General features: G+C 51.4%; 112 protein-coding genes and 1 riboswitch (1 of these 113 only partly in view). Of the genes, 53 read left to right on the plus strand and 59 right to left on the minus strand.

Annotated elements, in window-relative coordinates; all coding sequences use genetic code 11:
* The 3 genes from ACIP6T_RS12320 to ACIP6T_RS12330 form a co-directional block, all read right to left on the minus strand.
* On the minus strand, window positions 1-586 hold the 5' portion of the coding sequence (locus tag ACIP6T_RS12320) for a carbohydrate ABC transporter permease (protein WP_064739811.1). The gene continues 323 nt to the left of window position 1, outside the view; the window shows 586 of its 909 coding nt (coding positions 1-586); its start codon is at window positions 584-586; the stop codon falls past the left edge of the window.
* Window positions 587-595: 9 nt separating this feature from the next.
* Entirely contained in the window at window positions 596-1,843 is a 1,248-nt protein-coding gene (locus ACIP6T_RS12325) for an extracellular solute-binding protein (RefSeq protein WP_400457406.1), read from the minus strand.
* A 449-nt stretch (window positions 1,844-2,292) separates the two neighbouring features.
* A complete protein-coding gene (locus ACIP6T_RS12330) occupies window positions 2,293-3,204 on the minus strand; it encodes a LysR family transcriptional regulator (protein WP_400457408.1) in 912 nt (303 codons plus the stop codon).
* 128 nt (window positions 3,205-3,332) lie between these two features.
* On the opposite strand from ACIP6T_RS12330, the gene ACIP6T_RS12335 reads away from it, so the two are divergent.
* Window positions 3,333-3,596 carry a DUF2798 domain-containing protein gene (locus ACIP6T_RS12335; protein WP_097098151.1) on the plus strand — a complete coding sequence of 88 codons (264 nt, stop codon included), beginning with the start codon at window positions 3,333-3,335 and terminating at the stop codon, window positions 3,594-3,596.
* A gap of 190 nt (window positions 3,597-3,786) precedes the next feature.
* On the opposite strand, the gene ACIP6T_RS12340 is transcribed toward ACIP6T_RS12335, so the two are convergent.
* Window positions 3,787-4,323: an AAA family ATPase gene (locus tag ACIP6T_RS12340; RefSeq protein ID WP_097098150.1), complete on the minus strand. Its 537-nt coding sequence runs from the start codon at window positions 4,321-4,323 to the stop codon at window positions 3,787-3,789.
* A 283-nt stretch (window positions 4,324-4,606) separates the two neighbouring features.
* Here ACIP6T_RS12340 and ACIP6T_RS12345 point away from each other — a divergent pair, with 283 nt between their 5' ends.
* A complete protein-coding gene (locus ACIP6T_RS12345) occupies window positions 4,607-4,942 on the plus strand; it encodes a helix-turn-helix transcriptional regulator (protein WP_097098149.1) in 336 nt (111 codons plus the stop codon).
* Window positions 4,939-5,661, plus strand: a complete 723-nt coding sequence (arsH, locus tag ACIP6T_RS12350) for an arsenical resistance protein ArsH (protein WP_400457412.1) — start codon at window positions 4,939-4,941, stop codon at window positions 5,659-5,661. Before ACIP6T_RS12345 ends, arsH begins: the two co-directional genes overlap by 4 nt.
* A 39-nt stretch (window positions 5,662-5,700) precedes the next feature.
* Here arsH and arsC read toward each other — a convergent pair whose 3' ends face one another.
* The 3 genes from arsC to ACIP6T_RS12365 form a co-directional block, all read right to left on the minus strand.
* Entirely contained in the window at window positions 5,701-6,129 is a 429-nt protein-coding gene (gene arsC / locus ACIP6T_RS12355) for a glutaredoxin-dependent arsenate reductase (protein ID WP_400457414.1), read from the minus strand.
* Between the two features lie 47 nt (window positions 6,130-6,176).
* Window positions 6,177-7,460 carry an arsenic transporter gene (locus ACIP6T_RS12360; RefSeq protein ID WP_097098146.1) on the minus strand — a complete coding sequence of 428 codons (1,284 nt, stop codon included), beginning with the start codon at window positions 7,458-7,460 and terminating at the stop codon, window positions 6,177-6,179.
* A gap of 72 nt (window positions 7,461-7,532) precedes the next feature.
* On the minus strand, window positions 7,533-7,886 hold the full coding sequence (locus tag ACIP6T_RS12365; RefSeq protein ID WP_097098145.1) for a metalloregulator ArsR/SmtB family transcription factor: 354 nt from the start codon (window positions 7,884-7,886) through the stop codon (window positions 7,533-7,535).
* A 343-nt stretch (window positions 7,887-8,229) separates the two neighbouring features.
* Between ACIP6T_RS12365 and ACIP6T_RS12370 the strand changes: the two genes are divergently transcribed.
* Window positions 8,230-8,766: a GNAT family N-acetyltransferase gene (locus ACIP6T_RS12370; protein ID WP_400457417.1), complete on the plus strand. Its 537-nt coding sequence runs from the start codon at window positions 8,230-8,232 to the stop codon at window positions 8,764-8,766.
* A 351-nt stretch (window positions 8,767-9,117) separates the two neighbouring features.
* Window positions 9,118-9,336, plus strand: coding sequence for a hypothetical protein (locus tag ACIP6T_RS12375; RefSeq protein ID WP_400457418.1), 219 nt, complete (start codon window positions 9,118-9,120; stop codon window positions 9,334-9,336).
* Between the two features lie 109 nt (window positions 9,337-9,445).
* On the opposite strand, the gene ACIP6T_RS12380 is transcribed toward ACIP6T_RS12375, so the two are convergent.
* The 3 genes from ACIP6T_RS12380 to ACIP6T_RS12390 form a co-directional block, all read right to left on the minus strand.
* A complete protein-coding gene (locus ACIP6T_RS12380) occupies window positions 9,446-9,745 on the minus strand; it encodes a 4-fold beta flower protein (RefSeq protein ID WP_400457420.1) in 300 nt (99 codons plus the stop codon).
* A 46-nt stretch (window positions 9,746-9,791) separates the two neighbouring features.
* The gene (locus ACIP6T_RS12385) at window positions 9,792-10,667 is read right to left on the minus strand and encodes a transposase (RefSeq protein WP_400457422.1); all 876 of its coding nucleotides are present in this window, start codon (window positions 10,665-10,667) and stop codon (window positions 9,792-9,794) included.
* 528 nt (window positions 10,668-11,195) lie between these two features.
* A complete protein-coding gene (locus ACIP6T_RS12390; protein WP_400457424.1) occupies window positions 11,196-12,221 on the minus strand; it encodes a RelA/SpoT domain-containing protein in 1,026 nt (341 codons plus the stop codon).
* A 712-nt stretch (window positions 12,222-12,933) separates the two neighbouring features.
* Here ACIP6T_RS12390 and ACIP6T_RS12395 point away from each other — a divergent pair.
* Window positions 12,934-14,103, plus strand: a complete 1,170-nt coding sequence (locus tag ACIP6T_RS12395; RefSeq protein ID WP_097098138.1) for an ROK family transcriptional regulator — start codon at window positions 12,934-12,936, stop codon at window positions 14,101-14,103.
* Between the two features lie 31 nt (window positions 14,104-14,134).
* Here ACIP6T_RS12395 and ACIP6T_RS12400 read toward each other — a convergent pair whose 3' ends face one another.
* On the minus strand, window positions 14,135-15,280 hold the full coding sequence (locus tag ACIP6T_RS12400; protein WP_400457427.1) for a phytanoyl-CoA dioxygenase family protein: 1,146 nt from the start codon (window positions 15,278-15,280) through the stop codon (window positions 14,135-14,137).
* A 153-nt stretch (window positions 15,281-15,433) separates the two neighbouring features.
* On the opposite strand from ACIP6T_RS12400, the gene ACIP6T_RS12405 reads away from it, so the two are divergent.
* Window positions 15,434-16,450: a substrate-binding domain-containing protein gene (locus ACIP6T_RS12405; protein WP_345830423.1), complete on the plus strand. Its 1,017-nt coding sequence runs from the start codon at window positions 15,434-15,436 to the stop codon at window positions 16,448-16,450.
* A 32-nt stretch (window positions 16,451-16,482) separates the two neighbouring features.
* Here ACIP6T_RS12405 and ACIP6T_RS12410 read toward each other — a convergent pair whose 3' ends face one another.
* The 8 genes from ACIP6T_RS12410 to ACIP6T_RS12445 form a co-directional block, all read right to left on the minus strand.
* Window positions 16,483-17,655: a Gfo/Idh/MocA family protein gene (locus tag ACIP6T_RS12410; protein ID WP_400457429.1), complete on the minus strand. Its 1,173-nt coding sequence runs from the start codon at window positions 17,653-17,655 to the stop codon at window positions 16,483-16,485.
* Complete coding sequence (locus tag ACIP6T_RS12415) at window positions 17,648-18,718, minus strand: sugar phosphate isomerase/epimerase (protein ID WP_097098136.1); 1,071 nt, start codon at window positions 18,716-18,718, stop codon at window positions 17,648-17,650. The genes ACIP6T_RS12410 and ACIP6T_RS12415 overlap by 8 nt, the downstream gene beginning before the upstream one ends.
* Before the next feature lie 73 nt (window positions 18,719-18,791).
* On the minus strand, window positions 18,792-19,718 hold the full coding sequence (locus ACIP6T_RS12420) for a substrate-binding domain-containing protein (protein ID WP_097098135.1): 927 nt from the start codon (window positions 19,716-19,718) through the stop codon (window positions 18,792-18,794).
* A gap of 169 nt (window positions 19,719-19,887) precedes the next feature.
* Entirely contained in the window at window positions 19,888-21,003 is a 1,116-nt protein-coding gene (locus ACIP6T_RS12425; RefSeq protein WP_400457432.1) for a Gfo/Idh/MocA family protein, read from the minus strand.
* Between the two features lie 10 nt (window positions 21,004-21,013).
* Window positions 21,014-22,009: an inositol 2-dehydrogenase gene (gene iolG / locus ACIP6T_RS12430; RefSeq protein ID WP_345830429.1), complete on the minus strand. Its 996-nt coding sequence runs from the start codon at window positions 22,007-22,009 to the stop codon at window positions 21,014-21,016.
* 29 nt (window positions 22,010-22,038) lie between these two features.
* Window positions 22,039-23,031: a hydroxyacid dehydrogenase gene (locus ACIP6T_RS12435; RefSeq protein ID WP_400457435.1), complete on the minus strand. Its 993-nt coding sequence runs from the start codon at window positions 23,029-23,031 to the stop codon at window positions 22,039-22,041.
* Window position 23,032: 1 nt separating this feature from the next.
* Entirely contained in the window at window positions 23,033-23,848 is an 816-nt protein-coding gene (locus ACIP6T_RS12440) for an HpcH/HpaI aldolase/citrate lyase family protein (protein WP_097098131.1), read from the minus strand.
* 11 nt (window positions 23,849-23,859) lie between these two features.
* A complete protein-coding gene (locus ACIP6T_RS12445; protein ID WP_400457437.1) occupies window positions 23,860-25,293 on the minus strand; it encodes an NAD-dependent succinate-semialdehyde dehydrogenase in 1,434 nt (477 codons plus the stop codon).
* Between the two features lie 404 nt (window positions 25,294-25,697).
* On the opposite strand from ACIP6T_RS12445, the gene ACIP6T_RS12450 reads away from it, so the two are divergent.
* The 5 genes from ACIP6T_RS12450 (at window position 25,698) to ACIP6T_RS12470 (ending at window position 30,757) form a co-directional block, all read left to right on the plus strand.
* Window positions 25,698-26,627, plus strand: a complete 930-nt coding sequence (locus ACIP6T_RS12450; RefSeq protein ID WP_097098129.1) for a MurR/RpiR family transcriptional regulator — start codon at window positions 25,698-25,700, stop codon at window positions 26,625-26,627.
* 149 nt (window positions 26,628-26,776) lie between these two features.
* The gene (gene iolD / locus ACIP6T_RS12455; RefSeq protein WP_400457440.1) at window positions 26,777-28,621 is read left to right on the plus strand and encodes a 3D-(3,5/4)-trihydroxycyclohexane-1,2-dione acylhydrolase (decyclizing); all 1,845 of its coding nucleotides are present in this window, start codon (window positions 26,777-26,779) and stop codon (window positions 28,619-28,621) included.
* 14 nt (window positions 28,622-28,635) lie between these two features.
* A complete protein-coding gene (gene iolE, locus ACIP6T_RS12460) occupies window positions 28,636-29,547 on the plus strand; it encodes a myo-inosose-2 dehydratase (protein WP_320204539.1) in 912 nt (303 codons plus the stop codon).
* Window positions 29,547-30,356, plus strand: coding sequence for an SDR family oxidoreductase (locus ACIP6T_RS12465; RefSeq protein WP_400457442.1), 810 nt, complete (start codon window positions 29,547-29,549; stop codon window positions 30,354-30,356). Before iolE ends, ACIP6T_RS12465 begins: the two co-directional genes overlap by 1 nt.
* Window positions 30,357-30,424: 68 nt before the next feature.
* Window positions 30,425-30,757: a hypothetical protein gene (locus ACIP6T_RS12470; RefSeq protein WP_097098125.1), complete on the plus strand. Its 333-nt coding sequence runs from the start codon at window positions 30,425-30,427 to the stop codon at window positions 30,755-30,757.
* A 10-nt stretch (window positions 30,758-30,767) separates the two neighbouring features.
* Here the strand turns inward: ACIP6T_RS12470 and ACIP6T_RS12475 are convergent, their stop codons facing one another.
* Window positions 30,768-32,216 carry an amino acid permease gene (locus tag ACIP6T_RS12475; RefSeq protein ID WP_400457446.1) on the minus strand — a complete coding sequence of 483 codons (1,449 nt, stop codon included), beginning with the start codon at window positions 32,214-32,216 and terminating at the stop codon, window positions 30,768-30,770.
* Between the two features lie 532 nt (window positions 32,217-32,748).
* Here ACIP6T_RS12475 and ACIP6T_RS12480 point away from each other — a divergent pair.
* A complete protein-coding gene (locus ACIP6T_RS12480) occupies window positions 32,749-34,023 on the plus strand; it encodes a Glu/Leu/Phe/Val dehydrogenase (RefSeq protein WP_097098123.1) in 1,275 nt (424 codons plus the stop codon).
* A gap of 234 nt (window positions 34,024-34,257) precedes the next feature.
* On the opposite strand, the gene ACIP6T_RS12485 is transcribed toward ACIP6T_RS12480, so the two are convergent.
* Both ACIP6T_RS12485 and ACIP6T_RS12490 read right to left on the minus strand, forming a co-directional pair.
* Entirely contained in the window at window positions 34,258-34,548 is a 291-nt protein-coding gene (locus tag ACIP6T_RS12485; RefSeq protein WP_097098122.1) for a hypothetical protein, read from the minus strand.
* Between the two features lie 623 nt (window positions 34,549-35,171).
* Window positions 35,172-36,077: a LysR family transcriptional regulator gene (locus ACIP6T_RS12490; protein WP_345830438.1), complete on the minus strand. Its 906-nt coding sequence runs from the start codon at window positions 36,075-36,077 to the stop codon at window positions 35,172-35,174.
* Window positions 36,078-36,229: 152 nt separating this feature from the next.
* Between ACIP6T_RS12490 and ACIP6T_RS12495 the strand changes: the two genes are divergently transcribed.
* Both ACIP6T_RS12495 and ACIP6T_RS12500 read left to right on the plus strand, forming a co-directional pair.
* Window positions 36,230-37,564, plus strand: coding sequence for an MFS transporter (locus tag ACIP6T_RS12495; protein ID WP_400457450.1), 1,335 nt, complete (start codon window positions 36,230-36,232; stop codon window positions 37,562-37,564).
* Window positions 37,565-37,711: 147 nt separating this feature from the next.
* Window positions 37,712-39,016 carry an MFS transporter gene (locus tag ACIP6T_RS12500; protein WP_097098118.1) on the plus strand — a complete coding sequence of 435 codons (1,305 nt, stop codon included), beginning with the start codon at window positions 37,712-37,714 and terminating at the stop codon, window positions 39,014-39,016.
* Window positions 39,017-39,091: 75 nt separating this feature from the next.
* Here ACIP6T_RS12500 and ACIP6T_RS12505 read toward each other — a convergent pair whose 3' ends face one another.
* Window positions 39,092-39,751 carry an NAD(P)H-binding protein gene (locus ACIP6T_RS12505; RefSeq protein WP_400457452.1) on the minus strand — a complete coding sequence of 220 codons (660 nt, stop codon included), beginning with the start codon at window positions 39,749-39,751 and terminating at the stop codon, window positions 39,092-39,094.
* Between the two features lie 165 nt (window positions 39,752-39,916).
* Here ACIP6T_RS12505 and ACIP6T_RS12510 point away from each other — a divergent pair, with 165 nt between their 5' ends.
* Together ACIP6T_RS12510 and yajD are read left to right on the plus strand one after the other, a co-directional pair.
* Window positions 39,917-40,288 carry a cupin domain-containing protein gene (locus ACIP6T_RS12510; RefSeq protein ID WP_400457454.1) on the plus strand — a complete coding sequence of 124 codons (372 nt, stop codon included), beginning with the start codon at window positions 39,917-39,919 and terminating at the stop codon, window positions 40,286-40,288.
* Window positions 40,289-40,417: 129 nt separating this feature from the next.
* On the plus strand, window positions 40,418-40,765 hold the full coding sequence (gene yajD, locus ACIP6T_RS12515) for an HNH nuclease YajD (RefSeq protein ID WP_097098115.1): 348 nt from the start codon (window positions 40,418-40,420) through the stop codon (window positions 40,763-40,765).
* A gap of 100 nt (window positions 40,766-40,865) precedes the next feature.
* Here the strand turns inward: yajD and aroD are convergent, their stop codons facing one another.
* Window positions 40,866-41,711, minus strand: coding sequence for a type I 3-dehydroquinate dehydratase (gene aroD, locus ACIP6T_RS12520; protein WP_345830445.1), 846 nt, complete (start codon window positions 41,709-41,711; stop codon window positions 40,866-40,868).
* Between the two features lie 320 nt (window positions 41,712-42,031).
* Between aroD and ACIP6T_RS12525 the strand changes: the two genes are divergently transcribed.
* The 5 genes from ACIP6T_RS12525 to ACIP6T_RS12545 all read left to right on the plus strand — a co-directional run bounded on the left by ACIP6T_RS12525 (window position 42,032) and on the right by ACIP6T_RS12545 (window position 45,076).
* Window positions 42,032-42,433, plus strand: coding sequence for an SRPBCC domain-containing protein (locus ACIP6T_RS12525; protein WP_097098113.1), 402 nt, complete (start codon window positions 42,032-42,034; stop codon window positions 42,431-42,433).
* Between the two features lie 14 nt (window positions 42,434-42,447).
* Entirely contained in the window at window positions 42,448-43,983 is a 1,536-nt protein-coding gene (locus tag ACIP6T_RS12530; RefSeq protein WP_097098112.1) for a UbiD family decarboxylase, read from the plus strand.
* Between the two features lie 215 nt (window positions 43,984-44,198).
* The gene (gene ycgZ / locus ACIP6T_RS12535; protein WP_097098111.1) at window positions 44,199-44,441 is read left to right on the plus strand and encodes a regulatory protein YcgZ; all 243 of its coding nucleotides are present in this window, start codon (window positions 44,199-44,201) and stop codon (window positions 44,439-44,441) included.
* Between the two features lie 35 nt (window positions 44,442-44,476).
* On the plus strand, window positions 44,477-44,761 hold the full coding sequence (locus ACIP6T_RS12540) for a hypothetical protein (protein ID WP_345830449.1): 285 nt from the start codon (window positions 44,477-44,479) through the stop codon (window positions 44,759-44,761).
* A 63-nt stretch (window positions 44,762-44,824) separates the two neighbouring features.
* A complete protein-coding gene (locus tag ACIP6T_RS12545; protein WP_097098109.1) occupies window positions 44,825-45,076 on the plus strand; it encodes a biofilm/acid-resistance regulator YmgB/AriR in 252 nt (83 codons plus the stop codon).
* Window positions 45,077-45,139: 63 nt separating this feature from the next.
* Here ACIP6T_RS12545 and ACIP6T_RS12550 read toward each other — a convergent pair whose 3' ends face one another.
* The 10 genes from ACIP6T_RS12550 to ACIP6T_RS12595 all read right to left on the minus strand — a co-directional run bounded on the left by ACIP6T_RS12550 (window position 45,140) and on the right by ACIP6T_RS12595 (window position 54,521).
* Window positions 45,140-45,472 (minus strand): hypothetical protein, encoded by a 333-nt coding sequence (locus tag ACIP6T_RS12550; RefSeq protein ID WP_345830451.1) that lies wholly within the window; start codon window positions 45,470-45,472, stop codon window positions 45,140-45,142.
* A 430-nt stretch (window positions 45,473-45,902) separates the two neighbouring features.
* Complete coding sequence (locus ACIP6T_RS12555) at window positions 45,903-46,187, minus strand: biofilm development regulator YmgB/AriR family protein (RefSeq protein WP_097098107.1); 285 nt, start codon at window positions 46,185-46,187, stop codon at window positions 45,903-45,905.
* 403 nt (window positions 46,188-46,590) lie between these two features.
* Complete coding sequence (locus tag ACIP6T_RS12560) at window positions 46,591-46,878, minus strand: hypothetical protein (protein ID WP_097098106.1); 288 nt, start codon at window positions 46,876-46,878, stop codon at window positions 46,591-46,593.
* A gap of 542 nt (window positions 46,879-47,420) precedes the next feature.
* On the minus strand, window positions 47,421-47,681 hold the full coding sequence (locus ACIP6T_RS12565) for a hypothetical protein (protein ID WP_345830456.1): 261 nt from the start codon (window positions 47,679-47,681) through the stop codon (window positions 47,421-47,423).
* 215 nt (window positions 47,682-47,896) lie between these two features.
* The gene (locus ACIP6T_RS12570; RefSeq protein ID WP_400457460.1) at window positions 47,897-48,643 is read right to left on the minus strand and encodes a fimbrial assembly chaperone; all 747 of its coding nucleotides are present in this window, start codon (window positions 48,641-48,643) and stop codon (window positions 47,897-47,899) included.
* Window positions 48,579-49,901, minus strand: a complete 1,323-nt coding sequence (stbD, locus tag ACIP6T_RS12575; RefSeq protein WP_370659832.1) for a fimbrial usher protein StbD — start codon at window positions 49,899-49,901, stop codon at window positions 48,579-48,581. Before stbD ends, ACIP6T_RS12570 begins: the two co-directional genes overlap by 65 nt.
* An 8-nt stretch (window positions 49,902-49,909) precedes the next feature.
* Window positions 49,910-52,450 (minus strand): fimbrial outer membrane usher protein, encoded by a 2,541-nt coding sequence (locus ACIP6T_RS12580; RefSeq protein ID WP_400457953.1) that lies wholly within the window; start codon window positions 52,448-52,450, stop codon window positions 49,910-49,912.
* On the minus strand, window positions 52,440-53,186 hold the full coding sequence (locus ACIP6T_RS12585) for a fimbria/pilus periplasmic chaperone (protein WP_400457462.1): 747 nt from the start codon (window positions 53,184-53,186) through the stop codon (window positions 52,440-52,442). The genes ACIP6T_RS12580 and ACIP6T_RS12585 overlap by 11 nt, the downstream gene beginning before the upstream one ends.
* Window positions 53,187-53,243: 57 nt before the next feature.
* A complete protein-coding gene (locus ACIP6T_RS12590; protein WP_345830460.1) occupies window positions 53,244-53,783 on the minus strand; it encodes a fimbrial protein in 540 nt (179 codons plus the stop codon).
* 228 nt (window positions 53,784-54,011) lie between these two features.
* Window positions 54,012-54,521: a hypothetical protein gene (locus ACIP6T_RS12595; protein ID WP_345830461.1), complete on the minus strand. Its 510-nt coding sequence runs from the start codon at window positions 54,519-54,521 to the stop codon at window positions 54,012-54,014.
* Between the two features lie 384 nt (window positions 54,522-54,905).
* Between ACIP6T_RS12595 and ACIP6T_RS12600 the strand changes: the two genes are divergently transcribed.
* Window positions 54,906-55,739: a hypothetical protein gene (locus ACIP6T_RS12600; protein ID WP_345830463.1), complete on the plus strand. Its 834-nt coding sequence runs from the start codon at window positions 54,906-54,908 to the stop codon at window positions 55,737-55,739.
* 137 nt (window positions 55,740-55,876) lie between these two features.
* Here ACIP6T_RS12600 and ACIP6T_RS12605 read toward each other — a convergent pair whose 3' ends face one another.
* Window positions 55,877-57,484, minus strand: coding sequence for a bifunctional aspartate transaminase/aspartate 4-decarboxylase (locus ACIP6T_RS12605; protein ID WP_097098098.1), 1,608 nt, complete (start codon window positions 57,482-57,484; stop codon window positions 55,877-55,879).
* A gap of 34 nt (window positions 57,485-57,518) precedes the next feature.
* Window positions 57,519-59,210 (minus strand): aspartate-alanine antiporter, encoded by a 1,692-nt coding sequence (gene aspT / locus ACIP6T_RS12610; RefSeq protein WP_097098097.1) that lies wholly within the window; start codon window positions 59,208-59,210, stop codon window positions 57,519-57,521.
* Window positions 59,211-59,694: 484 nt separating this feature from the next.
* Here aspT and ACIP6T_RS12615 point away from each other — a divergent pair, with 484 nt between their 5' ends.
* Complete coding sequence (locus ACIP6T_RS12615) at window positions 59,695-60,219, plus strand: phenolic acid decarboxylase (protein ID WP_345830465.1); 525 nt, start codon at window positions 59,695-59,697, stop codon at window positions 60,217-60,219.
* 165 nt (window positions 60,220-60,384) lie between these two features.
* Here the strand turns inward: ACIP6T_RS12615 and ACIP6T_RS12620 are convergent, their stop codons facing one another.
* Both ACIP6T_RS12620 and ACIP6T_RS12625 read right to left on the minus strand, forming a co-directional pair.
* Window positions 60,385-61,449 (minus strand): mechanosensitive ion channel family protein, encoded by a 1,065-nt coding sequence (locus ACIP6T_RS12620; RefSeq protein ID WP_097098095.1) that lies wholly within the window; start codon window positions 61,447-61,449, stop codon window positions 60,385-60,387.
* A gap of 325 nt (window positions 61,450-61,774) precedes the next feature.
* Entirely contained in the window at window positions 61,775-62,527 is a 753-nt protein-coding gene (locus tag ACIP6T_RS12625; protein ID WP_097098094.1) for a FadR/GntR family transcriptional regulator, read from the minus strand.
* A gap of 195 nt (window positions 62,528-62,722) precedes the next feature.
* Between ACIP6T_RS12625 and ACIP6T_RS12630 the strand changes: the two genes are divergently transcribed.
* The 8 genes from ACIP6T_RS12630 to zinT all read left to right on the plus strand — a co-directional run bounded on the left by ACIP6T_RS12630 (window position 62,723) and on the right by zinT (window position 69,662).
* Complete coding sequence (locus ACIP6T_RS12630; RefSeq protein ID WP_400457467.1) at window positions 62,723-63,463, plus strand: SDR family oxidoreductase; 741 nt, start codon at window positions 62,723-62,725, stop codon at window positions 63,461-63,463.
* 13 nt (window positions 63,464-63,476) lie between these two features.
* Complete coding sequence (locus ACIP6T_RS12635; RefSeq protein ID WP_400457469.1) at window positions 63,477-64,325, plus strand: fumarylacetoacetate hydrolase family protein; 849 nt, start codon at window positions 63,477-63,479, stop codon at window positions 64,323-64,325.
* Window positions 64,322-65,608, plus strand: coding sequence for an L-fuconate dehydratase (locus ACIP6T_RS12640; RefSeq protein WP_400457470.1), 1,287 nt, complete (start codon window positions 64,322-64,324; stop codon window positions 65,606-65,608). The genes ACIP6T_RS12635 and ACIP6T_RS12640 overlap by 4 nt, the downstream gene beginning before the upstream one ends.
* A gap of 1 nt (window position 65,609) precedes the next feature.
* Entirely contained in the window at window positions 65,610-66,464 is an 855-nt protein-coding gene (locus ACIP6T_RS12645; RefSeq protein ID WP_400457472.1) for an amidohydrolase family protein, read from the plus strand.
* Window positions 66,442-67,218 carry an SDR family oxidoreductase gene (locus ACIP6T_RS12650; RefSeq protein WP_097098089.1) on the plus strand — a complete coding sequence of 259 codons (777 nt, stop codon included), beginning with the start codon at window positions 66,442-66,444 and terminating at the stop codon, window positions 67,216-67,218. Before ACIP6T_RS12645 ends, ACIP6T_RS12650 begins: the two co-directional genes overlap by 23 nt.
* Complete coding sequence (locus tag ACIP6T_RS12655; protein WP_097098088.1) at window positions 67,215-67,565, plus strand: L-rhamnose mutarotase; 351 nt, start codon at window positions 67,215-67,217, stop codon at window positions 67,563-67,565. The genes ACIP6T_RS12650 and ACIP6T_RS12655 overlap by 4 nt, the downstream gene beginning before the upstream one ends.
* A gap of 36 nt (window positions 67,566-67,601) precedes the next feature.
* Window positions 67,602-68,828 (plus strand): L-fucose:H+ symporter permease, encoded by a 1,227-nt coding sequence (gene fucP / locus ACIP6T_RS12660; RefSeq protein ID WP_097098087.1) that lies wholly within the window; start codon window positions 67,602-67,604, stop codon window positions 68,826-68,828.
* A 192-nt stretch (window positions 68,829-69,020) separates the two neighbouring features.
* Window positions 69,021-69,662: a metal-binding protein ZinT gene (gene zinT, locus ACIP6T_RS12665; protein WP_400457474.1), complete on the plus strand. Its 642-nt coding sequence runs from the start codon at window positions 69,021-69,023 to the stop codon at window positions 69,660-69,662.
* Between the two features lie 224 nt (window positions 69,663-69,886).
* Here the strand turns inward: zinT and ACIP6T_RS12670 are convergent, their stop codons facing one another.
* Window positions 69,887-70,861, minus strand: a complete 975-nt coding sequence (locus ACIP6T_RS12670; protein WP_400457476.1) for a nitrilase family protein — start codon at window positions 70,859-70,861, stop codon at window positions 69,887-69,889.
* Between the two features lie 98 nt (window positions 70,862-70,959).
* On the opposite strand from ACIP6T_RS12670, the gene ACIP6T_RS12675 reads away from it, so the two are divergent.
* The 4 genes from ACIP6T_RS12675 to ACIP6T_RS12690 all read left to right on the plus strand — a co-directional run bounded on the left by ACIP6T_RS12675 (window position 70,960) and on the right by ACIP6T_RS12690 (window position 74,118).
* Window positions 70,960-71,835, plus strand: coding sequence for a LysR family transcriptional regulator (locus tag ACIP6T_RS12675; protein ID WP_400457478.1), 876 nt, complete (start codon window positions 70,960-70,962; stop codon window positions 71,833-71,835).
* Between the two features lie 84 nt (window positions 71,836-71,919).
* Window positions 71,920-72,870, plus strand: coding sequence for a GNAT family N-acetyltransferase (locus tag ACIP6T_RS12680; protein ID WP_400457481.1), 951 nt, complete (start codon window positions 71,920-71,922; stop codon window positions 72,868-72,870).
* A gap of 133 nt (window positions 72,871-73,003) precedes the next feature.
* Window positions 73,004-73,627: a hypothetical protein gene (locus ACIP6T_RS12685; RefSeq protein WP_400457483.1), complete on the plus strand. Its 624-nt coding sequence runs from the start codon at window positions 73,004-73,006 to the stop codon at window positions 73,625-73,627.
* Window positions 73,624-74,118 (plus strand): surface-adhesin E family protein, encoded by a 495-nt coding sequence (locus tag ACIP6T_RS12690; protein WP_400457485.1) that lies wholly within the window; start codon window positions 73,624-73,626, stop codon window positions 74,116-74,118. The genes ACIP6T_RS12685 and ACIP6T_RS12690 overlap by 4 nt, the downstream gene beginning before the upstream one ends.
* 230 nt (window positions 74,119-74,348) lie before the next feature.
* Here ACIP6T_RS12690 and ACIP6T_RS12695 read toward each other — a convergent pair whose 3' ends face one another.
* The 10 genes from ACIP6T_RS12695 to ACIP6T_RS12740 form a co-directional block, all read right to left on the minus strand.
* Entirely contained in the window at window positions 74,349-75,989 is a 1,641-nt protein-coding gene (locus ACIP6T_RS12695; RefSeq protein ID WP_400457487.1) for an FGGY-family carbohydrate kinase, read from the minus strand.
* A gap of 28 nt (window positions 75,990-76,017) precedes the next feature.
* Window positions 76,018-76,971: an ABC transporter permease gene (locus ACIP6T_RS12700; protein WP_400457489.1), complete on the minus strand. Its 954-nt coding sequence runs from the start codon at window positions 76,969-76,971 to the stop codon at window positions 76,018-76,020.
* Between the two features lies 1 nt (window position 76,972).
* The gene (locus ACIP6T_RS12705) at window positions 76,973-77,962 is read right to left on the minus strand and encodes an ABC transporter permease (RefSeq protein ID WP_097098080.1); all 990 of its coding nucleotides are present in this window, start codon (window positions 77,960-77,962) and stop codon (window positions 76,973-76,975) included.
* Window positions 77,955-79,475: a sugar ABC transporter ATP-binding protein gene (locus ACIP6T_RS12710; RefSeq protein WP_400457491.1), complete on the minus strand. Its 1,521-nt coding sequence runs from the start codon at window positions 79,473-79,475 to the stop codon at window positions 77,955-77,957. The genes ACIP6T_RS12705 and ACIP6T_RS12710 overlap by 8 nt, the downstream gene beginning before the upstream one ends.
* 262 nt (window positions 79,476-79,737) lie before the next feature.
* Window positions 79,738-80,724: an autoinducer 2 ABC transporter substrate-binding protein gene (locus ACIP6T_RS12715; protein WP_400457954.1), complete on the minus strand. Its 987-nt coding sequence runs from the start codon at window positions 80,722-80,724 to the stop codon at window positions 79,738-79,740.
* Between the two features lie 398 nt (window positions 80,725-81,122).
* Complete coding sequence (locus ACIP6T_RS12720) at window positions 81,123-81,605, minus strand: glutathione peroxidase (RefSeq protein ID WP_400457493.1); 483 nt, start codon at window positions 81,603-81,605, stop codon at window positions 81,123-81,125.
* A gap of 244 nt (window positions 81,606-81,849) precedes the next feature.
* Window positions 81,850-82,557, minus strand: a complete 708-nt coding sequence (locus ACIP6T_RS12725) for a GntR family transcriptional regulator (RefSeq protein ID WP_400457495.1) — start codon at window positions 82,555-82,557, stop codon at window positions 81,850-81,852.
* Between the two features lie 136 nt (window positions 82,558-82,693).
* Window positions 82,694-83,887 (minus strand): enolase C-terminal domain-like protein, encoded by a 1,194-nt coding sequence (locus ACIP6T_RS12730; protein ID WP_345830496.1) that lies wholly within the window; start codon window positions 83,885-83,887, stop codon window positions 82,694-82,696.
* Window position 83,888: 1 nt separating this feature from the next.
* A complete protein-coding gene (locus ACIP6T_RS12735) occupies window positions 83,889-85,208 on the minus strand; it encodes an MFS transporter (RefSeq protein WP_345830497.1) in 1,320 nt (439 codons plus the stop codon).
* Window positions 85,209-85,489: 281 nt separating this feature from the next.
* A complete protein-coding gene (locus ACIP6T_RS12740; protein WP_345830498.1) occupies window positions 85,490-85,885 on the minus strand; it encodes a RidA family protein in 396 nt (131 codons plus the stop codon).
* 315 nt (window positions 85,886-86,200) lie between these two features.
* Between ACIP6T_RS12740 and ACIP6T_RS12745 the strand changes: the two genes are divergently transcribed.
* The 3 genes from ACIP6T_RS12745 to ACIP6T_RS12755 all read left to right on the plus strand — a co-directional run bounded on the left by ACIP6T_RS12745 (window position 86,201) and on the right by ACIP6T_RS12755 (window position 89,691).
* On the plus strand, window positions 86,201-87,175 hold the full coding sequence (locus ACIP6T_RS12745) for a LysR family transcriptional regulator (protein WP_345830499.1): 975 nt from the start codon (window positions 86,201-86,203) through the stop codon (window positions 87,173-87,175).
* 121 nt (window positions 87,176-87,296) lie between these two features.
* Complete coding sequence (locus ACIP6T_RS12750; RefSeq protein ID WP_320204524.1) at window positions 87,297-88,592, plus strand: MFS transporter; 1,296 nt, start codon at window positions 87,297-87,299, stop codon at window positions 88,590-88,592.
* A gap of 88 nt (window positions 88,593-88,680) precedes the next feature.
* Window positions 88,681-89,691 (plus strand): 4-hydroxythreonine-4-phosphate dehydrogenase PdxA, encoded by a 1,011-nt coding sequence (locus ACIP6T_RS12755; protein ID WP_345830502.1) that lies wholly within the window; start codon window positions 88,681-88,683, stop codon window positions 89,689-89,691.
* Between the two features lie 50 nt (window positions 89,692-89,741).
* Here the strand turns inward: ACIP6T_RS12755 and ACIP6T_RS12760 are convergent, their stop codons facing one another.
* The 8 genes from ACIP6T_RS12760 to ACIP6T_RS12795 form a co-directional block, all read right to left on the minus strand.
* Window positions 89,742-91,352 carry a PTS transporter subunit IIC gene (locus tag ACIP6T_RS12760; RefSeq protein ID WP_400457498.1) on the minus strand — a complete coding sequence of 537 codons (1,611 nt, stop codon included), beginning with the start codon at window positions 91,350-91,352 and terminating at the stop codon, window positions 89,742-89,744.
* A gap of 144 nt (window positions 91,353-91,496) precedes the next feature.
* Entirely contained in the window at window positions 91,497-91,757 is a 261-nt protein-coding gene (locus ACIP6T_RS12765; RefSeq protein WP_097098073.1) for an HPr family phosphocarrier protein, read from the minus strand.
* Between the two features lie 26 nt (window positions 91,758-91,783).
* Window positions 91,784-92,230: a PTS sugar transporter subunit IIA gene (locus ACIP6T_RS12770; protein WP_400457501.1), complete on the minus strand. Its 447-nt coding sequence runs from the start codon at window positions 92,228-92,230 to the stop codon at window positions 91,784-91,786.
* Window positions 92,231-92,265: 35 nt separating this feature from the next.
* Window positions 92,266-92,913, minus strand: coding sequence for an L-fuculose-phosphate aldolase (locus ACIP6T_RS12775; RefSeq protein WP_097098071.1), 648 nt, complete (start codon window positions 92,911-92,913; stop codon window positions 92,266-92,268).
* A 254-nt stretch (window positions 92,914-93,167) separates the two neighbouring features.
* Complete coding sequence (locus tag ACIP6T_RS12780; protein WP_400457955.1) at window positions 93,168-93,869, minus strand: DeoR family transcriptional regulator; 702 nt, start codon at window positions 93,867-93,869, stop codon at window positions 93,168-93,170.
* Window positions 93,870-93,956: 87 nt separating this feature from the next.
* The gene (locus ACIP6T_RS12785) at window positions 93,957-95,762 is read right to left on the minus strand and encodes a dipeptide ABC transporter ATP-binding protein (RefSeq protein ID WP_400457503.1); all 1,806 of its coding nucleotides are present in this window, start codon (window positions 95,760-95,762) and stop codon (window positions 93,957-93,959) included.
* Entirely contained in the window at window positions 95,759-97,201 is a 1,443-nt protein-coding gene (locus ACIP6T_RS12790) for a M81 family metallopeptidase (protein ID WP_400457506.1), read from the minus strand. Before ACIP6T_RS12790 ends, ACIP6T_RS12785 begins: the two co-directional genes overlap by 4 nt.
* Window positions 97,202-97,212: 11 nt before the next feature.
* Window positions 97,213-98,346, minus strand: a complete 1,134-nt coding sequence (locus ACIP6T_RS12795; RefSeq protein WP_400457508.1) for an ROK family protein — start codon at window positions 98,344-98,346, stop codon at window positions 97,213-97,215.
* Between the two features lie 287 nt (window positions 98,347-98,633).
* On the opposite strand from ACIP6T_RS12795, the gene ACIP6T_RS12800 reads away from it, so the two are divergent.
* From ACIP6T_RS12800 to ACIP6T_RS12825, 6 genes are all read left to right on the plus strand, one after another.
* A complete protein-coding gene (locus ACIP6T_RS12800) occupies window positions 98,634-100,169 on the plus strand; it encodes an ABC transporter substrate-binding protein (protein WP_400457511.1) in 1,536 nt (511 codons plus the stop codon).
* A gap of 18 nt (window positions 100,170-100,187) precedes the next feature.
* Window positions 100,188-101,108: an ABC transporter permease gene (locus ACIP6T_RS12805; protein WP_097098065.1), complete on the plus strand. Its 921-nt coding sequence runs from the start codon at window positions 100,188-100,190 to the stop codon at window positions 101,106-101,108.
* Window positions 101,108-101,974 carry an ABC transporter permease gene (locus tag ACIP6T_RS12810; RefSeq protein WP_400457513.1) on the plus strand — a complete coding sequence of 289 codons (867 nt, stop codon included), beginning with the start codon at window positions 101,108-101,110 and terminating at the stop codon, window positions 101,972-101,974. The genes ACIP6T_RS12805 and ACIP6T_RS12810 overlap by 1 nt, the downstream gene beginning before the upstream one ends.
* Window positions 101,971-102,906, plus strand: coding sequence for an ROK family protein (locus ACIP6T_RS12815; RefSeq protein WP_400457515.1), 936 nt, complete (start codon window positions 101,971-101,973; stop codon window positions 102,904-102,906). Before ACIP6T_RS12810 ends, ACIP6T_RS12815 begins: the two co-directional genes overlap by 4 nt.
* Before the next feature lie 197 nt (window positions 102,907-103,103).
* Window positions 103,104-104,336: an MFS transporter gene (locus ACIP6T_RS12820; RefSeq protein ID WP_400457517.1), complete on the plus strand. Its 1,233-nt coding sequence runs from the start codon at window positions 103,104-103,106 to the stop codon at window positions 104,334-104,336.
* A 451-nt stretch (window positions 104,337-104,787) separates the two neighbouring features.
* A complete protein-coding gene (locus tag ACIP6T_RS12825) occupies window positions 104,788-106,098 on the plus strand; it encodes an MFS transporter (protein ID WP_097098061.1) in 1,311 nt (436 codons plus the stop codon).
* Window positions 106,099-106,195: 97 nt separating this feature from the next.
* Here ACIP6T_RS12825 and ACIP6T_RS12830 read toward each other — a convergent pair whose 3' ends face one another.
* On the minus strand, window positions 106,196-106,633 hold the full coding sequence (locus ACIP6T_RS12830) for a 6,7-dimethyl-8-ribityllumazine synthase (protein WP_097098343.1): 438 nt from the start codon (window positions 106,631-106,633) through the stop codon (window positions 106,196-106,198).
* 292 nt (window positions 106,634-106,925) lie between these two features.
* Window positions 106,926-107,045, plus strand: a riboswitch (TPP riboswitch).
* 128 nt (window positions 107,046-107,173) lie between these two features.
* Between ACIP6T_RS12830 and ACIP6T_RS12835 the strand changes: the two genes are divergently transcribed.
* From ACIP6T_RS12835 to fepB, 8 genes are all read left to right on the plus strand, one after another.
* Window positions 107,174-108,118 (plus strand): FAD-dependent oxidoreductase, encoded by a 945-nt coding sequence (locus ACIP6T_RS12835; RefSeq protein ID WP_400457520.1) that lies wholly within the window; start codon window positions 107,174-107,176, stop codon window positions 108,116-108,118.
* The gene (gene thiS / locus ACIP6T_RS12840) at window positions 108,102-108,299 is read left to right on the plus strand and encodes a sulfur carrier protein ThiS (RefSeq protein ID WP_400457522.1); all 198 of its coding nucleotides are present in this window, start codon (window positions 108,102-108,104) and stop codon (window positions 108,297-108,299) included. Before ACIP6T_RS12835 ends, thiS begins: the two co-directional genes overlap by 17 nt.
* Before the next feature lie 3 nt (window positions 108,300-108,302).
* On the plus strand, window positions 108,303-109,061 hold the full coding sequence (locus ACIP6T_RS12845) for a thiazole synthase (RefSeq protein WP_400457524.1): 759 nt from the start codon (window positions 108,303-108,305) through the stop codon (window positions 109,059-109,061).
* A gap of 11 nt (window positions 109,062-109,072) precedes the next feature.
* Window positions 109,073-110,038, plus strand: a complete 966-nt coding sequence (locus ACIP6T_RS12850; RefSeq protein WP_400457526.1) for a HesA/MoeB/ThiF family protein — start codon at window positions 109,073-109,075, stop codon at window positions 110,036-110,038.
* On the plus strand, window positions 110,035-110,751 hold the full coding sequence (locus tag ACIP6T_RS12855; RefSeq protein ID WP_345830527.1) for an ABC transporter ATP-binding protein: 717 nt from the start codon (window positions 110,035-110,037) through the stop codon (window positions 110,749-110,751). The genes ACIP6T_RS12850 and ACIP6T_RS12855 overlap by 4 nt, the downstream gene beginning before the upstream one ends.
* Window positions 110,735-111,469: an ABC transporter permease gene (locus tag ACIP6T_RS12860; RefSeq protein ID WP_400457528.1), complete on the plus strand. Its 735-nt coding sequence runs from the start codon at window positions 110,735-110,737 to the stop codon at window positions 111,467-111,469. Before ACIP6T_RS12855 ends, ACIP6T_RS12860 begins: the two co-directional genes overlap by 17 nt.
* Before the next feature lie 9 nt (window positions 111,470-111,478).
* Entirely contained in the window at window positions 111,479-112,411 is a 933-nt protein-coding gene (locus tag ACIP6T_RS12865) for an ABC transporter substrate-binding protein (RefSeq protein WP_400457530.1), read from the plus strand.
* Window positions 112,412-112,559: 148 nt separating this feature from the next.
* Window positions 112,560-113,546: a Fe2+-enterobactin ABC transporter substrate-binding protein gene (fepB, locus tag ACIP6T_RS12870; RefSeq protein ID WP_400457532.1), complete on the plus strand. Its 987-nt coding sequence runs from the start codon at window positions 112,560-112,562 to the stop codon at window positions 113,544-113,546.
* Here the strand turns inward: fepB and entS are convergent.
* Window positions 113,507-114,769, minus strand: coding sequence for an enterobactin transporter EntS (entS, locus tag ACIP6T_RS12875; protein ID WP_400457533.1), 1,263 nt, complete (start codon window positions 114,767-114,769; stop codon window positions 113,507-113,509). The two genes, fepB and entS, sit on opposite strands and share 40 nt — an antisense overlap.
* Window positions 114,770-114,808 lie beyond the last annotated feature (39 nt).

The raw sequence follows: 114,808 nt of genomic DNA on the forward strand, positions 1-114,808 counted from the left end.
GCGCCGCTTCAAACAGATCGTCAGGAATGGATTGCAACGCCGCCAGCACCAGCAGAGTGACCAGCGGATAGTTTTTCCAGATATCGGCGAACATCACCGCATTAAGCGCCGAATCGGGCGAGCCCAGCCAACTGCGATAGCCATCGATGATGCCTAGCTGTGTCAGCAGGGCGTTGATGCTGCCATAATCGGGGTTAAAGTTCAGGCGCCACATCATGGCATTAACGATGGTTGGCAGCGCCCATGGCAAAATCACCAGCACGCGCAGCACGTTACGGCCAGCGAATTTCTGATTCAGCAACAGCGCCACCAGCACGCCGATCACCCCCTCAATCGCCACCGAGACGACGGTGAAGTAGAGCGTGCGCCACAGTGAACTGCGAAAATCGGCATCGGTGATGGCGAACAGGTAGTTTTCAAAACCAATCCAACCCGGCGCTTCACCGCTGCCTATTAAGGCGGCATCAGTGAAGCTCAGCCAGATAGTGCGTAACAGCGGCCATGCGGTGAGCAACAGCATCACCAACAGCATGGGTGCCAGCAGCACCCATGCCTGCCGTTGTTCGCGTTGACGCAAACTCAGCATTGTTGCCCCTTAGCGCAGACGCGCCGCACTCTTATCTACCGCTTGCAGCGCGGCATCAGGCGTTGCGCTACCCACCAGCACCTGTTGCAACTGCTGCTGCAAGGTATTGGAGAGGCGCGAATAATCCGCGGTTTCCGGGCGCGAAAGCATTACGTTGAGCGATTTATCCGCCGCAGCGATCAGGCTCTCCTGATTTTTCAGCACTGCTGGATCCTGATATGAGCTTTTCCAGATTGGCAGACTCAGCGTGGCGTAGTTGTTCTGCACCGGCTGAGAGGTCATATAGCTGATGTATTGCCATGCCTGATCCGCATGAGCACTGCCTTTGGTGATGCCAAGGCCCATCGAACCGTTAACCGCACCAAATTTGCCTGGCGCGTCGCCCGGTGCCGGAACAATACCGACCTGCCCGGCGACTTTACTCTGCTTCGGATCGTTGGCCATGTTGTACATGTAGGTCCAATTAAGCGCGAAGGCGGCATCGCCATTGGAGAAGGCTTTACGTACGTCCTCTTCCAGATACTCGCGTGAGGCCGGATTGCTTAAGCCTTCATCCAGCGAGCTTTTCATCAGCTTGACGGCTTGCAGCGAGGCAGGGGAGGAGAAATCAAGTTTGTCGTTGTTATAGAATTTGCCGCCGAAGCCGGATACCAGCGTGGTGTAATCGCACACCAGCGCTTCAGCCTGCGACCAACTCCAGACCAGCGGATATTTGACGATATTCTTCTGCTTGATAATGCGCGCATCATCCATCACCTGCTGCCAGGTTTGTGGCGGTGTGCTGATGCCGGCTTTTTCCAGCATCGCTTTGTTGTAATAGAGATATTTGGTATCAAGAATCCACGGCATGCCGAGGGTTTTGCCTTTGAATACCACGGTGTTCATCGCACCGGGGAAAATCTGCGCTTTTTCATCGGCGCTGATGCGGCTGCTCACGTCCTGCAACAGATCAAATTTGGTAAATTCAGCGGGCCAGATGGCATCAAACAGCACCACATCGTAGCCATTGCCGCCCGCGCCACGCGCAGCGACAATTTTGTCATGCAGCGCTTCGTAAGGTACAAATTCAAGATTAACCTGCACGTCCGGGTGCGCTTTCTGAAACTCCTGCGTCATGGCGCGAATATCATTTTCGCTGTACGCCGCCTGCGTCATAAACAGCGCATTTAACGTGGTTGCCGCTGCCGCGCTGCCAACGCTGGCTAACAGAACCGCTGCAAAACAACCTTTTATGACTGGATTGAATCGGATTTTCATGGTGTTTTCGCCTTGATGCAAAAAGAGGGTGTTTAATTAAATCAATTTGATTGATTTAATAACGCGCACAGGTTGTCAGATTGCTGCGGCTGACATCGGTTAGCTAAAGCAATTGACGTGCCAGGGCATAAATCTCGTTTGCCGCTGGACACTACTTTGCACAGATTTTTGCCTCTGTCAGGTAAACAGGTTGTAAAATGTGTAGCCGATCATAGATATTCAGGTAGCTATAAATGAGGGCAAGCTTAAGAGCTGATTACAACCCTTTTCAGGATGCATGGTTTAGGTGCAGATGCGTTGTGAGTTGCTACATAAACGCGCATTCCACAATGGCAAATTAACGTCATGAGTATCCGTTGCTGACAGCAGATGATGTACCGACGCTATTGTTCCTCCATCAACACGTATTCATCTCAGGCCAAAGACCATTCACTTTTTCACGATTGGGATCACGCTGACTGCATCGCCTGTTCCAAAAAAGCAATAAAGGCTCTGACCTTTGAGTTGAGCGCTGAACGATCGTTGACGCACGCGTAAATGTTCATAGGGGAAGATGCGATATGGGTTTCATCGCTTTGGCTGGATTGAAATAACGCGATGAGTTGTCCATTGTCGATAAGCGGTTGTGCAATAAAACTCGCAAGGCGAGCAATACCACCACCATTGATTGCGATATTAGCAATGATATCAATATCGTCACTGATAAATTCGGGATTGAGTTTCGCCGCCACCTTTTGACCGTCAACCATAAATGTCCAGGGCAAAAAGCGTCCATCAGTTGGATAGCGAAATACCAGGCAGGCATGCTGACTCAATTCTTCGGGACTTTCTGGTATGCCCGCACGCTCCAGATATGCCGGGGCTGCGCAGAAGATAAAAGGTAATGATGAAATTTTCATGGCAATCAGCTGTTCGTTCAGTTGTTCCTCGATGCGGATGCTGACGTCGACTCCCTCTAGTCGATGATCAACGTTACGATCGGTACTGATCAGCTCAATATCAATATCGGGGTAAACTGATTTGAATTCTGGCATCAGTGGTGCAAGAACGTACCGGCCAAACGCCGCAGTCGTAGCGATGCAAAGTTGCCCCTGCGGTTTTGTTTCGAAGGCAGCAGCCTGCGACGCGAGATCAACATCATACGGAATGTGGCGAACTTTATCGAAATAGCGTTTACCACTTTCGGTAAGGGTCATACTTCGGGTTGTGCGTGATAGCAGGCGTACCCCCAGATACGATTCCAGACGAGAAAGGCTCTGACTGACTGCTGCAGGGCTCATTCCTTTAGCGCGTGCAGCCGCTGCGATACTGCCGTTCTCCACTACACGGATATAGGTACTGATTAACCCCAACAAGTCCATAAGACCTCAATGCAAAATTCGTTACTTTTACTTAATGGTGATTAAAGCTGGACCGTTCTACTAACACGTTGACTTACTTGGTAGCTTTGCGACTGTTTCGCTAACTCTCGGTTAAACAGGGTAACACTATGACGGATGCAACAACGAAAAAGATCGCCAGAATACGCTTTCCAAAACACACTTCACCTTACATCTTTGCGCTTTATATGGCGACCATCATGGCCTTTCTGATGAGTTTAGTTATTACCTTTTCGGAATTCGGTTTCGGGCCTCATTATATGTTAAATGTTATCAATGCTTACAAGGTCGCCATGCCCGCCGCCTTTGTCTGCATACTATTTGTACGCCCGATCGTGGTCAGGATGGTGGGGCTAACAGTTCATGGGCATTAAAAAACTTTGCCTAATCCCTTCTCGGCGCTCAAGTGTCGTAGGCAAAGCCAAAAGGGCGCAGTGAGAAAACAGCAGACAGGTTTGAGGACCTTCCAAGCACATTGGACGTGCCCGGTAATTAAATTATGCGAGGTATAGCCTTCGATGAATGATTGACTATTTTCGGAAGCATATTAATCATCTTAAACCATTATGAAATATCCCAGCTTTGATAGCAGGTCTTAATATCACGAGGTAATGTCAACATCACTTTTGGAATGGTTACCTGCTCGAAAATCTTCTTGTGAAGATGGTGGTTTTTAGGCGCAATATGCACAATGTATTTAAGCATTTCCCACGTCACATGCTCTCTTCGGATATTGAGACCACCGATCCTGGGCTTTGACGAGTAACATCGGCGTATATAGCGCTGCAGCGCTATCGCCATTGGCACATCAAGCAATATCAGCCCTGTAGCACGTTCAAGTCGGGAATAAATACACTTGGTGTAATTGCCCTCTATTACCCATTTTTCTCCACGAACAGCTTCTTCATGTAACCGATAAAAATCTTCTGGTTCACGGGGAACCCATTTTGTATCAGGTAAGTGATGCAATTGATCAAGATGAATTAGAGGTAATGACGTCTTAGAAGCGATTGCTTTTGCCAGTGTGGATTTACCACTATTTGATGGCCCCATGATACATATGCGTGGGCCAAGGTCATCTAAGGATAAAGTAGTGTTCACCCATCTCACCTAAAAGCTCAATAAATTCATGCGATAACAAAAGATACATTAACATCTGATTTAACTACAATGCTACCTGGTTAAATTGTGATCCGCTATTCTGTAATAAATACTACGCGGAATTGGCAACGTTCGCTCCTGGTACTCAGATGTCGGAGGCCAGCAATGAGCTGTGAGTTCAACCGATGGATGCTTTCCAGAATGATTGTTTAACAACAGAAGTGGGTAGATTGACTTACTTTATATTTCGATTATTCTGGAAATATGGATTTAAGGAGGTTTTATGGATCTGAATACAGCGGCCAGCGCGTTAAAAGAGCTCGGCCATCCGACAAGGCTGGCCGTTTACAAAACGCTGGTTAAGGCCGGGCACGGTGGGCTGCCGGTTGGCGATTTACAGAAGCAGCTGGATATACCCGCATCCACGCTAAGCCATCACCTTTCCGCGCTGATGTCTGTCGGGCTCATCCGTCAGGATCGTCAGGGGCGAACGCTGTTTTGCCTGCCACAGTATGAACGTCTGGAGCAGCTGCTGGCCTTTCTCGTCGAGGAGTGCTGCAGCGGAGAAGGTGGATGTGGACTGAGCCTGCCAACACAGTTAACTGAGAGAACAGAATGAATCTAACGGATATGTCGCTACCCAATATCGATACTGGCCTGGTTGATGCACCGATTACCACAGCAAAACTGGCAGCTGACGAGCCCGCACATGCACCGCGCATACTGATGCTGTACGGTTCAGTACGTGAACGCTCTTTCAGCCGGTTCGCTACGGAAGAGGCGGCCCGCCTGCTGACTGCGATGGGCGCAGAAGTCAGAATTTTTAATCCATCAGGGCTGCCACTTCCCGATGACGCCCCCGAAACGCACACTAAAGTAGCTGAACTGCGTGAACTGGTGTTGTGGTCTGAAGGCATGGTGTGGTGTTCGCCAGAGCGCCACGGCGCAATGACCGGCGTGATGAAAGCGCAGATTGACTGGATCCCGCTCTCAACCGGCGCGGTGCGACCGTCACAGGGCAAAACGCTGGCGGTGATGCAGGTCAGCGGCGGCTCCCAGTCGTTTAACGCAGTTAATCAGATGCGCATTCTGGGACGTTGGATGCGCATGATGACCATTCCTAATCAGTCATCGGTGGCAAAAGCCTGGGCGGAGTTCGATGAAGCGGGGCGGATGAAGCCATCGGCATATTACGAGCGCATCGTGGACGTGATGGAGGAACTGATGAAGTTCACCGTGCTGACCCGTGGACGCAGCAAATATCTGACCGACCGCTACAGCGAGAGAAAGGAGAGCGCGGAGCAGCTTTCTGCCAGAGTTAACCAGCGCAGCATCTGAAAAAAACCGGCGAAACGCCGGTTTTTTCATCCTGCCTGATTACTGGCTGACGCGTTTACCGTCCGCGCCAATCACCACTTCGCCATCTTCCTTGGTGAACAAACCTTTCTGCTGATCAGGCAGAATGTCCAGCACGACTTCGGAAGGGCGGCAAAGCTTCGTTCCCAGCGGAGTCACCACTATCGGACGGTTGATCAGAATCGGGTGAGCTAGCATGGCATCCAGCAACTGTTCATCAGTAAAGCTGTCGCTGGCGAGGCCCAGCTGTTCATAGGGATCTGTGTTTTTACGCAGCAGCGCCCGCACTCCGATTCCCGTCGCTTCAATCAGCCCCTGAAGAGTTTCACGCGTCGGCGGAGTTTCAAGGTAGTGAATTACGGTAGGTTCCGCGCCGCTGTTCAGGATTAGCGCCAGTGTATTACGCGAGGTGCCGCAGGCGGGATTGTGATAAATGGTAATGTCAGACATGGTAAAACCTCGTGTGATGGGGCTGCATACGCCGCCCCGGATTATCATCAGACAGAGAGGCGCAGCGCGAGCGCAGCAAGCGTAACGGTCATTACCGGCAGCGTCATAACGATACCGACCCGGAAGTAGTATCCCCAGCTGATGCGGATGTTTTTCTTTGACAGCACATGCAGCCACAGCAGCGTAGCCAGGCTGCCGATAGGCGTGATTTTCGGTCCAAGATCGCAGCCGATAATGTTGGCGTAAATCATTGCCTCACGCACGACACCCTGCGCAGTGCTGGCATCAATGGAAAGTGCGCCAATCAGCACCGTAGGCATGTTGTTCATTACTGATGAGAGGAGTGCGGTGATATATCCGATTCCCATCGCCGCGCCCCATACACCGGCATCGGAAAAATCGTTAAGCAGCGCGGTCAGATATTCTGTCAGTCCGGCATTGCGCAGTCCATAGACCACCAGATACATGCCAAGTGAAAACACCACAATCTGCCAGGGGGCGTTGCGCAGCACTCTGCGGGTATCAATCACATGGCCGCGCCGTGCGACCAGCCAGAGGATTAGCGCGCCGATGGCTGCAACCAGGCTGACCGGTACGCCGAGCGGTTCCAGCGCAAAGAAGCCCGCCAGCAGTAGAACGAGGACAACCCATCCGGCGCGGAAGGTGCTGATATCGCGAATGGCCTCACGCGGCATCCTGAGCCTGGCTTCATCATACTGCGCGGGGATCTCCTTGCGGAAAAAGAGGTGCAGCATGGCGAGTGTAGCCAGCACCGAAGCGATATTGACCGGCACCATGACCGAAGCGTAATCCCTGAATCCCAGATGGAAAAAGTCAGCTGAGACGATATTGACCAGGTTAGACACGATGAGCGGCAGGCTTGACGTATCAGCGATAAATCCCGCCGCCATCACGAACGCCAGCGTGGCACCCTGGCTGAATCCGAGTGCCAGCAGCATGGCAATCACGATGGGCGTCAGGATCAACGCCGCGCCATCATTAGCAAACAGCACTGCTATCGCCGCTCCTAGCAATACAATATAGGTGAAAAGTAGCTTTCCGCTGCCGCCGCCCCAGCGTGCCACGTGCAGCGCCGACCACTCAAAAAAACCTGATTCATCCAGCAACAGGCTGATAATGATCACCGCAATAAACGTGGCCGTTGCGTTCCAGACTATCTGCCAGACCACGGGAATATCACCGATATGAACCACGCCGGTTGCCAGCGCCAGCGCGGCTCCGGCAACAGCGCTCCATCCGATACTAAGCCCGCGTGGCTGCCAGATAACAAATATCAGTGTAAGAATAAAAATTGCGCCTGCCAGCAGCATGCTTCCTCCGTTGATAAGTCTTAGAAGCCTAAAAACACATTCGATAATTCGAATATGTTTGGCTAAATTTTTTTACAGGCAGACAGCCCTGCCGTTAGTTGTGGCATGATCCAGCTGTGAATGATCGGCCAGGTCACGAATTTCGTCACGCTGGCTCAGCCACGCCTGATCAATGACAGAAGCCGCCCACACTGGCATGTGTGGAGACAGGCGATAGTGGATCCACTTGCCGTCGCGCCGGTCACTGAGTAACCCGCTGGATCGCAGCATTGCAAGGTGGCGGGAAATTTTAGGCTGAGGAAGGTTCAGTGCCCCTGTGAGTTCACACACACAGAGCTCTCCCTTTTCTTTCAGCAGCAGCACCAGTGTGAGACGTGTTTCGTCCGAAAGGTTTTTAAAAAGTTGTAGTGGGGTCAGAGATAACATGTTGAAACCCGATTAAGGAAAGCCTAAAGGTATTGGCAAGAGGATAGAACAAAAACATATTCGATAAAAGGAATATGTTTAAGGAAAGACCATACTATCTCATGGGGTATTTAAAATTTCCCGCTTTTGAATAATGCACCTAAAAATTAGCAACGCCCGCTTCTGGCACATTGCGGACAGATATGAGAGCCCTGTGCGGTATGAGCGAGGAGCAGACGTCAAAATGATGGCGACATGCAAATTTTGCCAAATTAACATAACAGTGCTGTTGTGAAGCCGAAATTTTCTGGCTATAAAAACAGTAAGATAACTCATTGAATGAATCAAAAACTCAGGAGAAATTTTGCGGCTAACCACCTCCCGACTGCATCTTCGGCCTGTAATCACCTCAGACGCAGATGACCTTTTCAGAATTTATGGCGATCCTGCCACGAATACATTTAATCCCGCAGGCCCATATCCTGATATTGATTATGCCCGTGATGTTTTGGCTCGCTGGCTTAAACACTGGGAAGATTACGGTTTCGGAAACTGGGCTATCTCGCTGAACGATGATCCTAAAAGGCTCATCGGTTTTGGCGGGCTGAATATCCGCAGTTATGCCGATACCACTATCAATAACCTAGGATATCGGTTCTCTGCTGAGTCATGGGGAAGAGGGCTGGCGACAGAGTTTGCTAACCATGCGGTCAGTTATGGATTTGGTGAGCTAAAACTGCCGGATATCTCTGCAGTAGTAAGAGCAAACCACCTGGCATCACAAAAAGTCCTGACTAATTCCGGACTCAGATATGTACGGAACATTCAGGATGTGACAAATGCGCCCGCCAGCATGCTGTTTACACTGACTCACGCCGAATGGGATAAAAAGTCAGAGTAAGAGAGCAATTCAGTCGCTTTTACATAAGACTACTTTCGCTCACCCGTTTGTGTTGGCCCAGAACGCAGATGTCCGCTTCTGGCACAGAGCGGACAGATATGAGAGCCCTGTGCGGTATGAGCGAGAAGCGGAAGTTCACCATTTTACTCGTCTCTGATCAGGTTTTAACGACCCAGCGTATCAGCCAAACGGTAACTCGTCGGAATGCAAAACTAATGGTTATTGGACGCTGAAGGTCCGCTGTGAGCGAAAAGCCGACGCTGGCCATTCATCTATCTACGATTTTTTTATTGACCTGCCCAGACGTATAGCATTAATTCAGAGAATCATTAGCATGCCCGGAGGTTGCATATGTTGGTATATAACGTTTTTGGGCGGCATATTGGCGTTCAGCGTGAGAATGATCGGTGGTTGGTATTTCGTGTTGACCTGACAGAGAGAAAGTTTTCTCGGCTCTATGACGTCGCGATTCCAGACGATATGACAGAAGGCGAGATTGCTGGCTGGCTGAGTGATATATTTCATGAAGCCGCAACCGAGCGTCATCCAAATGTGGAACGCATCGAATAAGGATTTGATGAATAGCATGACGCTAAGTCCGCTTTTGGCACATTGCGGACAGATATGAGAGCCCTGTGCGGTATGAGCGAGAAGCGGACGTCAGCGATTGATGTCATCACTACTGGTCAAATAGATGCATTGAGACATCTGGAAATCCATAATTGCGTGCACCCCGATTACCAGGATTACCTGGTCTTCCGGGATTGCCAGGGTTTCCCGGATTACCTATGTTTCCTAAATTATCCATATGCTTGTTTAAGATCATGCTTTCATGAATTTCACCAATGTATTGACCAGAAAGCTTATATACATGTGTTCCATGAAGTTGGCCGACGGCATTGCCGTTCATACCATGTATGTATTTTCCACGGATAAATCCTACGGCTTTCCCTTGAGAATTATAGATGTAATCTGTCATTTTGATACCTCATAGATTCTTAGTTAATATTCATTATGGATGCATCCTAGATCACATACACTTTCACTAAGACTTTGCCATCTTTACTTGAGCGCTCACCTTCCAAATCATTTTTAAATCCTTGTGAATTAGTTATATATTTATTTGGATCATATACGACACACCATAAATTCTTGCATTCAAGATGCCGTCTGTAATGTTCAATATCAATTATAAGCTCATCGCCAATTTTTTTGGCATGACTACGGTCTCTTACAATTTTTATTTCAAGAACAAGCTCATGCGCAGGTAAAAGGAAATCCATCCTAGTACTTGAACCAGCATAGCTAGGAGTAAATTCTTCTGGGCGTATATCTTGAACCCAAGGTCTCAATAATGAATGAAGTAGATCTTGCACATCATATTCATTGCTGAACGTTAAATTTTGACTTCCTTTTCTTCGGTGAGTGAGCGGGTGCATAGCACGTTGCAAACCTCTAACCAACCTTTGCAGCAAAGCTTCAACTTTATGAGGAATAACTGGCTGCGGACTAATTCTTAAAGTCTCTTCATATGGGATGTCATCTGCAGGGATGTGACCCAAGGGTAAAATGCGGCCAAAACGATAATATTGAAAACCATTATCATGTAACGCAGCTTCGACTCGCTCTCTTTTTTCAGACCATTCAAAAAACTCGGGGCTTCCTTGTTTCGGAGGAAGATCCATAAACTCTTCAATCACCCCACCTAACACAGACAGACTATCTACCTCCTTATCCTGACCAGTGAGGTATAGCCAGTCCTTCCACTTTGTATCATGAGCTCCTTGTGGTGGTTCACCACGAGCGCCCACTGAGAAAAATAATGATTCCAACGCTGCATGAGACGCAGTGTTGGCAATGACGTCCCCAACAACTTTGCATAGCGACCGTGATAGCCTCATCTTCACCCCATTCAGAGAAAAAATTTACATTGACTTTATCGTTTAAATGAACGAGTGGAAATTTCGAAATTTAATTAAACCCTCAATTTTAATCGTTATTTTCTTTAAAATTCCAATGTTAAGTTATGGTAGTAAAGATCGCTTCCGGCACAAATCGGACATTTCAGCTTTGACATACCCGGACATTTGAATTTAACTTTGACAAAATTCTGTACTAGCAAAGTTATTGTATCCGTCTTGGGCTAAGTTAAGATGTTCGTCGTGTATAATCAACTGGAATTTCGCTGAGCTTTGACATGCAGTGTAATACCAAGTTTTCGCAACGAGCTGCCGCCGTTATACCGAATAGGGACAAATAATTCACTTAAACCTCGATGAATTTCATAGAATAATTGTACAATAGCCATCACCTGCCGGCTTTGTTACTTTAAGTTGATTATCAGCAGATCCCTACAGGCCATTGTGGTCAGAAGCGATCTAAAAAACAACCTGAGTTAGTAGAATTTAGACCACTCCAGATAATAGTAATTATTTTATAAAAACATATCTGCTCAGGTAATTTAAAAAAGTTTTCGTATCTAAAAAATAAGCAGGATATGCATTTTTCAATTCACTAATTGAACTAACAGAAACCATAGCTACTTCACAGCCTTTATTTTCCGCGCAGTATTTTTCAGACTCGACATAAGCTTCTGCCGCCTTTGCATGATTGTGATTTTCGAAGCTCTTTATATTTATATTCCGTTTTACAGTGTCAACAACAATTATGCAAAGTCCTTTATCATATTTTTTGCTACCTTCAATATGACTTACTGCGGCATTATAAGCAGATAATATATCGAAAACATTCAACTCAACGGATAAGTAACTTAATTCTTCTGATATTTTTATATAACTACCGGATGGTTCTTTTTCATATTCAACTTTATAAAAAAGCTCTGATACTAATTCAAAAAACCTAAGCCATCTTGCATCACCAAAACCAGATTTCAATGATTCTTTTCGAAACAAACCAACCATTTCAACTGCTGTAGCCCAGCTATGTTGAATAGCTGTTCTTATTTGCATTTCAATGCGCAATCCATTTAAAGATGGAAATTTTTTATTTTGGAATGAATAGACCATGTGAAAGCTTCTATAACCGGAATCTTTCACGTCTATCATGTAATCATCCATTCTAACTAGTTCATGTGAGAATTTAGATGATTTTATTTTATTAACTAAATCATACACTTGATCAAGATTGTTTAAAATAGCTCTGCACCCACCAAGATCCTGCATTTTATTTAGCTTCATGTCAGGGAATCTAGAAAGCTTAGTAACAATGGAAGGTAGTCTCTTAATTCTAGAGGACAGTAACGCATTTTTGTTTAAGGAAATAGCCTCTCTTTCCATATAAAATTTTATTTTACTTAAAGGATATAAATGCAACATTCTCCACTCGTGAAGAATTTGCACATCTTCTTCATTATATTTTTCACCTGCACCAAACTGAGAAACCAATCTATCCCCAGCTCTTCCAACTTCCTTTTTTGAAACAGATAAAGAGTGCATAGTAAGATGCCTTATAATATTATGCTAATTTAGGAATAACAATTTACAAAGTTCCGGCAGCGGGCAAGGGTAACAAACCACCGCCAATTAAGAGGGACTAGCCTGTGCCGGTATGGCGGCAGGATAACTGAAATAAATTGAATGCACCAGACGTGCTACAAGGAGCCCGCTTATAAAAGGGAATTATAGCTGTTTTTTAACCAATTGGCTGGTCGCGACTCCTCAAATTGCGAATCTATGGCGTTTTAGTGCCCGAAACTGAATATAATCATTCGTTGGAGTGGCACAAAAAAATCCAAGAAGTGCTCACATCGGGTTAGACGTACCGTCTATGAGGTCATTTTGAATGCCGTTTCGCGGGATGGAGGTGACCTACTCCCGTTTTTTAACTCACAATTTCGTTAGTAACGTCCGCTTCTGGCACATTGCGGATAACTAATTATGAAAAGTCTGCTATCAGCGAGAAACTCACTGACCCGCTTTGCGATGAATAACCATCAAGATAGGCGTCATCCTTCATGAGCAACGCGAAGATAACGGCTGTGTGCTAGTTAGATATGACGTTAATTTTGCGTCCGTACCGGCATGACCAATTTGCTGTTGCGCTCAGCCAACCCCCATTTAACGTCCCGAAAGGGTTGTAATTACTGTGGCCGATCATAGATATTGATGCGGCTATTCACAGCGCGGTTGAATGAGGGAAGAAAGCAAAGTGAAAACGTCGGGAACCAATCTGGAACATGCACGGGCGCATAATCGTCGCGTGATCATTGAAGCCATTCGCCTGCACGGCGAACTCACCCGCGCCGAACTGGCTCGCCTGACCGCGCTCACGCCGCAAACCGTTTCAAATATCGTTGCCGAACTGGAGCAGGCAGAACTGCTCACCAGCCGTGAGCCGCGCAAGCAAGGACGTGGGCAACCGGCCATTCCGGTGACGCTCAATCCTGCCAGCGCCTTCTCTATTGGCATCCATCTGGATCACCAAACGCTGCTGATTGTGCTGGTGGATCTCACCGGTGAAATTCACTTCCGCCGTCTTATTCTGGTGCAAAAGCCCGAGCCGGATGCCACTTTAGCGCGCATTGAAGCGGTGCTGGCTGAAATCAAAACGCAACTCGGCGAGCGCTGGCGCAAAGTGCTGGGCATTGGTGTGGTGATGCCGGGTCCGTTTGGTGTCGAAGGCATCTCCTCGGTAGGACCCACCACGCTGCACGGCTGGGAGCAGGTGGATATTGAAGCCAAACTGGCAGCGATGAGCGGCGTGCCGGTGACGCTGGAGAACGATGCCACGGTGGCGGCGATTGGTGAACGTTTTCATGGCGTGGCGCGCCAGCTCAACTCGTTTATCTATCTCTATATCGGCACCGGTTTGGGTGCTGGCATCATTATGGATGGCCACGTTTACAGCGGCCATGCGCATAACGCCGGTGAAGTGGGGCATGTGGTGGTTGAGCCTGGTGGACGCGAATGTTATTGCGGCAATCATGGCTGTCTTGAGCGCTATGTATCGCTGCAGGCGGCATATGAGTTTTGCGGTCTTGATCCGATGACGGCGCTGCCGGAAGATTTACTGGAGGTCGATCCGGCGCTGTTCGATCGTTGGATCGATACCGTGCTCACGCCGCTGCGCCAGGCGATTAATCTGCTGGAGTGCATTTTCGATGCTGAAAGTGTGATTATCGGCGGCATGATACCGGCTGCGCTGCTGGACAAAATCATTCGCCGCCTGCCACCGCTGTATCAATCAGTACGCGGCCGTTACCTTACCGGCACCCGCTTAAAAATCGGTATGACCGGCAGCGATACCGCCGCGCTGGGTGCTGCAGCGCTGCCGATTTTTGACGAATTTAATCCGCAGTTTCAGGTGCTGATGAAGTGATCAGACCGGGCAAGCGCCCGGCCTGTCGCTGCTACGCTTCTCTTCGAGTACTTTGCTCATCCAGTTTCTGATTGAACTGGCTCGGGCTCCACTCTTGCTGCAAGGCCTCGTGCACCAAAGCCTGCTGCGTCTGCGGAACCATGCCGCCTAACGGTGGATCGGTATCGAGATTAGTGGGGAAGGAGTAACCGCGCGCCGCCACGTTGACGACCGTATTGAGCTCCTGCTGGGTAAGCTGGCTGTTTTGCAGCAGCGGGTAAATCAGCTTGAGCAACTGTTCGTGATTTACTTTCTCCATCGGTACGCCAAATGCGGAGGAAACCTGCAGCAGGTTGGCGGTTCTAACATGATCGCTGGTGGTATTGTTACCTGCGGCATGGAACAGCGCCGGATTGAAGAACAGGCCATCACCTTTTTCCAGCGGCAGCTGGACGTAATTGTGGTTAAAGAATTCAACGAACTCTGGGTCACGATAGGCGATGTAACCCAGCTCATACTGATGTGACCACGGCAGTAAACGGGTCGGGCCGGATGCCAGCGGCATATCCGTGTGTGCCACGGCACCTTGCAACGTCAGATATTGCGAAAGGATCTGTACCGGCACCGGGAATTCAGATGCGAACGCACTCTGCTGGAAGCCCAAATGGTAATCCCGGTGCGGCTGCTGGGCTTCGCCGCCGGGGCGCACCTGATTCACCTGCGAGGTCATGCTCCACGCTGGGCCCAGCCATGCCTGACAAATCAACTCCAGCGTCGGATTCGCGTAGTAATCAACAAACGTTTGCGGGCTGGTTTCCGCCAGTTTTTGCAGCGCGTTCCAGATACGTCCATTGTTACCCGCGCGTGAGAAGTGATCGGCCTGAATTTTAGATTTGGCCTCATGACTCATGATGGTTTCGAAAGCCTGCGAGGTGCGATCAATGACGTCGAGATCGCTGTATAAACCACGTACCACAAAAACACCGGGACCATAAGAAAGGGCTTTGTGCAGTTCGCTGAGCAGTACTTTTTTATCCGTTTTCGCCGCGGTGTCCAGCGTCTCTCGATCGTAAACCAGCACGTTGGCAACCGCTTCGCTCGCCAGCGGATAATCACTGGCATCGAGCTGCTGAGTACAAAATGTTTTGAAGTCTTCAACAGAGACCTGATCTTCACGGGCAAAATAGGGTGACATCATAACGACCTCATTTTTAGAGATGGAGTGACAGAGCGTTATCAGCCGCCAGTGCAACATTAACTGACGTCGTGATAGGGTTGATGAGAGTTAAAATAGCAGTTACATTTCTTTAACAGCACATCAAAAACACCTCACTCCTACATCATGTGACCTATGCCAAAATTTACGCAAAAACAGATTTCAGCCCAGTCCGGATTAAGCCTCGCCACCATCGATCGTGCGTTGCATAACCGCGGCCGGGTACATCCGCAAACGCAGCATCGAATTCAGCAAGCATTAGCCGATTTGGAGTTGCAGCAAAAAAGCAGCCTGGCGCAAGGGCGGACAATTTACTTCGATGTCATCATGCACACGCCAGAGCGTTTCAGTGAGTTGGTAAAAGAAGCCTTTAGTAGCCAGATATCCAGTTTCGCCTCTTTCCGCATCCAGCTTAGATTCCATTGCAGTGAAGAGATGACGGTGGAGGAAGTGGAACGATTGTTGAAAAAGTGCTCGCTGAGCACCCATGGCATTATCCTGAAGGCGATGAATTCAAGCCAGCTGGTGCCGGTTATTAACAATCTGATTAAGCAGCGCATTCCGGTTGTTACGGTGGTTACGGATATCACGGGTAGCCATCGGCTGCGTTACATTGGCATGGATAACGTCAGCGCGGGACAGTCGGCAGCCTTCCTGATGGCAAAATGGTTGGGTAACGAACCGGGCACGATTGCCGCCATCACCGGCAATAAAGCGTTTGTTGGGGAACAGGATCGCATCCGCGGTTTTCAGGAGGGAATGAAATCCTTTTCCCCCCAACATCAGATAAAAATCGTCGCCGGTGGATCGGGCATAGACCATCTGATGTACCAAACCCTGCAAACCTTCCTGCAGGATAATCCCCAGATTGATGCGGTTTACACCGTGGGTGGCGGAAATGCCGGCATTTTGCGCGCATTAGAAGAACGCAACATTCAGCCGAAGGTGTTTGTTGGGCACGACCTGGATCGGGAAAATCGCGCGTTGATGCAGGCGGGTAAAATCGACGCGCTGATTGAGCATAATCTGCAACTGGATGCGCAGCACTCATTTAAAACACTGCTGGAATTCCACGGGTTTTTACCTGAAACGCGTAGCAACGCAACCTATTCACGCATCAATATCATCATGCGCTACAACATGTATACCTAACGAAGCCTGACGGCGTCAGGCTTCTGTTGGCATCAGCGATATTTCGGCTGTTTCCACACCGTACCCTGTTGATGGCTATCGACCACTGCATCGACAAAGGCTACCCCCTTTAGGCCATCATGGATTTGCGGGATAAGTGCGCCAATGCCAGAAACCGCGCGCTGTTCGTCGCGCGCGCGCAGTGCCGCAGCAAAGCCGCTGTACAGATTGGTAAAGGCTTCGATATAGCCTTCAGGGTGGCCTGGCGGTGTGCGAGTGCGCGCCCGGGTTATCGCATCCAGATCGTCACGCCCCCGTTTAATAATCTGGGTATAGCCTTCCAATGAGGTGTAAATCAGTTCGTTCGGCTGCTCTTGCGCCCAGGTCAGGCTACCGGTTTCGCCGTAAACTCGCAGCCGCAGCGCATTTGAACAGCCTATGGCAACCTGCGATGACCACAACATGCCGCGCGCGCCGCCCTCATAGCGAATCAGCACATGGGCGTTATCGTCCAGCGCTCGCCCTTCCACAAAGGTGGCTAAGTCAGCGGCCACGCTCTCCGCTTTCAATCCGGTTACATAACCGGCGAGATGATAGGCATGGGTGCCAATATCGCCAATCGAGCCGCCGCGTCCATTCTTTTGTGGATCGACGCGCCATGCTGCCTGCTGGTTATTTTTCAGCTCGACGCCGGTCGCCATCCACTCCAGCGGATACTCCACCTGCACGGTCCGCACCTTGCCAATCAGCCCGCCCTGGACGCGCGCGCGGGCTTCCACGATCAGCGGATAGCCGGAATAGGTGTAGGTCACGCCAAGAAAACGGCCGGTCTGGCTCACCACTTCGGCCAGCGCTTCGGCATCCTGCAACGTGGTAGTGAGCGGTTTTTCACAGATCACATCGATGCCGGCTTCAAGAAAGGCCTTGGCGATGGGGAAGTGGGTGAAGTTAGGCGTACAAATGGCGACAACATCAATACCGTCTGCGCGCGCCGCCTCAAACTGCACCATGGTGGCGTAATCGCTATAAGAACGCTCAGGGGCGATATAGTTTTGCGTGGCAAAGCGGTGCCCGCGCTCGGCGTCAACGTCAAACGCGCCCGCTACCAGTTCATATTGATCGTCAAGACGCGCTGCAAAACGGTGAATACCGCCAATGTAGGCACCCTCGCCACCGCCGACCATGCCTAATCGGATACGACGTCCATTCAAAGGTGATCTATTCATCTTTCGCTCCTGTAATACCCAAAATTTTGCGGTTAAGTGACCGATCGGCGTAGGACTTACAAAAATCATCAAACGATTTATCGGTGACGCGAATAATGTGGTCGCTGATGAACTGCGCGCCTTCACGTGCGCCATCTTCCGGATTCTTAAAGCAGCACTCCCACTCCAGCACCGCCCAACCCTCGAAGCCATAACCGGTTAACTTCGAGAAAATCCCGCCAAAATCAGTTTGGCCGTCACCAGGTGAGCGGAAGCGTCCTGCCCGGCTGGTCCAGGGTTGATAGCCGCCGTACGCACCGGTTTTGCCATTCGGCCTGAACTCGGCATCTTTGACATGGAAAGCCTTGATGTGCTGGTGGTAGTGATCGATATAGCTCAGGTAATCAATGCCCTGTAATACCAGATGGCTGGGGTCATACATGATGTTGCAGCGTGGATGGTTGTGGGTTTTTTCCAGGAAACGCTCGAAGGTCACGCCGTCATGCAGATCTTCCGTAGGATGGATCTCATAGCAGAGATCGATTCCCTGTTCATCGAAAGCATTGAGAATCGGTATCCAGCGCCGCGCCAGCTCGCTGAAGCCCTCATCAATCAGGCCTTCTGGCCACTGCGGATAGGGATAGAGATAGGGCCACAGCAGGGTGCCAGAGAAAGTGACATGCTTCGTCAGGCCTAAGCGGCGTGATGCGCGTGCTGCCAGGTAAAGCTGCTCAGTGGCCCACTGCTGGCGCACGTGCGGATCATTACGCACGCTTTCAGGGGCGAAGCTATCGGCGGGTAAATCGAAAGCCGGATGCAGTGCGACCAGCTGGCCCTGCAAGTGGCTGGCTAAATCGGTCAGCGCTAGCTCGTGCTCAGCCAGTACGCCAAGAATTTCATCAGCATAGGTCTGGCTTTCAGCGGCTTTGCGCAGGTCAATCAGACGAGAGTCCCAACTGGGGATTTCTACGCCCTTAAATCCTTTTTCCGCCGCCCAACCCGCCATGCCAGCTAAAGAATTAAAAGGCGCATCGTCGCCAGCGAACTGCGCCAGAAATACCGCGGGGCCTTTAATCGTTTTCATAACTTCTCCGAATTAAAAAAAAGCACCTGCTGCCTTCACAGGTGCAAACAACAGACACAGAAGAAAGCGAAAGTTAATTAGTCATAAACTTCTGGTAGTTTTGCGGTGTGACCAACTGGAAAGGAATAAAATTAACATCCTGGATTTTTTCACCTTTGGCGGCTTTTTCTGCCATATCCACGGCGCCATAGGCTTGTGATTTCGCATCCTGGAATACGGTGACAGTGAGTAAACCGGTTTTTATCGCCTGTAAACCATTCGGGCCGCCGTCGGTGCCGCCAACTAAAATATCTTTGCCAATTTTAATGCCGTTACTTTTAATGGCCATGGCGGCACCAATAGCCATTTCGTCCGCGTTAGCGGAAAGGATATCAATTTTGTCGCCCGACAGAATCCAGTTATTCATGAGATTCATGCCGTCTTCACGCATCCATTTCGCTGTGTCTTCAACAATCACATGCATATTAGGATGTTTGGCAATAATCTCTTTCGCGCCTTGCGTTCTGAAGCGGGTGGCATCATTACTTAATAAACCTTTCATGATGGCGACATTAACGCTTTTGCGATCTTTAACCAAATCTGCCAGATACTGCATCTGCAAACGTCCCGCTTCAATTTCATCGCTGCCGATATAGCTCACGCCATCGCCCATTTTGGCGTCTGAAGGCATACGGTTAAGAAATATCAAGGGTACTTTGGCGGCGCGTGCCGCGTCAGCCATATTCTTGGTTCCCTGGGTATCAACCGGATTAACAATGATGACGTCGACTTTACCGTTAATAAAACTTTGCACCTGGCTAAGTTGTTTATCTACGGCGCCCTGAGCGTCCTCAAATTGAATTTTCATATCAGGATGCGTTTTCGCCTGCTCGATAATATATCCTCTCAGGCGTGAGAGAAATACGTCATCCATTTGGGCGATACTTACGCCAACCTGTACGGCATTAACAGCAGGGCTTAGCGAAAGTAAGGTAAGACAGAGTAAGATGATTTTTTTCATAATAGCATTCCACATTTATGATTAATCTCAGAACCAGTCTGATGTCGGGTTTTTTATTATTAACTTCACTTGCGTAGGGTTTATTTACAGCACTTTTATGTCGTGCACGATCTGGAACGGCTGATAATAGAAATTACAGAGCGGCATCCCTGCCTTACGACCTGATGTTTTAGATCGTTATCCAACTTTTTTCACGTGAAGAGGCGACGGCAGCATCGACCAACTTCTGAATTTCATATGCTTCAGTAAAATCGGGGCCAATAGATTTCCCTTCATTGATTGATTGAATAAATTCCAGCATTTCGATAGTTTTTAAATCGTTAAATCCAAGCTGATGTCCCGGAGCCGGGCAGAATAAGGCATAAGGATAATGCTCGGGTCCGGCCACCAGCGTTTTAAAACCGTTGGTCGCTTCATGTTGAGTGAACTGGAAATATTGCAGTTCGTTGAAACGCTCCTGATTAAAAATCAGCGCGCCTTTAGAACCGGTAATTTCAAAGCCCAGCTGCATTTTATGGCCTGAAGCCACCCAGTTAGCTTCAACATGCCCGCTGCAACCGCGCGCAAACTTCACCGTAAGACGAGCGATATCATCCACTTCAACGGCTTTGGTATTTGCGGCACCGGCACTTTCCGGGCGTGTTTTAATCACGGTTTCCAAATCGGCAAACAGTGACGAAATGGGACCAAGCAGAAAGCGCGCCATGCCAAGAATATGGCTGCCCAGGTCGGCCACAGCACCGGCGCCGCCTGAGGGATCCAGTCGCCATGACCAGGGGATCTCTGGATTGGCCATAAAGTCTTCGGCATGAATACCGCGAAAACCAGTGATATCACCCAGATCGCCTTCGGCTATCATCTTTTGCGCCAGCTTCAGCAGCGGATTTTTAACGTAATTAAAGCCAACCTGGGTGACCACGCCTGCTGCTTTGGCGGCCAGCACCATGCGTTCTGCGGTTTGGCTATCCGGTGCCAGCGGTTTTTCGCAGTGCACATGTTTGCCCGCCGCAATTGCCGCTAGCGACTGCTCGGCGTGAAAGCGATTGGGTGAGGTGATTGAAATGACATCGATTTCAGGATCGTCAATCAACTCCTGCCAGTTATTGGTTGAACGTTGAAAGCCATACTGCTGTTGGGTACGGCGGGCAGCTTCACCGTCAATGTCCGCGACGCACACCAACACCGGCTGCACCTCGCCTGAAAAGTTGGCTGCCGCGCGCCAGGCCATAGCGTGAGATTTGCCCATGAAGCCGGTGCCAATAAGGCCAATACCTAATTTTCGCATCACAATGTCCTTAATTCAGTTTCACCACGGCCTGGGTATCGGCGGAGAGCTGCGCAGCATCGGCAAGGCGTAGCGCCTGGCAGCCATCATGAATAGTGACAGGCAGCGCGGTACCCTTGCTGATGGCCTGAATAAAGGCGTCGATTTCCAGCCGATACGCATCGGTATAACGCTGCATGAAGAAGTCCAGCAGCGGACCGCGCACTTCGGTGTGCTGCGCGCCAAAATGGCGCACCGTGGTCTCACGGTGGTTGTCATTGATCATCATGCCGCCAGAACCAAATGCCTCCAGGCGCTGATCGTAGCCATATACCGCCTGACGGCTGCAGTTAATCTGGCACTGTTTACCCGAAGCCGTACGCAGCTGCACCATCACGGTGTCGTAATCCCCTAACGCTTCCAGCGAAGGCTCAAACAGGCGGCTGCCGGTGGCAAACACCTCTACCGGTTCCTCGCCCAAAATCCAGCGCGCGAGGTCAAAATCATGGATCACCATATCGCGGAAGATACCGCCGGAATGCTTGAGATAATTCAGTGGTGCCAGACCCGGATCGCGGCTGGTGATCACCACCTGATGCAGGTCGCCAATATCTCCCTGAGCGATACGCTGATGAATTTCGTTAAAGCCGGGATCGAAGCGACGGTTGAAACCCAGCATTACTCTGCTGGCCTTCTCGCCCAGCGCTTTTTCGGCCGCCAGCGCTTTGTGGATATCAAGATCCACCGGCTTTTCGCACAGCACGGCTTTGCCTGCATTGGCTGCGGCGAGCATCAGTTCGACGTGGGTATCGGTAGGTGTACCAATCACCACGGCGTCAACAGCAGGATCGTGAATCGCCTCAAGCGGATCTTGCACCGCGCGACCGCCCCACAGGGCTGTCAATGCATTAGCATTTTCGATAAAGGGATCGGCAACCATAACCAGCTGCGCGTCTTTGTGGCGTGCCACGTTGGCGGCATGGACCTGGCCAATACGGCCAGCGCCGAGGATGGCGATTTTGAGCATGATGTTCTCCGGGTCGAGTTTTATTGTTATCAGGGTAATTGGCTCATCAGGTCGTTAAGCGCCAGAACCTGCTTATTGACCACCAGATCCGTATCGAGCTGGCCAGTGAAATAGTCAACGATATTAGTGGCGGCGGAGACCGACATGCGCATCGCCGCTTCTTCGGTGAGCCCCGCCGAATGGGGACTGAGGATTAATTTATCGCGCTGGGCTAGCAGCGCAGTGTGCAGGGCGGGTGGCTCCTGCTGTAACACATCCAGACCTGCGCCGCCCAGCGCATCGTTTTGCAGGGCGGTTGCCAGCGCCTCTTCATCGACAATGCCGCCGCGTGCGGTATTGATCAAAATGGCGTGACGTTTCATCAGTGCCAGTTCTTCTGCGCCAATCAACGGTTTTTCGCCGCTCAACGGCAGATGAATGGTGATCGCATCTGCCAGCTGCAAACCGTCATTGATGGCAGCTATGCGGGCTACGCCGCTTTCTTCAAAAGCGTTATCGGGCAGGAAAGGATCGTAAGCGATGACTTTCATGCGGAAGCTTTTCGCCAGCCGCGCCACTTCGCGGCCGATACGACCAAAACCGAGGATGAATAAGGTTCTGCCAGCCACCTCAACCGCAGAAAAACTGTTGCGACGATTCCATTCCCCTTCACGAATACTGTTATCGAAATAGCAGAGGCGTTTTGCCAAAGCCAGCAGCATGGACATGGTGTGCTCCGCCACGGAAAGCGAATTCACATTGCCGACAATGGTCAGCGGAATGTTGCGTTCGGTGAGGGCGGCAACATCAACCGAGTCATAACCCACACCGTGACGTGACACCACGCGCAGATTTTTTGCGGCAACGATCTCTTTTGCCGTGAGCGGTTGCGTGCGGATTAACAGCGCATCCGCCTCAGCCATAAAAGGGGCATAACTTTCCACGCTAACGTCGTGCACCAACTGCACCGTGAAACCTGGCGCGCTATTGAGAATATCGATCCCAGCCTGATGAATTTTTCCGGCAACCAGAATGTTTGGCATGTTAGTAACCCCCCGCCTGGGTTGATGGTGCTGTTACGCCGTTACCGTTAAGTTCGCGGAACTGCTGCACGCTGCTGGCTGCTGCACCACGCAACAGCTGGACATCATTGGAAAGGGTGACTAAATCGAAGCCCCATTGCGCCGCGTTGGCCGCATAAGCGGCAGAACCATTGTGCAAACCGGCTTTCTTCCCGGCGCGATGGGCGGTGGCGAGAATATGTTTAATTGCATCGACAATTTCCGCTTCAGTGCGATCAAAGCCAGTGCGATATTTTCTCCCGGTGAGGCCCAGCGTCAGGTCGGCCGGGCCGATATAGACGCCATCGAGACCGGGCGTGGCGACAATCGCTTCGATATTTTCAAAGGCTTCTGCGGTTTCAATCATTGCGAAACACACCACGTGATCGTCGGCATGCTGGCCGTAATCCTGACCGGCAGAGAACGTCACGCGCGTTGGACCAAAGCTGCGGCTGCCATGGGGCGGATAGCGTACGCAGGAGACCAGCGCCTGCGCTTGTTCGGCGGTACTGATCATGGGACAAATAATGCCCCACGCACCGGCATCGAGTGACTTCATGATGATGCCCGGCTCTAGCCAGGGCACGCGCACCATGGGGGCAACGCCGCTGGCGCGCATCGCCTGGAGCATATGCGTTGCCTGCTCATAGCCGACAAAACCGTGCTGCAAATCGATAGTCAGCGCGTCGTAACCCTGCTCAGCCATGATCTCAGCGGTGAAGGCGTTGGCGATGCTAAGCCAGCCATTAAGTACGGTTTGTCCTTCATTCCAGCGTGCTTTGATATTATTCAGCTTCATCAATGCATTCCTTACAGCACGATTTGCGCGAGTTTGACGTTCATATAGTCGTGAATACCTTCACTTCCGCCTTCACGGCCCATGCCGCTGGCTTTCACGCCGCCAAACGGCACTTCGGCAGCGGCCAGCGCATAACTGTTGATACCGACCATACCGGCTTCGAGGCGCGCAACGGTTTCACGGATGCGGGCCGGATCGTGGGTAAAGGCGTATGCGGAGAGGGCAAAGTCAGAGTTATTAACGCGCCGCCACAGATCGTCGCTGTCGCTAAACGAGGTGATGGCGGCGATAGGGCCAAAGTTCTCTTCGGCGATCGCCAGCGCATCATCGGGAACATCCGCTATCACGGTAGGGGCGTAAAAATAACCGCCGTTTAATTCGATACGCTCGCCGCCGGTCACGATGCGCGCCCCTTTATCGCGTGCATCCGCCACAATCGCTTCGATAGCTTTAAGACGTCGAGGGTTGATCAGCGGGCCCATTTGCGTTCCCTCATCCAGCCCGTAACCCACCTGGAGTTTTTTCGCGCGCTCGGCAAAACCTTGCACAAAGTCGTGGTAGCGGCTTTGGTGTACATAAAAGCGATCGCAGGTGACACAAACCTGGCCGCAGTTGGCAAATTTGGTGGCTACGGAAAGGTCGAGCGCTTTTTCCAGGTCGGCATCTTCAAAGACGATAACCGGCGCGTTGCCGCCTAACTCCATGCTCAGGCGCTTGATGGTGGCCGCTGAATCGCGAATCATCTGCTGGCCGAGTTGCGTTGAGCCGGTTAGTGAGACTTTCTTCACCACGGGCGACGCAATCAACGGTTCATAGGTTGCGGCAGTTGGCCCAACAACCAAATTGGCCACGCCAGCCGGCAGTCCCGCTTTGCGCAGACACTCAAAGATCATCATGGCGGAGCCAGGGACTTCACTGGAGGGACGCAACACCATCGTGCAGCCGGCGGCGAGCGCAGGTGCGAGCTTGCGTGCCACTAGCACCACCGGAAAGTTCCACGCGGTAAAAGCCGCCACCACACCGACCGGTTCGTGTGACACTTCGCAGCGCCCGCCCGGCACCCGGCTTTCTACAATGCGACCATAGATGCGACGCGCCTCCTCGGCGTACCAGATAAATTGATCGGTCGATAATTCCCACTCACGTTTGGCCTGTGCTAATGGTTTACCGCTCTCTTGCGAGATCATCTGCGCGGCTTCTGCCGCTAATAGCGTCATCTCTTTTGCCACCGCCTGCAGTAAATCTGCCCGCGCCCAGCCCAGGGTTGTTCGCCACTCGACCAGTGCCGCTGCTGCACTTGCCAGCGCAGATTGGGTGTCAGCGGCAGAGGCGGCGGCTATTTCACCCAGCGTTTTTCCATTACCGGGATCGGTAACGATCACCGGTTCTTTACCGCTGCCTTTAAGCCATTCGCCATTAATAAACTGTCCAAAGTTTTGATACATGTTGATCCGTTCCTCCGGTAGCGGTTTCAGGCTAAAGACAATTGACCTGAAACGGTCGGCTGAGAGGGAAAAGAAGGGAGTGATAATCCCTCATCAGCATTGATAGTTGCAATGTTAGGATCGGAGCAATAAAAATTGCAATGATATGACTGGTGTGAGGTGAAATTGAGGGTTTAGCGTAAAATGTTGTTGAATATCATGTAGTAATATTCTTCTTTTTCAGATGGTTGAGGTGTTTCATTAAGACTAAAAGTGAATTTTTCGAAGCAAATCACAAATATCACGCTGAGTTTTTCCCAGTTGGAAACGAATAGGTTAGAACTAATTGCATTAGAGTTTTACTTGCAATTTTTATTGCGGTAGCGTGCTGGCGAGACGGGCTTTACGCCAAAAAGGAATGATGGATGAGTAAGATCGAGAAGATGCAAGCCACGCTGCCTCATGAGAATTACGAGCAAATTGTGGATGAAATTACCAAACGCTATGCGCAGTTGTCGGTGCGACACCAGCAGGCAGCCCGCTATGTGACACAAAACCCAAACACAGTGGCGCTGGAGTCGATTAACGCTGTTGCCGCTAAATGCGGTCTGCATCCCTCGGTGCTGGTGCGTTTTGCGCAGGTGTTTGGCTATAGCGGTTTTAAACAGATGCAGAGCGTGTTTCAAACCCGCCTTGCCACTGCGGCGCCGGGTTACAACGAGCGCATCACCGCGCTGGAAAATGATCTGCGCAAGAATGAGCAAAATGGCAGCCTTGGCTTTCTGCAAAGTCTGGTGATCCGGGATATCGCTACATTGCAGGAGCTGCTGAGCAACGTAACGGAGGCTGATCTTGATGCCACCGCGACGTATCTGAAGGAAGCGGAAACCATTTACATCGCCGGTCAGCTGCGCTCCGAGCCCATTGCGTTACTGCTACGCTACCTGCTGACCATGCTGAATCGCCGGGTCATCCTGCTGGATTCCGCCGGCGGACTGGCGCCGGAAATGGCTAATCATATGCGCGAAAATGACGTGTTGATCGCCATCGCCTTCCGTCATTACGCCAAAGAGGTGATTGCCATTGCCGACCACGCCAGCGCACGCGCCATTCCGGTGATCGCGATTACCGATGGTCCGTTATCGCCTTTAGCCAAAGGCGCCAGCGTGCTGTTCAACATTCCGGAAGAGGAGTACAGCTTTTCACGCTCGCTGGCCGCGCCGGTGTGTCTGGCGCAAAGCATTGCTATGGCGCTGGCGGCGGTTTTACAGCCTGAAGTGGCGCAGCCGCGCATTGAAACCATTACTGAACGTGAAAAACGCGCTGAATCACCGCGCAAACGCAACCGCGCATAATGTGAATTAACGGGCTCCCGCCTGCTTTTAAGCGGGAGTTTTGTCGCCTGAAGTTGCAACTTATATTGCTAATATTTCGTTATGGCAATTTAAATTGTGAGATGAACCGCGATGCTGCCGAGCAGCATCTCTGAAGAGTGAGTGAGGATATGGCTACGATTCGTTGCACGACAGCTCAGGCGATAGTTCGCTATCTGAGCAATCAGTTTACCGAAGTGGATGGCAAGCGCGTACCGCTGTTCCCGGGCGTGTATGGCATTTTTGGTCACGGCAATGTCACTTGCCTGGGCGAGGCGCTGGAAGCGGCGCAGGATGTATTGCCGACCTGGCGCGGACAGAATGAGCAATCGATGGCATTTGCGGCCGTGGGTTTTGCTAAGGCGATGGTACGACGTCAAATCATGGTGGTTACCGCCTCGATTGGTCCTGGCACCACCAATCTGCTGACCGCAGCGGGCGTGGCCCATACGAGCCGCTTGCCGCTGCTGATGATCTGCGGTGACAGCTTTGCCCGTCGTCATCCCGATCCGGTGATGCAGCAGGTCGAGCATTTCAACGATCCGACCCAAACGGTGAATGATGCCTTTAAAGCGGTGTCGCGCTACTGGGATCGGATTACCTATCCTGAACAAATCCTCTCCTCTCTGCCACAGGCCGTGGCAACCCTGCTCGATCCCGGCGACTGTGGCCCAGCCTTTATTGGCGTATGCCAGGACGTGCAGGAGATGGCGTGGGATTACCCAGAAGAGTTCTTTACTCCGCGTTTGCATCTGATGCCGCGTCCACGTCCCGATCGTCAGCTGCTGGCTCGCGCCGTTGCATGCCTGAAACAGGCCAAACGCCCGCTGATTATTTCCGGTGGCGGCGTGCGTTACTCGCAGGCTGAAGCAGAACTGGCGCAGTTTGCCCAGGCGCATGGCATCCCGGTGGTGGAAACCATCGCCGGCAAGGGCGCGTTTACCCACGACGATCCAATTCATTGCGGGCCGATTGGCATTCTCGGTTCAACGTCAGCCAATGCGCTGGCCGCCGAAGCGGACGTAGTGATTGCGGTGGGCACGCGCTTGATGGATTTCGTTACCGGTTCGTGGACGGTGTTTGATCGTAACGCGCAATTTATCGCCCTCAATGCCGCGCGCTTTGATGCACACAAGCATTTCGCCATCCCGCTTGAGTGTGATGCCCGCGAAGGCATTACCGAACTCGATACGGCGCTCGGCGACTGGAAAGCAACCGACAGCTGGCTGGAGAAAGGGCGCCGGGAATTTGCCAAATGGAACGAGCTGATCGCTGCGCGTCAGGAGCGCACGGTAGCGGAAGGCGATCCTACCTATGCGCAGGTCATCGGCGTAGTGAATGCGGCTGCCGCGGCTGAGGATTACATCATCAGCGCGGCGGGCGGCTTGCCGGGTGAACTGGTGAAAGGCTGGCGGGTGAAGAACCCCGGCACATTTGACTGTGAATTTGGCTTCTCCTGTATGGGCTATGAGCTCTCCGCCGGATGGGGCGTTGCGATGGCTGAGCAGGATCGCGACGTGTTCGTGATGATCGGCGACGGCACCTACATGATGATGAATTCCGATATCTACTCCAGCGTCCTTTCGGGGCACAAATTCATTCTGCTGGTGTGTGATAACGGCGGCTATGCGGTGATCAACCGCTTGCAGAATGCCAAGGGCGGCGCGTCGTTCAATAACCTGCTGAAAGATTGCCGGGTGCAAGAGCCGTTTCACGTCGATTTCGTCGCGCATGCGCAATCGATGGGGGCGCTGGCGCGCAAGGTTTCTTCGCTGGATGAACTTGAAGAAGCCATCAGCTGGGCCAAAGGCAACGATCGCACTACGGTCATCTCGATTGCGACGCATCCTTTTGATTGGACGCCGGGCGATGCCTGGTGGGATGTCGGGGTGCCGGAAGTCAGCGCGCGTGACAGCGTCAACAAAGCGCGTGAAGAGCACGTCAAAGGCCGCCTGGCGCAGCGCGTCGGCATTTAATCAGGGAGTTCATGATGTTAAAAGCAAAACTGGGCATCGCGCCCATTGCCTGGTCGAATGATGACCTGCCGCAGTTGGGTGGGGATACGCCGCTGACCACCTGCTTGTCTGAGAGTCATCAGGCGGGATTTCAGGGCGTTGAAACCGGCGGAAAATTTCCGAAAACCTCCGAGGCGCTAAAACCGTTACTGCAAGAGTTTCAGCTGGATTTGGTGTCAGGCTGGTATTCCGGCACCTTGCTGGACAACAGCGTGGAAGCGGAGATCAAAAAATCGCTGCCGCAAATGGCGCTTTTCCGCGATTGCGGCGCCGCGTGCCTGGTGTATGGCGAAACGGCCGGCACCATCCAAAATCAGCAACGTGTGCCGCTGGTGCAGCGTCGTCGCCTCACTGATGAACAGATGCGCGAATACGGCGAAAAGCTGATTCAATTTGCTGCCTTTTGCCGGGATTACGGTGTGCCGCTGGCTTTTCATCATCACATGGGAACCGCCATTGAGGATGAACATGATATTGACCGCTTGATGGCCGTCACCACGCCGGACGTTGGGCTGCTGTTTGACGCCGGTCATCTTGTCTTTGCAGGCGTTGATCCGCTGCGGATTCTGGAAAAGCACGGCAGCCGCATCATCCACGTGCACACCAAAGACGTGCGCGAGTCGGTGCTGCATGCAATCGATAGAAACCGTGACTCTTTCCTCGATGCGGTGCTGAAGGGGATTTATACCGTACCCGGCGACGGCATGATCGATTTTAACGCCATCGTTAACAAGCTGGCGCAAATCGGCTATCAGGGCTGGTTTGTGGTGGAAGCGGAACAAGATCCGGCGAAAGCACCGCCGCTGGAATACGCGCATATTGGTTATAAAACACTTCGTTCTGCGCTCGACGCAGCCGGTTATTCAGTCATTTCAGGAGCACTATGATGAGCCAGTTAACAGGTAAAGTGGCAGTGGTTACCGGAGGAACACAGGGCGTGGGCGCAGCGATTGCACGCCAGTTTACGCAGCTGGGCGCCAGCGCGGTGGTGATTTGTGGCCGCAATCAGGAGAAAGGGGCCAAAGTTGCCGAGCGCTTAAACGGTGAAAGCGAGACCAAAGTGGATTTCGTGCGCGCAGATTTATCTAACGTAGAGGATTGTCGTAACGTCATCGCTACCGCCGATAAGCTGTATGGCCGCGTCGATGTTTTAGTCAATGCGGGTGGCATGAGCGATCGCGGGACGATTCTGGACACCGACCCAGAACTTTTTGACCGTATCTTCGCCACCAACGTCCGTGGCCCGTTCTTCCTGATGCAGGAGGCCATCAAGCTGATGCGCCGTGACAATATTGCTGGCAGCATCGTGAATATCTGTTCGATGTCATCGCTGGCGGGGCAACCTTTTATCGCCGCATATTGCTCTTCCAAGGGCGCGCTGGCCACGCTGACACGCAATACCGCTTATGCACTGTTACGTAACCGTATTCGGGTCAATGGTTTGAATATTGGCTGGATGGCATCGGAAGGTGAAGATCGCATCATGAAGCAATATCACAGCGCGGAAGATAACTGGCTGGAGAAAGCCGCGGCGTCTCAGCCGTTTGGTCGTCTGATCCAACCCGAAGAAGTGGCGCGCGCGGTGGCATTCCTCGCCAGCGAAGAGTCTGGCTTGATGACCGGCTCAATGATTGAGTTCGATCAGTCAGTGTGGGGCGGTTACGATCAGGCCGCCGCGCCGGCAGCACCGCTTTAAATCTCCTCCCTCAGCCTGCGAATGCAGGCTGATTCCTCATTTTATGCACTGATAAACGAGGATGCGCCATGAACCTAAAACAACTCGATAGCATTGCTTATTTTTATCATCAGTTGCTGCTTCAGGTTCGCTACCTGAAATTCAGCGCGCGGGGAAAAAAAGAAGACGAGAAAAAAGAGTTGCTCGTTCAGTGGCTGCTGAAAGAAAAAAAGTTAAAGACCTTTGGTGAAGAGTGCCGTCATGAGATTGCCTATATGATGCTCGAAATCGAGGGTAACCAGCTTCTCGACTTTGAAAATAAAGTGGAAAATCTGCTGAGTAACTGCGGTGCTATTCGTTTGGAGATGGAAATGAGCCAGGCGTTGAAATGGGAAACGTCATCAAAATCTGGCTATGGTTAAGACATCTGCCTCAGGAAGAGGCAGATTTAGCATTCCATTCACGCTTCTCCGCACCGGCACGCTTTTCTTTTATTTTCCAGATCAACCAAAGCGCAATAAACCACGTTGGCGAAACCGCCAGGGCGGCGAGTGTGTCGGGGTCAAATACCATGATTACGACCGAAAACAGGAAGAAAATCAGCGTGGCCCAGGCCATAACAATGCCACCGGGCATTTTGAATGTTGATTTTTGATGCAGGTCCGGGCGCTGTCTGCGGTATACCAGATAGGACACCAGAATCATTCCCCAGCAATAGATCACCAGAATGGCGGCCAGCGTCGAAACGATAGTGAAGAGCGTAGAGACATTCGGTACAAGGAACAGCAGCAACGTTCCGCTCAGCATACAAAAACAGGAGAACAGCAGACTGCGCAGCGGGATGCGCGTGGTGCGCGAAAGAATGCGAAATTGCCAGTGCGCGTGCTTCTCAATCGACAAGCCATACAACATGCGGGTACTGGAGTAGACGCCGCTATTTGCGGAAGACATCGCCGAAGTGAGCGCCACGAAATTAATGATCGCCGCTGCGGCGGGCAATCCGGCCTTCGCGAAGAGCGTGACAAAGGGGCTGGTGTCTGGCGAAACGCTCTGCCAGGAAGTGACCGCAATAATGACCATCATCGAGAGCAGGTAAAAAACCACAATACGCAGCGGCAAGGCATTGATGGCGCGTGGCAGAATTTTCTCGGGATCGCGCGTTTCCGCGGTCATGGTGCCTAGCAGCTCAATCCCGGTATAAGAGAAAATAGCGATTTGAAACCCCGCGAGAAAGCCGGTGATGCCATGCGGCATAAACACGGCGGGATCGGTCAGATTATGTACCGATGCGGTGACGCCGTCAGGCGAGGTCCAGCCGGTAAACACCATCCATCCCCCGGTTAAAATCAGCGCAATGATGGTAATCACTTTGATCAACGCGAACCAGAACTCCGCTTCACCAAAGGCTTTCACCGACAGCATGTTAAACAAACACAGTATGCTAAGGGTGAATAATGCCGGTATCCACGCCGACATTTCCGGAAACCAATACTGCATATAGGCACCGCACACCACCACGTCGGCAATGCAGGTCACAACCCAGCTTAGCCAATAGGACCAACCCAAATAGAAGCTGGCTTTCGGCCCGAGATAGTCACTGACAAAATCGGCAAACGATCGATAATCCAGCCGCGTCAGCAGTAGCTCTCCCATCGCCCGCATCACCATATAGCTAAAGAAGCCCACCAACACGTAGATAATTAAAATTGAGGTTCCGGCCACCGCAATATTGCGGCCTGCTCCCATAAACAGTCCTGTGCCGATGGAGCCTCCTAGCGCGATCATCTGAATATGGCGTTCGCTTAGTCCGCGCTGCAGTTTTTGCGGGGCGTCGTTAGACGGAGCAGGCTGAAGCTGCTCTTGAGTCGGTTTGTTAGACACAATGATTCCTTCAGTCTGGCGAAGAGACGCATGGCGATGCCTGCCCGCAAGCATCAATGGCAAATAAGGGTTTTATTCTTTCCGTAAAGACATAATTAAACGTATCTGTTTGGCCCCTGTAAAAAGGCACGTTTAACTAGTTGAAAGAACAACAAAACTGATAAAAGCCTAATTCATGATCGAGATTTCCCACTGAGTTTCACTCATCGTGGTTGCCTGAGTTAACAAAGTCAATGCGATAAAATAACACTTTATTCACTTTTTGATGACCATCAAAGAACTGAAAAATAGGGAAAAAATCCCAATTTATGCACTTAATTGCATATGTATTGCATAGATATGCGTTTCATGCAGAGCTATTTCATTGCTTATTTATTCATTCAAAAACGCGAATTTGCATTGGGAACGTTAATGTTTTCTTTTTCGCCATTATTCTCTTTTTTTAAAGATGCTAAATTAAACCCTGCCTAGTGCAATGCATTACCTTTCCACGTCTTTTCAATATAAATAACTCTGATTAAACAGGCTTCTCATGGAAAAGTTATCTTACGCGTCTGAAAGCAGTACATCTCCCTGGACTACCTACCTAAGCCAAATTGACCGCGTTGCGCCTTATCTTGGTGAATTATCTCGCTGGATAGAAACGCTGCGTCATCCCAAAAGAGCATTGATTGTTGATATCCCGGTGCAAATGGATGACGGATCCATCCGCCATTTTGAAGGCTATCGCGTGCAGCACAACTTATCGCGCGGGCCAGGCAAAGGCGGCGTGCGTTACCATCCCGCGGTTGACCTGAACGAAGTGATGGCGCTCTCTGCCTGGATGACCATCAAGTGTGCGGCGGTCAACCTGCCTTATGGCGGGGCGAAAGGCGGCATTCGCGTTGATCCCCATGCGCTGTCTGAAGGTGAGTTGGAACGATTAACGCGTCGTTACACCAGTGAAATTGGTCTGATTATTGGTCCACAGAAAGATATTCCCGCGCCGGATGTCGGTACCAACGGCAAAGTCATGGCCTGGATGATGGACACGTACTCGATGAACCATGGCACCACCATTACGGGTGTGGTGACCGGTAAACCGATCCATCTTGGCGGCTCGTTAGGTCGTGAGAAAGCGACCGGCCGTGGCGTATTTATTACCGGTCGGGAAGTGGCGCAGCGCTCCAACATTACCATTGAAGGCGCGCGCGTGGCGCTGCAGGGCTTTGGTAACGTGGGCAGCGAAGCGGCCCGTCTGTTTGCCGAAGCAGGTGCGCGCGTGGTGGTGATTCAGGACCACACCGCCACCTTGTTTAATGAGGGCGGGATCGATTTAACTGCGCTAAGTGCATGGCAGGCCGAGCATAAACAGATTGCCGGTTTCCCAGGCGCACGTGAAATCGAGAAAGAGCAGTTCTGGACCACGGCCATGGATATTCTGATCCCGGCCGCGCTTGAAGGGCAGATTACCCGCGAACGTGCGGAAATTATCAGTGCAAAACTGGTGCTTGAAGGGGCGAACGGCCCAACCTACCCGGATGCCGATGATGTGCTGGCTAACCGTGGCGTACAGGTAGTGCCGGACGTAATCTGTAATGCCGGTGGGGTAACGGTGAGTTACTTCGAGTGGGTGCAGGATATGGCGAGTTTCTTCTGGAGCGAAGACGAGATTAATAAGCGTATGGATCGCATCATGACCGAAGCGATGGTTCATGTTTGGGACAAAGCCGCAGAAAAACGCTGTTCACTGCGTACCGCCGCTTATATTGTTGCCTGCGAACGTATTTTACTGGCACGTAAGGACCGCGGTATTTATCCTGGCTGACTTAACGGGTTAAGACGCCTATTGGTAAAAACCGGGAGTGATACCATTTCCGGTTTTAAAATATCTGAATTAACATTTATGAGATAACATTCAAGCAGCCAATTTTTGGCATATTACGCTTCGCTTTGATGAAGAGAGACAAACATATTTACTGCCGTAAGCTGAGCGTGTTAAGTAAAGCTAACTCATAAGTTAAACGTCATCACCGCAGTGAGAGGACGTTTATCCTGTCGTTTATGCAAGGTTCACCCCCCGCAGGCCTGACCAGCAGCGCGCGGCGGACTGCGTAATCAGCACCGCAGGATCTTCGCTAAAGTCATTGACTAAATTTACTATTCTGTCAGTTAAACTTCTTATGTTTTCAGTGCCTACGTAGACAAATTCATTGACCGGTAATACGTAGGCATATCCCTTTTCACATACCAAACTGCGTGAGAACCCATTTTCAAGCATCGCATAGAGTAATTCGATCTGCATACTGGCAGTGGGCTCTTTCAACTCAATGCGAATAGTGTAACTGGCCATGATAAAAACCTCCCGCGCGATTAAATTTAAGTTTACTTAAGTTTAATTGTGCCAGAACTTATATTCTACTTTTAAGAAATATCCTAGTGGCTGCCTGCGCATAAATAAAAGGGTAATTTAGGGGTTACAGCGATCGGGTGTAGTAAATAGTGGTACTGTTAAGCGCGTCGGCAAAATGAGTTAATATATTTAACGGCTTGGGTTTATTGTTATTCCGTTCGGCTTATTTATGTTTATCGTTAATTAGAGACAATAGACGCTACGCGGGCTATCTTTAATAGATGGATCTTTTTGAATCGGTGTTAAAAACGTTTGCAAGCGAGTTTCCGCAAAAGGCGATTTTAAGCGTGGTATTTTTCCTATTTTTTATGCCTTAAGTGGAGTAGCAAATGAAATTACCCGTAACCGACTTTTACGTGTTTAGTCAGGAGGATGCCGACGGTTGCTGTAGTCTCCACCGTGAACACTGCCGCTGGGCGCCAGCCTATAATAATCGCGTGTTTATGGGGTCCTTTTATTCACCCGCGCATGCCTGGCAATATTTCCGCACGCATCATGTCGAAAAAAGAGCGGCGTACTGCCTGGTTTGTATGCGAGAGGGCGCCTAAGGCTTAAAGAGTGATTTACAAAGGCTGTTGCGCAAAGGCCTGTTTCAGCGCATCAATCGCACACCTTAGCCGCAGCGGCATCGCGGCGGTTTTCAACCACACGGCGTAAATGGGCAGGCTGTTGCTGCGCGTTTGCGGCAGGATCTCAATCAGTTTTCTACTCTGGATATCCTCATTTACCAGCCAGCGCGGTAATTGTGCAATGCCGTAGCCTTCAAGAGTCGCAGCATAAACGGCACTCATGCTACTGAAGCGCAATCGATCGTCTGGCTGCCAGTAAACCATCTCCTCAGCGTTTTTCAGTAGCCACGGCTGCGATCGACCGTTTTCAAGTAACGTTAGATGCGGAAAATCAATAAGACCGTCTGGTTTATCCAGAGGATTAACAGTCGTTATCAGGGAAGGCGCGGCGCATAACAGCAACGGTTGCTGGCCAATCAGGCGAGCAGTCAGATCCGCGTGATGGCCGGGTGCCCCGATACGTATCGCGAGATCAACCCCTTCGGCTGCCAGATCGATGCGTTTGGTTGAGAGCCGCACATCGAGAGACAGTCCTTGCCAGCGGCGCGTCAGCGGCAATAAGACGGGCATCACCCATTTCTCACCCAGCAAGGGCGGCGCAGCTACCCGCAATTGGCCGGTCGGTTCGCTGGCATGCGCCGTAAGTCGATTCTCTGCCGCATCCAGACTCGCCAAAATCTGCAGGCAATCCTGATAAAATTGTTCACCTTCACTGGTCAGCGACAGGGACCGAGTGGTGCGCTGAAATAATTTCACCTGCAAGCGTGCTTCCAGACGGGCCACTGCTTTTCCCACGGTGGAACGCGATAAACCGAGTTGCTCTGCAGCCTGACTGAATCCACCCGCCTGGGCCGCCTGCACAAAAGCACGGATGCCGTTCAGCCTATCGGTATTGACCATTTTTTTTCGACCTGGAATTGACGATAAAGATTCGCCAGTATGACGAAAACATAGCGTAAATGGCGAATTTAAATCGTGTCAGGATAAGGTTTTCGCCTCAGGACCTTCGCATGTCAGCTTCTCACTCTGTTACACCCGCTAGATTGATCCGCATGCAAACAGGCATTTGTCTGGCCAGCTTTCTGGGTTGTATTGATTTCACCATCGTCAACACCGCTTTACCCGCACTGCAGCGACATTTTCAGACTGATATTGAGGATGTGCAGTGGGCAATGACGCTGTTTGTGATGGCACTGTGTTGCTGCATGGTGATGTCAGCCCGTCTGGCTGAACGTATGGGGGCTCGTCGGGTGCTTTATGCCGGGATGCTGCTATTTGGCACGGCTTCGCTAGGGGCGGGATTAGCCCCTAACCTGCTGTTCTTGCACTTTTGTCGCTTGTTACAGGGCGCGGGCTGCGCGGTACTGTATACCGTCAGTGCCACTATTCTGGTTGAGGCAATGCCCGTGGCAAAACGCGGCAGCGCCCTTGGCGTGCTGTTTGCCGCGAACGGGCTTGGATTAGCGTTGGGGCCGGTAGCCGGCGGGGTGCTGGTAAACTGGCTCGGCTGGCGTGCGGTTTTCCTGCTGAATGTGCCGCTTATCCTGCTGAGTTTTCTTTTTTGCAGCGGCTGTATTGCGGCATCGCGCAGACGTAATGAAACGCGTCTGGATATACCTGGCTGGCTGCTGATGACTGCCGGGTTAGCTCCACTGCTGGTGTGGTGCAGCCATGTCCTGCAATGGGGGATGTTAACGTGGACTTCATTCGTGACGCTGCTGGCGTCGCTGCTGCTGTTGCTGGCTTTTGTGCTGCTAGAAAAACGCGCGATTCAACCGATGATCGACTTTCATCTATTGCGTATTCGCAGCTTTGTGTCCGCCTGTTTGCTCTCCGTGTTGCTGGCGATATTCTACTGCTCGGCGTTTATGCTGATGCCGTTCCGCCTGATGGCAATCTTTCATTTGAGTGATGCACAACTTGGCCTGATGCTGCTGCCGGTGACGTTAATCATGGCGCTGGTATCGCCACTGGCAGGCCGTGTTGCTGACCGGTTTTCGCCCTGGCCGGTGATGGCGGCAGGTTTTGCCCTGCTGGCGGTTTCCGCACTGCTACAGAGCCTCGTCAGCTCAGCGCTCTTACCTCTCTTTCTCGCCTTCATACTGATGGGGGCAGGTTGGGGGGCCATCCTCGGCCCTTCTGTCGCAGCAGCACTCGCTGCTTTGCCCGAGGCCTACCACGCGCAGGGAATTGGCATTTCGTGGACGCTACATAATCTTGGCGGCGCGTTAGGGTTAGCCTTAGCAACACAGATCTTTCAAACCGGCGGCGAGACCGCAGGTTTCCAATGGGTGATGTGGGGACTGGCGGGCGCAGCGGTGATCGGTATGCTTGTTGCCGTGAGAGAAGCAAAAAGCACAAGCGTAGCAGCGGCGGATGCGGGTTAAAATTAATTCAACAGCACGGCATGCCATTTCTTTGCCCGCTCGCCACATTGAGCGTATTCACAGAAGCAGGAGAAATAAACGGTTGTCCTTGACCACGCAGACGCATGACGCATCCTGTTGAATCACTATCCGACCAGAGAACGCAGCATGCAGAATCCACACAAGACCACGCATTCACAGAAACGCGCATTAATTGCGGGTTCTGTTGGCAACTTTATTGAGTGGTACGAATTTGCCGTATATGGCTTTCTTGCCACGGTCATCGCGCAGAATTTCTTTCGCCTGCAGGGCGAAGCCGAGCTGACGGGTTTAATCCTCACTTATGCCTCGTTTGCGGTCGCTTTTTTCTTTAGGCCTCTCGGCGCGGTGTTTTTTGGCCGCATGGGCGATAGGATGGGACGCAAGCCCACGCTGATTTTCGTGTTGATTATGATGACGTTAGCGACGACGGCGATCGGCTTGATTCCCACCTATGCCAGCATTGGTGTGGCGGCGCCGCTGATCATCACCGGGCTGCGTATTCTGCAAGGCCTATTCGCCGGGGGGGAATATGGCGGCGCGGTTTCACTGATGACTGAATTTGCCCCTAAAGGACAGCGGGGACGTTACGGTGCCTGGCAATCATTCACTGTTGCATTGGGGTTACTGGCGGGAGCCGGCATTGTGGCGTTGCTTTCCGCCGTGTTAAGTGCTGAACAGATGCACGACTGGGGCTGGCGCATTCCTTTTTTCCTGGCATTACCGATGGGGGCGCTGGCGTTGTGGTTACGGTACAGCATGGAAGAGACACCCAGCTTTGTGCGCCAGCAGCAAGCGAAAAAAACGCATCAGCCCCAACCGGTCCGGGCCAGCTTCGGCACGACTTTCAAGATCATCCTGCTGGCGATTAGCCGCGTGATGGTTTGGTCGGCGGCGGGATATACCTATTTGGTGATTATGCCCACCTATTTGCAATCATCACTACATACCGGATTTAATCAGGCGCTGCTGATTGCGGTGATATCTAACGTCGGCTTTGCGGCAACCATCCTCCCGGCGGGGATCCTCAGCGACAGAATAGGGCGTCGCCGCGTGATGGTTATTGCTGCTTGTCTATTGCTGGTGCTGGCTTTGCCGTTGCTTAAATTACTGCAGGCCGATGCCGCAACGCTGTTAATCAAGGCATTGGTGGTATTACTGGCAGGAGGAATTGTCGGGTTGCTGGCAGGACCGGGACCGGCAATGCTGGCGGAGATGTTTCCCACGCGCGTACGCTACACCGGACTTGGCCTGGCTTATTCTCTCTCTAACGCTATTTTCTCGGGATGTGCTGGGCTGATTATCACTTCACTCATTAAGCAGACAGGCAATCTGGATATTCCCGCCTGGTATATTATCGTGACGGCTGCGGTGAGTATTCCGGCGCTGATGACGTTGAATAAAACCGATCATTTGCGGTCGCTGGATGAGTAAGCAGAATCAACGCTAAAGGCAGAGGAGAGTGCTGCCTTTAGCGCGGCAAAATTCTATGGTGGCAATGATGGCGAGTTAGTCTTTAGCTAAATGCCCCACCGCTTCCCGAATCGCGACTTCTCCGCTCGTCAGCTCAATAATGATGCGATTGAGGTCAGGCCGATCGATGATTTCTGCCAGCGTAGCTGCAACGTCTTCACGCGGGATATCGCCATAGGGAATAGCCAGGCCCGCATTGACCTTTCCGCTGCCTTGTTCATCCGTTAGCGTGCCAGGGCGCACTATCACCCAATCCAGCTGGCTTTGTGCCAGCGCCACGTCCGCCATTTTTTTCACGCGCATGTAGTTTTCGAAGGTGGCGGAAAGGTTTTTTCCTCTTCCCGCTTCAGGGAAAGCGGAAACCAGCAAAAAGCGTTTTATCCCAGCCTGCTGTGCGGCAGCCACAGCGGTTTTCAGGCCTTCGCCGTCAATGGCATTGGTCAACTCCTCTCCGCCTTTACCGCCCGCGCCGGCGGTAAAGACCACCACATCACTTCCTGCCATTAGTGCGGCAAGAGCGGCGCTATCCAAACGGGTTAAATCACCGTTAACTGGCTCGGCTCCCCGATCGCGTAAGGGTTGTTCCTGCTCCGCTTTACGAAACAGCGGGCGTGCAATATGGCCTTGGGTTGCTAACAGGGATGAAAGGCGACGACCAATGTTTCCTGCACCGCCAATAATAAATACCTTGGACATGAATGCCTCTCTGATTCCGTGAGTACGAATAAAGGGATGAAAGTGTAGGCAGGCATGCGGATGAACGCCAGTTTAGGCTTATAGGTGGCGGGTTCGTAATACCCTGCGCTGCAGATTTATTTCAGTCATCTACACTCGAACCAGACGATTATGACAGGAGGAAATATGGCAGAGAGTAAACATGAGCTGGTCTCCCAAAGCGGAACCGCGTGGAACGGGCAGACCTACAAGGAATACCCGGCCGGTAAGCCAGAAATATCGGTAATGCGTATGTCATTACCTCCGCATAGCGAACTTCCCTGGCACACGCATCCGATGCCGAATACCGCTTACATTCTATCTGGCCAGCTGACGATTGAAGACAAAGAAACCGGTAAGACCCATTGCGTTAAAGCGGGGGACGCGCTGAATGAAACCATCAACAGCGCGCACCGTGGCTATACCACCGACGACGCAACCGAGTTAGTCATTTTCTACGCGGGAGTGGAAGGGCAGGCGCTTTCAGAATCACTGCCAGGCGAAGAGTCCGAGTTCTGAAGGTATCGCCAGAGTGCGTCGCTGCAAAATAAGCGAATGCTGTGGCGCGAAGAGCGGACTTGATCAGCGGTTTGCAGTACCCTGTTTACCTCGCAATTCAATCCTCTCTTCGAACAGGTAATATCGACAATGGCTCTGATTCCAAAAAATTACGCGCGGCTGGAAAGCGGCTACCGTGAGAAGGCATTAAAAATTTATCCATGGGTATGTGGACGCTGCGCGCGTGAGTTTGTGTATTCAAACCTGCGCGAATTAACCGTTCACCATATCGATCATGATCATACCAATAACCCCGAAGACGGCAGTAATTGGGAGTTATTGTGTCTGTATTGTCATGACCACGAACACGCTAAGTACACAGAAGCAGATCAGTACGGCACGCGCGTTGTCGCGGGAGAAGACGCGCAGAAAGATGTTGCCGCAGCCACCTATAATCCTTTTGCCGATTTAAAGTCGATGCTGAACAAGAAAAAATAATATCGCCATCAGGCCTCGCGCTGAGGGAAACGCTCTTCGCGAGGTCATCTGGCGACGCATCGCTGCCCCATTTTAAACGCACTACACGCCAAAATTCTGCTCAAGTCAGATTTTCATGATCCACATGTAGCGTATCGAGCATGACAGACAAGGTCTCAATATTGATTTGGCCCGGTGCAGAAGCCGCTCCCTGACTGGCAAACGTTAAATTGCTTCCGAAAAGCTCGCCAGCGGCACGCGACAGTTTGCCTGGGTCACCCATGGCCATGGTGAGTAACGGTTTGTCGGACTGCTTTCTCATTTGCCAGGTAACGTCCAGCAGTCGAATGACATCGTCAGGCCAATGCGGCATAACAGCTATCTTTAGAATATCTGCGCCCTGAGCCGCTTGCCACTGCAACCTTTCAAGTAGGTCGGCAGAAGACGGCGTTGAGGCGAAATCGTGAAACGAGAGGATCACAGCCACTTTTCGACGGTGGGCTTCGTTAATAATTTCCTGGGTGATGCTCTCGCCAATGCGCATTTCAACATCAATAAGATCGGCAAAGCCAGCCGCTAACCATTTTTTATACAGTGCCAGATAAGTTTGGTCATCCACCTCGCCACTCCCGCCTTCTGCCTTAGTGCGGAACGTCAGCAGCAGCGGCTTTCCCTCAAGCCGCTCACGTACAGCATGGCCAAGATGTGCAATTCGATCCGCGTCCAGCGCATTTTGATGTTTATCAACGCGCAGTTCGGCAATTTGTACAGCGTCATTTTCGGCCGCCTGGCTGGCCTGACTCAATAGGGTTTTGTCATTATCACCGTTTAAAGACACGATAACGGCAGGTTTACCTTGCTTAATGGTGATATTACCCACCGTGAGCGGCGTTACACGCACAGTCGCTGCTTTATCAGAGGGTTTATTCTCTTCACTGTTCGCCGCCGTTGCTGCAAAAGGCATCATTTCTCTCCGGACCTAATTCAAATTTCCATATTATATTTAGTTCACCTTTTTCAGCCCCGCAATAGCCCTTTCAATTTAGATGAATAAAGAAATTGTTCGCCTATGTAATAGTCATGTTCATATCAGAATATGGTAAGCGGGCGGCGTAATATGAATTTTACAAAATTAAATAAATTTTCAGTGTTTAACGTGGCTTAATAAAAATCGCTATCAGGAATAAACGAGACGTTAACGCATTACGTCTGAACGCTACTTAAAACTGAACCTATACTCTCTATTCGGCACTTTTGAATGAATACGTGAAAATAGTGAGGAATAAGATGGTTACGTTGTATCACGCGATAAAAATCTCAGCCAGCCGTCATGAGGTTTATACATCACTCACGGATCTGAAGAAAATGGCGGCCTGGCATGGCGGCAAGGTCGAAGGAGAAATTGCGGCGGGAAAGGTTCTTACTCTGCGGCCAAAACCGGACACTCACTTCAGCTGGGTAACCGAAAAACTTGTAAGCGATGAGCGCATTGTGCAGACGTCGCGAGAAGAGAGCGACAGCGATCCCGGTAAAACACTTGTTTTTACGCTCAGCGATTTAAACGATGGTCGCACGCTCGTTAAGCTGGAGCACGGCGTTTGGTCAGAAAATGATCCGCATCTTCCTTTTTGTAATACCTATTGGGGAGAAGTGCTATTTCACCTGAAAACCTTTCATGAACAACCCTGAGAGAGAGCCATACCATGCCACAAAAAAAACCGTCTACTTACCGCATCGTTAAAGCCGGTGAACCTCATCCTCAAGGCTGGAATGTTCCCCCCGTTAACGATCTGCGTTCAGCAATTGAACTGCTTAAAACATTACCAGAACAGTATGTTGAATCGAACCGCGAAGTGGATCCGATTGCCGAACTTGCGGGTGTATATCGCTATATCGGTGCAGGCGGCACGGTGATGCGCCCCACGCGTATCGGCCCCGCTATGACGTTCAACAATATCAAAGGTTTTCCTGACGCGCGTGTTTTGGTCGGCTTAATGGCAAGCCGTAAGCGCGTGAGTGCGTTACTGGGCGCGCCGGAACGTGAGTTGGGTATTCAGATGGCTGAAGCGCGAAGGAACGTGACCCCGCCGACGGTAATTGAGCCTGAGAATGCGCCCTGCCAGGAAGTGGTCTATCGGGCTGAGGACGAGGGATTTGATTTACGAAAAATTCTGCCGGCACCGACCAATACAACTGAAGATGCAGGACCCTATTTTTGTCTTGGTCTGGTGTTGGGAAGCGATCCTGATGATCGCGATAATGTTGATGTCACTATTCATCGTCTTTGTGTTCAAAGCAAAGATGAACTTTCAATATTTTTTGCGCCAGGACGCCACATTGATGCGTTTCGCTTAAAGGCGGAAGCCGCGGGCAAGCCGTTGGCGGTGTCCATTAATATGGGGCTTGATCCGGCAATTCATATTGGCGCAGAGTTTGAAGCACCCACCACACCGTTTGGTTTTAATGAGTTATGCGTAGCGGGAGGACTACGAGGTCAACCGGTTGAACTGGTGGAGTGTTTGACCGTTAAGCAGCGTGCGATTGCTCGCGCAGAAATTGTTATTGAAGGTGAAATTTTACCCGGCGTACGCGTTGCAGAAGATCAGAACAGCCATACCGGCAAGGCGATGCCGGAGTTTCCCGGTTATACAGGGGAGGCAAACCCTTCGCTGCCGGTAATCAAAGTGAAAGCTATCACCACGCGGAAAAATCCCATCCTGCAAACCTTAGTAGGACCAGGTGAGGAGCATGTCAGCCTTGCGGGTATTCCAACGGAGGCCAGCATCCATATTGAATGTGAGGACGCTCTGCCAGGACTGGTAAAAAATGTGTACGCCCACAGCGCAGGTGGCGGTAAGTTTCTTGCCATATTACAGGTGCAGAAGAAAAATGCCGGTGACGACGGTATGACGCGTCAGGCTGCGCTGATAGCGCTTTCAGTCTATCGTGAACTTAAGAACGTGATTTTGGTTGATGAAGATGTCGATATCTTTGATACCGATGATGTGATGTGGGCTTTGCAGACGCGTTATGTCGGCGACATCGATACTCTTTTCGTGCCCGGTGTTGCGGGGCATGTGCTTGATCCTACGCAACAGCCTTTTTATGACCCGCGCGTAACGGCGAAGGGAACAACGACAAAAACCATCTTTGATTGTACGGTACCTTATCATCTGAAAGAGCATTTTATTCGTGCTCAGTTTAAAGAGGTGGATGCGAGCTTGTGGTTATCTTCGTAACTCACTTTATCGATTGTTAGCGATAACGCAATCGTGGATGCGAGGGGGACAAAGTGAAGAGGCGGGCCATGGCGGCCCATTCTCTCCATACACAAATCATTTTTATAAAAAATATTTTTCTTACCTCTGGCTTAATAAACCTGTACAAGCTCGCTGTTGTTGTATAACTTCACCTCCTGGCATAACGATTAAACCGTGACCAACCGAGGGTTTTCATGCAACAGAACGTAGGCACTTCCAGTTCGATAAATGACATTGCTGCTTATTTCAACAACGCATCACTTCCTTCTCAGCAGGAAACGCTGGGTAGCATTGTGGTTGAGATCCTCCGTTCGGGACGTAATCTGAATCGCAAAGCGATTTGTACAAAACTTTTGTCACGTCTCGAACTCGCCTCCACGTCTGATGAAGAGCATCACTACCACCAGCTGATAGCGCTGCTATTTGGCCGGGACTAAACGTTGTTAATCGGCCTATCTGGCCAGAGAGTGATATGAAAAACAGCGATGAAGAAAAACTTTGTGACATTCTCATCGGTGAGGCTGTTGTTAGGTTACTGCGTGAAAAAGGGCGCATATCGCAACGTGCGCTTCTAACTAAGCTTAGGCTCATGCTTAACGCGGAGCATGATGAAGTGCGCATGCGCGCTACAAAGCTCGCCATTCGGGATGTTGAGGCTGAAATGGTACGGCGCGATAGTCCCGGCGCGGGAGAGCGAGAAAAGGGCGTAATAATTACGACTGGAAAATTCGGTAATGATGGCTCAACCCGGCATTGATGCTGGTAAAAGGGTCAGCGAGAGAAAGCTCATATTAATCACCAAGGTTAAAAGGAACACCCGATGCAGCAGAATACGACCGAATCAGACCTCCAGTCCTTCTTACATAGTACTGGAGATCAGTTTGACGAAGAAAAACAGGTGATTGGCGCCATAGTGAAGTCGTTACTGACAGAAAGAGGACGAGTAACGAATAAAGCCATTATTTTAAGTTTGATCGCAGAACTTGAAAGCACGAATGATATTGAGCAGCTTGATGTGCTGCGCAATTGCCTCGAAATCGTCGTGGGCCGCACACCGGATGATGATAAATGAGATTTTTTCGGCCTCGCCTCTGCGTGAAAGCGTAAAGAGGCGAGGGCGACGTACCTTAGAAAGTTAGATGTTTGCTGAATGATAGGTGGCTAATTCAGTAGGAAGTGCCTTCAATTCCCGTAATGTCTTCTCTGCATGCCGCTGGTGCGTGTCTAATTGCTTCCGGCGCTTATTTCTCCCTCGATTACTCTTGAGCAGCCAGTCATTAAAGCGTTTTACTATTTCTTCAGCGTGCTGCGGATCAGGTGTGCGGCACAGCAGCAGGCGACTCATCGTTTGATGAGTACAATCGATGGCGTAAATTTCATGGGTCATATCGCGCGGCTCGCACTCTATTGCTGTGAAATGCATGTCAGGCCAGCGATTCACCTTTGACATAAACTCACTCAAAATCATATTTTCACCTCTAATTATTATGGAATGCTTTTTACTTTTCCCTACTGGTCAGTCCAGACTAGACGCAAGTCAGCACTTTGCAAATTAATGGCACTATTTTTGTGGCAAATTTTTGCCTGATGGTTGTCAGTTAAGATATGAAAGACCCTCATTATCGAGAGCACACAATGTAACGGCGCAATTCATTGCGCGATAAATCGCGCCGCTACGGAAGGTGCGGTGATTTGATACGGCGCTTAACTGATCGGCATTAGGCAAACCAAGGGTGAAGCAGCCCGTAACAGTGAAGTGAGTTGCAAAGAGAGGAGGAGCGGCGCGAAAACAAAAGAGCAGGGCGGATAAGCTGGCGCTACGAGCTCAACATGGCGTTGAGACTTCAGCGTTGTGGCCAGCTATCCGAAAGATCGTGGCAATAGGGTGCAAACAACGTTTACCAGTTGAAGTAAGCCCAACGCTCCTCTTCACCCGGGGTCAATCCTACAACGACTTTAAGCGTGTTGAGTAAGATATCGACCTGCGCGGCATCAGAAGTGGTTTCAATGTCCGAAATGAGGTGCAAAATTAACGCACTGGTCGTGACCTCTCTTCCTTGATTAGTCAAATCACGAACCGTGGCGTCAATAACCGCGGTTTCCGCAGAGAGAGCATCACCCGCACTAAGGAAGTGGTGAAAAATGTTTGCTTCAACTGTATTTTGCTGCGTGCTTTGATGCATTGACTTTATCCCCTTCATCCGGAAGTGTAGTGATAACGCGACGCGTAGCGACCATCTTAAAATTGAAATATAGCCGACTCTGTCTAGGTGTAAAGTTATACACTAATTTTAAAATTGTACAGATATTCTGGTTGTGTACAGATTTGGATTTTTGGCGAAAAGTGCTAATTGTCATCAAGCTATAAGTGAGAGCACGCGCAATGCAGCGTTGCGGGGGAAATGCTATACGCTTTCCGTTATGGCGCTGCACTCAAGGCATGGCCAGGAAGAGGCAAATAGAGAGCGGGGATTTCGTAGGGTGCGCATTCATGCGCACCTGAATAAAGAGGCATTTTTGGCTTAAGTAAGCGGCGAAGCCTCAAAAAAATGTGGTTGCGCGCCCTCAGGCGCGACCGAGATAACATTAGGTTTTACTGTTGTCTTCCGACGGCAGATTCATGAGTTGAGGAGACTTTGCTGTAGCAAGCCAGCGGAGTTCTGCGCGATGTCGGGGGGCGGTGTTAACGAACCCTTTGAGCCAGTGCCTGGCGTCAGCAATTTGAGAAAGCTTATCTTCACTGATACCGTTTTCTGCCATTACACCTAATTCTGCAATAAGGGATTCAACGCTGATTTCCTGTTGACTAACGGCGAGGTTAAACACTGCTTCGCCAATAATAATGTGCCCTTGCTGGTCATCATGAAATAACACGGTGTTTCCTCCTGTTCATTTCTCGTTAATCATCAAAAAAGTGTAGTCAAGGATTCACTTTTATTCCTGCTACATCCACTTGTCCCTGGAATTTAGCTGAAAAAAGGTAGAATTAAACGTAGGTGACGTTTAGCCAACTCGCTGAAAGAGTGAGTAAAGAATGATTATGCTGGCAAATAAGCATCCTTAAAGAAAATTCTTAAAAAGAACCCTTGTTGTCAATGAAATCGATTTCAAGCCGTTTCTATTTTACTGTGCCGATGTCCAATAATTCTTATGCAGCAGTTGGTTTGACCACAAATTGTGGAACAGAATATTAAAAATCGACAAACTACATTCACTAGTAAGGAAGTAATTATTTTCTAAATAAGTTCGGTAAATGTATTAATTCTGACATTTATCTTTTGCAGGCATAAAGAGGGCAATGTGTGGGGGAGAGTGTCGTCCCTGACATATTCTCCGGCCGGTACACGTAGAAACGTGACCGCTGAGGTCATCTTCGTTATCGTCTTCCGGCCGGAGCCGGACTACGTCCTATGGCGTCAGTTTGTCTCGTCGTTCAAGCCTGCAAGCGTTTGCAGGTAGGGCACTTGATGGACTGCTCGCTCCGGTTCTTCGAAACTCTTCAGCCAGGCACTGGCTTTGGTAATCTCAGACAACCGCGCTTCGCTGCCGCCAGCATTTGCCATATGATCAAGTTCGTCGATTAGCGAATGAACGCTGACCACTCTTTGACCCAAGGCAATGCTTAATGCCGCTTCGCCAATAATGACGTAGCCTTTCCCGTCGTGTTGAATAGACAAATTACCTCCTCCATTTCACGTTGATGAAAACCTCATTACCAACTGTAGGCAGGATGGGGATTTTTGCCTGGCGTTTATTCTTAAAAAACCGTCATAATTAATTTTAAATGGTGTTCATGCGCCAGGTATCTCGGTTAACGCTTATATATTAAGCATAAATACCCAAACACGTTGTGGCGTGACCTGAAAATACGCCTTGCTGGTGCGTTAATTTATCAATGCAAATGTGCAAAATAGTGCACAGGATTTCCATTATCATCGAACACCTCAAAGGATATTTTTTCATTTATCTGTAAAGGCTGTTTTAAAGGTAAGGTGTAATTACCTTTAGGGGCGACCATAATATTATTGATCATCTTATTCGGTTCAATTTGCAGACGAAGGCTCATAAACCAGGGCGTCGGGTTGACGATAGTTAAAAGCTGATTGCGGCTCTCAAAACGTAAGCGTTGCACATCTTGCTGTGTAGGCGCGGTAAGGGCTGCCGGGCGAATGAAGACTTTAAGGCGCAGTCGTAGCGGCAGCACCACCTTGCGCTCAGCATGACTTGTCTCTTTTGCTAATGCAGGTATTTGATAAAGATTAAGCCAGTACAGGCTCTCTTTATCCATGGGCAGAGAATGCTGTGAGAGTAACATCAGCCGAATAACTCGCTGTTCATCGGGGAGAAGTTTCATCACCGGCGGCATAGCAAATACCGGTGTCCGGGTGAGCGTAGGTGACTGCATTATGTCCCCATCATCACTCCAGATCTGCACAATGGTCGGATTATCAGGGCTATTTTTGAGATTCAAGGTCTGGCTGCTTTCGTTAGCACTAAAGATAATGCGCGTTTTATCAATATTTACGACGGCAAAAGTAGAATGGGCGTAAAGCACACAGGCTAAAACCCACGCGTTACTGAAAGCTAACCACCACTTGCAACTGCGCATTGACTGTCCCTGCTGTAATTGTTTGTCCACTCAGTGCTTCAAGCGAAGCGGTAAAGTCACCGCTATACATGTTGCTGGTGCCGGAAGCGGCGAGCGAGGTCAGATCGGTATAGGCATACCATCCTCGCGTATTACCTGTACCGGTACTGGTGAGATCGGGTAACAGGTTAATGGGAGCACCGTTAGCGTCATAAATTTTGATGCCCACTCCGGATGCCACGCCACTGCTGCCGTATTGATTATCCAGCAGCCATGTCAGTCCGCCGCCGCTGGTGGTTAATCCCATTTGAGTGGCTTTAAGAACGGATGTTGCCTGATTAACAAGGAAGCCCATGGCGACATTGGCTGAACTTGTCGTTGACGTGCTAGTACTGGAATTCGCGCCAGATTCACATTGCAGCGTGACGGAAAAGGGGGCCTGGCTGCTGCCACCACCCGATAACGCCCCTACGCTAATCGTCGGCAACAACACTACCGAGGGATAATTTTTCACTTCACACAGTGCGCCGCGGACATAAGTAACGTTTTTGTAACTACTCCAGGCGGCAGGCCAGTTAGCGTAAAAGCCATACCAATAGCTAGCGCTGTCTTGCCCATCCCGCAGGCTATTAGTATCGAGCCCGGGTCCTTTAAAGGCGATATAACCGCGTGGCTGCGTCCAGATATCGGTATAGCGATTCGCCGCGGAGGCATAGTAACTGGTCGAGCTGATTTTAAACATTTCATACAACACGTTGCTGAAGGCGCTGGCTGGGATATAAATGTAGGTGCCGTCGGAATACCAGTTGTCGGAAGTAAACTGACGTGATTTCCAGTAGCGACTGTAAAACTCCCCGGTAGCGAGATTGGTCATACGTACTGCCACATTTTTTGCCACGTCATAATAGGCCCCCTCTACTTCACTGCTGGCATACATACCGGCATACGGGCTATCACCATTCGTGGCATACATTTCGTACAGGCTGCCGGCATCAGTCACAGCGCAGCGATACAGGATCTGATTCGGGCTATAGTTCACACTGCTAGCCGATGAGAGAAAGCTACCCACAGAGCTGGCAAGCAGCGTCCCGGAGGGTTGAAACGTACTCCCGCTGTTGATACTGATTACAGACGGTAAGCCAAGATTGCCGGAGCAGGTATCACAAGCACCTGGCCAGGAACCGGCTGTATAACCGGCTGCCAGTGCGGCGGCAGAGAGCGACGAGGTGCTGGTCACCCGAATACAGTTCGCCCAGACCGTGGGAGAGTGGGCCAGCAGAATAATAAGCGCCAGCAGCCAGGTTTTAATTTTCACGTTTATGATTTCCTACATGTCCCGTCGAGATGAATAAGCGCCTGATGCACATGACCGGGGATTTGATAATTCACTAAGCAGTGGTTCGTATTGCCATTCCAACTAACTTTCAGGCTGCCTGAGGTATGCGGCACGCGGGCGTAGAGCTGGCTTCCCTGGCCAACGACGCCAATTAATGTGCCTTCGCTGTCGCGAACGTCAGCCCCCATAGGTGGCGTAATGCCCTCATTGAGTGAGATCAATACCGCGTTGCCGCGCAGCGTGGAAAATTTCACCTGACTCACCGCACCTGCATAAGGTACTACGCGCTGACTTCCCCCGCTTAACTCGGCATCCGCACGCATGTTTTTGCTATCGAGGGTGACGGTATTTTCACGATATGGGGTAAGCGACGGCAGCAAGGCATAACCATGGCTATCGATCACCGCACCCTGACCGTTCTGCACAACTGCACCTTGCGCACCGTCGGCATGAATCAAAGCAAAGGTGTCGCTGGTATACGGACCGGCCGTCAGTCCACCGCGATGCAAAAGCAGCGTACCGGAAGTACCCAGTCCGAGCTGGCGGTAATCATTACCTTGACCATAACTGGCGCGGAATGCCCCTACTCGGGTATTTTGCTGCAAATTACCACCGAAGGAGCTGGCCTCGCCCGTTGAATCGTTGTGGTAACGATCGGTACCGCCATACATCGAATAGGATAGGTCGCGCTGCTCACCAGCCGATCCGGTAAGTGAAACGGTGGAAGAGCGGCTGGTTTTTGACTGGTTATAGTTGTAGGCCACCGAAGAGAGGCCCGATCCCCAATCCAGCGGTAGAGAGATATTTAACGAAACGGTGTTTTCGGTATATTTCTGCTGGCGTGAAGCGTCTGCATTATCATTCACACTGATGATGTGACGTCCGCTGTTCCAGTACGTGCGTTGGCGCGCCACATTCACTCCAAAACTGATGGTTTTCCAGCTGGTGGTATAGCCGAGTTGTAGCTGAGTGATACGCGACTGATTGTTGTAATAGTCTGAACTACTGGCACTGAGACTGAGCAAGCCATACGCATCCAAAGATTGGCTTAAGGTTGCCGACAGTCGATTTCGTTGATTAAGCGTATCAGAGTCGTAAAGAATTCCATTTTTGGCCTGGCGTCGTACGCCAAGTACATCCTGTAGATCGCGAAAGCCACTGGTGGAGTAGCGATAGGCAGCTAACACCAGATTCGTACCAGTGTGAAAGGTTTTGCTATAGCTTAATTCGGCGCGCCAGCCCGAAGTAGGGTGATTTTCCTCCACTTTGGCTTGGGAGAAGGTGGTGTTCATGCCTAAAGCACCCCATTGTGTCGCCCACACCCCACCCAGTAACCAGGCCTGATAACCTTGCGCCAGCCTGGAACCTGCCGTCGCTGTTATGCTGTTGCTCATGCCATGTTGTAAAACGCCTTCCAAAAAGCCGTTGTTCACCGAGTAATATTGGCGCACGCGTCCCATGGCTAAGGAATAATGCCAGTTACCCGGTCTGACAGAATCTGGAACGGAGGCATAAGGAACGGTGAATGTCGCCATCTTACCGTTTGCCTCAATCACCGTTACCTCAAAATCTCCCTGGCTGCGCGTGTTAAACAAATCATCAATGACAAAGGGGCCTGGCGGCACCACAGTTTCATAAACCACTTTATTTAACTGCTTCACCACTACGCGTGCGTTCGATGAAGCAATACCGTGAATTTCGGGTGCATAGCCTCGCCTGCCTTGCGGCCACATACGTTCATCCGTGGTTAACTTGATACCGTTAAAGGGCAGGCTGCCAAACAGATTGCTGTCGGTGTAGCTATCACCGATAGCAATTAAGCTGTTTAATTTTTCTAACGGACGTTGCACCCAGGTTCTAACGCTATTATAGCGATAGCTACTGCCACCGGTGCTGCTGCTCAGATAGCGTAAATTACTTTGGTGGCGTAGTTGCCAGTTCGCGATATTACTACCCGCAGTAATGCCACTCCATAAATATTGGTAGCGATAATCCGCACCACTGTTTTCCGTCCAGGTGTAGTTGGTGTTATGACGCAGAAACAGAGCTGTCATACCTTGATCCCATTCAGACACTGGGACGTAGCCTCTGGGTTTACGATTAAGTGCAGTCATGGGCAGCGTAATATTTAGACGCAACGCCGCGGCGTCAAACTCCCAGTTTCCAAAGGACGTCCATGATGCAAGCGGATAGCAGGTGCGGGATAAGGGCGATGTCAGGGCAGATTTTATATGTAGCGTATCAATAAGTGACTTCGACAAGCAGGGCTCAGCGCGTTTATCTGCTTCTGAGGAGATAAACGTGATCTCTTCGCTGGAAACAATTAATTTATTGTTCAAATAGATATCAACAAGATATTGCCCCGCTGGCACGTCACTACGATTGAATTGATCAATGTTTTGACCAAAGGATGAGCCTTTGAACAGCGAGGGATCAAAATAGTATTCATCAGCATGTGCAGGATGAGACAAGCAGCCCGATACGCCGAAAAAGAATAAGTACAGCCGCAATTCACTGCGCATCAATTGTATAGCTTTCACTTATTCTTGCCCCCTGATCGTTAATCGCATCGATATTCACCGCACCCACACCTTGTAAGCGTTTATTATTTTTGTGAAACCAACATGTTTGTCTGGCGAAGGGGGCTATCATTTCAGGTGTGCAAGAGTATTTTTCGGTGGATATGCGTACAGAAACAGCGACTATCGAGGCATACCAAGGCTGAGCATTATCTATTGTTATGCCATTCCCTTTAACGGCATCATAGACATCATGAACAGTTAATCCTTTTAGAATATTTTTTGGTTCGCCAATGGCGGTTGGACGATAAAAAATCTTCACTCTATTTCTCAGCATTACCGTCATTGAATTTTTCGCTGAATCAGACGTTAGATTGCTGGGGGGGATTTGCAGCATGTTGAACCAATAAAGCGTTTCTCTATCCTGTGGCAGAGCTGTTGTTTGGTTGAACATAATGCGTGATACTTGCCCAGCCTTGGGCTGAATGCGAAACACCGGCGGTGTAATAATAAAAGAGACGTTATTGACTTGCTGTGGCTGAGCGTCAATATCACCTTCATCAAACCATGACTGAATGACATACGGAATATTATCGTCATTTTTAAATTGAATATCAATTGAGTGAGCGGAAGATGGATAGATAATACGGCTCCCTAATAACGTAACACTCGCCTTGGCATTCGCAGACGTCAATATCACTATCAGAAATAAAGATGAAAAAAGCGTGTGTAAAGACATACCAACGTTCTCATTGCATTAACTGAGAGCCCATTTCAATGGGCTCTCATACTTTAACTACTGATAGGTGACGGCATATTGCATTGATGACTCAACCGTACCGGCGGTTGCGGCACTGGTTGCATAATATTGCGCAATATAATTTGCTGAAGCTTCCGTTTCATCGGCTGCCAACGTAAGGTCGCCATCACCGGTATAGCCACCGGTTAAATTGATTACAGCGTCTTTGCTGTCGACTAATTGAACTTCCACATTGGTCGCGCTGCCGGTATTGGCAAGGTTGCCATTAGCCGTGACGTTATTTCCCACAAATACCGTAGAGACTTTTGTTGACGTCGTTGAGCTGCCGGTACAGCCGGATAGACCTACGGTGAATGAAGTCTGGCCTGCTGTATCGCCGCTTTTCGCCAGTTCTGATTTACTGACGGTTGGCATTAGAACGACAGGCGAGGCCGCATTTCCATTTACCGCAATCGAACAGGTTTCATCAGACACTTCGCCCTGAAAGTTAATTGTATTCTCCGATGCGGCAATCGCCGATGATGAAAAGAGTAAACCGCTTAGTAACCGGACTAATAGTTTATTTTGCGCATGCATTGTGTCATCCTTTTTACAAAGTTGTAGAAGTGTATCTTGATTAACGTGTCACCAGATTTTAATTTATATAAACGATACAGTGGATGCTGATATCATTAGGCAGATTCATCGGCTAGAGTTTTTTGAAAAATTTGGCGTCATCCTCCCTGCGAAAAGTGTGAAAGTTCATGAGAAGACTTCTGGCATGAATTAATTTCGCTGCCTTAATCACTGCAAAGAGTGAGTCAATCAGCCATAACTTTCCTGCCACAGTAAAAGGCTCGATGCTTTTTTAACATTCAGTTTTCTCAGCGCATTGTCTCGTTGAGAGTAATAAGTTTTCCGCTTTGCACCCTCCAGGTATTGTAAAGCATCACACTGTAGACTTAACTGAAGCGCTTTATATTCTCCAGCCGTAATGCTCGGGCTGTTTTTATAAACATTAACCGGCGTTTTTAAATTGGGCCACGGGTATTTACTTAACGCAGTAATATCAAGAATACGTATCCTGCCACTGTTTGAATTTTCAAGAAATTTTGCCAGTGGCATACATCGTGATGAACTCACTAAAACCACATTTCCCTGAGGAAGTGTAAACTCGCCGGTGCCATTCACCACATGCACTAATGAGTGCACATCCAGCTTTACAAAATGGCAATATCTGGCAGGCGCGGGCAGGCTTGGCTTAAAGGTTGCAATAAAATGTCTTAACCCCACATTAAAGTAATGGTCCTGTTCTGGGAATGTTTTGATATTCATGATTATTCTGGCGTCCCTGATATATTTCGATCTCAAGAATAAAAAGCAACGTTGAATTCAACGTCTGCTAAGTGAGCAGATGCTCCTTCCCATGGACCATGATAATAGCGCGATGTTACTACCCATTTAGATTAGTTTGCTCGCATTCACGGCATGTCCATAATTCTACATAAAAATCAGCGCATCTAAATGACAACATTTCTACCCAATCTTTAACACCATGTTTAGCTAAGTGTATATTGACTTTTTTATTTATATTAGGTTGCGAGAGTTGACATGTCGCTCTATAGTCAAAAAAGAGGCGGCTGTTCGCATAATATTATATTTACTAACAGGACTTTATTCAGGCATGACGCCATAGAAGTTCTTCTGCAGCGAGTAACCATGGAAAATAAAATTAGAGTTTTTGAGGCACTTAATAAGTTATATTTAGACAATGCAGCAAACCCTTTGCTTAATGCAGCAATTCACAAACATAGCGAAATGATAACGGAAGAGTTCAAACGCAAAAGCCATTTCTATAAATTTATCTTTAAGAATAACCGCTTTCTGGTTGCGACGGTAACGGCTTCACAGTTTTACATTAACGAAGAAGCTTGCTTCTCCGATGTAAAGGCCGAATGTCTGAAGTTTGGTCTTGTCAGCGCCAATACCATTTCAAGTCTCCTTACTTTGATGAGTGTTAGTGGCAGAATTAAAATGAAAGTGAGCAAGAAGGATAAAAGAAAAATGCGTTATTTTTTGACTGAAAAAGGCGCAAATGATTCAATAAGTCTAATTAACACAATGACAAGTGCTCTTGATATCCTGAGCGGAAAGAAGCGCTCTCATCACATTTCACTTGATAATATTGCACAATATTTTTCACGGTATTCGGAAATCTATAAAGCAGGCTTTTTTATTATAAATTTAGTTCCTGACGCTCATCTTTTTATCGACAAGGATTCAGGGCATATGATCATGCTGAATTTATTCAATATTGGCAATAAGCCTAAAAGAGAAGATTGCAAGGAGGGCGCGCTAACGCGCATCTCACGGGAGTGCAGCGTCTCACGTTCTCATCTGAGAAATATTTTCATCGAAGCAGAAAAGAATAATATGATAAATTATGATCCGAAAAGCGGTGAGGTTGAAATACTCGATAGGTTTAAAAAGATGTTTTACACTTATATGTCTTATTATTTTGCTTTTGTCCAATATGGTCTGCAAAGTGAGTGAAATTTGCGAATTTGGCGTAAGTATTTATTTTTTCCAAAGATAGGACACTAAGCCAGAAACCGATGATTACGTTAATCAGGGCTGCAACACAGCCCTGATTGTTATCGCCTTACAACTTATCTTATGTTGTACTTGGTCTAAGCGTTTTTATCTTTCCCTTGCAGTGCAGAATGATACTTTTCAAAATACTGCTCCATCATCTTTCTTAATGACTTACCGATTGCGGCGTACTCATATTCATTCAAATTAGCCAGAGATATACGTCCTGCAGGTTTAAGGCTACCAAATCCGGTACCTGGAAGCATGACGATGCCGGTCTCTTCTGCAATGTGGAAAAGCAAGTCGGTTGGGTTGAGGGTTTTATTTACCCAATCGGCAAAGTCATCGCCGTAAACCTGACGAGATATTGCCTCTAAATCCAACAGCGTGTAGTAATCTACAGCCTCTTCGGTATCAATATGCGTTATTCCCAGCTCACGGTAGAGCACGGCCTGACGGCGGCGGATCACTTCCGATACAGCGGCTTTATAACCGTCCTCCCCATCCATCAGAGCGAATAGACTGAACAATACCATCTGCACTTGTTGCGGAGTTGATAAGCCGGCAGTGTGATTGAGGGCTACGCTTCGGCTATCCGCCACAACCCGGTCAAGAAATCGTAAAGCGGGAACGTCTGGCGTAAGGGAACCATAGCGCTGCTGCAGACGATGATGTTCTGCATCGCTAATATTTCTCAGTTTGTCATCCAGAATATTGTTCTGGTGGGTGGCGATCACCCCCAAACGCCAACCCGTTGCACCGAAATATTTTGAGAATGAATAGACTAAAATGGTGTTCTGCGGGCAGGTAGCAAACAATGATTTAAAGTTATTCGCAAAGGTACCGTACACATCATCCGTGAGAATGATTAAATCGGGACGCTGCTCAACAATTCTCGCCATTTTATCCAGGGTGCGTTGATCCATTTTCACTGAGGCAGGATTGCTTGGATTGACGCAGAAGAAGATTTTAATAGCCGGGTCGAGCAGTTTCTCTAACTCTTCATCGGGATATTGCCAGTTATCTTCCGGCGACGCATTAATCATCACGCTTTCAAGCCGGTAATCCTCCAAATGCGGTATTTCAATATAAGGGGTAAAAATGGGCGCGCCCATTGCGACTTTATCACCTGCGGTAACCAAACCATTTGTGCGAAGAGTATTAAAAAGGTAGGTCATCGCGGCCGTACCTCCTTCCACCGCAAACAGTTCAACGTCCTCAGCCGAAATCAGGCCGCCAACCATTTCTTTGACGATATACTCGCGGGTGATTTTTTCACTAAGCGACAACATACGTGGTGGAACCGGATAATTGCAGCCCAGAATACCTTCCACCATCTCATGTAAAAAATCGGAAGCGGAAAGCCCCAGCTGATCACGGACATAGCTTACGGCCCTCGACAAAAATGCAACGCCTGGTTGCTCATGGCCGCGAGAAAGAAATGCGTCGAAACGTGCCTCAATACCTTCAATGCGCGGTATACCTCCAATGCCATGCGGCAAATAAGAGAAGGATCGCTCCGCCTCTTCTGTGGCAAATAATCCAAGACGCCAGAAAGCACGGCGGGGCAAGGTCGCGATGAAGTTAGGATTGCCTCTACCTGCATTAAGCATCATGCGGTCGGGTTTACCGGAGGCGAGTTGTATCAGGGCGTCTTTGAGTTCGAAGGGACTGAGTGAAGCATATTTTTCGTAAGGGTTAGACATGGTAAATCTCTCCAGATCAGGAAGCATTTCATTGTCATACCAGCGCGACGATAAGCGGGCCAAGCAGGGTGAGAAACACATTTGCCAACCCGTATGTCACGGCAAAGGGGGCGGTAGGAATGGCATTGCCCGCCTTATCGAGAATTTCACCAAAAGCGGGATTCGCACTTCGCGTGCCAGACAAAGCCCCGGCAAAAATCGCCGTATTGTCATAGCGCAACAAATAGCGACCAATAAATAACGTGATCATTAGGGGGAGGACAGTCACGACAATGCCGATCAGGAAAATAGAGATGCCGTTATTTCGCACGGTCTCGACGGCTTGCAGGCCCGACTGTAAGCCCACCACCGCAACAAACCCCGCCAGCCCTAAATCACGCAGCAAACCCGATGCGGGCAAAGGCATATTTCCCATTAGTGGTTTTCGTGCCTGATACCAGCCAAACAGCAGGCCGGACAGTAGCGCTCCGCCGCCGCTGCCCAGCGTTAAAGGTACTGAACCAACACGCAACACCAGCAATCCCAGCAACAGGCCAAAGGTCAGGCCAAAACCGTGAAACATCAGATCTGTTTTTGGACTTTTCAGCAACACCGGACCGGCTAGCGTCACCGCACGCTGAATGTCCTGTTCGCTACCGTACAGCGTTACTACGTCATTACGCTCAATGACAGCATCATCTTTGAAGGGCAACACCACATCACCCCGTTTAAGTGCGGTGACATAAATACCGTGCCGGACGTCGCCCGAAATCTGTTTGCGCAGTTCATCCACCCTTTTTCCCATCAGCGCGGGGTTGGTTAGTAAGACTTCGGAGGTTTTCATCGTCATCTCCGGCCCATCCTCCGCATCCAGCTCTGTGCCTAGCGAGGGAGCAAGTGCAACGATCCCTTTGCGTCGACCCACCAATAACAGGATATCGTTCTCGTTGAGCACCATGTCAGGCGTGACAGCAATGACTTTATCGTCACGTTTAATGCGTTCGAGCGTGACAGGAAAATTTGATTGGGCCAACGCTTCAACCTCCGCCACGCTCTTGCCTGCGGCCGGTCCCACCCGGAATACCCTTCCCACCAGCTCGGGGAGTGCAGGGACCTGACCAGGCGCCAGAATGGTTGCGCCGTGCATCATTTCCTGTTCGGCTTTTATCGCGTCCTCGCGAATGGATCGGCCCATTATTTTCGGCAGAATGTTAACGCAGATGATGATGGCGCCCAGCGAGCCGAAGATGTAGGTGACCGCGTATCCCACCGCCACATTGCCTTGCATCTGCTGAAGTTGTGCGGGATCTAAATTCAGTTTAGCGATGGCGGCACTGGCCGTACCGATGATGGCTGATTGTGTCAGCGCCCCTGCCGCAATGCCTGCCGCAATGCCTTTGTCCAGCGCGAAAAGTTTGGCCATCACGACCAGGGTGGCTAAGGATGATATGACCAGAACTAACGCCAGAGCAATTTCACGCAATGTTCGTCGACCTAATGAGGAGAAGAACTTTGGTCCACTTTCAAAGCCCACAGCGTAAATAAACACGGCAAAAAGAACGTTTTTGATTCCACTGTCAATGGTAATTCCTACCTGGCTTATCAGCACGGCGATAAGCAAAGCGCCTGCAACGCCGCCAAGTTGAAATGCACCCAGTTTAAATTTGCCAATCCATGTGCCTATCGCGAGAGAAAGGAAAAGCGCCAGTTCCGGTGACAGACGAAAAACTTCTTGAATCAAATTCATAGAAGAATATCCTGCAGTTCGGTTCTTGAAATTCGGGCATATTTATCCGCCCGCTGAGTGGTTTATCAGTGGTAAAGAAAAGTCAATATGTAACACCTTAAATAGGTTAGCTTTAGATTTCACTTTGGCAAACTTGATAACTAAAATACTTCCTAAAAAAGAATCAACGTGCGATAAGTCGTTTAACTATCAGTAAAAATCTGAGAGAAATAATTCTCTCACGCTCCGTTTTTATTTAAATTTTATTACCTTGCGCTGACTTTTTATTGTCATATGATTTATCCGGTTAAATAGCCGTGTTGCAAATATCTCTGCTATCGACTACCGTGAAAAAAAAGGTAATCCAGGTATTTTCAAATGCAGAACATTGGAAAAAACCTGAAGTGTTCCATATTATAAATATCTCTATACAAGAATGATGCGGCAACTCGTCAAGAGGACGTTTCATCAACTTACTCACAACACAGTGAAATATGAGGTAGTTATGTCCGTGGAATCGTTAAACGATATCTCAAAAGATTTATCCGCCTTTGTTGGAACGCATTTTGTCTACACCTACGATAATGGATGGAAATATGAGTGGTATGCGCGCAACGACACAACGTGTGATTATCGTATCCACCAGGGATTGGTAGGTGGTCGATGGGTAACCCAGCAAAAAATGAACGCCGTACAGTTCGCCCCAGGTATTTATAAAGTAGACTGGCACGAACCGACAGGAACCTGTGTAAGCCTATTATTTGATCTCGAAAGAAAACTTATTCATGGTACTATTTTCTTCCCTCAATGGATTGCCGGTGAAGGACAGCACCCTGAAAAAACGATTTGTTATCAAAACGAATTTATTGAAGATATGCATCGTTTTCGCGATGAAGGTCCGGCTTACCCTTATGTGATTATTCCGGAATTTGCTAAAGTCACCTATATGAAAAATGAAGGGCCTGATAATGATGCTGTTATTAATATGCCTCCAGGTCAACTTCCGAGTGATTTCTTCGAAGGGAAATAAGCGGTGCTTGCTTTATAAAGGTGTTTGTGCCGAAGGTATTAAATGAACGGACAGCCTCTGGCATTAAGCAGTAATGCCAGAGACTGTCCGGTTGAGAATGCGTTAACGGCTTATACCACTTATCGTTAGTCTCACGAAAACGATATCTAGCGGATTTTCAGGCGGTTAAACACCGGAATCGCTCAATGTTGCGCGAACATGAGGCAGACACTCAGGATAATTTTGTTGTATAAACTCAATCATTTTTTCCCGGACGAGGCAGCGCAAATCCCAGGCCGTGGGGGAGTTTTGTGCCGTCATCAGTAATCTTATCGTCATGGTTTTATCATTGGTATCGGTAACCTGAAGCACCTGTGTCTGTTGATCCCAAAGTTTTGTTTCACTGAGTACTTTTTCAAAATGTTTGCGCAGGGGATCTAACGGCATGGAATAATCCACATAAAGAAAAACAGATCCTAATATTTGTGCATTATTACGCGTCCAGTTCTGGAAGGCATTTTCTGTAAAGTAGGTAATAGGCAATACCAGGCGGCGCAGATCCCAGATACGCACCACAACATAAGTCAGATTGATCTCCTCAATCCAACCCCATTCATTTTCAACCACCACCGCGTCGTCAATTTTTATCGGTTGCGTAAACGCTATCTGAATTCCGGCAAACAAATTGACCAGCGACTTCTGAAGAGCGAAGCCAATGATTATCCCGGCAACACCGGCGCCCGCAAGGATAGTCGTGCCGAATTTACGCACCCCCGGAAAACTAAGTAGGATCAGAGTAAGACAGAATGATACCAATAATACGATAGCGACTTTTTTAACATAGATTATTTGAGTGCGAATTTTTCGCGCGCGGAGATTGTTTGAAAGGTTAATGTCATAGCGTATAAAGAGCATATCCTGCGCGACATTAGTCAACCGGATTAAAATGGAGCAAAATGATAATATAATAAAAATATTGGTTGTGGTCGTAATAAAGGCAAGGGAGTCTGGGTGAATGTTAATATAATTAACCCCGACATTGATTAACAGCAAGGGAATGAAGAGAAACAGCGATCCGCTCAGATGTTTTTCGAGTGATTTGAATAGCTTTCTGTCACGGCTCTGCCAGTAACGGATGAACCTGAGAAGTATAAACCGCGCCAGAAAACCCAGAGCGAGCGAGAGCGTGACGAGCAATACAGCAGGCACCCATACTGGAGCACCAGATAACTCACCAAATATTAGTGGCATTCTTTTCCCTTATATTCAGCCAACAACCTTTAGCTGTCAGGTAATTCATAAAAATTCAGTAACCGTTGTCTTTCCGGTTATCTGCGAATGACATGTTTAACGCACGTTAGTTTAGGAAGAATTTAAACATCCGACTTCCCCGGTAGGTAAAAAAACCGCGCACAAATACGGTTTTTTGGGAAGGAAATTAGCGCAACTCACTGAAATATATGATGACGGCTTCTTTTATTCTCGGGCCAGTAGGACCACTCTTAAAGTGGCCGCAAGCGCAACGCGAGGTGATTTACATAAAACCCTGACCCAACGCTTTCTACCGCAAACAGTTTTACTCCTGCACACGCTCAAATGTCGCAATTACCCGGTCAATATGCTTCTTCATCGCGGCTCTGGCTGCTTTAGCATCCCGTTTTTCTAGCGCCGAGAGAATCTCCATATGCTCCGTTTCTGAGACGAGCGGCATATCGCTCGGCGTGTAGTGCGCCTGCAACATGCGGAACATACTGCCATAGCGATGACCGAGCAGATGGCCAATGATAAAGCCGTAGGCGGGATTGCCGCTCGCCTGGGCGATGCGAATGTGGAATAAACGGTCGCCGGGATGGGTGCGCGACTGCGCACGGTTATCTTCACAGTTTTGCCGATACGCTGCGCGGATGAGGGCCAGCTCCTGATCGCTGGCATGCACGGCGGCAAGCGCAGCGGCCTCTGGCTCAATCAGGCGGCGCGCCTGCAGCAGCGAGAAAGGCGGCAGTTCGGTGGAGAAATCCAGCTTTATCCCCAGTTCATCGTCGGGTTCCTTCCACTGATCGCGCCCGGCTTGCATCATCACCGGTTCCTGAGTAGTGGAACGTGCTTTCACAATCACGCCATTGCCCACTTTCACATCTACCAAGCCAATCACTTCCAGAGCGATTAGCGCTTCACGCACCGATGCGCGACTAACTTGTAGCTGCTCTGCCAGCTCGCGCTCCGCTGGCAGACGGCTGCCGGGAGGAAATTCATTGTTATCGATAAGTTTGATCAGCTGGTCAGCTATTTGTCTGTAAAGCCTGGGGTTTTCCATCTTTTTTATCGGCATCGCACTGCTACCTGTCTACATAAATTAAGTGATCGGATGCACAAATAATCATCAGCACACTTGTCAATGTTACGCAATTGTCAATAAAACGTAATGCGTCAGCGAAAAAGTTGCCAGCGTTATTTTGCTAACCCGGAAGGGCAAAACTCACTTTTAATGGCCTGACCATTAGATCTTTGGACCAGAGGAAATGCAATGAATTTATCCGGAAAACGCGTGTTAATAACCGCCGCCGGGCAAGGCATCGGCCTGGCCAGCGCGCGTTATTTTGCGCAGCAGGGCGCAGAGGTTATTGCCAGCGATATCAACCTTGCCGCGCTGCAGGAACTGCAAGGTATCCGCGCTTATCAGCTGGATGTGACCGATCGCCAGGCAATTCGCGCAGCGGCGCAGGAGCTCGGCACGCTCGATGTACTGTTCAATTGTGCAGGTGTTGTACACAGCGGCAACCTGCTGGCGTGCAGCGAAAAAGAGTGGCAGTTCGCGCTTGACCTCAACGTCACGGCGATGTTTCACATGATTCAAGCCTTTCTGCCGGGGATGCTGCAACAGCAGCAGGGCTCGATCATTAACATGTCATCGGTGGCATCCAGCGTAAAAGGCGTAGTCAATCGCTTTGCCTACAGCGCGACCAAAGCGGCAGTGATTGGCCTGACACGCTCGGTAGCGGCGGATTACATCGGTGAAGGGATTCGCTGCAACGCCATCTGCCCCGGCACCGTCGATTCGCCGTCGCTGCGCCAGCGCATCGCCGCGCAGGCACAGGTGGAAGGCCGCACGGAGGCGGAAGTGTATGACGCCTTTGTCGCGCGTCAGCCGATTGGCCGTATCGGCACCACAGAGGAGATCGCTTATCTGGCGGCCTATCTGGCCTCCGATGCCAGCGCTTATATCACCGGCACCGCACAGATTATTGATGGCGGCTGGAGCAACTAACAGGAGTGCAGTCATGAAATTATTACGAGTGGGCGAGCCGGGAAAAGAGCGTCCGGCAATGCTGGATCAACAGGGTGAACTGCGCGATTTGTCGCACTTTGTCGATGACATCGCTGGCGATGCGCTGCTACCTGCCGAACTGGAAAGGCTGCGTCAGCTGCCGCTCAGTGAACTGCCTAAAATCAGCGGCCAACCGCGCATTGGTGCCTGCGTCGGGCGTATTGGCAAATTTATCTGTATTGGCCTGAACTATGCCGATCACGCCGCCGAAACCGGTGCTGACATCCCGCAAGAACCGGTGGTGTTTAGCAAATGGACCAGCGCCGTGGTGGGACCAAACGATGCGGTGCGTATTCCTCGCGGTTCGGTGAAAACCGACTGGGAAGTCGAGCTGGGCGTAGTAATCGGTAAAGGCGGTAGCTATATCGCCGAAGCGGATGCGCTGTCGCATGTCGCAGGCTACTGCGTGGTCAACGACGTTTCTGAACGTGAATATCAGATTGAACGCGGCGGCACATGGGACAAAGGCAAAGGCTGCGACACCTTTGGTCCGATCGGCCCGTGGCTGGTGACTGCCGATGAAATCGCCGATCCGCAGCAGCTTAATCTGTGGCTGGAGGTGGATGGCAGGCGCTATCAGAACGGCAACACCCGCACCATGATCTTCACGGTTGCGCAGATCGTTAGCTATCTCAGTCGGTTTATGAGTTTGCAGCCAGGCGACATCATCTCAACCGGCACACCGCCGGGCGTGGGGATGGGACAAAAACCACCGGTTTATCTGCGTCCGGGGCAGGTCATCCGGTTAGGCATCGCCGGGCTTGGCGAGCAGCGTCAACTCACCGAGGGCAGCGAACAATGACCAGACTTACCGCATTGCGCGTCGAAGACATCCGCTTTCCTACCTCCGAACAGCTCGACGGTTCGGATGCGATGAATCCGGACCCGGATTATTCTGCCGCTTACGTCATCATCGAGACGGATAACGCGGCGATCAGCGGACATGGTCTGACTTTTACCATTGGACGCGGTAATGAAATTTGCTGTGCGGCGATACGCGCGCTGGAGCACCTGATTGTTGGTCGCCAGCTGGAGTCAATCACCGCCGATATGGGGCAGTTCTGGCGCGACATCACCGGTGATAGCCAGCTGCGCTGGATCGGCCCGGATAAAGGCGCGATTCATCTGGCGACCGGCGCGGTAGTCAACGCCGTATGGGATCTGTGGGCCAAATCGGAAGAAAAGCCGCTGTGGCGGCTGGTGGCTGATATGTCACCGCAGGAGTTGGTGCGCTGCATCGATTTCCGCTACCTCACCGACTGCATCACGCCGGACGAAGCGCTGGCACTGTTGACGGCGCAGCAGGCGGGCAAAGCGCAGCGCATTCGTGAGCTGGAGCAGCACGGTTATCCCTGTTACACCACCTCGGCAGGCTGGCTCGGTTACGACGACGATAAACTGCGCCGCCTGTGTCAGCAGGCGGTCGATGCCGGGTTCTCACACATCAAGCTGAAAGTTGGACGTGACCTCGCAGATGATATCCGCCGCGTGCGCATCGCGCGTGAAGTGCTGGGACCGGATCGCCAGTTAATGATCGATGCCAACCAGGTGTGGGAAGTGAATGACGCGATTGAATGGGTGCAGCAGCTGGCCTTCGCGCGACCGTGGTTTATCGAGGAACCCACCAGCCCGGATGATATCGAAGGGCATCGCAAAATCCGCCAGGGCGTCGCGCCGGTGAAGGTGGCAACAGGTGAAATGTGCCAGAACCGCATCATCTTCAAGCAGCTGATTATGCGTGAAGCAATTGATGTGGTGCAGATCGATGCCTGTCGCCTCGGCGGCGTTAATGAAGTACTGGCGGTGATGCTAATGGCAGCGAAATACCAGTTGCCGGTGTGTCCGCATGCCGGCGGCGTTGGATTGTGCGAATACGTCCAGCACCTGTCGATGATCGACTTCGTTTGCATAGCCGGCAGCCATCAAGGCCGGGTCATCGAGTATGTCGATCATCTGCACGAGCATTTCTTACATCCTTGCGAAGTGCGCGGCGCTGCCTATATGCCGCCTAGTGCGCCCGGCTTCTCGATCGAGATGTATCCCGCCTCGCGCGAGAAATACCGCTATCGCGCGCAGGGAGGCTGAGGTGCGAATCGACGCTCATCAGCATTTCTGGCGCTATGACGCGGTGGACTATCCGTGGATCGCGGAATCCATGACGCGCCTGCAACAGGATTATTTACCCGATGACCTCGCGCCGCTGCTGGCGCAACGGCAGCTGCAGGGCTCAATTGCCGTTCAGGCGCGGCAGTGCGTGGCGGAGACGCAGCAGCTGTTGCAGTGGGCGCAGCAGCACGCGGCAACGCAGGTGGTTGGCTGGATTGACGTCAGCGCCGCGGACCTGACGGCGCAGCTGGAAGCATTGCAGCATCCGCTGCTGCGAGGGTTCCGTCATCAGGTGCAGGATGAGCGCGATCCCGCCGCATGGCTACGGCAAGCGCGCGTGGCGAGCGGCATCCGTCTGCTGCAGCAGCGTGATTACGTGTGGGAAATGCTGCTGACCTGGCGGCATCTGGCGGACGCTACCCGGTTTGCCACACAGCACGACCGTCACTGGCTGGTGCTCGATCACCTCGGCAAACCGGATATTGCGCGCGGCGCGCAGGCGTGGGGCGAACAGGTGGCGGAACTGGCCGCAATGCCGCACGTGGTCTGCAAATTATCGGGGCTAGTGACTGAGGCGCCGCAAGGCCAATGGCACAGCGCGCAGCTGCGGCCCTTTATCGATGAGGCGCTGGCGCGTTTCGGTCCGCAGCGCCTGATGTTTGGCTCAGACTGGCCCGTCTGCCTGCTGGCAGCGGAGTACCACGCGGTGGCGCAGCTGATTGAAGACGCAATCGCTGAGCTTGCAACCGACGAACAGGCCGCCATTTGGGGCAACACGGCGGCGCAGGTATATAGCCTGACAGGAGAGAAGCATGAATCTGTTTTTGCAGGATAAAGTGATTATTGTCACCGGCGGCGGATCGGGCATCGGTGCCGCCATCTCACGTCTGCTGGCGGAAGAGGGCGCCATTCCGGTGATCGTCAGCAACGCACAGCCCGATGAGATGTGGCTGGCCGGCTTGCGCGCGCTGCAACCGCAAACCGAAGTGCTGCTTGCCGATCTGTGCGATGAGCAGAACTGCCAGCGTGCGGTTGAGGCCGTGCAGCAGCAGTTTGGGCGCATCGATGGGCTGGTGAACAACGCGGGTGTCAACGATGGCGTCGGGCTGGAAGCGGGGCGCAGCGCCTTTGTCACCTCGCTGGAAAAGAATCTCATCCACTATTACCAGATGACGCATTTCTGCCAGCGCGCGCTGGAAAACAGCGGCGGTGCGATCGTCAATATTGCTTCGAAAACGGCACTGAGCGGACAGGGCGGCACCAGCGGCTACTGCGCGGCCAAAGGCGCGATTCTGGCACTGACGCGGGAGTGGGCGGTGTCGCTGCGCAGCAGCGGTGTGCGGGTCAACGCCGTGGTGCCCGCCGAAGTAATGACGCCGCTGTATGAACGCTGGATCGGCACCTTTGCCGATCCGCAGGGCGAACTGGCGAAAATCACCCAGCGAATTCCACTCGGCCAGCGCATGACCACGCCAGAGGAGATCGCTAACACCGTCGTGTTTTTGCTGTCGTCGCGCGCTTCACACACTACCGGCGAGTGGCTGAGCGTTGATGGCGGCTATCTGCATCTCGATCGGGCGCTGTTATGAGCGGCGCAACCGAACGCTATGCTCTGGCGCTGGATCTGGTGGACGAGGCGGACAAAATTGCCGAATACCAGCGCCTGCATCAACGCATTTGGCCAGAAGTGGCGCAGCATCTGCGCCAGCACGGCGTCATCAATATGGAGATTTACCGCCTTGGTACCCGACTTTTTATGGTGATGGAGGTGAACGAACGGTTTAACGCGCAGGATGTTGCTCAGGCCGCTGAGCAAAATCCGCATATTCAGCGCTGGGAAGCGCTGATGTGGCAGTTTCAACAGCCAACGCCCTGGACGCCAGAAGGGGAAAAATGGGTGGCGATGGCGCGAATATTCTCTTTGCAGGACCAATAACAACACTTACCGACTGTACCCTACGAGGATATAACCATGTCTACACAACGCGTCGAGACGCCAGAAAACATTGGCGTCGGGGGAACTATTAGCCTGCGCTGGGCGTTCATGCTGATTACTACCCTGTTTTTTATGTGGGGCGTGTCATACGGCCTGCTGGATGTTCTTAATAAGCACTTTCAGGAAACGTTAAGCGTTACCAAAGCCCAATCGGGATTATTACAGGCGGCCTATTTTGGTGCCTATTTTATCATCGCGCTGCCGGCCGGTTATTTTATGCGTCGTCACGGCTATAAGGCTGGCATCCTGGCGGGATTATCGCTGTACGCCCTTGGCGCGCTGCTGTTTGTGCCGGCGGCGATGGTCAATAATTTCTCGGTATTTCTGTTTGCGCTGTTCGTGCTTGCCTGCGGGCTTGGCTGCCTGGAAACCGCGGCTAATCCGTACGCTACGGTACTGGGCGATGCCAACGGCGCCGAGCGTCGTCTCAATCTGGCGCAATCTTTTAATGGTCTTGGGCAGTTTGTCGGGCCCATGATTGGCGGCTCGCTGTTCTTCACCCACGCCAGCCAGGAAGCCGCGCAGGACAGCGTCAAAATGACCTATGTGGTGATTGCGTGTGTGGTTATCGCTATCGCGCTGTTATTTAAGCGTACCGCCTTACCGGATATTCGTGAGGCTGCCAGCGAGCATGTGCAGCAGCCCGGCGCCACGCTATGGCAGCAAAAACACTTTGTCGGTGGGGTGATTGCGCAGTTCTTCTATGTCGCCGCTCAGGTTGGGGTTGGTGCCTTCTTTATTAACTACGCCACCGAGCACTGGCATGGCGTGACCAATCAAAGCGCGGCTTATATGCTTTCGGTTGCGATGATTTGCTTTATGCTGGGACGTTTCTTTTCCACCTGGCTAATGGGCAGAGTTAAACCAGCGGCGATGCTGGCGGCCTACGCGCTGATCAACATCGTCCTGAGCGCCATTGTGATGTTAGGCGCAGGCGATGTCTCCGTTATCGCGCTGATCGCCATCTTCTTCTTTATGTCCACCATGTTCCCCACCATCTTTGCTATGGGCGTGAAAAATCTCGGGCAATCCACTAAACAGGCCAGCTCGTTTATGATCATGGCGATTGTGGGTGGTGCAATTATGCCTTACTTCATGGGGCTGATTTCTGACCACGTCAGCACGGCCGTGGCTTACAGTTTACCGCTGCTGTGTTTTGTCGTGGTGTTGGTTTATGCGCTGAGGCAGCGGAGACATTCATAATGACGTGTTCACGTTAGCTTGCGAGGGTTGATAAGAGCAGGGCAAGGGCGATGCTGCGGTATCGCCCTTGCATGCAGCCAGGCAGGAGTAAAGCAGGCGTGTTTGGCTTTGCGGGTAGCAAAATGAAATTAGCAGTAACAGTTTGTTAATTGTTATGTTATAACATTTACTTTGACATATAAGGTTAATGTTATGAAAATTAAGAAGTCATTCGTCATTCTGGGAGTAGTATTCAGTTCACACGCCTTTTCACATGCCCATCATTCACACGGTGCGCCACTCACCGCGACAGAGGTGAGTGCGGCAAAGGGTATTTTTAATGATGGCGATATCAAAGACCGACCGCTCTCTGACTGGGATGGCGTATGGCAGTCTATCTATCCATATGCCAAAGATGGCAGTTTGGATCCGGTTTTCCGCAAGAAGGCGGAAGCCGATCAACGAAAGTCATTTGAGGATATTAAGCATTACTATTTGAAGGGCTATGCCAGCAATATTACAGATATTGGCATTGAAAACGGGATGATGGAATTTACCGCCAATGGAGAAGTTAACGCCTGTAAATATGCTTATAAAGGGTACAAGGTCCTCAATTACGTATCAGGAAAAAGAGGCGTTCGCTATCTTTTCGAATGTACCGATAACAAAAGCGCAGCCCCTAAATTTGTACAATTTAGCGATCATATTATTAGTCCGAGAAAATCCTCGCACTTTCATATTTTCACCGGCAACGTATCACAGGATGCGCTCTATAAAGAGCTGGAGAATTGGCCAACATTTTTCCCTTATCAGCTGACCAAACAGGAAATTGTTGATGACCTAATGCATCACTGATCCCTCACGGATAAAGGATGCTTTCGTCGCTGGCAGGCTATGAGCCGGACTCTGACGTCCGCTTCTTAACGCGAGACATCAAGAAAAGGGTGAATAGAGGCTACCTTCCATTAATAACAGCCTGTTCGCCCACAGGCTGTTTTGCATCTCATCATTGGGAAAGCCATGCAACGTTGCTCACAGACATCCTGTATGCAGCTTTGTGTCAGCGGCCTGGTGGTTTATTAAGGTATTTCATCTGAAAACCGTGCGCTAATCGCATCGCGTTCATACCCCTGCGGTTGCGTCAAAATCTGGTATAAATCTGGCCGACGACCGTGGATCCAGCGGCGTCCAGTACTCATTGCCAGCAGGGTCAAATCCAGCTCAGCGCTGACCATGGCATCTTCAGCGGCCCAGGTTTCCTCAATCACTCTTCCATAGGGATCCAGGATCATCGCATTGCCGGTGCGTACTTCGTCGTCATCTGCGCCTACACCGTTACTGAAAAGAAGGAACAATCCGTTGTCATGCGCGCGTGCGGGCAGCCATCGCATTAACCATTCCCGGCCGCTTTGGCCTCTGAATGCCACAGTGATTTCATCTTTACGCGTTTCCCGTTCCGCCCACAAATCGAGAGGAATTGGCTTCATCGCATGCGGGCTACGGGAATCAGTACCGCCGGTTTGATGGGGGGCGAGCAGGATATCCGCACCCATCAATGCCGTTGCACGCACGTTTTCCACCAGATTATTGTCCCAGCAAATTAAGATGCCTACTTTTACCCCCCATGGTGTTTCAAATACCGTAAACCCGTCGCCGCTGCTGATTGCGGGATGTTCGAAAGCGTGAAGTTTACGGTGCGTGTGCAATGATCCATCTGGCATACAGGCAACGTAAGCATTATAGAGTTGGCCATCCTCGGCTTGCTCAATAAGCCCCGCGCCAATAAGCATTTGATGCTTAATCGCCAGAGAACGGATTAACATCAGGGAAGGGCTGGTTTCAACCGGCTCAGCCAGAGCAGCCACCTCAGCAGCGGTGAGTTTGGGCACATGCCAGTAGCCGGTGATACACATTTCTGGAAATGTGAGAATCTTCACCTCTTGAAGCGCCGCCTTCTCAATAAATTTCTCCATTATCAGCAGATTATAGTGTTTGTTATTGGCTTGATGCTGAAACTGTACGGTTGCAGCCTTTAAGGTGGTTAATGTGGGCATGATGCTTCTCCTCGGAATCGGAACTGAATTACACAGGAGCGACCGATAACTGTATAATCAATTTATTTCCCTTTTCGATAACATCCTGGAATGTAAATATGAACACCCGGTTGCTAAACGCCTTTGTGATGCTGGCTGAAAAAGGAAATTATGCGGAGGCGGCCCGCGCGCTCTATATTTCGCAGCCGGCGCTGACCAAGCAGATTCATCTCCTGGAATCTATAATGAACATGCCTTTATTCTCACGTGGCCGCCACGGAGCAATACTGACGGTTGCAGGAAGACGCCTACTGCCACAGGCAGAAAAGGTTGTTCGGCAAACCCAGTTATTCATGCATCATGCTGGGCAGGTTTCAAAAGGGATTGAAGGGAATATTGCAGTGGGGTTCGGTCTTTCGAGCTTTTACCTTGCTCCGCGCTGTATTGCTGAATATCGCCGTGAGTTTCCGGGTATTGAGGTTTCATTAACGGATCAATCATCCTTCCTGCAATACGAGATGCTGCTGAATGACGAGCTTCAGTTAGGATTTGTCAGGGTTCCTCCACCCGTAGCGCTTGATTACCTGCCATTATTTACCGATCGATTAGTTCTGGTTGCGCCGGCAACAACTTCATTTAGCGTTGCCGATTGGTTAAAAAAAGTGCCGCTGTTGCGACTTCACACCACGCGCGGGCGGGGTTTAAATGCGCAGATTGATCGCTATCTGCACGACAATGCCCTTTTTACTTCCTCTATTCAGGAGACTGACGATATACAAACCATTGTCGCGCTGGTGATTGCGGGAACGGGCGTTGCGCTTTTGCCTTATAGTGTGGTTCATATAGCGCCGCCAGAACTGGTTATTATTCCGTTAACGGGGGAATCGCTGAGCTGGCAGGTTGGTATCGCCTGGAATGCAAATCATGAGGATGTAATACGCGACAATTTTATTGCCAGCATAAGAAAGGCGATGACGATTAATAAAGAAGAGTAAGCCATAGCGTTTCATTTAATCATATTGACAAAGACTCAATGCATATGGTTGTATCATACAACTAATAGTTGAGGGTTAATGTTTATGCGCTCTGAATCGCTGATGGTTGAAAATATTCGTGTCGCTTCGCGTCAAATGGTGCGGGAGTTGGGGTTCATGAACCACACTCTCGCAGCGACTCAATACTCTCCTTCCGTTGTTCACACTTTGCTGGAAATTGAAGCCCGGGGATTAATGACTGCGGCTCAACTGGTTCAGATTCTGGGACTTGAGAAGTCCAGTGTTAGCCGCATGTTGTCCAAACTGGTCAATATTGGTGAACTGGAAGAACAGCCTTCAACTGAGGATGCCAGAATTAAGCAGCTTGGTTTAACCGCGAAAGGCGAAGAAACCGTGCGAAAAATCAATGAGTTCAGTAATGAACGCGTTATGGGCGCGTTAAAGAAATTGGATCCCATATGGCAACAGGCCGTTTCACAAGGTCTCAGCGCTTATGCCGCTGCTCTTAAAGCCTGTCGTGAAAACAGTGTGGTAGATTCTTCGACCAGTTGCGAAATCGTTAAGGGGTATCGGGCCGGAATGATTGGCCGTATCACTGAAATGCATGGCAGTTATTATGCAAGAGAACATCAGTTTGGCTATGTTTTTGAAAGCAAGGTTGCAGCAGGCCTGGCGGAATTTTCAGGACGTCTGGAAAGGCCATGTAATGAGATCTGGTTGGCCATACAAAACGATCGCATTGTTGGATCGGTAGCAATCGATGGGCAAGATCTTGGAAACAATGAGGCGCACTTGCGATGGTTCATCCTGGACGATGGTTGTCGTGGTAATGGCGTGGGCAAAAAACTCATTTCCGCCGCTATGAAGTTTTGCGATGAAAAGGAATTTTCAGCCGTTCAGCTCTGGACGTTCAATAAATTGACAGCGGCACGGCGTCTTTATGAGTCGTTTGGTTTTGAATTAACCAAAGAGTGGCAGGGTGACCAATGGGGAAGCCGTGTTACAGAGCAGCAGTTCACTCGGTTGGCGCGATAATGAATGAATAACCGCACGACGTGCGGTTCGTTCTATTTTTTAATATGCATGGTAATGAAGTAAAAGAAAAAAGCGTAAAGTCTTATCGCAGTGTGCCGATATAGATAGCGTTTTTTTACTATATGGATATTACATGCGTAAAGTTATCTGCTCCATTGGATTCATGCTTGGAATGACAGGGGTAACGTTACCTCTTCACGCCAATACATTGACGCAAAGCCTGACGCGTTGCGACACAGCATTTTTCAGCGAGATTTATCATCAGCGAGCCAAACTCAGCCGCGTAGCACCGTTAACGGTTGATAAGCACTTTCAGGCTTGGTTCAAAGCGCCTGTTGACGGTAACGGCACCATCTGGTTTACCCAATCTCTTCAGGAATTAAACCTGAAAATAGCGGGATATTTTCTGCAAACCAGCAATCTCGATGAAATCAGTTACGGTAAATACTATTACTGGGGCTTGGTTTTCAAAGAATCACCGGAAGAGGTCATGTCCAGGCTTGATCATTTAACGTGGAGTAAGGCAGGGGATGATTATATCTCTCAGGCGATGATTAAAGCAGACGCAAACAGTGTTTGGGAAAAAAATGCACAGGCGGTGTCGGGTATTGCTCCGGCAAAAGAGAGTGCCGAAAAGCTCTTAATGCTCAGCAAAGGCAAAGAAGGAACATTATTGCTCTGTTCAGTTCAGGGAAATGTAACGCCTGACATGCTCACGACATTACGACCTGATTTATCCGGTGGGACAGCAAAATGAAAAAGTTGACATGGCTGGTATTGTTTATGCTGTCGGGCTGTGCCGGGACCACTACACCCCAGCCGCAAACGCCCACTAAAGCACCGGCTGGTTTTATAAAAGTTCTTGCAGATGAGCGCGTGACGTCATATGTCGATTTCAGGGTGATTTCAACATACCAGGGTAATAGCCACTTACGCCGGTTTTATTTCATCAATAACTACGCGAAGCAGACGCAGATTATAAAAAATCCACCCGTCTACGTTTCAAGTTCTCGGGCAATCGATGTGATTAACTGCGACAAAAATCAGCGTGCCGTTATGGGTCGTACACTCTTTTCCAAACCGTTCGCGGAGGGCGATCTTATTCATGCGTCACCGGATGTGGGCCAATGGGAAACTTACCCGAAAGACTCTCTTTTCGGGATAATTGCTGAAAGCATGTGCAGCATTCCCGTAGAAAGACTTAAGCCAGAGCCGGCGAAAGAAAACCGCAAACCGCTATTGGATTAATTACCATTCATCTTAACCTGACGATCCAGGCTGAAGCAGATGGCCTATGTTTATTGTGGGCCATCTGCAATAAGTAAGAGAATAGGCAGCTTCTCTGGCTTGCACCTTTCTACTTAACTCTTCGACCACTCACAACGTTCCGTTGATTCGCTCACCCTCATGATTGAAACGTCTGCGGTTGCTCGACGCAAGCCAGCCATGACACGCCAGGTTAAATTCTTCTTCCGCATTTATTCGGTTTTCCCCTGCATCAGCTGGCGGTATTTCATGCTGTCGTGGTACATCTCATGGAATACGCGGTATTTACGATCGTAATACTCTTTAATCTTGTTGGTCTGCGGCGTGATGGTTTTGCCAATGCGGCTCATGGCGGCCATCGCTTCCGGCAAAGAGTCGTAGGCGCCCGCGGCAACGGTACCCATCATGGCGCTGCCAAGTAACATCGCCTCACTTTCTTCCGGCAATAGCATCGCGCAGCCTGTCGCATTGGAATGTTCCTGCACAAAGAGCGGGTTTTTGGTGCCGCCGCCGCTCGCCATCATGGTATCGATGCGGTAACCACTCTGGTTCATGGTCTCAATAATATGCCGGGTGCCGAGCGCCAGCGCCTGAATGGTGGCGAGATACTGCAGCGCCATGTCTTCCGGCGTACGTGACAATTTCAGACCTGTCAGCGTGCCAGTCAGCGTCGGATTGGCACGCGGTGAACGGTTGCCGTGGAAATAGGGCAGCATATGAATGTCTTTGGTCAGGAACGCGATATTTTCTGGTTCACCAGCCATTTTGCGCAGTATGCTGTTCAGTATTTCATAAATCGTTTTGCCACTGTCTTTACCCTGTTTAAGCAGGTCCTGATAACACGGGTGTGACTGAATCACATGGTCAATTAACGCGCCGGTGGTGGATTGTCCACCTTCATTCAGCCAGTAATCCGGAAGAATCGCCGAATAGTATGGCCCCCAAATACCACCGATATAGCGCGCGCTTCGCGACATCGCCATATGCGCAGTGGACGTACCGCCAATCATCGCGATGCGATTGTCGAAATCCGCCGATTCGCCAGATGCGCCGCTGGCACCAAGAATGCCAAGGCTGCCGGCGTGGGCATCAATAATTGAGACGCTGACCGCTGTACCCGCGATCAGCCCCATCTCGGCGGCGGCGCGCTGCGTCAGACCATGCCCCAGCGGTTCACCCATGGTTTTCACTTCGCTGCCGATTTTTGACGCGTTGTTTTCTAATAAATCTTCCAGACCTATCTGGCGGAAGTAGCTGGTGTCCCAGCGATCTTCGTGACCGATATACGTCCATTTGCAGACGGTGGAACATAAAGATCGCGTAGGGTCCTGCGTGGCGCGCCAGGTCAGAAAATCAGGCAGGTCAAAAAGATGGCCAACATTCTTCCAGGTGGTTGGCATGTGCTGTTTCAGCCAGAGCAGTTTTGGCGTCTGCATTTCGGGGGAAATAATCCCGCCAACAAACTCCAGCACACGATGACCAGTGGCATTGATGCGTTCCGCCTGAGTAATCGCGCGGTGATCCATCCACACAATAATGTTCTGCTCGCTGCGCCCGGACGGGCTTACGGTCAGCGGTTTACCCTCTTTATCCAGCACCACCAACGAACAGGTGGCGTCAAAACCTATGCCTTTCACCTGAATCGGGTTGATATCCGCCTGATTAACCGCGTCTTTAACGGCGTTACAAACGGAGTGCCAGATCTCATCGGAAGACTGCTCAACAAAATCGGCTTTCGGGCGATACAACGTAATATCACGGCTGGCCTGGCCAACCATGCGCCCGGTCATGTCGAAGACGCCCGCGCGGGCGCTGCCGGTTCCAACGTCTACCCCAATAAAATAACTCGCCATGTTTTTTCCCTTCGTAAAAAACGTTCGCTTAGGATTTTCTGTTTTGCAGAGCGATAAACAGGATCAGGACGCAGCCCCACAGGGCCATGGTCAGGTAACTGCTGACGCCCATGAGGTTGAGGCCGCTCTCCAGCATTTGCAGAACGATCAGCGCCAGCACTAACCCGATGACCCGTCCGAAACCGCCGTCGGGATTAATTCCGCCGAGTACCGAGGCCAGAATGGTCACCAGCAAATAGGCATCGCCGTAGCCTGCTTTAGCCGAGTTAAATTTGGACATCATCAGCAGTGCCGCGCCCCAGCCAAGCAGAGCGGAAAGCACGTACACTGCGAGGGTGACTTTATGTGTATTAACACCGCTGAATCGCGTGGCCTGTTCGTTTGAACCCATCAGATACAAGCTGCGCCCGAGCGTGGTGTGTTCAAGTAAGACCCACAACAGCAGCGCCACCAGCAGGAATAACAGCAGGGCAACAGGAATGCCCAGCAGGCTGCCGTTGCTAAGGTACTGAATCGCCGACGGGAAGCCGGAAATCACGGCGCCGTTAGTGAGCAGAATATTCAGCCCAGCGATCAGCGTCATGGTCCCGAGCGTCGCCAGAATCGGCGACACACCGATATAGGCGATCAGCGCGCCATTGAGCACACCAATGACCACTGCCACCAGCAGGCCGGCGAACATCGCCAGCGCGAAATAGCCAGGCTGGTTTGGGTGCGCCACCAGAATGGCCGCCATCACCAGCGAACAGGCGTTGGCACCGGCAATGACCGAAAGATTGATACCGCCGGTCAACATGGTGATACCCATCCCCAGCGCCAGCATACCCAGAATCGGTAACTGCGAGGCAATCGACTGGAAATTGCCAATGCTGTAAAAACTGCCGCCCAACGTAAATGAGAACAGCACGGCAACGGCGACGATGATCAGCAACTGCAAACGGATAATGTGATCGCCAGGTAAGAATCGGTTTAAGGTTGTCATGTCACATCCCCTTTGCGAGTTTGCGCTTTTCATTCCACGCGGTGCTGCTAATGCTGACCAGAATGATCACGCCGCTGAAAACCTGATGCCAGTAAGATGAAATGCTCAGCAGGGTCATGCCGTTTTGCAGGAAGGCCAGCAGCATCACACCCAGAATGGTGCCTGTCAGCGAGCCGCGTCCGCCGGTCATGCTGGTGCCGCCTAACACCACTGCTGCCAACACCGTCAGCTCATAACCGAGCAGGGAGTTAGGCGCGACCGACTGCGTAATTTGCGCCTGAACCACGGCAGCAATGCCCGCCAGTAATCCCATAAAACCGTAGACGTAAAAGTGCAGCCGCAGGATATTCAGACCAAGACGAGAAGCCGCGTCACGATTACTGCCCATGGCATAAATCTGGCGACCCACGCGTGTGCGGTTCATCAGCACCCCGGTTGCGATAATCACGCCCAGCAGGCTGAGCAGTGGCAGCGTCAGGCCATAGTCGTAACCATCGGCGGCGGTAAAGGAGAACCAGTTGATGCCGTTCATAAACCAGTCGGGAAAACCGTACAACCAGGTGCCGTTGGTGAGATACACCAGCAAACCATAGAACAGGTTGAGCGTGGCAATCGTGATAATGATGGCCGGAACGCGCAGCCAGTACACCAGAAAACCGTTGACCAGCCCAAGCAGCAAACCGCTTCCCATCGCCAGGGCAAATGCCAGCGGAAAGCTGCCGCCGTGGTGAATGATGTAACTTGCCATCACGTACTGACCAATGGAGGTGACGGCCGGAAATGAAATGTCGATGCCGCCGGCGATCAGCACCACAAACAGGCCGCAGGCCAGAATACCCAAAATGGCGTAGCTGGTGGCGACGTCAGTCAGGTTACCCAGCGTCATAAACTCGCTGGTGCTGACGCTCAGGCCTATCACCAGCAGCAGCACCAGTAATCCCAACCAGAATTCATGCTGAGAAAACAGCTTCGAGAGCGCCTTGTTATCCATTGATTACCTCCGCAATCTGCGCTTCGCTGCTCTGATGCGGCGCGAATTCCGCCACCAGTTCGCCTTTGCGCATCACCAGCACGCGGTGACTGTTGTAATAAGCCTCCGGGATTTCATCGCAAATCATCAGCACCGCCATGCCGGACTCCGCTAAATCGCGCGCAATGCGGTAAATCCCTTCTTTATTGGCGATATCCACGCCCACGGTTGGTGAATCGAGGATCAGGATATGTGGCCGCGTTGCCACCCATTTGGCAATGGCAATACGTTGCGCATTTCCGCCAGAAAGGGTCTTCACGGGTAAGCGGCTGTCTGAGACTTTAATATTCAGATCGCGGATGAGATCTTTCACTACCGACGCAGCTTTAGGGTGATCCATCAATCCTGTGCCGGTGTGCAGCTTGTCGAAAATTGATACCAGCGTGTTGTCATAGATGGATTGCTCCATGATGAGCCCCTGCGTCAGACGGTCTTCTGACACATAGGCTATACCGTGGCGGATGGCGTCGCGGTTCGAGTGGAATTTCACCGCCTGGCCGTTGATGCGGATCTCTCCGCTGTCCGGCTGGCTCATGCCGAACAGGCTCAGACAGAGTTCCGTACGCCCCGAGCCAAGCAGGCCGACAATCGAGGTGATTTCGCCCTGGCGCAGCGATAGCGAGATATTGTGATATTGCCCTTTGCGGCTCAGATGGCTCACTTCCAGCAGCGGCGTTACGTCGGCAGAGGCACGATGGGGCAGGTGACTGTAGGTAAAACGCTGGCCGGTCATCAGGAAGGCCAGTTCATTGCTATCGAGTTCGCTGGCCGGATAGGTGCCGACCAGTTTGCCGTCGCGCATCACGCTGATGCGGTCGGCCACTTCCATCACTTCATCCAGACGATGGCTGACAAACACCACGCAGATCCCGGCGGCTTTCAGCTCATTCACCACGCGCAGCAGGCCGTTTACTTCTGTGCGGGTCAGTGACGCGGTGGGTTCATCCATAATCACCAAACTGGCGTCAGCGGCGATAGCGCGGCATATTGCCACTAACTGGCGGTCGGCGATCGACAACTTTTCGACTTTACGATCCGGATCCAGATCAACGCCGACGCGTTGCATCGCCGCCACGGCTTTTTTGCGCATGGCCGCGCGATGCACCCAAAAATCACCGCCCGGCAAATAACGGTGAATGGCAATATTTTCGGCCACCGACAAATTTGGGAATAAAGACAGATCCTGATAAATAACCTGAATGCCATAATAAGACGACAGCTGCGGCGTGAGAGTATGAAATAGTTTTCCGTCCAGAGTAATGGCCGCGCCTTTTTCCGGCTGATAGACGCCGGAAATCACTTTAATAATCGTACTTTTGCCGCAGCCATTTTGACCGGCAAGACAATGCACTTCGCCTTTATTGAGTGTCAGGCTGAGATTGTCTAATGCTAATACGCCGGGAAACCTTTTACTGATTTTCTCGAGGCTGATAAAGGCCTCAGCAGGGGCAGGGGACGTGTTGAGAGTATTCATCACAGATCCTTAAACATACCCGACCGGGTTCCAGCGGAGGCGTTGGCTGTACTCGTTCACCCGAAACGCTAACATAGGTAAGCTCTGCCGGGTTTACTCATTTGCAACCTTGCCCCAACTCGAATGATTGAAGGTATACGTTTTCGATGTCAGAGTAGAATTCAAATACGGCACAGCGCACAACGCCGTATTTGTTTCTATTTGCCTGGTGTGGCGCTGGAGCGAATATTGCTCCGTAAAATAAAAGAATTAAAAGATCGGGTTAGAACCCAAGCGATTTCGCATTCTCTGGTGTCACTTCAAGAATTTTATTAAAGCGGATCACTTTCTTATCCATATCTACATCGGCTTTACCCAGTCCCTCGATGCTCAGGTCTTTGGTGACTTCTTTACCCTGCAGCAACTGATCGGCAACGGTGACTAAGGCGAAACCGGCATCTTTCGGATCCCATAGCAGTGCTTTCTTAATATCACCGCGCATCAGGTAGGGCGCAGCCTGGCCGGGCATGGCGATGCCAACTACCGCGATTTTATTTTTCGCACGCTTCTGCTGGACAGCTTGACCGGCACCGATTGGGCCGAGCGAACCGAAACCGATTATTCCTTTCAAATCAGGATAGGTTTTCATTAAATCCAGTGTGGTGGAATAGGACTTATCAATGTTTTCTGCTACCGGCAGGCGTGAAGTCACTTCATGCATATCCGGGTATTTTTCTTTCTGATATTTAATTGCGGCATCTGCCCAGGCATTATGCAGCGGCACGGTCAGCGAGCCAACGTAAATGGCGTAACCCCCTTTGCCGCCCATATCTTTTGCCAACTCGTCCATGTTGGCTTGAGCATATTTCTGGCTATCAATGGTTTCGACATCCCATTGCCCAATTTGCTGATCCGGTGATTCATGCGTTAATACGACGATGCCTTGGTCGCGGGCTTTTTTAAGCACCGGTTCCAGTACCTTGGCATCGTTTGGCACCACGATGATTGCGTTAACTTTTTTGGCAATCAAATCTTCAATCACCTTGACCTGCTGGGCCGGGTCCGGAGTGGCGGCACCGACCTGATAAGCGTTGACATCCAATTTCTGCGCGGCTTCTTTGACGCCGACTTCCATGCGGGTGAACCAGGGAATACCGGTGACTTTAGCGACGACGGCGATATCGTAAGGCTTGGCGGCGAATGACGGTGTTGTAAATAACATGCATGCTGAAACCACACATGCACTGACCAATGCGAGGTTAAATTTCATTATGGTACCTTTCTTATGATGTTCAGTTAGGGGGAACAGACGATAGTTATTAAATCCGCGATCAGAGATTAACTGAAGGGGATACCGCTTTTCGCGCAATTGTGAACAAAATGTGATCAGCACCCAAATGTGTTAAATTATATGATTTAATGTGTTAATTTAATGTTAATAACGCGATTATTGAGGCATGGGAGTGATGTAATAATCGAATTTACAATGCTTTTGTTAACCAAGTGGCATCAATTAATAAACAATATTGTTACATATGCAGGCTGGCCAGACGTCCCTTTGCGGGAAGATTAGGGCCGCGGATTTTAATTGCACAAACTGTGAACAGGGTCACGTGAGCAGGTAACCAGGCTGTATTACTGATGGTGGATTAAATCTAAAAGTAGAAATTAGATTTCCAGTGCAGCAAGGATCGTCGCTTCCATTTTCTCGGGGGGAGTAAATGGCGCAAAACGTTTAAGCGGCTTGCCGTCGCGTCCAATCAGGAATTTAGTGAAGTTCCACATGATTCGCCCACCCAGCACACCGGGCAGTTGGTTTTTCAGATAACGAAATACCGGATGCGTGGCGGTTCCGTTAACTTCCACTTTCTCAAATATCGGGAAGCTCACACCGTAGTTGATGCGACACGTTTGCACGATTTCGTCGGGGCCTCCGGGCTCCTGCTTACCAAATTGGTTGCAGGGGAAACCAAGCACCACCAGACCCTCGACGGCGTACTTCTTGTACAGCGCTTCAAGGCCAGTGTATTGCGGTGTGAAGCCACAATGGCTGGCGGTGTTCACCACCAGAACCAACTTACCGGCGTAGTCGGCCATGGAGACATGTTCGCCATCCAGACGAACGGCGGAAAGCTGATGAAAGGTTGTCATAGTCGAATCCCAAAGCAGAACTAATTTAATGTCGACCTTTATCGCTTAATGCCGTTCACTTAAGCAGAAAAATGCCTCTTTATACCAGTGCGTATGAATGTGCACTCTACGAAAAACCCGCTATATCAACGTAGGATCACCATTCATGGAGACTGATAATAGGCTAAGTCGATAAAAAGTTGCCCGTATTAATCCAGACGCCAGATTCGCCAGAGTTTGCCGGAGCAAATCATGGCGACCTTATTTATTCGCTGGGTATGGCAGGAATTCTGCCCGGATTTTTTTCCTGATATCGACGTTGTAGGCCGCCAAGGTGCCATTCCAGTTTTTCCATGGCTTGTTCGTCTTGCTGTTGATCCAGTAACTCGACAATAGCTTCATGATCATCCTGCGAACTTTGAAACTCTTCCGGGGTTTTAGTGAGATGGTTCAGGAAAGTGCGAATGCGGTTAATGCTGGTTTTGTAAGAGTTAATTAACTCTTTATTACGGCTGGATTCAATCATTGCCATATGGAACGCCGCATCCATTTCACGGTAAGTCTCAGGCGCATTTTGTAAGGCTTCGCGGCCATGTTGCAGATGTACCCTGAGAAGCGTGATCAATGCCTGACGATCGTGGCGTAGTGCAAGCTGTAAAGCGCCAACTTCAAGAATTTGCCGCATTTCACAGGTTTCACGCATTTCCTGTTCGTTAAATTCAAATACAAAGGTTCCACGCTGTGGAATTATTTGCACTAGCCGTTCCATTTCCAGTTTTTGCAGGGCAGCCCGCACCGGCGTACGGCTAACATTAAGCTGAGCAGCGATGTCATTTTCTGAAATTAATGAGCCTGGTTCGATTTGGCAATTAACGATTAAGTCACGAATATGATCGGCCAGAATATTACCCAACGATTGAGGGCGAATTATCTTTTTAGATGACCAGTCAATAATGAGCTTTTCAGAGGACATAAGTGAGCGTAATTCCTTAATGCAACTAACCTTTTATTGCGTAAATAGTTACATGATCTTACCCCGTATGCAAGATGTAGTATACAAGATACACCCCCCAGGAAAGGATGAGGGGGGCGGCGGTTAGACAGGATGATCAGGAGGTGAACAAGTATTGCTGATGCTGTATATGCGCGGGATTCAGGGCCATTCCCATCCCCGGCATTTGAGGGACCTGGATCAGGCCATCCTCAGGTACAACCGGATCGCTAAGGAAATACTGGTGAATATCGTTCCACTTCACCAAGTACTCTTGATAGGGCGTGTGGATAGGCGATTGCGTTGTGGTGAAATGCGCAGTCGCAATGGTGGAGTGACCATGTGGAATAACTTGTAGATCGTACATGGTCGCAGCTGCCGCGATTTTTAAGGTTTCAGACAGGCCGCCGCACCAGTAAATGTCTGGCTGAATCACATCCAGAACATCAGCCTCAAAAAAGCGTTTGAAGCCCCAGCGGGTATATTCATGCTCGGCACCGGCCAGCGGAATCGTCAGCTTATCTTTTAGACGGCGCATACTGCCGATTCTGTCCGGCATAACACACTCTTCCAGCCAACGTGGGCGATATGGCTCAATGGCCTTCGCCAACTCGATGACGTAAGTCACATCCATTGACTGCCAGCAGTCAAACATCAGATCGTAATCGTCGCCCAGCGTCTCACGCAGTGTCTTAACCAGCTCAATATTTTTCTTTAGGCCTTCTCTACCGCTCATTGGGCCGTGGCGGAAAAACCACTTTTGCCCACGATAACCTAACGCTTTGAATTGCAGAGCGCGTTCGCGTACTCGCCCCATGTCCTGTACGGCAAAACCGAGCATTGAAGCATATGCCGGGATCTCCTCGCGAATTGAGCCGCCGAGTAGACGATAAACCGGCTGCTGCATCCACTTGCCGCGAAGATCCCACAGTGCGCAGTCCACCGCGCTAATTGCCAGCATGGCGTCACCCTGGCGACCATGAATCAGTGCCCGATGCATCTGGTCCCACAGGCGTTCACTGTCACGCGGATCCTGACCAAGCAGTAGCGGACGCAATTGGCCATGCACTATCGACGCAACGGCATGGGGTATCGGCCCCGCCAATCCTTCAACGCCTTCGTCAGAGATAATCTCTAAAAACACGGTGGAGATAGCAAAACCGTTTTTAAGCTGTACGCCACCATCATGATTGTCCACGACGCGATATTGGGAATACACATCCGTTGGACGCGCCAGACGTTCTTCCCAAAAGTCCTCCTTGCCAGGTAAAACGCCTTCTACCTGCAGTAATCGGACATCGACAATTTTCATCTTACTGAGCCTCATGTTGTTCATTGCTATTAGGAATTGCTGATGATTGCTGGCGGCGGAAAATGATGCTCAGGGTAATAATGGAGAGCAGGGCCATCGCCGCCAGCCAATAAAATCCGCCGTTATAACTGCCGCTGCGATCGCGAATGATGCCGATAACCCATGGATTAACGACGCTGGCGAGGCTGCCGAGTGCGTTGATCAACGCAATGCTGCCCGCTACAACGGAAACCGGAAGAAATTGTCCGGGCAGTCCCCAGAAGACGGGCATTGCGCCGAAAAAGCCAAATGCTGAGCAGCAGAGGAATAGCATTCTGATCAGCGAGTTATCAAACCAGGCGACGCAGACCAATCCAAGACAAGAGATGATCAGGGCAATGTAATTGGCCAGCAGACGTGAACCAGGACGGTCGGCAACGCGCCCTAAAACCAGCATGCCGATCAGGCCAAAAATATAGGGAATGATGGTGACAAAACCGGTTTGTATGTGGCTCAACCCCGTTTCGCTAATGATTAACGGCAGAAAGGTACTTACTGCGCCGTTAAGGTTCGCCAGACCGTAGTAGGTGAGGCTGAATAACAGCACCAGCGGGCTGAAAAGCGCCTTGAGCAATCCACCGTGTCCGCGTGAAGGCAGTTTCTTTTGTTCTGCCGCTAACGTTGTCATTAGCCAACGTTGCTCGTCGGGTGCCAGGAATCTGGCATCTTTGGGTTTATCAGGTAGTGCAAAAGGGACGATCATTCCCAACAAAATGGCCGGAATGGCTTCGATCAGGAACATCACCTGCCAACCGCTTAGTCCCATCCACCCGTGTAATTCCAGTAACAGGCTGGAAACCGGTGTCCCGATAATCAGCGCAATTGGAATACCCGTCATGAAAGAGGCGATAATGCGTCCGCGCCAGGCTGCCGGGAACCACAGCGTGAGATAAAACACGATACCCGGAAAGAAACCTGCTTCGGCTGCGCCAAGTAGCGCACGCATCACATACAGGCTATTTTCGTTCCATACGAATATATGCGCGCCGGAAATGATCCCCCACGTCACCATTATTCGGGCTATCCACCAGCGGGCTCCGACTTTCTCTAGCATCAGGTTCGAGGGCAGTTCAAGCAGGGCGTAAGGGACAAAAAACAACCCTGCCGCCAGCCCAAAACTTGCAGCGCTTAAGCCGATATCCGCATTCATGGTTAATGCAGCAACCCCTATATTCGCCCGGTCAACGACGGCAATGACGTAACAAGCAATCAGCAGCGGTATCAACCGCCAGGAAAGCTTGCGTATAACCCTTTTTTCGAGATCTGAGTCTGTGGTTTGCATGATTTTTCCTGAACATGAGAGCGAGGGTATTCAAGTACCTTGTATACAAGCTAAGTTGTATTCATCTACCGACTTGAGTTCAATCTCCTCAATGTGGAAATGAGATGTGAAACGTTTCAGCGCGCAAACTGAGAATGAATCTTTAGTGAAAGTTATTGACGGTAGGTGCAGAAATTGTCGACCGAGATGGAGAGTTTAGGAAAAGCCGAAACTAACGGATAAGGGGAGTTATGACGCTATTCATCCTTGAATAGATTGATATTAAAGCAGCGGTTATTTTTTTACGGACGTCGTATGGCAATACACTTTATTTCAACCAGCAGCCCGGGATGCGCCAAACTTGCTACGCCAATACAAGTCCACGCGCTCCGACCGCGCGGAAAGATCTTGTCCTTCACATGGCGAAAAACCGCCATATGCTTGGCCATATCAATATGATAAGTGGTCATTTCAACCACATCATCAAAATCACAACCCGCTTCGTTCAACACTAATTCCAGATTGCGCCAGCAGGCAATAAACTGCTGTTCCGGATCGGTGATAATCTCAAGCTCGGGGGTGCGGCCAACCTGTCCGGCACAATAAAGTGTGTTACCCACCAGTACGCCAGGGACATAGCCTGTGCGCGCTGAGAGAGCTTGCATTGCAGCGGGGATAATGAATTTTCTGTCGCTCATAATATTTTTAATCCATTGAAATTAATAAAAAAGTTTTTTTAGTGGCTCGCGATTATGTGAACCTGTCACATTCATTGACTTTAACAGGGGAATGTTTCCGCTTATCAGCGTTCGCTATGTTAAAAATTAACATTTTTCCGATTATATGGCATCCAAATCACATTTATTAACATGCGCCGGCCGTCACTTTTCGCGTCAGTGTTAAAGTCACGAGCTGGCGTCAGCAACATGAGCATGCCGCCAGAACAACGACCGCGCACGAAGTCGGCGCCGGCATAACCTTCCTTTCAGACATTGACTATCAGGGCTAAGACTATGGGCAAAAATCTGGCTTCGCATGCGTCCGAAGAGCGTAACGCCTATCGGATAGCCCCAGGCATACGCTTTGATTTGGTGACGTTAAGAGTGTTTGTTGCCACGGCGGAGCTCGGCGGTATCACACACGCCGCCGCACAGCTGCATCTGGTGCCTGCCGCCGCCTCGCGACGCATTCGCGAGCTGGAAGAGCAACTCGGTATGCCGCTGTTTGTCCGCTTGCCGCATGGCATGGCGTTGAACGATGCAGGACGCGCGATTTTAGCGCATGCACGCTCTATTTTGCACGCCGCCGAACGGATGCAGGATGACATGCAAGCCTTTCTGCAAGGCAATCGCGGTGTGGTGCGCATTGCTGCCTGCACCTCGGCAGTATTGCAATTTCTCACCGACGATCTGCGCAGAAGCCATCAGCTCTATCCCAATATTCATATTGATCTGCATGAGATGAATAGTGAAAGCGTGATTCAGGCAGTGCAGCGGGGCGTGGCGGATATTGGCATCTATGAGCAGTCCGTCAGCCATGCTTCGCTGCCGCTGATCCCGTATCGCCACGATCGTCTTTGCGTCGTCACGCCAATTGACCATCCGCTGGCCGAGTGGGTTGCCAGCAAACAGTTGTTAACGGCGAACGAACTGTTGCAGCATGATCTGATTGGGCTGACCGAAGGCGCTTCCATCTCGATTATGCTTACCCAATTGGCGCGCCGGCTGGATAAGCCGCTGAAGATGCGCATTCGCGTTGGCAGCTTCGATAGCATGGCAGCGATGATTTCCTGCGGGATTGGCATTGGACTCATGCCTGAAAGCGTGGCTCGTCAAATTATCTCCACTTCTGAATTTGCGCATTTATCGCTGCACGATCCACTGGCTGAGCGTCAGTTTGTGTTGTGCCATCAGGCGCATGAAGCTCTGTCAATGGCGACGGAGAGTATTCTTACGCTACTGAGTCACGTCAGCGAAGCCACGCATTGACATATTGTTAACGCTGTATATCCAAATTGTTAATAGCTTCCGCGTAATTGATTGCAGCATAGTTGACAGGGCGACATACCCTACAACGACTGCCCCAATTACATAAAAGCAGGAGGCAATTTTGAAAACTCAGTCCCACATCAGCAGAAATATGCTGATTATCTTCTGTGCCATGTCATTTATCCTTTATCTGGATCGCGTTAACCTGGCCGCCGCTGCAGGACCGCTTAAAGCGGAACTGGGGCTAACGAACACTGAACTCGGTATCGCTTTTTCAGCATTTGGCTACACCTACGCTATTTTTCAACTGGTCGGTGGCTGGGTGGCGGATCGCTTCGGCGCACGTCGCACCATTATCGTCTGCGGTATCATCTGGGCCGTAGCGACCGTATGCACCGGCCTGATCGGTGGGCTGGTTTCATTGTGCTTAGCACGCCTTTTGCTGGGTATTGGCGAGGGTGCTGCGCTTCCGGCGCAGGCAAGAGCGATTACCAACTGGGTACCAAAACCTAAACGAGGTATGGCTCAAGGGCTGACTCACTCGTTCTCGCGCCTTGGTAACGCTGTAGCGCCTCCGCTGGTGGCCATTTTGATTGCATGGCATTCATGGCGCGCGGCTTTCATCGCTGTGGGCATTCTGTCAGCGTTGTGGCTGGTGGTGTGGCTGGTCTACTTCAAAGAGACACCCGAAGAGCACCCCGGTGTTTCAGACGCGGAATTAGCCTTGCTGCCGCGCCGGGAAAACGTTCAGGAGGGAGGTGACTCGCTGCCACACTCATGGTGGACCATCCTGCGTCGCATGCGCGCGACGATCGCGGTTTACTTCTGCATGGTTTGGTCTAATACGCTGTTTTTCAGCTGGATGCCGATCTTCTTTATGCAGTCGCTAAATCTCGATATCAAAAGCTCAGCGCTCTATTCATCCGGGGTGTTCTTTGCCGGTGTGCTGGGCGATTTAACCGGCGGCGTGATCAGCGACTTCATCTTGAAGCGCACCGGTCGTCTGGCGCTGGCCCGTCAGGGCGTGATCACCATCAGTTTACTGGGCGGGCTCATTTTCTTTATCCCGGTGCTGATCAGTCATAACGTCATCACCATCGCGCTGTGCCTGAGTGCTGCATTTTTCTTCCTGGAGTTAACCATTGGGCCGATATGGGCCGTTCCGATGGACGTTGCGCCAAAAACGGCAGGAACTGCCAGTGGCATGCTCAACTTCGGTGCCGCAATGGCGACCATTATTTCCCCGATTATTTTCGGTCTGATGATCGATATGACCGGAAGCTGGACGCTGCCTTTTGCGGGTGCGATTGGCTTCCTGATCCTTGGCATTATTTTTACCCAATGGATCCGTCCGGACATCTCGGTTGAGGACATCTCACAACATAAACCCGCAGAGACACAATCGCTGCTGGGCTAACTTTTAGCGCTTATTCCGTCATTCCCTATGCCACATTCTTCGGCAGAGGCTTGCCTCTGCCCGTTATAAAATTGAGGAGCAATTTGCCATGACAAATGAAACTTTGCGTCAAACCTTCGCCGAAACCGATAAACCCCATATTGTGCTCGCTGTAGGCGATGCCGCGGGCATTGGTCCCGAGGTTATTGTCACACTGCTAGCGGATCCGCAAACGGCACGCAAAGCGAATGTAACGTTGATCGCGAATATGCCCGCGCTTGAAGCGGCGGCTCGCAGTAAAGGCGTTGCATTACCCACCGCCACTGATTGGCTATCAATTCCGCAGTGGCCAGGCTTACACCGCCACATTGCGCCAGCGCAAGTGAGTGAAGATAACGGCGTATTTATCCTCGAATCGCTGAAAATAGGCGTTGAGATGGTTGCATCTGGGCAGTCCGATGCACTGTGCTTTGGTCCTCTGAACAAAGGCGCCATGCGCCTGGGCGGAATGCAGCAAGAGGATGAAATGCGTTGGCTGGCAAATGAGCTCAATTACCAAGGCGTTTGCGGTGAATTCAACGTTCTGGATAAGCTCTGGACCGCGCGCGTCACCTCACATATCCCGTTGTCGGCGGTTTCGAGCCAGCTAACTGCAGAAAAAGTTGCCAGAGCAATTGGCATGCTGACGCAGGCGCTAAAAGACGCTGGTGTCGCGCAGCCAAAAATCGGGGTCTGTGGCTTAAATCCCCATAATGGTGATAACGGCAATTACGGTGATGAAGAGGGCAGAATCATCACGCCAGGCATTGAACTGGCTGCATCTCAGGGCTATCCCGCCGAAGGTCCATTCCCGGCAGACACGATTTTCCTGCGCGCCAGAGACGGTCAGTTTGATGGAATTGTTTCGATGTATCACGACCAGGGACAAATCGCCACCAAGATGATGGGCTTTGATATTGGCGTTACCGTACAGGGCGGGTTGCCGATTCCAGTGACCACGCCAGCACACGGCACAGCCTATGAAATTGTCGGCAAAGGCGTGGCAAAAACCACGGCGATGGCCAATGCCTTTGACCTCGCGTGCCGCATGGGAATCAGTCATCGGCAGAAGCGCGCCTGATTTTACTGACCAGCCAGGTGCGCACTCTTGCACACCTGGCATCATGACGATTAATGGAACAGGCTAAAGAACTTCCAGAGCAAGAACGAAAGAACATGCGATCCCTGATCCAGCGACGAAATCTCGCTGGCGCCGGGTGGAATATTAAAGCCGATATTATGTGCTACCTGAGTAATTAACGGTGCCATGGCTGTACCAATCCAAAGAATGCAGCAGACCACCACAATGGATGAGAGCAGCGAGCGGAACAAATTGCCGGCACAGGGAATAATTACCCAAGTGAGGAAGATCGGGATAACGGGTAAATCAGCGAAGGGCAGAATCTTATTGCCAGGCAGTATTGCAGCAATAAACAGCGTTAACGGCACCATTAAAATACCCACGGAAAGTATTTTGGGATGGCCCAGCGCAATTGCGCCGTCGAGTCCAATATAGACTTTTCGTCCCGGGAACTTCTTCGACATATAGCTCTGAGCACCAATCGAAATAGCCGATAAGCCTTCCATGAGTTTTCGCGTCATCATCGGCAAAAGAATCATCACGGCTGCCAGCTGAGTCATCAGAATTAAGGTGCCTTTGATGTCATAGCCGGCTAATAAGCCAATGCCTAATCCGATCAGTAAGCCAAGAATTCCGGGGTCGCCAATGATTTTATAGAGCACACCAATCCTATTATCATTCGTGCTCCGGGATGTGTCATCCGGCTGATGCGCGTGAAAGACGGTTTCCATAATCTGGTCGTAAATTTCGTTGCCTGCAGCGCCGGCGAGAATTTTCACGCCCAAAAACGACGGACAATCCAGATGCGTTCCCGGTGGTAAAGCGGCTGAGTGGATCACAAAGTCGGGCTTAACTGATTGAGCGTACTGTTCGACTTCCGCCAGCTTGCATTGCGAAATCTCAAGCTGAATATTCAGGTCATCAAAGTGCTTTTGTACCTTTTTAATGATCATTGAAGATGTGGCGACCCCGGAAGGGCAGCATACCAAACATTTAGCTGTCGTTTGATGCAGAGCCACGTCAGCAGAATCGCTGCTCCGTTCGCCAATGTTATTAATGCCCGGAATGATGCTCCACAGCTTATTCAAACCGTAACCCACAGGCAGCCAGTTGATGGTTTCCAGATGGGCGAAAGTGACGCCTGGCATCTGGAAATACTTCTCGACAATCGGTGCACCCCAGTCCGCTAATTTCAGCACGACGATAATACTGATGGCTATAGCCAATATGCTTAAGAAGATTGAACCGGTTGAGTAATACACCAGCGCGCCGGTGAAGATGAAGTGCCAGTAATTCCACAAATCAACGTTCAGCACGTTGGTCCAGTTACGCCAAAGCATGATGCCATTAATCAAAAAGTGCAGTACAAATACCCAAAGTACCAGCGGTGTGGCATAAGAAATCGCCGCGCCGACCGACCATCCGGTATCCAACACGGTTAAATGGATATCAAAACGTTCGGTCATCAATTTGGTCGCCGCACCCAGATTGGTCACCATAAAACCAATCATCAGATTGATACCAATAAAACCCACTGAGATGGCAATGGCGCTTTTGATGGCATCCAGCAATTTTACCCGAAAAAATAATGCCACAAACAAGATTAATATCGGCACAACGATGGTTGCGCCATAAGAGAGAAAGTTATCAATGTAACGCATTATAAGAGCAACCATATTGCAACCTCTATTATTATAAAGCGTGAAGGTTAATCGTGCAGGTGCGCATAACTACGCACCCTAAGATATGCCTGGCTTATTGTTAAGCCGCTAATTATGACGACCGAAGACCCTGGTGTTGACGACTCAATCTTCTAATGAAGAAATAAAGGTGCTCAGTGCGCTAAGTGCCGCCTCTTCATCAGGGCCCTCAGCGCTAATAGATATTTTATCCTGATAAGAAATCCCTACCTGCAGGAGTTTCATTAAGCTTTTTCCATTGGCAATTTTATCGCCTTTTTTTACCAGGATTTCTGACTGGAAACGTTTTGCTTCTTTGACAAAACTCGCGCCGGGTCGGGTATGCAGTCCTGTCGGGTTCGTGATCACGATTTCAATTGATTTCATCGCTCTCTCCTTTAGCCACGTTATTATCAGGAAAGTAGGTCACGTACCTGTTCCCCATCTCTAGCATGCTTCAATTGTTCAATAAGGTGGTCATCATCCAGCAGCGTCATAATTTCCACGAGGATGCCTTCATTGAGTTCTTCGGTATTTTTAGCTGCCATGGTGAAAAGGATGCTGACCGGGTCGTGATCCTCATGACCAAAGACAACCGGTTCTTTGAGAATAACCAGGCTACAGCCGGTTTTGATCGCACCTGCCTCAGGTCTGGCGTGTGGCATAGCAATACCGGGTAGAATTACAAAGTAAGGGCCATGCTCTGCCACGCTATTTAAAATGCCCTGATAATAATCTGCGGTGATGTAACCTTGCTCTTCGAGTAATGCGCAACCGACCTGAACTGCGTCTTGCCAATCAGTAGCGACATGTTGTGTAACGAATAAATTATCCGCGACAATTTTGGCAGCTAATTTCATCATTCATCCTAATATTAAGTTGGATTGAAAAAGAGTTAATGCGTATCGCTTAATCCATAGCCGTGGAATTTGATCAACACCTCGTCAATCTGTGCATCGGACAATATTGGCGCGGGATCCATAATGGGTAAAATAGTCAAATACAGTTTTGCCAATACTTCGACTTCCTGTGCCAGCCACAGCGCTTTTTCCAGCGTCTTCGCCGTGGTGATCATACCGTGATGCTGTAATAGCGTGGCTTTATAACCCTGTAAGGCGTTAACCGCATATTCCGATAATTGCTGGGTACCATAGGTGGCATAAGGCGCACAGGGAATGACATTGCCGCCGGCGGCGGCCACCATGTAGTGAATGGCGGGGATTTCTTTATTCATCACGGCAACCGCCGTGGCAGAAATGGCGTGGTTATGCAGCACGACATTTTCTTCCGGTTTTGACTTGAGGATATCCAGGTGAAATCGCCACTCGGAAGAGGGATTTTTACCCGGTTCTGCCGCGCCGTTCATATCGACATAAACGATATCGTCCGGGCGCAGATCTTCATATGGCACGCTGGTCGGGGTAATCAGCATACCATTTTCAAAACGCACGCTGATATTCCCAGAGGTTCCCTGATTCAGGCCCATAGCACTCATCTTTAGACAGGTATTAATAATGTCCTGACTTATCTGTGCTCTGCTCATTTTCTTCTCCTTAGGTAAATTTCCTCATTTTTATAAATGTCAGCATTGAGCACCAACACAGGATTGAAATCAGCTTGTGATGGCAATCATATATTCGGCGTACAATGCGCGAATTTTTCTGGGCGCGCTCACATTTCTCTTTGCCCTTTTGATAAATTTCTTAATCAAACGGGCATTTATGAAGGTAGAAGTACTGCATATAAAAAGTAAAATAATGGGGAGGGGATTAGGTGGGCGTTAGCGTTATACCGGGGTTAACTGTAAAAAACGGATGTGACCTGGCTGAGGTTGAAGAGATTCAACTCACCACGCGAACCTATTTTGCTCTTATCGATGAGCAAAATCTTATTGCTAGCCAGGTTGAAAGCGAATTTTTTAAACTTAGCGTTGCCATTATTGGTATCCCAGATGTTTCCCATCTTATCAATGCTGTCGCAGGAAAAAATAAACAGATCGATTTTCTTCGATTTAATCGCGGGCAGGGCATCGCTGCTCATAAAAAAGCTCGAATACTTCCTGATCAACGTTCCGCCCGTTGAGATAATGGTAACATGGTCTTTCTTTTCGAGTTCGCAACAAATTCTAAAACTATTTGTAATGACGGTAAGCGGAATATTGGGGAGCTGCTTAGATAAATACCAACAGGTGCTGCTGGCATCCAGTGCAATACACATGTTGGGCTTAATTTGCGATAGCACTTGTGAAACCACGTCTTTCTTATTTCGGGCGTGACGGCGGAAACGATCAACGAAGGAGAGTCCGTTATCACTGTTATCATCCGCTAAGGCTTTAATCTTGCCATGCTGACGAATGATTTTGCCCTGCTGGTGCAGTTCACGAATATCGCGTCGTACCGTTTCGATGCTAACGTCTAGCATCGCGGCTAAGTCGTTGGTGGCCAATGCGTGCTGGCCAGCGATAATATCCAGAATTGCGCACTGCCGCTGCTGTTTCATCACCGTCTGTACCTAAAAAAACAGAGACAGAACTATACCTGAAGTTGGGCGGCTATATACATGCTAATGCTGGGGTATCAATCACCTTCATTCCATCACCCAGTGCCCGGCACTGACTTCACGATAGCGACGCGTTTCAGGAACAAATCCCACTGCCCGCACTGGGCTTTTTAACTCACCGATCTCCACCTGCCGCTTCAAATGACGCCGCGTCGGATCGGGGATCGGCACTGAAGACAGCAGCTTGCGCGTGTACTCATGCTGAGGGTTTTCGAAGATGGCTGCCCGCGGACCTATTTCGACGATTTCCCCTAATAACATCACCGCCACCCGATGGCTAATACGTTCGACTACTGCCATATCATGGGAAATAAACAGGTACGACAAGCCCAGACTTTGCTGCAGATCCAGCAGCAGATTGATGATTTGCGCTTTTACGGTGACATCCAGCGCGGACACGGATTCATCCGCAATAATCATTTTGGGGTCGAGCATCAACGCGCGCGCGATGCAGATGCGCTGACGCTGGCCGCCGGAAAATTCGTGCGGATAGCGCGTTAACATGCTGGCAGATAAGCCGACTCGCTCCATCAGCGATGCAGCTTTCTCGCGCGCTTCGATTTTAGACCCGAGCCGATGCTGTAAAAATGGTTCGGTTAGCGCTTCCTGCACCGACATACGCGGATTGAGGCTGGCGAACGGATCCTGAAAAATCATCTGCATGACGCGACGCAAATTACGCAACTCATTGGCAGAAAGATTCAGCACATCGTACCCATCAAAGGCAATTTCACCGGCCGTGGGCGTGACCAGGCGTGTCAGCGAACGTCCGGTGGTTGATTTTCCGCAGCCAGACTCACCCACCAGCGATAAGGTTTCACCCGGCATCAAATCAAACGAGATATTTTCCACCGCGTGAACCGCCCCGGTTTTGCGGCTAAACACGCCTTCATGGATAGTAAAGCGCGTGCTGAGATGCTTCACCGACAGCAGCGGCTCAACCGGCGCAGACCTGGTTACCGATTCATCGGGTTCCTTTTCGGAGTTTAAGGCGAACTTGCGCGGCCCACGACTGCCGCGCATCGCACCAAGCTGCGGCACGGTGGCAATGAGCGTGCGCGTATAATCGGCGGCAGGCGCGGCGAAAATCGCTGTGGTCGTGCCGGTTTCTACAACGTCACCTTGATACATGACTAACGTGCGATCGGCGACTTCCGCCACCACGCCCATATCATGGGTGATGAACAAAACTGCGGTGCCTTCCTCTTCCTGCAATGTCTTAATCAGATCAAGAATTTGCCCCTGAATCGTCACATCTAGCGCCGTGGTGGGTTCGTCGGCAATCAACAGTTTGGGCCGCAGTGCCAGAGCCATGGCGATCATCACACGTTGACGCATTCCACCGGAAAAATGGTGGGGATAATCATTGAAGCGTTTACTGGCATTGGGTATACGTACTTTTTCCAATAGCCGTATTGTCTCCTCACGTGCGGCACGTTTACTGATTTTGCGATGATTGATCAGCGCCTCTGCAATTTGATCGCCAATGGTAAAGGAGGGATTGAGGCTGGTCATCGGCTCCTGAAAAATCATTGCCACCGCATTGCCACGAATATCACGCATGGCGGATTCGCTTAATTTCAGCAGATCGATGCCGTTTAACATCACTTTGCCGCTGACTCGCGCGTGCCGCAGGTTGAGCAAACGCATAATCGCCATTGAGGTGACGCTTTTGCCCGAGCCTGATTCTCCAACAATCGCGAGCGTCTCACCTGCATGGACGGTTAACGACAGGTTTTTGACAACCTCGCGCCACCCATCGTCGCGACGAAAAGCCACCGTCAGACTTTCAATCCGCAGAACCGGTTCAACCACGGTTATTGGCTCGCTCATTTTGCCGCCAAAAAGCGCGCTGACAGGCGGCTTACCGGCAGGAAAGAAAAGTCGGTATCAAAGGGGTAAGCAGGCTGCAATTTGCGCTTGCGAGCTAAACGTTCCACATATTGATCGACCACGCCTTCCGACAGCGCCATCAGATTAGGATTGGCCAGCGGCGCGAGTTCCGGCGACAGATAACCTGATTTCACCACGACGATTTTGGCTGCTGCCGGATCGAGGCCAAGCAGAGCAAAATCCGCCAGATTGTGATATGGACGACGCCGATCGGCCACGACCAGCGTAATACCGCCGGTTTGCAGCAATGCTTGTTTTGCCAGGGAGCGGGCGTCGTCGCTGAGATGCTTCACCACAAATTCGGCCTGCACTTTACCTCCCGCCGGATCGAGTGAGGCGCCCACAGTGAGATGCAGCGTAGCGCCCTCGCCAGCGGCAAATGCGGCTTCGGTAGCCGGTTTATCCGTAATACCGGCCACGATGACATCCTGCGCATTTTGACGAATCAGTTCGGCTAACACATCCGCACGATCCCCTACGCCGCCGCCGGTGGGGTTATCCCCAGAATCGGCCAAAATCACCGGCGCGGTTTCGCTGGCGATAGCCATGGAGACACATTCTGTAATGCTGCCGGTGACGCAGCCAAAGCGAAATGCATCGCGCGCCTGCCAGTAGGCCAGTGCCAGATTTGCAGCCTGCTCAGCCAGCACATCGGCATCGGTGCCCGTCATGATCGCCGCAGCCGTCGCGCGCGGTTCATCGGCCCACACGTAGCCGACCATCAGCGAAGCATCCCAGATGCCCTCTATCTCATTGATGGCAGGCAAGCGGGCATACAAACTTTTAGCCGGTTCATCTTCAGTGCTGGTACGTTCACCAGGCAAAACGACAGGGATCGGCGCCCATACCACGCCCGGTTTTATGCCGGTTTGCAGGCTTTTAACCAGCATCGTCACCGAGCGGCGCATGGTCTCTTCCACATCAATGTGCGGCGCGGTGCGGTAGGTTGAGAACATATCAATTGCATCAATGATGCGCTGCGTGACGTTGCCGTGTAGATCGTAACTTACCGTAATAGGGCAATCAGGCCCCACCAACTCGCGGGTGGCGCTGATCCAGTCGCCTTCGGCGTCTTCCATACCTTCAACGTAGACCGCGCCGTGCATGGCCAGGTAGACACCGTCGACCGGCAGGTAAGCTGCAAGGCGCGTCAGAAAATCCTGCTTAAAATCCTCGTAGGTCATACGTGCGACGGGGCCGCCGGCAATGGCCCGCGCGTGGAATGTGGGCAGGAACTCAGCGGGATAATCCTGCAGAAAGGCAAAGTAAGGATTGGTCGTCAGTTCATCACCACGCACGATGCGGAAGTCATCGGCGTAATTCAGCACCGGATTGTAAGTACTGCACTCAGTATGAATTCCACCAAAAGCAATGCGCATAGCAGCCTCCGCTAGTCGGGTAAGTGAATGATAAAACGATATGCCGCCACGCTGGCTGCGGCTCTGGCCCAGCTCTGTTCGTTGATGGCAATATTGGCAATGGGTGTTTTGCCCATCATTGCGGGCAAAACATTGCTATCGATGGCCTGCATGACCACGGTTTTGAGCAGGCCATCAAAGGCATCGGGCTGATGCGCAATGACAATCAATTCGGGATCGTTCATCTGAATGATATTCGCGATCGATAAACCCAGCGCATGTCCGGCCTGGTGCAGAATGGCAATCGCAGCGCTGTTGCCTTTCACCGCCAGTGCCTCCAGCTCGCCAATCGATTCGCTCTCCAGCGCTTTATCGCGCGTGCTTTCGCGGATTGCCGTTAGCGAGGCGAGGGTATCGAGGCAACCTCGCTTGCCGCAGCGGCAGGGGCGACCGCCGGGTTCAATGGTGCAATGGGCAATCTCTCCGGCGCCACCGTGTGCACCACGGTGCAATTGCCCCTGAAAGAAGTGCGCTGAGCCGATGCCGTCGCCATGGGAAATCAGGGTGAAATTGCGCGCCTTTTTTGCCACGCCAAACATCTTCTCGCTCACCGCCAGCGCTTTGGCATCGTTCTCCAGTGAGACGTCCAGGCCGGTTTGCTGCTTCAGCATTTCAGCCAGCGGGACATTTTTCCAACCGAGCAGAGCCGATTGCACACAAACTGCCTGATGTTCATCAATAAAGCCGGAAAGCGTGACGCCAAGGCCGATGACCTGATCCAGTGAAATAGATTTCTTCGCAATCAGCGCTGGGATGGCCGCTGCTATCGCCGCCACTAACTGGGCGGGCGCGAGATGGAGCGCCATTTCGGTGGCTGCCAGCGTATGACCATGCATATCGATTAACACTAAAACTACGCGTTCGCCGAGCAGCGAAGCACCGAGAAAATAGGCGCTGTCGGCGCGCATTTTTAATAATACCGATGGACGTCCCTGGCCGTTTGATTCTGGAATACTTTCCTCCAGTAATCCGGCATTTAGCATCTCTTTAACCTGCGTTGTAATAGCGGCTTTGCTCAACTTCATCTGTTCAGCAATCAGGGTACGGCTCATTCCCTGTGAGGCAATAAGCAAACGCAGAATTTGTTGCTGATGGGCATTGAGCATTCGAGATCTCACAGCGTTAGCATTTATGCGCTGACAATAATAAGGCCAGAAAACAAATACAACGAGATTTAGTTAAATTTCTGAATGCAGATCTAATTATAAGTAAATTATATGAACTGACATCTTGGCTTTTGTTTAGAGATCGTGGCTTATATAGCGCAACGCCGTGGTAAAGATTTCGTAGGGACGCCATTCATGGCAACCAATGCATTCAGGCGCGCATAAATGCGCACCCTACAACGACATGTTCATTCACCCTTCGTTTCAATGATTCATTGAGGGCCTTCATGGAAAGCAAACATAAGCATTTCAAGGTACTGACGCTGGCCGGTTGTTTATTAGCGTCAATGGCCAGCGCCTCCGTTTTCGCCAGCCAGCTGGTGATCATGCAGAACGAACCGCCGCGTAGTATGGATCCGGGCAACCAGACCGCGACCTTTACCGGTACCGTGCTTGACCCGATGTATGAAGGCCTGACGCGCATTGGAGACGATGGAAAAATTATTCCGGCATTAGCCTTATCCTGGACGTCCGACGACAGCGGTCTTAATTGGACTTTCACCCTACGGCCCAACGTGAAATTCCATGACGGCACGCCGTTTAATGCCGATGCGGTAGTCGAAAACTTTCAGCGCCATTTAAATACGCAACGTGGGCTGGCAGGTAGCGGAAAAATTCGCACCTTTATTCAGGATGTGAATAAAAAAGACGATCTTACCGTTACGTTCCAGCTTAAAAAAATCAACCCGGCCTTTTTAACCGTTTTAGCCTCCGGACCAGGTTTAATGGTGAGCCCAAAAGCGGATAAAGAGGGCAGCATTAACAATAAAGCCGACGGCACTGGGCCCTATAAGCTGGTGCAATACAAATCTGGCGAATATGTACTTGAACAAAAGAACAGTGACTATTGGGGAAAATCCTCCGGCCCGGATGAAATAAAATGGACGTGGAGCAGCGAACCTTCGGTAATGAATATGGCGCTGCAATCGGGACAGGTAGATATTATTAATCCGGTGCCGCCGCAGTTCGCTGGTATGTTAAAAAACAATGCCAACGTTAATCTGAAACGGTCGCCGGGAGCGGCCGTGTTCTGGGTCGATCTGAATACGCAGAGCAAAGCGCTCAGCGATGTTCGCGTGCGGCAGGCGCTAAACTTTGCCACCGATCAACAGGCGCTGGTAAAAGCCATCATGTTTGGCTATGCGCAACCGGCCAATTCCGCGCTGGCACCCGTCGATCCTAACTACGACAAGAATCTGCACGATTATCCTTATGATGTTCAAAAGGCCAAAGATCTGCTGAAGGCAGCGGGCTACGCCGATGGCTTCCCGATGTCGATTGCGGTGCAGGCACCGGACGCGCGTACTGCGCAAGTGCTGCAGGGTATGTGGAGCAAAATTGGCGTGAAGCTCACCGTGCGCCAGATGGAAAGCGGTGTGTGGACCAAAGCGGCCTTTGCCGATGGCAAAGAGAAGGCCGCACAGAGCACCGATGCGGTACTGGCGTCATGGTCTTCCGGTTTATACGGCTCAGACCTGCAATTGCGTCCGCTGTATCACACCAGCAGCTTTGCACCAGGTGGCGCCAATCTTGGCTTCTTCAGCGATAAGCACACCGATGAACTGATCGATACTGCCGCGTCCACGCTCGACGATACTCAACGCAAGGATCTCTACTTCCAGGCACAGAAACAGATCAGCGGATTAGCGCCGCAGGTGCTGCTGTTCTATCAGGACGATCTTTACGCCGCGCGCAAAAACATCAGCGGGGTCGTCATGCAGCCGGGTGGGCAGATTGTCGTCCGTGATGCAATGAAGCAATAAACTCATGGCTGATGTGATATGAAAGCGTACGTCGCAAAAAAGGTGCTGTCGCTGCCGTTAATTATTTTCGGGGTGTCGATCATTGTATTCATTGCCATCCGCGCGCTGCCGGGCGATCCGGCACGCTTGATGGCAGGACCGGAAGCACCACAGGAAGCCGTGGATAATATGCGCGTGCGGCTGGGACTGGATAAGCCTTTGCCGCTGCAATATGCGAAATTTGCTGCCGAAGCCATACATGGCAACCTCGGACTGTCGCTGCAGTCGCAGCGACCGGTGATGACGGAAATCAGTGAGCGGCTGCCGTATACCTTATCACTGGCGGCGCTGGCTTATCTGCTGGCCATTGCGATTGGCGTGCCGGCGGGGATGACAGGCGCAATATATCGCCAGCGCATTCCCGACCAAATCGTCATGGTGCTGACCATTGCCGGCGCGTCCATCGCCAACTTCTGGCTGGCGCTGCTGGCGATGAACTACTTCGCCGTTGAGTTAGGTTGGCTACCACTGCTGGGTGCAGATTCATGGAAAAATTACATCATGCCAACCGTTACGCTAGCGATCTTGCCGATGGCGATGATTGCCCGCATGACGCGATCCAGCATGCTGGATGTGCTGAGTCAGGACTATATTCGGACTGCCAAAGCCAAAGGTTTATCGTCTGGCAGCATCCATTGGAAGCATGCGCTGCGTAATGCGCTGATCCCGATCGTCACCATTGTCGCACTGAATTTCGGCAGTCTGATTGGCGGTGCGGTGGTGACGGAATCGGTGTTTAACTGGCCGGGGATTGGCCGCCTACTGGTGGATTCGGTGCGCTACCGTGATTATCCCGTGATTCAGGGCGTGACGCTGGTCGCCGTTACCGGCGTGGTGCTGATGAATCTGGTGGGGGAAATTCTGATTGGTCTGCTTAACCCCAAAATAAGGTTCGACTGATGAACAGCATTGAAAGCTCCGTGCTGCCGCCGCGTTCGCGCAGCCGAAACCTGCTAAGAACCCTGGTCGCTAATCCTTCCATCGCCATTGGCGGCGCACTGGTATTGCTGGTGGTATTCGCCGCCGTGCTGGCACCGCTGATCACCCATTGGGATCCGGTTGAACAGGATTTACTCAATACGCTGCAGGCACCTTCGGCCGCACATTGGTTTGGCACCGACGATTATGGCCGGGATATTTTCTCGCGGGTGATTTTTGGTGCGCGCATAACGCTGTTTGAGGTCTGCCTGAGCGTGGCGATATCAATGGCGATCGGCATTCCACTGGGCATCATTTCCGGCTTAGCCGGGCGTAAAATTGATGCCCTGATCATGTGGGTGATGGACATTATCTTTGCTTTCCCGGGAATTGTTCTGGCGATTCTGATTGTTAGCGTGCTGGGGGAAGGCCTTACTAATATGTTGATCGCTATCTCGCTTTTCTCCATACCGGTCTATGCGCGCCTGAGCCGCAATTTAACGCTGGGATTGAAAAATATGGAATATATCGAAGCGGCACATATGCTCGGCGTGCGCTATCCGCGCATCATCACTCACTATATTCTGCGCAATTCGATTGGGCCGCTGATCGTGCAATCAACCCTAACAGCCGGCGCGGTAGTGCTCTCTGCCGCCAGCCTCTCTTTTCTTGGCTTAGGCGTGCAGCCGCCCATGCCGGAGTGGGGCACGATGATGAGCGACGGGCGCAACTTCCTTGGCCTGAATATCTATGTGTCACTCTTCCCTGGATTGGCGATTTTGATTACCGTGCTGGGCTTCAATGTCCTTGGCGACGGCTTGCGTGATGTGATGGATAAACGTTTATGAGTAAACCTGCAGTTATTTGCCTCGATTTGGGCGGTTCATTTATCAAGTTAGGCGTGATGGATGCGCAAAATGCATTAACGATTCTCGATCAGCAGAATATCCCGGCGACAAGTTGGACGGCGTTCACCACGCTGGTCAGCCACATGATTGCCCAACATCAGGCGCATTTTACTGCTGATAGTCCGGTGGCGATTTCCACCGCCGGCATTGTGGCGCCGGACACCGGGGAGATGTTTGCCAGCAATATTCCTGCTTTTCATCAGCGCAGATTGGCCAACGAATTATCAGCGATCTTGCAGCGACGGGTGATTGTGCACAACGACGCCGATTGCTTCACGCTGGCGGAGGCGCTAACGGGAGCCGGGCAAGCACACAAGGTAGTGTTTGGTGCCATCCTCGGTTCAGGTGTAGGCGGTGGATTAGTTGCAGATGGTCGTATCATTACTGGCCAAAATGGTTTGACCGGGGAATGGGGGCATGGGCCGATCACACTCACTGAAGTGGAGATTGATGGTGAAACGCTGCGCCTGCCGCGCCTGAGCTGCCCGTGCGGACAAAAAGGCTGCCTCGACAGTTACGGAGGCGCGCGCGGCCTGGAAAATCTGCATCAGACATTGCATAGCAGCACAGCGAGCAGCATTGATATTATCAAGCGCTGGCAGCAGCAGGACAGGCAGGCGCAGCAAACCCTGCAGGCGTGGTTACAGCTGGTTGGCCAGCCGCTGGCGTACACCATTAACATTACCGGCGCATCACGCGTGGTGGTGGGCGGCGGGCTGGCTTCTGTGGTGCCGTTAATCGAGGCGTTAGATCAGGCGGTGCAGGGTTATGTGTTGCGCAGTACGCGCCAGCGTTTAGTGGTGCCTGGAGCGTTCGCGCATCATGGCGGCATGATGGGCGCCGCGCTGTTGGCCCGACAACGTCATGGATAATGTTACCCGGTGCGCATAAATGCGCACCCTACGTCGTAGCGTCGCCAATCATGGCGACCAATGCGGCAGCGTTACCCCAGCCATTAACACATAATTGCGCTATCATATGCCGCTTACTTAACTCAGTTACGACGATGGTTGCTGTTCAATGCACCCACGATCCTGGCTGAGTTCTTCACCTGTGGTTCGGAAAACTCATGTCATCAGTACAACCTCAACTTACTCAGTTGCTGAGCGAGGCATCGCTGCCGCGCAAAAGCGTGCTGAAAGCGCTGTTCGCGCTGGGAACCGGTGGCTTTGCCATTGGTACCGGTGAATTCGTGATTATGGGCCTGCTGCCCGATGCAGCAAAAGGCCTCAACGTGTCGATCCCTTCCGCCGGGCATCTGATCAGTATTTACGCTCTCGGCGTGGTAATTGGTGCGCCGCTGCTGGCCGTTTTGGGTGCGCGAGCCTCACGTCGTAATTTTCTGATGACGTTAATGGGCCTGTTTGCCGCCGGAAATTTGCTGAGCGCGGTGGCACCTGGCTACTACTCGATGCTGTTGGCGCGTTTTCTTGCCGGTTTTCCGCATGGCACTTTCTTTGGCGTGGCCGCGCTGGTAGCGGCCGGTTTGGTCGAGCGCAGAAAGCGTGCGCAGGCGGTATCGATGGTGCTATTTGGTTTGACCATTGCTAATTTGCTGGGCGTTCCGGCGGTCACTGCCATCGGTCAATGGTTTGGCTGGCGCGATGCCTTTGCCATTGTGGGTGGTCTGGCGCTGGTCACGTTGCTTTTGGTGTGGCTGTGGGTACCCAACGTAGCGGGTGATAAAAATGCCAGCCCGCTGCGTGAGTTGTCAGCGCTAACGCGCAAGCAGGTGCTGCTCACACTGGCGATTGGTGCAGTAGGCAGCGGCGGATTGTTCTCGGTGTTTAGCTACGTCAAACCCACTATGACCGAACTGGCACAGATGCCGGTGAGCTGGATTCCTGCCGTGTTGGCGCTATTTGGTTTAGGCATGATTATCGGCAATATTGCGGGTGGTCGTCTGGCCGATCGCGGTATTGAAAAGACGATTCGTATTTTGCTGGTGTGGTCGTTTCTGGTGCTTAGCGCCTTTGTGTTTGCTGCACATTATGCCCTGGCGGGTGCAATCAACGTGATGCTGGTTGGCACCATGGTCGCGCTGGCGGCTGTGCTGCAAATTCGGTTGATGGATGTGGCGGGAGATGCACAAACCATGGCGGCAGCGATGAACCACTCGGCATTTAATCTGGCCAATGCGTTAGGTGCGTGGCTAGGTGGCGTCACAATTTCAGCAGGTTTAGGCTGGCAGTCAACCGGTTGGGTGGGCGCGATTCTGGCGGTGCTGGGTCTGTTGATTCATGGTGTTGTGGTACGTGACGCGCGGCGGAAATCCATCACCTTTGCCCACGATAATCATTAACATCACAGGGTCGCCATGAATGGCGACCCTACTGTTTTGTAGGGTGCGCATTCATGCGCACATGGTCAAATTATGAAAGCTTCTGCTACAAAAACGTTACAAATATCCTATTAGTCTCCCTCCGAATGTGGGATATATGCCAGCCCGAACGATGCGAATTACTGCTCCCACCCTGGACAATTAACCACCAGACCTGTCTTGGGTTTCTGCGTTGCGCGGCTAAAAAAATAGAGAAAAAATTAATGGTTCTATAAGGGCGAGTACGTATTATTTCTATATATACCAATACGATGCTTTTATAGTTACGCCAATTTGCTCGCACGATCACAGCGTAAGTAACACAATTTCTTAACATTAATTGCAGTGATTAAGATCGCAATAATTATTCCCATACTCTCTTTAATAGAAAGCCTTGAACCTAAGCAACCTGGCTTAACATGGAGAGGGCAGCATGCAAGAAAAAATCCCCGGAACGCGTTGGTATCGCGTTATCGCCCCCATTCTCATTACCTGCATCGTCTCATTCATGGATCGCGTCAACATCAGCTTTGCGCTGCCTGGCGGCATGGATCAAGACCTGGCAATCACCAGCCAAATGGCGGGTGTGGTAAGTGGCATCTTCTTTATCGGCTACCTGTTCCTGCAAGTGCCAGGTGGACGTATCGCCGTAAATGGCAGCGGTAAACGCTTTATTGCGTGGTCGCTGGCAGCATGGATGGTGGTGTCTATCGCCACCGGCTTTGTTACCAACCATTATCAGCTGCTGGCGCTGCGTTTCGTGCTGGGTATCTCGGAAGGTGGCATGTTACCGGTAGTGTTAACCATGGTCAGCAATTGGTTTCCAGAAAAGGAGCTGGGACGCGCTAATGCTTTTGTAATGATGTTTGCGCCGTTGGGCGGCATGTTTACCGCACCGATCTCCGGCTACATCATTAACGTGCTGGACTGGCGCTGGTTGTTCATTATTGAAGGTCTGCTTTCTGCCGCTGTACTGCTGGTGTGGTGGCTGGTAATCGCCGATCGTCCAGAAGAGGCGCGCTGGTTACCCGCACGTGAAAAGGCGTATTTGCTGCGCGAACTGGCGCGTGAAAAGGCGCAACATCGCCAAAAAGCACCGCTTAGTAAAGCCCCGTTAAAAGCGGTGTTCCGTAATTCAGGTTTGATGAAGCTCGTGGCGCTTAACTTCTTCTACCAAACTGGCGATTACGGTTACACGCTGTGGCTGCCGAGTATCCTGAAAAATCTCACCGGCACCAACATGGCGGGCGTCGGCCTGCTGGCCGCCATTCCGTTTGTGGCGACAGTGCTCGGTATCTATGCGATTTCCTGGCTGAGCGATCGCACCGGTAAGCGACGTTTGTGGGTAATGGTCTCGCTGTTCTGCTTCGCTGCTGCCTTGCTGGCTTCGGTGGTGCTGCATGAGAACGTGGTTGCCGCCTATATCGCGCTGGTGGTATGCGGCTTCTTCCTGAAAGCAGCGACCAGTCCGTTCTGGTCTATTCCCGGACGTATCGCTGCGCCGGAAGTGGCGGGTAGCGCACGCGGCGTGATTAATGGGCTTGGCAATCTGGGGGGATTCTGTGGGCCGTACTTAGTTGGCATCATGACGCTGCTCTATAGCCAAAACGTGGCAATCTGCTGGCTGGCGGGTTCGCTGGTGATTGCGGGGATCTTTACGCTGTTGTTGCCAAAAGAGTGTGATATTAACCCTTCAGAACCGCGCAGACATATGAAGGACGATCGTTTGATGAGTGCCAAATAGTGAAGCTGGCAAGGTTGGCACTATTCTGAATATGAACAATAGAAAGTCAGAATAAATAAAAAGGGAATGCCTGATAAGGTGTTCCCTTTTTAATGTTTCAATCAATCGACAGATTGTGAATAGCCAGCACAGCACGTGCGGCTTCTTTGCCTTTCTTGATGAAATGCTCGGTGTAGAAGTTTTCGATGACATCTACCGGTTGGAAATTATGCGGCGTCAATGAAACGGAAAACACCGGTACGTTAGTGGTGAGCTGCACATTCATCAGGCCATCAACCACCGCTGCTGCAACGAAATCATGGCGATAGATGCCGCCATCCACCACCAGCGCCGCGCAGACAATCGCATCGTATTTGCCGGTTTCAGCCAGACGCTTAGCCAACAGCGGCATTTCAAATGCGCCAGGCACTTCCAGCACTTTTAATTCCGCGGCAATAGATTGATCGGCTAATTCTTTTTCGAAACCTACCAGGGCATTGTGGACAATTTCTTTGTGCCATCCGGCTTTAATAAATGCAATTTTAATAGTGTTCATGGTTATTTCGACATCACCTGTAATTTGTTCTTGCTCATAAAATAATGTGTTTGTATACCATATGTTACGTTTGTAATCTACCGACGCAAAACCCGTCATACTTCGAGTTGCAGGAAGGCGGCAAGTGGGTTCATCCCCAGGAGCATACTGAAGTATGTGACTGGGGTGGACACGCGCAGCCAACGCACCTGCAGCTCGAAGTATGACGGGTTTAAGTATGGAGAAAACAATTTAACCACACCATTTATACAGTTATTCCGCGCTTGACGGCGACCATCGCCTGCAATACAAATAGACGCGTCGGGGGAGTCTCGCCACAGAGACTGAGAGGCTAATAGCGCACTGCGCGGCTTAGCGACCCTTTGAACCTGACCCAGTTGATACTGGCGTAGGAAGACTGACAGTCTGTTAGCTTGGCTGTCTGGCGCTAAGGCAAGCTCGATCGTGGCGCCATTTCCCTTCACCTGTATCTGCGGGTCTCAGTAAACACTGAGAGGCCGATGTGAATTTTCCCTTTTTGAACATCATGGAACCTGCGCTGTGAGCCGCTGGAGCGTGCTAGGCTGCGGCGTGGCCGGCTTGTGCGTGGCAACATTATTGGCGGAGCGCGGCGAAGACGTTGAGGTGATCGACGATGCATCGCGGCGCCCGGCATCGTGGTATGCCGGCGGCATGCTGGCGCCCTGGTGTGAAGCCGAAAGCGCGCCGCGTGAGGTGATAACCCTTGGACAGCACGCCGCCGCGTGGTGGCAACAGCGCGTCAGCAGCGTTGCACATCAGGGAACGCTGGTGGTGGCGCCGCCGCGCGACAGCCAGGAACTTAACCGCTTTGCCCGCATGACCGAGCAGCATCAATGGGTTGAACCTGGTGCGATTGAACCGGCGCTGGAAGGGCGCTTTGCGCGCGGTCTGTTTTTCGCTCGGGAAGCGCACCTCGACCCGCGCCTGGCGCTGCAGGAAATGCGTGAGAAGCTGATTGCGCGCGGCGTAGCCTTCAACTCGCATGCGCCGAGCGGCCAGATTATCGATTGCCGTGGCATTCATGCCGCGCCCGAATTGCCGCGCCTGCGCGCCGTGCGCGGCGAGATGCTGATTCTGCACAGCGATGAGGTGCAGTTCTCCCGTCCGATTCGCCTGCTACATCCGCGTTTTCCCTGCTATCTGGTGCCGCGTCGCGGCGGGCATTTTATGCTCGGCGCTACCATGATTGAGAGCGATGACGCTAGCCCAATCAGCGCCCGCGCCATGATGGAGTTACTCAGTGCCGCTTACGCCATTCATCCGGCGCTGGCGGAGGCACGGGTAATTGAGAGCGGCAGCGGGCTGCGTCCGGCGTATCCGGCCAATCTGCCGGAAATTCACTATCAAAATCACACCTTCTATCTCAACGGCATGTATCGCCACGGTTTTCTGCTGGCACCGATGCTGGCTGAACAGCTGATGCAGCGCCTATCTGGAGAGCAATCTTATGATTATTCAGCTTAACGGGCGCGCTATCAGCACCGAAGCAAAAAGCCTGAGCGAACTGCTTATCGAGCAGCAAATTGATATGGCCTGCGTCGCCACTGCCTTTAATGGCACCTTTGTGCCCAAAAGCCACTACGACACGCAGCTGCTGGATGAAGGTTGCCAGCTCGAAGTGTTGTCACCGATGCAGGGAGGCTAAACGATGTTTTACGATGTTGACCCACAATCGCGCTTCCTGCTCGGCACCGCCGGATATCCTTCGCCCGCCATTTTGCAGCAGGCGATTGCCGCGTCTGGCACTGAAATCATCACCGTTAGCCTGCGACGTGAAGGTGCTGCGGGCGCGGCATTTCGTGAACTGCTGACCGGACTCAACATCCGCGTGTTACCGAATACCGCCGGCTGTCACACGGTTAAAGAGGCGGTCACCACCGCGCATATGGCGCGAGAATTGTTTAATACCGCGTGGATTAAACTGGAAGTGATTGGCCACGCCGACACGCTGCAGCCCGATCCGTTCGCGCTGGTGGAAGCGGCGCGCATTCTCAGCGAAGACGGGTTCAAGGTGTTTCCCTACACCACTGAAGATCTGATCGTTGGCGAAAAACTGCTGGCGGCAGGCTGCGAGCTGCTGATGCCGTGGGGCGCGCCGATCGGTTCCGGCCAGGGACTGCGTAATATCGACGGCCTGCGCGCGATGCGTGCCTGGTTTAGCGATGTGCCGCTGATCATTGATGCCGGCATTGGCGCGCCGTCACAGGCGGCGCAGGCGATGGAAATGGGCTTCGATGGCATCCTGCTGAATACCGCCGTCGCCAAAGCGGGCGATCCGATCGAGATGGCAAACGCATTTCGTCTGGCAATAGAAGCCGGACAGGCGGCCCGTCGCGCCGGATTAATGGAAAAGCGTGATATGGCGAGTGCTTCCACGCCCATCTTTGGCCTGGCAAATCTCAACTGATGGGCGGCGATATGGAACGCTATCAACGCCAGATGATGCTGCCGGAAGTGGGTGAAGACGGGCAGCGCAAACTGCGCAACGCGCGCGTAGTGGTGGTGGGTGCCGGTGGGTTAAGCGCGACGCTGCTGCCGCAGCTGGTGGGCGCGGGCGTCGGCCATATTCGGCTCTATGACGACGATGAAGTGGCGCTGCATAACCTGCATCGGCAAACGCTGTTTACGCTGCAGGATATCGGCCAGCCCAAGGTGCTCAGCGCTCAGCAGGCTTTGCAGCAGCGTAATCCCGAGGTGCAGATCGACGCGCTGCAGCAGTCGCTGAGCGCCAGCAATATGCAGCAGGCGCTGGCGCAGTGCGATCTGGTGATCGACGCCGCCGATAATTTTGCCGTCACCTATCAGCTCTCCGATGCATGCATGCTAGCTGGCATCCCGCTGATCAGCGCCTCGGTGTTACGCAGACAAGGTTACGTGGGCGGTTTCTGTGGCGGATCGCCGAGCTATCGCGCGGTATTTCCGCGCCTGCCGTACTCCGCTGCGGACTGCAACACCGCCGGCGTGATGGGGCCGGCGGTCGCCGCATTGGGCGCAATGCAGGCGCAGATGGCGCTCAGCGTGCTGCTCGAACTGCAGCCATCGCCGCTTGGCTGTCTGGTGAACTGCGATTTTGTTAACTGGCACTTCCGCCCGTTCCGCTTTGATCACGCCGAAGAACCGCAACAGGCGGTGCCGTTTATCGATCGGCAACTGCTGGCGGCGGATGACTGCATTGTCGAACTGCGTAGCCATGAAGAAGCGCCAGTCAGCGTCGCAGAGGGCGTTGAGCGCATTCTGCCGCAGGCGATCGCCACATGGCAGCCACCGACGCAGCAGCGCATTGTGCTGGTATGCGCCAGTGGCATTCGTGCCGCGCAGGCCGCCGCAGTGTTGGCGCAGCGTGGCTTTAACCAGCTGGCGATTCTGGCGGCAAATCGCCCATGAGCCACGACATTGTGTTCAACGACGTGAGCTTTAGCTGGGGCGATAAACCGCTGTGCCAGCAGCTGAATCTGCGACTGCGCGGCGGCAAAACCACGGTGATGCTGGGACGCAGCGGCATCGGCAAAAGCACGCTGCTGCGCTTAATCGCGGGGTTACTTCAGCCGCAACAGGGCGCGGTGCAGGGTTTACGCGGCAATGTCGCCTGGATGGGGCAGCAGGATCTGCTCTATCCGTGGCTGACGGTGCTGGAAAACGTGATGCTATCGGCGCGACTGGGCGGTGAAAAAGCAGATCGTCCGCGCGCGCTGGCGCTGCTGGCGCAGGTGAAGCTCAGCGAGGTGGCGCACGCGCCGCCGCATCAGCTCTCAGGCGGCATGCGGCAACGGGTGGCGCTGGCGCGCACGCTGTATGCGCAGCGTGAGGTGGTGCTGATGGATGAGCCGTTCGCCACGCTGGATGTGATGACCAAACTCAGCCTGCAGACGCTGACCGCACGCTTGCTGCAAGGCAAAACCGTGTTGCTGGTGACCCACGATCCCCTGGAAGCCTGCCGCATGGCCGATGATATTTTGCTGCTTGATGGCCAACCGCTGGCGATCGAAAACTGGCCGGTGCCTGGCGGTGTGACCCCGCGATCGTTCGATGATCCCGGCGTGTTGCAGGCGCAGGCGCAACTTTTCTCCCGATTGAATACCCATGAAAACACTGTTTAGCGCGATCTATTTGTTTGTGGTGCTGCTGTGCGGCTGGCTGCTGGCGCGTCACAGCGGCGTGCCGACCTTTTTACTGCCCGCGCCGCAGGCGGTGCTTGAAGCGCTATGGCTGCAGCGCCAACTGCTCTGGCATCACACGTTGTATACGCTGGCGGAAATTGTGCTGGCGCTGCTGCTCGGCGTGGGTGCCGGCGTGACGCTGGCGGTGCTGATGGCTGCCAGCCCGCTGCTGCGACGCGTGCTGTTTCCGCTGGTCACCGCCAGCCAGGCGATCCCGGTATTTGCCCTCGCGCCGCTGCTGGTGCTGTGGCTCGGTTTTGGCATTGCGTCGAAAGTGGTGGTGGCGGCGTTGATTCTGTTTTTTCCGCTGTGCCTGTCGCTGTTCGATGGGCTGTGCCGCACGCCGAGCGGCTGGCTGGAGCTGGCGCAAACCACCACGCCATCGCGCTTTCGCATCTTCTGGCGCGTGCGCTGGCCCGCCGCCTTACCGCAGTTTTTTTCCGGCTTACAGATGGCGGCGGTGCTGGCACCGATAGGTGTCGTGATTGGCGAATGGGTTGGAGCCAGTGAAGGGTTGGGCTACTTGATGATGCAGTCCAACGCCCGGCTGGAAACCGCCACCAGCTTTGCTGCACTGCTGCTGTTACTGATTCTGGCGCTGTTGCTCTCCGGCAGCGTGGCGCTGATTCGCAAGAAAACCCTCTGGCAAACTTCATAAGGATGCACTTTGAACACCTTACGCACTATTTTTACCACCTTGCTGTTGCTGGTTTCTGCTCATGTCCACGCCGCAGAGAAAGTTCGTTTGCTGCTCGACTGGTTTATTAACCCGAATCATGCCGCGATTTTTGCGGCTCAGCACAGCGGGGCTTTCAAAAAAGAGGGGCTGGACGTAGAGATGATCGCGCCTGCCGATTCCGCCTCTGTACCGCTGCTCTTGGCCGCAGGTAAAGCCGATCTTGCTATCAGCTATCAGCCGCAGCTCTATACGCTGGTGGAGAAGGATGTGCCAGTCATCCGCGTTGGCACTTTAATCAATCAGCCACTGAATACGCTGACCACGCTTGCGAGCGATATTCACTCTTTAAAAGATTTTGCAGGGAAAACGCTGGGCTATGCGGTACCGGGAACGGAAGACGTGGCAATTCGCAATATGCTGAAATCGCAGGGTGTTGATGTTGCCACCGTGAAGCTGATTAACCTGAATATGGACGGTGAATCAGCGCTATTGACGCACAAGATTGAGGGTGCGATGACCATCTTCCGCAACTATGAGCTGCTGGATCTGCAGGACAAAGGCGCCAATCCGACGGTGTTCAAACCTGAGGATTACGGTGTGCCGGCGTATGACGAACTGATTATTCTGGCAAATCAAAAAACGGCCGCGCAGGACAAACGTATTCCGGCGTTTTTGCGCGGGCTTGATGCGGGTGTGGCATGGCTGCGCGCGCATCCGCAAGAGGCGTGGCAGGCATTTATCAAGCAATATCCAGAGCTGAACACCAAACTGAACCATGAAGCGTGGCAGGCGACGCTACCGTACTTTGCTGCGCACAGCGCAGAGTTTGATCGGGCGCGCTATCAGGCATTTGGTGAGTATATGAAAGCGAATGGTGTGATTAAGGATATGGCGCCGATGGCGCGTTATTCACTGCAGTAACTTCTGCCAGGTGCGCAGTAATGCGCACCCTACGAATAGGTAGGGTCGTCATTCATGGCGACCGGAAATACACAAAGAATTACGCTTGCACACCGCTGTATTTTTGATAATGATATTTATTCTCAATTATCAAGTGATGGACAACCTGATGCGTTTTCCCGCTCTTTATCTGCTGCTCACCCTATTTTTCATCTGCACCCACGCCCACGCAACCGCCAGCTGGCCGCGCACCCTCCAAACCCCGCAAGGCCCACTTACGCTGCAACAGCCGCCACAGCGTATTGTTTCGACCAGCGTCACGCTGAGCGGCACTTTGCTGGCAATTAATGCGCCGCTGATCGGCTCTGGCGCCACCAGCCGCAATAGCAGCGTCGCGGATGCGCATGGCTTCTTTACTCAGTGGAGTGCGGTGGCCAAAGCGCGTCAGGTAAAACCGCTGTACGTGTCGCAGCCGAACGCCGAAGCGATTGCGGCCGAAGCGCCGGATTTGATCGTGATGGCCGCCACCGGCGGGGATTCAGCGCTGCGCTTGTACGATCAGCTGCAAACCATTGCGCCGGTATTAGTGATCGACTACGGCGATAAGAGCTGGCAGGCATTAGCTTTACAGCTGGGCGACATCACCGGTCATGAAGCGGATGCGAAAAAGCTGATAGCTGCGTTTGACCAGCGCGTCGCAGCGGTGCGCAATACGATCACGCTGCCGCCGCAGCCGACGTCTGCCGTGGTCTATTACGAAGATGGACGCGGCATGAACCTATGGACACCGGCCTCGGCGCAGGGTGCGCTGTTAAAGGCGTTGGGCTTTACCTTGGCCGCGCCGCCCGCGAGTTTTCAGGGCAGCACCAGCATGGGCAAGCGCAATGACATCATTCAGCTAAACGGTGAAAATATGGCCGATGGCATCACCGGCAACACTATTTTGCTGTTTGCAGCCGATGAGAAAACCGTGCCGCAGGTGGCGAAGAATCCATTCCTCGCCCATCTGCCCGCGGTGCAGCAGCACGCTATTTTTGCCGTGGGGAACGACACTTTCCGCCTCGATTACTACAGCGCCAGCAATATGCTGAGCAGCATCGAGCGGCAATTCACGCATCAAGCGTCAGCGGTGGCTGGTCGCGGCGCATCAGGCTGATCGCCGAGGCGTGCGGTGCGCAGGCCGCGCGCCGCCAGCGCCAGCAAGACCAACAGCCCCGCCGCCAGACCACCAAACCACAACACGCTGCTCAACGGCGCCAACACCCGTGCCAGTGCCCCCAAACCTAATGCGCCAAGCGAATCGCCTGTCACATCCTGTGCTGTGCCGAGGCTGTTAACGCGACCCAGCAGCGCATCCGGCGTGTGATGCTGCGTCAGCATAAACTGCAACAGCGAGGCGATAGCGTTGCTGTAGCCGTAACACACCAGCGCCAGCAGTGCGGGCAGCAAATGGCTGTAGAAACCGAGCGAGGCGATGCAGGCAAACGCCAGCAGCGCACAGCCGATCAGCACCCGCCCCGGGCGTGCCAGTTGTCGCACCCAGCCGCTGGTAAATGCGCCGATCATCGCGCCCAGCGGCACCGCAGAATACATCAAACCTAATGCCGAGGCATCGGCGTGCAAGGTTAGCGCCAGCGCCGGGAACAGGATACGCACCGCGCCCACCATGCTGAGCAGTAACCCAACCAGCACCACCGCGCCCACCACTTTATGCTGGCAAACAAATTGAATGCCGCTCGCCAGCGCGCGCAGCGGATGCTCCGGTTCCTGCTGTTCAGGCTTCATGGCGGGCAAACGCCCTAGCGGAATCAGCGTAGCCAGCGTACCGATGGCGGCGACCGCAAAGGCCCAGCCGACGCCTGCCGCGACGATAATCATCCCGCCAATCGCTGGCGAGAGAATCGCGCCGAGGCGCACCGTTAGCATGCTGAGCGCACCGGCTTCCGCCAGATGTTCGCGTCCGACGATCAGCGGGATCACTGCCATCAGCGCGGTCATGCCCAGCGCTCCAAAGAAGCCATCCCAGAAGGCGAGGAAGTAGAGCGCCAGCAGCGAAGGCGCTGAGCTGAAGGCATTCAGGCTGAGCAGCACAAAGCCGATGCCGCAGGTGCCGCGTGCAAACAGGATCAGCTTGCGGCGATCGTAGCGATCTGCGAGCACACCGCCAAGCAGCAGGCCGATAAACATGCCGACGCCATCGAGCATCACCGCCACGCCCACCTGCAGCGTGGAGCCGGTCATGGCCTGAATCTGCACCGGCACACCCACCGCCAGCATGCCGAGCGCAAACACCGACAGCATGCGAGCGCAGAATATTGCGCGGAATGACGGGTTATTTTTCAGCAAACTAAAATCTAAAAATATCGAGGGCTTAGCCATATATCTCCAACATAAGGGGTAAAGGTCGCCATGAATGGC

Origin of the sequence: Pantoea sp. NPDC088449, from assembly GCF_044753225.1 — a bacterium.
Taxonomy (GTDB): Bacteria; Pseudomonadota; Gammaproteobacteria; order Enterobacterales; family Enterobacteriaceae; genus Pantoea; species Pantoea floridensis.

Excerpts from the sequence above, each read along its gene's own strand:
- ACIP6T_RS12705 (WP_097098080.1), bottom strand. The coding sequence starts at position 77,962 with ATGGATAACAAGGCGCTCTCGAAGCTGTTTTCTCAGCATGAATTCTGG.
- ACIP6T_RS12695 (WP_400457487.1), bottom strand. The coding sequence starts at position 75,989 with ATGGCGAGTTATTTTATTGGGGTAGACGTTGGAACCGGCAGCGCCCGC.
- ACIP6T_RS12585 (WP_400457462.1), bottom strand. The coding sequence starts at position 53,186 with ATGTCTTTACACACGCTTTTTTCATCTTTATTTCTGATAGTGATATTG.
- ACIP6T_RS12445 (WP_400457437.1), bottom strand. The coding sequence starts at position 25,293 with ATGTATCAAAACTTTGGACAGTTTATTAATGGCGAATGGCTTAAAGGC.
- ACIP6T_RS12450 (WP_097098129.1), top strand. The coding sequence starts at position 25,698 with ATGAGTAAGATCGAGAAGATGCAAGCCACGCTGCCTCATGAGAATTAC.
- ACIP6T_RS12785 (WP_400457503.1), bottom strand. The coding sequence starts at position 95,762 with ATGAGCGAGCCAATAACCGTGGTTGAACCGGTTCTGCGGATTGAAAGT.
- ACIP6T_RS12795 (WP_400457508.1), bottom strand. The coding sequence starts at position 98,346 with ATGCTCAATGCCCATCAGCAACAAATTCTGCGTTTGCTTATTGCCTCA.
- ACIP6T_RS12680 (WP_400457481.1), top strand. The coding sequence starts at position 71,920 with ATGCGCTCTGAATCGCTGATGGTTGAAAATATTCGTGTCGCTTCGCGT.
- ACIP6T_RS12655 (WP_097098088.1), top strand. The coding sequence starts at position 67,215 with ATGAGCGGCGCAACCGAACGCTATGCTCTGGCGCTGGATCTGGTGGAC.
- ACIP6T_RS12360 (WP_097098146.1), bottom strand. The coding sequence starts at position 7,460 with ATGCTGCTGGCAGGCGCAATTTTTATTCTTACACTGATATTTGTTATC.
- ACIP6T_RS12805 (WP_097098065.1), top strand. The coding sequence starts at position 100,188 with ATGAAAGCGTACGTCGCAAAAAAGGTGCTGTCGCTGCCGTTAATTATT.
- ycgZ (WP_097098111.1), top strand. The coding sequence starts at position 44,199 with ATGCAACAGAACGTAGGCACTTCCAGTTCGATAAATGACATTGCTGCT.
- arsH (WP_400457412.1), top strand. The coding sequence starts at position 4,939 with ATGAATCTAACGGATATGTCGCTACCCAATATCGATACTGGCCTGGTT.
- ACIP6T_RS12385 (WP_400457422.1), bottom strand. The coding sequence starts at position 10,667 with ATGAGGCTATCACGGTCGCTATGCAAAGTTGTTGGGGACGTCATTGCC.
- ACIP6T_RS12555 (WP_097098107.1), bottom strand. The coding sequence starts at position 46,187 with ATGCATCAAAGCACGCAGCAAAATACAGTTGAAGCAAACATTTTTCAC.
- ACIP6T_RS12510 (WP_400457454.1), top strand. The coding sequence starts at position 39,917 with ATGGCAGAGAGTAAACATGAGCTGGTCTCCCAAAGCGGAACCGCGTGG.
- ACIP6T_RS12725 (WP_400457495.1), bottom strand. The coding sequence starts at position 82,557 with ATGTCCTCTGAAAAGCTCATTATTGACTGGTCATCTAAAAAGATAATT.
- ACIP6T_RS12790 (WP_400457506.1), bottom strand. The coding sequence starts at position 97,201 with ATGCGCATTGCTTTTGGTGGAATTCATACTGAGTGCAGTACTTACAAT.
- fepB (WP_400457532.1), top strand. The coding sequence starts at position 112,560 with ATGCGTTTTCCCGCTCTTTATCTGCTGCTCACCCTATTTTTCATCTGC.
- ACIP6T_RS12400 (WP_400457427.1), bottom strand. The coding sequence starts at position 15,280 with ATGATGTCACCCTATTTTGCCCGTGAAGATCAGGTCTCTGTTGAAGAC.
- ACIP6T_RS12540 (WP_345830449.1), top strand. The coding sequence starts at position 44,477 with ATGAAAAACAGCGATGAAGAAAAACTTTGTGACATTCTCATCGGTGAG.
- thiS (WP_400457522.1), top strand. The coding sequence starts at position 108,102 with ATGATTATTCAGCTTAACGGGCGCGCTATCAGCACCGAAGCAAAAAGC.
- ACIP6T_RS12420 (WP_097098135.1), bottom strand. The coding sequence starts at position 19,718 with ATGAAAAAAATCATCTTACTCTGTCTTACCTTACTTTCGCTAAGCCCT.
- ACIP6T_RS12770 (WP_400457501.1), bottom strand. The coding sequence starts at position 92,230 with ATGAAATTAGCTGCCAAAATTGTCGCGGATAATTTATTCGTTACACAA.
- ACIP6T_RS12735 (WP_345830497.1), bottom strand. The coding sequence starts at position 85,208 with ATGCAAACCACAGACTCAGATCTCGAAAAAAGGGTTATACGCAAGCTT.
- ACIP6T_RS12505 (WP_400457452.1), bottom strand. The coding sequence starts at position 39,751 with ATGTCCAAGGTATTTATTATTGGCGGTGCAGGAAACATTGGTCGTCGC.
- ACIP6T_RS12640 (WP_400457470.1), top strand. The coding sequence starts at position 64,322 with ATGACCAGACTTACCGCATTGCGCGTCGAAGACATCCGCTTTCCTACC.
- ACIP6T_RS12760 (WP_400457498.1), bottom strand. The coding sequence starts at position 91,352 with ATGCGTTACATTGATAACTTTCTCTCTTATGGCGCAACCATCGTTGTG.
- ACIP6T_RS12480 (WP_097098123.1), top strand. The coding sequence starts at position 32,749 with ATGGAAAAGTTATCTTACGCGTCTGAAAGCAGTACATCTCCCTGGACT.
- ACIP6T_RS12700 (WP_400457489.1), bottom strand. The coding sequence starts at position 76,971 with ATGACAACCTTAAACCGATTCTTACCTGGCGATCACATTATCCGTTTG.
- ACIP6T_RS12410 (WP_400457429.1), bottom strand. The coding sequence starts at position 17,655 with ATGAATAGATCACCTTTGAATGGACGTCGTATCCGATTAGGCATGGTC.
- ACIP6T_RS12800 (WP_400457511.1), top strand. The coding sequence starts at position 98,634 with ATGGAAAGCAAACATAAGCATTTCAAGGTACTGACGCTGGCCGGTTGT.
- iolD (WP_400457440.1), top strand. The coding sequence starts at position 26,777 with ATGGCTACGATTCGTTGCACGACAGCTCAGGCGATAGTTCGCTATCTG.
- ACIP6T_RS12390 (WP_400457424.1), bottom strand. The coding sequence starts at position 12,221 with ATGCACTCTTTATCTGTTTCAAAAAAGGAAGTTGGAAGAGCTGGGGAT.
- iolE (WP_320204539.1), top strand. The coding sequence starts at position 28,636 with ATGTTAAAAGCAAAACTGGGCATCGCGCCCATTGCCTGGTCGAATGAT.
- ACIP6T_RS12730 (WP_345830496.1), bottom strand. The coding sequence starts at position 83,887 with ATGAAAATTGTCGATGTCCGATTACTGCAGGTAGAAGGCGTTTTACCT.
- ACIP6T_RS12605 (WP_097098098.1), bottom strand. The coding sequence starts at position 57,484 with ATGTCTAACCCTTACGAAAAATATGCTTCACTCAGTCCCTTCGAACTC.
- ACIP6T_RS12620 (WP_097098095.1), bottom strand. The coding sequence starts at position 61,449 with ATGCCACTAATATTTGGTGAGTTATCTGGTGCTCCAGTATGGGTGCCT.
- ACIP6T_RS12855 (WP_345830527.1), top strand. The coding sequence starts at position 110,035 with ATGAGCCACGACATTGTGTTCAACGACGTGAGCTTTAGCTGGGGCGAT.
- ACIP6T_RS12615 (WP_345830465.1), top strand. The coding sequence starts at position 59,695 with ATGTCCGTGGAATCGTTAAACGATATCTCAAAAGATTTATCCGCCTTT.
- ACIP6T_RS12710 (WP_400457491.1), bottom strand. The coding sequence starts at position 79,475 with ATGAATACTCTCAACACGTCCCCTGCCCCTGCTGAGGCCTTTATCAGC.
- ACIP6T_RS12380 (WP_400457420.1), bottom strand. The coding sequence starts at position 9,745 with ATGACAGATTACATCTATAATTCTCAAGGGAAAGCCGTAGGATTTATC.
- ACIP6T_RS12690 (WP_400457485.1), top strand. The coding sequence starts at position 73,624 with ATGAAAAAGTTGACATGGCTGGTATTGTTTATGCTGTCGGGCTGTGCC.
- ACIP6T_RS12625 (WP_097098094.1), bottom strand. The coding sequence starts at position 62,527 with ATGCCGATAAAAAAGATGGAAAACCCCAGGCTTTACAGACAAATAGCT.
- ACIP6T_RS12825 (WP_097098061.1), top strand. The coding sequence starts at position 104,788 with ATGCAAGAAAAAATCCCCGGAACGCGTTGGTATCGCGTTATCGCCCCC.
- ACIP6T_RS12765 (WP_097098073.1), bottom strand. The coding sequence starts at position 91,757 with ATGAAATCAATTGAAATCGTGATCACGAACCCGACAGGACTGCATACC.
- ACIP6T_RS12815 (WP_400457515.1), top strand. The coding sequence starts at position 101,971 with ATGAGTAAACCTGCAGTTATTTGCCTCGATTTGGGCGGTTCATTTATC.
- ACIP6T_RS12465 (WP_400457442.1), top strand. The coding sequence starts at position 29,547 with ATGAGCCAGTTAACAGGTAAAGTGGCAGTGGTTACCGGAGGAACACAG.
- ACIP6T_RS12590 (WP_345830460.1), bottom strand. The coding sequence starts at position 53,783 with ATGCATGCGCAAAATAAACTATTAGTCCGGTTACTAAGCGGTTTACTC.
- ACIP6T_RS12325 (WP_400457406.1), bottom strand. The coding sequence starts at position 1,843 with ATGAAAATCCGATTCAATCCAGTCATAAAAGGTTGTTTTGCAGCGGTT.
- ACIP6T_RS12345 (WP_097098149.1), top strand. The coding sequence starts at position 4,607 with ATGGATCTGAATACAGCGGCCAGCGCGTTAAAAGAGCTCGGCCATCCG.
- fucP (WP_097098087.1), top strand. The coding sequence starts at position 67,602 with ATGTCTACACAACGCGTCGAGACGCCAGAAAACATTGGCGTCGGGGGA.
- ACIP6T_RS12485 (WP_097098122.1), bottom strand. The coding sequence starts at position 34,548 with ATGGCCAGTTACACTATTCGCATTGAGTTGAAAGAGCCCACTGCCAGT.
- ACIP6T_RS12810 (WP_400457513.1), top strand. The coding sequence starts at position 101,108 with ATGAACAGCATTGAAAGCTCCGTGCTGCCGCCGCGTTCGCGCAGCCGA.
- ACIP6T_RS12500 (WP_097098118.1), top strand. The coding sequence starts at position 37,712 with ATGCAGAATCCACACAAGACCACGCATTCACAGAAACGCGCATTAATT.
- ACIP6T_RS12775 (WP_097098071.1), bottom strand. The coding sequence starts at position 92,913 with ATGAGCAGAGCACAGATAAGTCAGGACATTATTAATACCTGTCTAAAG.
- ACIP6T_RS12550 (WP_345830451.1), bottom strand. The coding sequence starts at position 45,472 with ATGATTTTGAGTGAGTTTATGTCAAAGGTGAATCGCTGGCCTGACATG.
- ACIP6T_RS12525 (WP_097098113.1), top strand. The coding sequence starts at position 42,032 with ATGGTTACGTTGTATCACGCGATAAAAATCTCAGCCAGCCGTCATGAG.
- ACIP6T_RS12720 (WP_400457493.1), bottom strand. The coding sequence starts at position 81,605 with ATGACAACCTTTCATCAGCTTTCCGCCGTTCGTCTGGATGGCGAACAT.
- ACIP6T_RS12740 (WP_345830498.1), bottom strand. The coding sequence starts at position 85,885 with ATGAGCGACAGAAAATTCATTATCCCCGCTGCAATGCAAGCTCTCTCA.
- ACIP6T_RS12600 (WP_345830463.1), top strand. The coding sequence starts at position 54,906 with ATGGAAAATAAAATTAGAGTTTTTGAGGCACTTAATAAGTTATATTTA.
- ACIP6T_RS12755 (WP_345830502.1), top strand. The coding sequence starts at position 88,681 with ATGACAAATGAAACTTTGCGTCAAACCTTCGCCGAAACCGATAAACCC.
- iolG (WP_345830429.1), bottom strand. The coding sequence starts at position 22,009 with ATGCTCAAAATCGCCATCCTCGGCGCTGGCCGTATTGGCCAGGTCCAT.
- ACIP6T_RS12405 (WP_345830423.1), top strand. The coding sequence starts at position 15,434 with ATGCCAAAATTTACGCAAAAACAGATTTCAGCCCAGTCCGGATTAAGC.
- ACIP6T_RS12440 (WP_097098131.1), bottom strand. The coding sequence starts at position 23,848 with ATGAAGCTGAATAATATCAAAGCACGCTGGAATGAAGGACAAACCGTA.
- yajD (WP_097098115.1), top strand. The coding sequence starts at position 40,418 with ATGGCTCTGATTCCAAAAAATTACGCGCGGCTGGAAAGCGGCTACCGT.
- ACIP6T_RS12530 (WP_097098112.1), top strand. The coding sequence starts at position 42,448 with ATGCCACAAAAAAAACCGTCTACTTACCGCATCGTTAAAGCCGGTGAA.
- ACIP6T_RS12545 (WP_097098109.1), top strand. The coding sequence starts at position 44,825 with ATGCAGCAGAATACGACCGAATCAGACCTCCAGTCCTTCTTACATAGT.
- ACIP6T_RS12330 (WP_400457408.1), bottom strand. The coding sequence starts at position 3,204 with ATGGACTTGTTGGGGTTAATCAGTACCTATATCCGTGTAGTGGAGAAC.
- zinT (WP_400457474.1), top strand. The coding sequence starts at position 69,021 with ATGAAAATTAAGAAGTCATTCGTCATTCTGGGAGTAGTATTCAGTTCA.
- aroD (WP_345830445.1), bottom strand. The coding sequence starts at position 41,711 with ATGATGCCTTTTGCAGCAACGGCGGCGAACAGTGAAGAGAATAAACCC.
- ACIP6T_RS12635 (WP_400457469.1), top strand. The coding sequence starts at position 63,477 with ATGAAATTATTACGAGTGGGCGAGCCGGGAAAAGAGCGTCCGGCAATG.
- ACIP6T_RS12495 (WP_400457450.1), top strand. The coding sequence starts at position 36,230 with ATGCAAACAGGCATTTGTCTGGCCAGCTTTCTGGGTTGTATTGATTTC.
- ACIP6T_RS12820 (WP_400457517.1), top strand. The coding sequence starts at position 103,104 with ATGTCATCAGTACAACCTCAACTTACTCAGTTGCTGAGCGAGGCATCG.
- ACIP6T_RS12845 (WP_400457524.1), top strand. The coding sequence starts at position 108,303 with ATGTTTTACGATGTTGACCCACAATCGCGCTTCCTGCTCGGCACCGCC.
- ACIP6T_RS12375 (WP_400457418.1), top strand. The coding sequence starts at position 9,118 with ATGTTGGTATATAACGTTTTTGGGCGGCATATTGGCGTTCAGCGTGAG.
- ACIP6T_RS12650 (WP_097098089.1), top strand. The coding sequence starts at position 66,442 with ATGAATCTGTTTTTGCAGGATAAAGTGATTATTGTCACCGGCGGCGGA.
- ACIP6T_RS12830 (WP_097098343.1), bottom strand. The coding sequence starts at position 106,633 with ATGAACACTATTAAAATTGCATTTATTAAAGCCGGATGGCACAAAGAA.
- ACIP6T_RS12580 (WP_400457953.1), bottom strand. The coding sequence starts at position 52,450 with ATGCGCAGTGAATTGCGGCTGTACTTATTCTTTTTCGGCGTATCGGGC.
- ACIP6T_RS12490 (WP_345830438.1), bottom strand. The coding sequence starts at position 36,077 with ATGGTCAATACCGATAGGCTGAACGGCATCCGTGCTTTTGTGCAGGCG.
- ACIP6T_RS12685 (WP_400457483.1), top strand. The coding sequence starts at position 73,004 with ATGCGTAAAGTTATCTGCTCCATTGGATTCATGCTTGGAATGACAGGG.
- ACIP6T_RS12335 (WP_097098151.1), top strand. The coding sequence starts at position 3,333 with ATGACGGATGCAACAACGAAAAAGATCGCCAGAATACGCTTTCCAAAA.
- ACIP6T_RS12435 (WP_400457435.1), bottom strand. The coding sequence starts at position 23,031 with ATGCCAAACATTCTGGTTGCCGGAAAAATTCATCAGGCTGGGATCGAT.
- ACIP6T_RS12595 (WP_345830461.1), bottom strand. The coding sequence starts at position 54,521 with ATGAATATCAAAACATTCCCAGAACAGGACCATTACTTTAATGTGGGG.
- ACIP6T_RS12630 (WP_400457467.1), top strand. The coding sequence starts at position 62,723 with ATGAATTTATCCGGAAAACGCGTGTTAATAACCGCCGCCGGGCAAGGC.
- arsC (WP_400457414.1), bottom strand. The coding sequence starts at position 6,129 with ATGTCTGACATTACCATTTATCACAATCCCGCCTGCGGCACCTCGCGT.
- ACIP6T_RS12470 (WP_097098125.1), top strand. The coding sequence starts at position 30,425 with ATGAACCTAAAACAACTCGATAGCATTGCTTATTTTTATCATCAGTTG.
- entS (WP_400457533.1), bottom strand. The coding sequence starts at position 114,769 with ATGGCTAAGCCCTCGATATTTTTAGATTTTAGTTTGCTGAAAAATAAC.
- ACIP6T_RS12850 (WP_400457526.1), top strand. The coding sequence starts at position 109,073 with ATGGAACGCTATCAACGCCAGATGATGCTGCCGGAAGTGGGTGAAGAC.
- ACIP6T_RS12415 (WP_097098136.1), bottom strand. The coding sequence starts at position 18,718 with ATGAAAACGATTAAAGGCCCCGCGGTATTTCTGGCGCAGTTCGCTGGC.
- ACIP6T_RS12670 (WP_400457476.1), bottom strand. The coding sequence starts at position 70,861 with ATGCCCACATTAACCACCTTAAAGGCTGCAACCGTACAGTTTCAGCAT.
- ACIP6T_RS12365 (WP_097098145.1), bottom strand. The coding sequence starts at position 7,886 with ATGTTATCTCTGACCCCACTACAACTTTTTAAAAACCTTTCGGACGAA.
- ACIP6T_RS12715 (WP_400457954.1), bottom strand. The coding sequence starts at position 80,724 with ATGAAATTTAACCTCGCATTGGTCAGTGCATGTGTGGTTTCAGCATGC.
- ACIP6T_RS12860 (WP_400457528.1), top strand. The coding sequence starts at position 110,735 with ATGAAAACACTGTTTAGCGCGATCTATTTGTTTGTGGTGCTGCTGTGC.
- ACIP6T_RS12780 (WP_400457955.1), bottom strand. The coding sequence starts at position 93,869 with ATGAAACAGCAGCGGCAGTGCGCAATTCTGGATATTATCGCTGGCCAG.
- ACIP6T_RS12675 (WP_400457478.1), top strand. The coding sequence starts at position 70,960 with ATGAACACCCGGTTGCTAAACGCCTTTGTGATGCTGGCTGAAAAAGGA.
- ACIP6T_RS12745 (WP_345830499.1), top strand. The coding sequence starts at position 86,201 with ATGGGCAAAAATCTGGCTTCGCATGCGTCCGAAGAGCGTAACGCCTAT.
- ACIP6T_RS12425 (WP_400457432.1), bottom strand. The coding sequence starts at position 21,003 with ATGCGAAAATTAGGTATTGGCCTTATTGGCACCGGCTTCATGGGCAAA.
- aspT (WP_097098097.1), bottom strand. The coding sequence starts at position 59,210 with ATGAATTTGATTCAAGAAGTTTTTCGTCTGTCACCGGAACTGGCGCTT.